The organism is Rhizobium brockwellii (assembly GCF_000769405.2).
Lineage (GTDB): Bacteria > Pseudomonadota > Alphaproteobacteria > Rhizobiales > Rhizobiaceae > Rhizobium > Rhizobium brockwellii.
Genome location: NZ_CP053440.1, coordinates 796,613 through 911,719, shown reverse-complemented (window position 1 = coordinate 911,719; position 115,107 = coordinate 796,613). Strand labels below are relative to the sequence as shown.

The window sequence follows — 115,107 nt, the reverse complement described above, 5'->3', positions numbered from 1 at the left end:
CAGGTCATGATCAGGCTGCCGGGGAACGCCGACGAAGGCCGTATTCGTATCGATGACGGCTTTCGGAACGGGGTCGCCGATCTTGGCCCCCTTAGTGTCGAGGATCGTCGTCTCAGTGCTCTTGCGGCGCGGCATGATCATTTCTCCTTCCTAGAGCTTGATGCCGAAAGGTGTAAGCGGGCGGTCTTCAGCCGACATCATGCTCTAACTATCTAATGTAGAATAAGATTCAGATTTTAGGGCCGGCCGGGCCTAAAATTATACTGTTCTAGTCGTCGTCGAGCGAGAAGACGGGCCGGTAGTGACGCGCGGCGATCAGCAAGCTCCGGTCGGGCTGGATGATGTAGATCTCCTCTACCTCGCGTCCCCACTGATCTGTGAAGGTGTGGGGGAAGGAAGAGCCCGCGGGTGATTTCGTCAACTTCGTGCGAGGCTGGCCACTATACGTGATGCTGCCGGGAATGGGCGCCAGTCCGGCCGACGAATAATTGCCCGCACTGGTGGTGCAGCCTGTAAGCACAACCGCAAAAACCAGCCAAAATGCTATGCTCCGCTTCATCGATCCCTCCAACTGCCTCTTCACGCGACAATCGCTTTTTATCGTCAATGTAACAGGGAACGACAGACATTGTTCCAGAATTTGGCCGGCGACATCAGTGCAGGCGAGACTTCGCCCCGAAACCGGAACGGCCGCGCCACCGCCTCGTTGTCTCGAAGCACATGCAATCGCCCATCCCTCACGTTGGCGTGTTTTCTCGACATGCTGGACGAAGAGGATTATCCGCCGATATTCGACCCGAAGCGAAAATCCTACCGATAGCGATCGCACATGCGCATAAGTTCCGGAGTTATCCTATTTGCCGTCGCGACCATTTTGGGCGCACCGGCCTTCGCGCGTGCCGACGCGGTGAAACCACCTGATGTGTCCACCGTCATTCTCTCCATCTCGCCGCGGACGGTTCGCTGGGCCACCGTCCACAAACATCCGGAGCCCGCCGATCACGATCCTTACTACCATGTCGAGGTGATCGAGAAGGAGCGAGCGTCGCCGCCATGGCAATTCAAACGACTGCCACACATGTCGTTGTAACGGCGGACGATTTGGACAGAAGCCGCGTGCGACGAAAAGCCAAGACCTATTTTTACAAGGACATCCAATTCCGGATCGCCTCCAAGCCTGGCGCGCGCAATCTCTCATGCAGCGGGAGGTCGGCGTTTGCCGGACGACAATTCTTGAATGCGTCGACGCCGCAAACAATATGCGCCCATAATAGTCAGAGGGCGACCGTACCAACACGGCGCGTGAACAAAAGGGAGTTCGGCGATGCTAGCAATACCAGCCGGATATGCCGGGGCCGCAATCGCTGCTCTGTGTGCAGCCCATCAGATGGGCCGAATTTATTCCTCCGCCGAACCGTTCGGTCCTGAGCTCATGAATGTTGCGAGAAATCTCGGCATTTTCATTCTGCCGGCGCTCGTTCTGCTCCTGGCTGGGCCTTTCAGGATGTGGTTCGACAGATTTGCGCCGCTGTACCCCTTTGTGCTCGGAGCCGGTGTCCTCAACATCTATGTGCAGGACGATGCGCTGGCTGCCGGTCTGCCGATGATCGTGCTCGTCTACCCCTTCCTGGTGATTTTTGCGCTCGCCTATTTGTTGCGCGGGCGAATGTCGGAAATGCGCAATTGAATCCTGCAGCGCCCGAGGACGAGCGACTCCATCTCGGCATTCGAAGGTCGAAGGGTTGCAAGAATCGAAGAAATACACTTTTTGTGTAAGGGATGAGTCTCAACGCTACCCCTGCTAGAGAAAATACTGCCGCCCATCGCCGGCGGAAGGATATCTATGTTTCTTCAGCTCAAGCGTTCCGGCTGATCCTAACCGCACCACCCCCAAATTAGCTGACCAGATGAAAGCCGTGACATCCGGCGGTGCTCTTCGTGTCCCCGCCTTTCCGACCTGAGAGCGGAAGTTGGCACATCTGGGAATTTCGAAATCCTCGCATCTATTTTCTACATAAGGACATCTCCATGAAGCATCTGCGTAATCTCCACCTGATGATGGCAAGCACCGCGTTCCTGACGCTGGCCAGCCCGGCGCTTGCCCTTGATGGCACGGACATGATGAAGAAGCTCAATGCCGCAACCAGTGCCGGCGGTACGGTCATCACCTTCGAGAAGGCGGAAGCCGATGGCGACACGGTAACGGCGACCGGTGTCCAGGTGGGATCATCAAGCCTGCCCGGCGACACTTTGAAGATCGGCGATCTCACCTTCGAGGGTGTTGAGGAAATCGAAGGCGGTGGCTATCACGCCACGACCGTCTCCTTCCCGGATATCGATATCAGCCATGAGGAAGGACGTTTTTCCGCAAACGAGATCCAGATCACAGGCCTCACGATTCCCGCCAATGCAACGGGCGATACGCTGAACGACTTCCTCCTCTATGAAACCGTCAGCACCGGGCCCATCGCCCTCAACATCAAAGGCAAGGACGTACTCGCGATCGAGAGCATCGAGTCGAACCTCGAACGCCAGGATGGCGGCTTTGCCTATGACGCCAATGTCGCCGGTCTCAAGGCCGACCTGTCGCAGGTCGAGGATGCGAATGCGAAGGAAGCCATCGAGAAACTGGGCCTGACCACGCTCGACGGCGCGGTGACCATGAAGGGCATCTGGGAAATCGAAAGCGGCAAGGTCGCTGTCGACGAATATGCTTTCGACTTCAAGAATATCGGCCGGCTGAATTTCGCCGTCGACTTCTCCGGTTACACGCTGGGCTTCATCAAGTCGCTGCAGGAGACTGTGAAGACCGCCGAGGCCAATCCGAACAAGGAAGAGGCCAACCAGGCCGTAGGCCTTGCGATGCTGGGGCTGATGCAGCAGTTGACGATCAACAGCGCCTCGATCCGCTTCGACGATGCCTCGATCACCAAGAAGGCACTCGACTATGCCGGCTCGCAGCAGGGCGTCACGGGCGACCAGCTGGCGCAATCGCTGAAAGGTCTCGTGCCGATGATGATGGCGCAGCTCAACATGCCCGAGCTGCAAAACCAGGTGGCGGCTGCCGTCACCACCTATCTCGACCGACCGAAAAGCCTGACCATCAGCGCCGTGCCGGAAAAGCCGGTTCCCGTCCCGATGATCATCGGTGCGGCTATGGGCGCACCGAACACCATTCCTTCGGTGCTTGGCGTCAAGGTCACGGCGAACGACTAACCATTCGCAGAGGTGTTTCACGAACGCCGGCTGCCAGAGGCGGGTTTTTCCGACCTGCCTCTGCACCCCTTTTCTGGGAAAGCGGAGCAACATCCAAGCCAACGAAAGATGTCCACCACCTCTAAAGCATGTCGCGCAAAGTGCGCAGCGGTTTTGCGACAACGACATGCGCGAAAACAGAGACCTAAAGCGCGAGGAGCGAATCTGAAAGATCGCTCCTCGCGCTTTAGTCACTCCAGGAGAAGTGCGAAGCGGTTTTCCCGCGAAAGACTCTAAAACTCGTCGCTGCGACGCTTCACGGCGTGCTTCAACGCCACCATATGCCTTCGCCGCTCCAGCATATAATCGGCATATCCGATGCAGATGAACAGCAGCGTGGGGCCGGCGTAGATGATGATCAGAGCCAATGCGATAAGGATGAATGCGCTCGTCATGGTCTTGTTTTCCATCACTATTGGTCGCCACATCTGAAGCAGCGAGAGCGGACGGGTCCTCATCTCGGCAATGCCTGTCCTTATTCCTTCAAAATTCGCCGGCTTCCGATTCGTTCCCTGCGGGTAGCGATTTCCCTTTGCGCGGCAGGCCCTATCGAACGACAATGGTGAAGCGGACGGCTCTCCCGGCCTTAATCACGCCCGCGGCCGTTCCTCCCGCATCGCCGCCGTCACGCTCATAAGCAGCGGGCCCGACATCAGATCCGGAAGCAAAACCGATAGTTTCGGCTTCCAGTTCGGATAGCTGTCGCTGGTGCCTGGGACATTGGTTGGCCTTTTTTCGTCGGTGAGATCGGCGAGACGGACCACGGCGAGAAGCGACGGCGTCCTGGCGATGAAGCGATAGGCGCTGACGGTCAATTCCCTCAGAGTTTCCTCGCTTGCCCGCGCTTGGGAAAGTCTGGCCGGCAAGTCGAGGCCGGCAGCCTTCAGCGCCGCTTTCAGGTTCCTCCGCTCGCGCTTGCGATCTTCGAGATGTGTCTCGGTGAGATCGGGCGGCACGATTCCGTGGTCGCACCGGGCCTGAATGTCGGCGCCGCGCCACCAGCCGGCAAGGGTCTGGTGGTCGTGCGTCGAAATGCAGGCCAAAGCCAGGGCGGGATAGACGTCCGCCGGCTTGAAGCCCTTCTCGTCCTGTTCATAAGAAAGGATGCGATAGGAGAGAATGTGGGCCGCCGCCAGATCGTCCTGCAACCCCTTGGGGATCAGTCCCAGGTCTTCTCCGATGACGAGGCACCGATGCTCGGCGGACACTTCTGCGAGGATCTGCAGAAGCCGATCCGCGGGATAGCGGACATAGGCACCGCCGTCCGGCCTGCTGCCCAATGGCACCAGGAAGATGCGGTGAAGTGCTGCGGCGTGGTCGATGCGGATGGCGCCCGCATATCGCATGGCAGCGCTGACCATGCGCCGGAAAGGCGACATTTCTCCTGCCGCGATCGCGGAAGGCAGATATCCGGCAAGGTGCCAGTCCTGCCCGTCCACGGCGAATGGATCGGGTGGGCTGCCGATCGTGGCCTTAGAGACATAGGTATCCGGCTCGCTCCATGTCGCCGAGCCATCAACCGCCTCCCCGACGGCAAGATCGAGATAGAGCCCGATCCGCAGGCCGGCCTTCCGCGCCCGCTCCGCCGCCTGCATCAGCTGCCGGTGAGCAAGCCATTGCAGCCACATGTGGAAACGGACATCGTCCGCGTGTTCGCGCTCGAATTCGGCGACGGCGGCGCTGTCGAAGCGCTGGAAATCGGCCGGCCAACATTTCCAGCCGGCGCCCGCCCCGCGCTCGACCATGGAAAATGAGAGGCATTCAAAAAGCGCATGCAGCCGCAGGCTGTTACCGCCTTGCACGACGAAGGCGTCGAAATCGGTCGGATCATAGGCCTCATCGATCACGCTGCGCTGTCGCCAGGCAGGCCAGAGATCGCGCAGGACCCTCAGCTTGATCTGTGCGACGCCAGCGTAATCGACGAGATCGGTTTGGCGAAGACCTGCCAATTGCCGTTCGAGTTCGGGACCGCAGGCAAAACCCGGCAGCCGGTCGACCGCGATATAGAGCGGATTGAGATGCTGGCGGCTCGAGGGTTCATAGGGGCTGCAACGGTCGGGATCGGCGAGAAACGGCGCGTGAAGCGGGGTGAGGCCGATGAAATCGGCGCCCAGCGACCCCGCGAGATCCGCTATATCGGACAGATCTTCGAAGTCTCCTATGCCCCAGTTGCGCGCCGAACGAAGCTCGTAAAGCTGCAGGCTCAAGCCCCAGACGCGCGTGCCGGAAAGGAAGTCCGGCAGAAATGATCTGGCGATCTTCTTGGCCGCCGGCTTGGGCTCCCGCCGTAGCGCGTCGGTCTCGGGATCGGTCGCTCCCTGCAAGTCGATCTTCAGCGCCGAGAGGATCTTGCGCTTGGTTTCGCCTGAGATCGCCACCTCCCGATTGTCGGGACTGGGCCTGGTCAGGATGATGCCGTGCCGGCGGGCGAGCTTGTCGAGCTCAGCAGATTTCATCGTTCGATCGCCTTCCTGTCAGCGCGCCGTCACGCCTCGCCGATGCTCCAGATCACCGTCCAGGGCGCGAGATTGCCGCCATCGCTACCGCCGAGACGGAAGATCGTCTCGCCGTCGTCCTGCTGCGAGGCGAGCGTCGCCGCCTCGGTACCGAGGTTTGCGCGCAGATGCAGACGCCGGTTTTGCGCCAGGGTCCAATCCACCGCGAGTGCGCTTCCCGCCGAGCGATAGACCGCCTTTCCGGCGCCAGCGCCTTTGAGCAATGGCACGATCCTCCGGTGTCGGAGGTCGAGAAGCGTCCTGTAAAAATCGAAGACATCGGAGGAGGCGAGTTTCGACCAGTCCAGCTTGGCGGCGGCGAAGGTCGATGGCGCCGTCGGGTCGAGAAGGTCGTCGGCGTCGAAGCCTGGCAGACGCGAAAGCTCCTCGCGACGTCCTTTCCTGACCTTCTCGTTCAGATCCTCGTCGAAATCGCAGAAAAAGGGGAAAGGTTCTCTGGCGCCCCATTCCTCCCCCATGAACAGCATCGGAATCTCGGGCGCCAGCAGGTAGACGGCGGCGACGGCCTTGCCGACATCGGCAGGGCTCGAAGCCAGAACCCGATCCCCCAGCGCCCTGTTGCCGATCTGATCATGGTTCTGGATGAAGGAGATGAAAGCGGTGGGCGGGAGATGGCTGCTCGGCGTGCCGCGGCTTGCGCCGCGATACGGCATGTGTTCCCCCTGAAAGACGAAGCCTTCCGCCAGCGCTCGGCCGAGCTTGCCGGCGTCACCGGCGTAGTCGGCATAATAGCCGAAGGTTTCTCCGGTGGCGGTGATATGCAGCACGTGGTGCACGTCGTCGTTCCACTGGGCGGTGAACAGCTTCACTTCCCCGTTTTCGCCACGCGTCAACAGGTCGCTGTCGTTCTCCTCGTTTTCGACGATCAGATGAACATGCCGGTCGCCGGCCGCGGCCCTGACGCGGCGGGCAAGCGCGTGAAGCAGATGCTCGGCGCTGTCGTCCCTAATGGCATGGACGGCATCGAAGCGGAAACCGTCGAGCCTGAACTCGGTGATCCAGTAGATGGCGTTCTCGATGATGAACTCGCGGATCATCTCCGATCCGTCGCCATCGTAGTTGATGCCGTTGCCCCAGGGCGTCTTGTGATGGTCGGTAAAGAGCGGCGCATAGGAGGGGATATAGTTTCCGTCGGGCCCGAAGTGATTGTAGACCACGTCCAGCAAAACCGCGATGCCGCGCTGGTGCGCTGCGTCCACCAACGCCATGAAATCTTCCGGCCGGCCGTAGCTGCTGTCTGGAGCATAGGGAAGCACGCCATCATAGCCCCAGCTGTAACGGCCGGGAAATTCACTCAGCGGCATGATCTGCAGTGCCGTAACGCCCAGCGCCTGCAGATGGTCGAGCCGCTCGATCGCGGCCTTGAAAGTACCCTCCGGCGTGAAGCAGCCGATATGCATCTCGTAGATCACCATCTCTTCCCAAGGCCGTCCGGTCCAACCGCTCGTCGTCCAGCGATAGAGGGAAAGGTCGACCACTTCGCTCGGTCCGTGCACATCCTGCGGCTGAAACCGCGAGGCGGGATCGGGTATTTCGAGACAATCCGGCAGGACGAAGCGGTAGCGCGTACCGACACTGGCATCCGCGACCGTATAGTGGTGCCAGCCGTTCCCGACCGCCTGCATCGGCCGCGGATCAGCGCCTTCGAGATTCAGCGACACACTTTCATGCAAGGGAGCCCAGAGGCGAAACAGGATGCCCTTTTCGGTGAACGCGGGGCCGAACGTCATTTTGGTCAAGGGAAAGCCTTCGATGAAATTAGGATGGGATTCGGGTAACTTTTGCGGGAGCAAAAAGTTTCGTCCGCAAGCCGACGCGCGAAAGCGGCCGCTGCCACCAGGATGACGACTTCACCGGGACATAGAAGGTTGCGTCAGTCGAGCCAGGTCGCTGGTTCGCGCACTGATTGGCGGCGATGATGTCTTTGAGGGCATCAAGCGGAATTTGCGGTTTTTCGTGCGTGGGGGAACACTTGCCGGCCGGCTGTCGTTTCCGTCCTGACAATGGAGAGCGATATGTCGAACGTCTCAAGGACAGGCAAGGAAGAGATCAACAACGCGACCAGCCAGACCACCTTCGGGAAGTCTGTCGAGAGCCAGGCGCAAATCGAGGATGCGGCGGCACAAGCGTCGCCCGACGCCGGCGGCGAGATGCTCAACATCTACCGGTTGGAGCCGATCGCCGCACCCGACGATCCGAGATGGGACAATTCCCCCGGGCACGGTACCGTCGTCGTCGCCGCCAGAACGGCCGGTGACGCCAGGATCGTCGCCGCGGCTCGTGAGCTCGACTTCATGGAAGTGGATGCGGCTCCCGCCGAGGATGTGACGACGGTCAATGCCAGCGCCTTTCGGGACGACAAGCTCTACACCGTAATCGAGATCGACCGGAACAGGCGCGATGGCACGCGCGGGATCCTCGACGGTGCCGTCACCGTCGATACGATCCGGCCGGTTCAATCGGACTGACGTAGCAATTTACCGACGCAATCGGCGAGGCGCCGGAACGTCACCATCATAGGTCCCTCGTTACCTTGGAGTTCTCATGAATACGGCCAACCTCCAGCTCAAGGGCCTCATCATGGCAATGGCGTCGATATGTGATGCGATCGTCGAGAAGGAACTGCTGACCAGCGGAGAACTCAATGCCGCGCTCGCGAAAGCCAAGAAGGCAGTCGAGGATGACGACGACCATGAACTGTCGGATGCCAACCGCGCCGCGATCCTGTTCCCCATCCGCGTGCTGCAGCTTGCCGAAGGGGCAGGCAGGAGAGGCGAACGGTTGACGTTTTCGGACTATGCCAAGCTCGTAGGGAAGATGACCTGAACATTTTCGAGGCTTCGCTGACGAGAACCCTATGTTCTCTCCCGGGCAATCAGGGGAAGCTTGTTAATGCGCGTAGCCTCTACACATGTGGTTGACTTCATATCGGCATGAGCCGTATAAATACCTTGTCAACCAAGGAGCCGCTCGATGGCCCGCCACGCATCCACTTCCGTCACCGCACAGGAGGAGCCGAATTCCATCAGGACCGCGTTTCTGCGACGCGCGACGTCGGCGCTGGAGCGCATTTCGGCAAATGTGTCGGCAAAGGACTTGGCCGATGCGCTTTCAGCCCCGACCGACGCCGGATCGTTGGCGCAGCTTCTCAGCCGCTCGGATATGGTGGGCGCGGCGATAAACGATCTCGATCCGCTGGTTCCAGCACTGGCGCGCAACGTCGAGCATCGGCAAAATCTCATCGAACGGGCCGGTGGAACGATGTCGGCCGAGGATGCCGGACGTATCCTCGGCATCAGCAGACAGGCCGTCGACAAGAGGCGGCGAGCCGGTACGCTGCTTGCCGTGCGCGAGGGCAGCGACTGGCGCTATCCGCTCTGCCAGTTGGACCAAGGTGAGGTGATCGCGGGGATTTCCGACGTCGTGCGTGGTTTTGCCGCCGCCGGTCCCTGGATCGCATTGGATTTTCTACTTGCTCCCGATACGGTTCTCGGTGGTCGGACACCCCTGCAGGCGCTCCGCGACGGCGATCGTGAAGCAGTCCGGCGTCTGCTCCGGATTGAAACCTCCGACGGCTTTGCCTGATGCCGGCAAATGCAGGCAGAGGGCCGTCGGGAGTTGCCCTGCCCCCGCCTCCTTGGCTCGCCCATTCGTCATTGCCGATCGACCTCATTCCGGCCGGGCAGGTTCTCCATAGGGTCCATCGGACGCATCTCGATCCCATCTTCTTTGGACCCGGCCCCGGGATTTCCGCCACCAATCGTTTCGACAGCGCCAGCGGACGTTTCGGAATTCTCTATGTCGGGATGAGCCGCAGGGGAGCGCTTGCGGAAACCATCCTGCGCAATCCTCAGCGGTTGATGGTGTCCATGACCGAAATCACCACCCGCGCCATCAGCGTGCTCAGCTGTAGCAGACCGCTGAGGATCGTGCGCATGCACGGAACCGGCCTGCAGGCACTCGGCACTGATAATGCTATCTCCACCGGCCCCTACGGACCATGCGGCCTTTGGACGGACGCGCTTTGGGACCATGCCGACCGCCCGGATGGCCTCGCCTACCAATCGCGCCATGATTCCAGCGAGATCTGCCTCGCCCTTTTCGAACGCAGCGACATGACGTTCGACAGAAAGGGCGCGCTTCCGCTCTCCGGCATCCTCAAGGAGATTGCCGCGATCCTCGAGGTCTACGGCAAGTCGTTGTCACCGGTCGGCCCCGTTTAGACGGCAAACGCAGCTGCAGTTCGACGGCGATGGCACATTGCCCCGCAGCGCAACGCTGTCAATTTTCCGATAAGTTGATTTATTTGGTCTTGTTTTCCGCCTGGTTCTGAGGCTATACGCGGCCGCATATACTCACGCACCGGGAATTTCTTCGTGACCAGCCTCAAATTGCTTCTGGCCGCCTGCGGCCTCTCCGCCATGATCGGTCTTGCCGCAAATCCGTCTTTGGCCGGTTCGACGACCTACCCGCTGACCCTGGAAAACTGCGGCGCGCAGGTGACCTTCCAGAAGGCGCCAGAACGGGCGATCGGCCTCGGCCAGAACAGCGCTGAAATCCTGCTGCTGCTCGGCCTTCAGGACAAGATGGCCGGCACGGCCTTCTGGCCGAGCAAGGTTCTGCCGCAGCTCGCCGAAGCCAATGCCAAGGTCAAGCTTCTAACCGTCGAGATGCCGACCTTCGAATCGATGCTCGCCGAAAATCCCGACTTCGTGGCGGTGGCTCTGCCAAGCCTGGTCGGGCCGAACAGCAAGATCGCCAAGCGCGAAGATTTCGACAAAGTGGGTGTCGCGACCTATCTCTCGCCCAGCACCTGCCTCAGCACCAAGGACGTCAAAGACCAGTATGGCAGCCGCGCCGAGCTGTGGAACATGGATCTTCTCTACAGGGAGATCGATGAACTCTCTGAGATTTTCGACGTCGCCGATCGCGGCCAGGCGCTGATCGCCGACTTCAAGGCGCGCGAAGCCAAGCTTCGCTCCAGCGTTTCGAAGGACGGCAAGAACCTTTCCTACGTCTTCTGGTTCTCCAGCCCCAGCCCGTCGGCTGACGCCTATCTCGGCGGCAAGAACAGCGCGTCCGGCTTCATCGCCGACCTGCTCGGCGGCCACAACGCGATATCAGCGGAAGCGGAATGGCCGACGCTCGGCTGGGAAGGCATCATCGCCTCCAATCCCGACGTCATTGTCGTCGCCAGTCTCGACCGTAACCGTTGGGAGCTCGACAAGCCGGAGGCCAAGATCAACTTCCTGAACACCGATCCGGCCGTCAGCCAGATCCCTGCCGTCAAAAACAAGGCGATCGTGATCATGGACGGCCAGGCCATGAACCCGACCGTCCGCACGATCTACGGCGCTGAGCAAGTGGCTGGCCAGCTGAAGGCTCTCGGTCTGTTGAAGTGACGGAAGCGGGCCGTATCTTCCGGCAGCTTGGAGCCGTCCTCGCACTGCTCCTCGCCTCTTTCTGCCTCATCGCTATCGCCATTGGCGTCAGCGTCGGGATCGGCGACCTGCCGATCCCGCTTGCAACCACGTTTTCGGCCGTCACCAACCGGCTGGGATGGACCGCGATCGAGCTGAACCGCATCCATGAGACCGTCATCTGGGATTATCGCCTGAGCCGCGCACTCGTCGCCGCCTTCTGCGGCGCGGGTCTGGCGCTATCGGGCGCGATCATGCAGTCGCTGCTGCGCAATCCGCTTGCCGAGCCCTATGTGCTCGGCATCTCCGCCGGCGCCTCTACCGGCGCCGTCGCGATTGTCATCCTAGGGATCGGCTCGGGCGCGGTGTCGCTCTCGGCCGGCGCCTTCGCCGGCGCTTTCGCAGCCTTCTTCTTCGTGGCGCTGCTCTCGAACGGCACGCGCGGCGGCACGGATCGCACCATCCTTGCCGGCGTCGCCGCATCGCAGCTTTTCAATGCCACAACGTCCTATATCGTCACCACCTCGGCCAATGCGCAGCAGGCCCGCGACGTCATGTTCTGGCTGCTCGGCAGTTTCGGCGGCGTGCGCTGGCCGGAATTCGCGCTGGTTTCTATCGTTGTCGGCGTCGGCCTCGTCGGCTGCCTGTTTTACGCCCGCGTGCTCGACGCCTTTGCCTTCGGCGACGAGGCGGCTTCCTCGCTCGGCGTCAATGTCGGCCGCGCGCGGATGGTGTTGTTCGCGCTGACGGCGATGATGACGGCGACGATCGTCAGCATGGTGGGATCGATCGGCTTCGTCGGCCTCGTCGTGCCGCATGTCGCCCGCTTTGTCGTCGGCCCGCTGCATGTCCGCCTGCTGCCCGCCTGCGCCATAACAGGGGCGATCTTCATGGTGCTTGCCGACATCGCCGCGCGCGCCCTCATTCCGAACCAGATCCTGCCGATCGGCGTCGTCACGGCCCTGGTGGGCGTCCCCTTCTTCTCGATCATCCTCTACCGGTTCCAGCGCGCATCATGAGCATCAAGGCCGACAACCTCATCTGGAAGATTGGCAGGAAGACCATTCTCGATGGCGTTTCCATGGAGGCGCAGCCCGGCCGGATGCTTGGTCTGCTCGGGCCGAACGGCTCGGGCAAGACCTCGCTCCTGCGGCTTCTGACCGGCCTGAAGCGGCCGCATTCCGGCCGCGTCACGCTCGACCGGAGCGACATCGGCACGATCAGCCGCCGCTCGATTGCCCGGCGGATCGCCTTCGTCGAGCAGCATGCGACGACAAATGCCAACCTGAAAGTGGTCGACGTCGTCAAGCTCGGAAGGTTTCCGCACCGGTCGATGTTTTCGGGCTGGACGAATGCCGACGAGGAAGCGGTTGAAGAGGCGCTGGCGCGCGCCGGCATGGCGGAGAAACGCGACGATCGCTGGCAGAGCCTGTCGGGCGGCGAAAAGCAGCGCACCCATATCGCAAGAGCGCTCGCCCAGTCGCCCCAGGAGCTGATCCTCGACGAGCCGACAAACCATCTCGATATCCAACACCAGATCGGCTTGATGCGGCTCGTCTCCGGCCTCCCGATAACCAGCATCGTCGCCCTGCACGATCTCAACCATGCCGCCATGTTCTGCGATCAGCTGATCATCATGCAGCATGGCAGGATCGTCGCCTCCGGCGCGCCGCAGGATGTGTTGAGCGAGGAGCTTCTGCGTGACGTCTTCTCGGTCGAGGCCCGCATCGAAACCTCTCCCTATCATTCGCGCCCGCATATCCATTATCTCAGGTGACTGTCTACGGTCGTCTCAGGTGACGGTGAAACCGTCACCGAAATGACCGTTCCGCGGCCGCGCCGTCAGGGCGACGGCCCTTGCAGAAAGATCGTCGATAGCGGCGGCAGCGTCAGTGACAGGGAGACCCGTCTGCCATGGGCGGGCACCGGTTCGGTCGACACCGCGCCGTTGACCAGGCCGGAGCCGCCATATTCCCGCGCATCTGTCGTCATCTTCTCGATCCACACACCGTCACTGGGCACGCCGATCCTGTAGCCATAACGCGGCACCGGCGTGAAATTCGACATGACCAGCATCGACGAAGCGCGATCGCGTGCATAACGCAGCATCCCGAGCACGGAATTGACGGCGTCGTCGGCTGCCGCCCATTCGAAGCCCTCCGGATGAAAGTCGCCGAATTGCAATGCCGGCTCGTCTGCGTAGAGGCCGTTCAGATCCCTCACCAGCCGCTGGATCCCCACATGCTGGGGCCGGTCCAGCACATCCCAGGTCACCGAACCATCATGGTTCCACTCGCCCGGCTGGGCGACTTCGCTCCCCATGAACAAGAGCTTCTTGCCGGGATGACCCCACATGAACGCGAGATAGCTGCGCAGATTGGCGAATTTCTGCCATTCGTCGCCCGGCATCTTCGTCAGCAGCGAGCCCTTTCCGTAGACGACCTCGTCATGTGAAATCGGCAGAATGAAGCGCTCGGAATAGGCATAGATCATGCCGAAGGTCATCGTGCCATGGGCGTAGCTCCGGTAAATCGGATCCTTCTCGATGTAGCTCAGGCTGTCATGCATCCAGCCCATGTTCCATTTGATGTCGAAGCCCAGCCCCCCCTGCTCCGGCGGCTTTGTCACCCCGGGCCAGGCCGTCGATTCCTCGGCGATCGTCATCGCGTGCGGGCAGCGCTCGTGAATGATGCTGTTCAGGTGCTTGAAGAATTCGACCGCTTCCAGATTCTCGCGGCCGCCATACTGGTTCGGGATCCACTCGCCCTCGTTGCGGCTGTAGTCGCGGTAAAGCATCGAAGCCACGGCGTCGACCCGCAAACCGTCTATATGGTAGCGCTCCAGCCATTCCAGCGCGCTGGCGATAAGGAACCCTTTCACCTCGTTGCGGCCGAGATTGTAGATCAGCGTGTTCCAGTCGCGGTGAAAGCCTTCGCGCGGATCTTCGTGCTCGTAGAGCGCGCTGCCGTCGAAGCGGGCGAGCCCCCAGACGTCTGTGGGAAAATGGGCCGGCACCCAGTCGAGGATGACACCGAGCCCGGCGCCATGGCACCGGTCGATGAAATAGGCGAAATCCTCAGGCGTCCCATATCGGCCGGTCGGGGCAAACAGCCCGAGTGGCTGATAGCCCCAGGACCCACCGAACGGATACTCCATGATTGGCATCAGCTCGATATGGGTAAAGCCCATGTCGCTGACATAGGGAACCAGTCGCTGGCTGAGTTCGACCCAGTCGAGCGACCTGTTGCCGTCCTTTTGGTCGCGAAGCCAGGAGCCGGCGTGCACCTCATAGACGGAGAACGCGCCCTCCAGCCTGTCTTGCCGGGACCGTCCCTTCATCCAACCGTCATCGGTCCATCGAAACGGCGTCGACGATGCGACAATGGAAGCGGTCGAAGGGGCGGCCTCGCTCGCCCTCGCCACCGGGTCGGCCTTCTGCGGCAGACAAGTCCCTTGCGCATCGACGATCTCGAACTTGTATCTTTCGCCGGGGGCGAGGCGCGGAATAAACAGCTCCCAGACGCCCGCCGACGGTCTCAGCCGCATCGGGTTTCGCCGCCCATCCCAGGCGTTGAAGTCGCCGACGACCGAGACGCGGCGGGCATTTGGGGCCCAGACGGCGAAACGAACACCCGATATCCCGTCGATCGACATATCAACTGCGCCGAGCGTCCGGCCCAGACTATAGTGGGTGCCCTCCGATATCAGATGAAGGTCGAGCTCTCCGAGCAGCAGGCCGAAACTGTAGGGGTCCTCGGTGATCTGCACGGCATCCGGCCATGTGATCCGCAGCCGGTATCCCGTCCTCGACGCGGCTGCTGCCGCGAACAGGCCGGACGGATGGGCTATGCTGAACGGCGTCACCACCCGGCCGCTCGTCGCATCGATGAGATCGACCGCTTCGGAGCCGGGCAGATACACCCGCACGATCGTCATGCCGCCGCTTTGGTGGGGACCGAGGATCGAAAAGGGATCGCCGTGGCGCCCCTCGATCAAGGCCCATAGCGCATCCTGTCCGATGCCCGCCAGGAGTTCCGAGCGCTCAACATTCATGCCGTGACCCCCGTCAGACGCGCTACGATTTCGGTAAAGCCGGATAGCGGGATCGGAAGCCATTTCGGTCTGTTGCGGGCTTCATAGGCGATCTCGTAGGCGGCCTTTTCGAGAAGAAAGGCATCGAGAACGCTCCGTCTTTGATCGGGTGGCATGTCAAGCTCCTTCGATACGGAGACCGCCTGCGAATAGGCATCCAGAAAGGCCTCCTCGGCATTGCGCCCGAAGCGGGCGATCGCCTCACGGCGGACCTCGTTGTCGTGTTCGATGACCGCATCGTTATCGAGCTGGGCGGTGGCCACGAGGTAGCTCAGCGATCTCAAAAGCCCGGCGACATCACGCAGCGGATTTGTCTTGGCGCGGCGCTCGTTCAGGTTTTTCGCCGGCTCGCCCTCGAAGTCGATAATGACGGCATCACCCTCGCTGACAAGGATCTGGCCAAGATGGAAGTCGCCATGCGTGCGTGTCATCAGCGTATGGCGGCAGCTCTCCGCCATCGTCCCGGCGAGCTCTGCGAGTTCGGAACGACGCTCGAGAAGCGGCTTTGCGAGCAAGTCGATTGCGGGGTCGGCATTCTGCTCGCGTTCGTCAAGCTTCGACATGGCATAGGCGACTTCGCCGGAAACGGCCTTCTTCATCGCCTCGACCTCTTTGTCGCCTGATACCACCGGGCTGAAGGCCTCGTCCTCGGTCTTCGCAGCGAGCACGACATGCAATTCGCCGAGCCTCAGGCCGACCATCGCGACGAAGCTGATCAGCGACTGGAAAACGTCGTCGTCTGGTTGGACCGCCGGATCGTTGAGAACCAGTTCGTCGGCCCCGCGGCGCAGATTGTTCAGCATCCAGTTCCAGGCGTCGCCCTGATTGCGGATCGCACCCTGGACGATGATCAAGGTCGACCGGCGTCCGCTGGAATCGGTATGCGCCACCTCGCCGAGCAGAGGCGCCGTGTGGTCATAGCCGGCGCGGGTGAGATAGCGCGTCATCTCGACTTCCGGATGGATGCCCGGGAAGATGTGCCTGATCAGTTTGATCATCGCTACGTCGCCGACGAGCAGCGAGCTGTTGGACTGTTCAGCCGATAGCCAATGCACCGGCAGCTCGTCTGAAATATCGAGACTGTCGAGCTGTTCTGTCCCAAGAAATTCGAGCGTGCCGGTCCGGCCGGTGGTGCGCGAGCGGTCGCGAAGTCCGTGCAGAATGCCGCGCGCCATTGCCTCCACGGCAAATCCATCTGTGAGGAAACCAACGCGTCTACCTTGGCGAATCCTCCCAAGCGCAAGCTGCTGGGCAAGCGCGGAAGGGTGCGCATCGTCCCAGGCGACCGTGAGCGGCAGTTGGTAGGATTCGCTGTGGTTCGGCAGCACGACCTCCAGCTCGCCGAGGACGACGCCGTCGGCGAATGGGATGGGTGTCGCGGAGACCAGTCGGGCGGACTGAAGCGGCTGGTCCTTTGCCCCGAACCATCGCCGCCTGGAGAGATAGGCGGGCAAGATTTCGCCGCTCAGGATGCGTGCATGACCCGGTTCATCCACGAGGTCGAGCAGGCTACGCCGGATGACCATCGTCAACAGATCGGGAAGCTGTTCCGGCGGTGCAGTGCGCCACGCCGGCGGGTCGGCATCAGCCGTCAGCTGGAACCAGAAGAAACCGTAGGGCGGCAAGGTCAGGAGATAGGTCAACTGGCCGATCGGCGGAAACGGCGACATGCCGGTCAGTTCAATAGGAACGCGCCCCTCGAAGCTCGACAAGTCGAGTTCGACGGCCTGGGGCAGCCGCGAGAGACTGGCAACACAAAGCAAGACCTCGCCTTCATACTCCCTGAGATAGGCAAGGATCTTGCGATTTTCCGGTGAAAGGAACCGCAGCGTGCCACGCCCGAAGGCCGGATGCCTGCCGCGCAACGCCAACATTCTGCGCGTCCAGTTGAGCAGCGAATGCGCGTCCGTGCTCTGTGCCTCGACGTTGACGGCTTCAAAGCCATACAGCGGGTCGGCGACAGGCGGCAGAACGAGACGCGCCGGATCTGCCCTGGAGAAACCGCCATTGCGGTCCGGAGACCATTGCATCGGCGTCCTCACCCCATCCCGGTCGCCGAGATAGATATTATCGCCCATGCCGATCTCGTCACCGTAATAGATCACCGGCGTTCCCGGCATCGAGAGAAGAAGCGCGTTCATCAGCTCGATCCGCCGGCGGTCGCGCTCCATCAATGGCGCCAGGCGCCGCCTTATGCCGAGATTGATGCGGGCACGTTTATCGGATGCGTAGGTCTCCCAGAGATAATCCCGCTCGGCGTCGGTCACCATTTCGAGCGTCAGCTCGTCGTGGTTGCGAAGGAAGATCGCCCATTGGCAATTGTCTGGAATCTCCGGCGTCTGGCGCAGGATATCGGTGATCGGAAATCGATCCTCCTTGGCGATGGCCATATACATGCGCGGCATTAGCGGGAAATGGAAGGCCATATGGCATTCATCACCCTCTCCGAAATATTCGCGCGTGTCCTCTGGCCATTGATTGGCCTCGGCAAGCAGCATCACGCCGGGATGGGTTGCATCGAGCGCGGCGCGTATGCGTTTGAGGATCGCGTGGGTTTCCGGCAGGTTTTCGTTGATCGTCCCCTCGCGCTCGACGAGGTAAGGGATCGCGTCGAGACGAAAACCGTCGATGCCGGTTTCCAGCCAGAAGCGCATCACCCTCAGCAATTCCTCCATGACAAGGGGACTGTCGAAATTGAGGTCGGGTTGATGGGAATAGAAGCGGTGCCAGTAATAGGCGCCGGCGACGGCGTCCCATGTCCAGTTGGATTTTTCCGTATCGATGAAAATAATGCGCGTTTCCGGAAATTTCTGATCGGTATCGGACCAGACATAGAAGTCGCGCTCCGGCGACCCTGCCGGCGCCTCGCGGGCGCGCTGGAACCAGGGATGCTGATCGGAGGTGTGGTTGATGACGAGCTCGATGATGACGCGGATATTGCGCTGGTGGGCGGCGTCGACGAAAGCCCGGAAATCCTCCACCGTCCCGTAATCGGGGCTGACGCTGCCATAGTCGGCGATGTCGTAGCCGTCGTCGCGACGCGGAGAGGGAAAGAAAGGCAAAAGCCAAATGGCATTGACGCCCAGGGCTGCGATGTGATCGAGCTTCTGGTGCAAGCCGGCAAAGTCGCCAACCCCGTCACCATTGGCGTCGTAGAACGACTTGATGTGCAGCTGGTAGATAATTGCATCCTTGTACCAGAGCGGCTGCGACGCGCTATCTGCATTCATCGTGTCCATTCATGCCTCCGTTGAGCGAATACGCCAGATCGCATAGGGCAGGACCTCAGGATTGAGACTGATGCTCTGCCATTTGCCGGTCCACTTGAAACGATGACCGCCGATCAGATCTTCGGCATCCAACGTGCCGCCGTCTCCGAGCGACCAGTGCCAAAGCGGCAGCTCGACCTCGCTCTGCTGGAAATTGTGGGGGTCGAGGCTGATGGCGATCAGTAGGACATTGTCGCGGGCGCGGCTTGTCTTCTCGAAAAACAGGATATTGTCATTTCGCGCGTTCAGCAGCGTCAGCCCGAGATGTGAATGCAGCGCGGCGTTTTCGTTCCGGATCCGATTGAGCGTCCTGATTTCGGCAATGATATTGCCCGGCCGGTCGTAGTCCCAGGCGCGGATCTCGTATTTCTCGCTGTCGGCATATTCCTTGCGCTTGGCATCGGGACGCCCCTCGCAAAGTTCGAAACCATTATAGACGCCCCACAATCCCGAAAGAGTAGCGGCAAGCGCTGCGCGGATCAGGAAGGCCGGGCGCGGCGCGTTCTGCAGGAAATCCGGATTGATATCATGGGTGTTGACGAAGAAATGCGGGCGGAAGAATTCTTTCGGCGCCGTCTCGGTCAGCTCCCGCATATATTGCTCGAGCTCCCACTTGGCATTGCGCCAGGTGAAGTAAGTGTAGGACTGGGAGAAGCCGATCTTTGCCAGCCGGTACATCACCTTCGGCTTGGTGAAGGCTTCCGAGAGGAAGACAACATCGGGATGACGGCCCCTGATATCGCCGATCAGCCATTCCCAGAACGGAAAGGGCTTCGTGTGCGGATTGTCGACGCGAAACAGCTTGACGCCCTGGTCCACCCAAAGCTGGACGACATCCCTGAGCTCCACCCACAGCGAAGGCAGCGCGTCTTTCGTGTAGAAATCGACGTTGACGATGTCCTCGTATTTCTTCGGCGGATTTTCGGCATATTTGATCGTGCCGTCGGGACGCCAGTCGAACCAGCCGGGATGCTCCTTCAGCCAGGGGTGATCCGGCGACGCCTGGATCGCGAGGTCGAGAGCGATCTCCAGGCCATGCCGGCCTGCCGCCTCGACCAGCCGGCGGAAATCCTCGAACTCGCCGAGCGCGGGATGGATGGCGTCATGGCCGCCGTCCTCGGAGCCGATGGCATAGGGACTTCCGGGGTCATCTGGCCCGGCTTTCAAGCTGTTGTTGCGGCCTTTCCGGTTGGTCGAGCCGATCGGATGAATCGGCGGGAAATAGAGCACGTCGAAGCCCATGTCGCGGATGGCGGGCAGTCGCAGGATGACGTCGTCGAAAGTGCCGTGCCGGTCCGGATCGCCGCTCTGCGAGCGCGGGAAGATCTGGTACCAGCTGGCAAAGGCAGCCTCCTTGCGTTCGGCATCGACGGCGCTTGCCGTCGAGCGAAGCCGAAACGGCCGCCTGTCCGCCTTGTTCATCAACTCGGATGTTCCGGCATCGAGCAGGATCGCCGTTCGCTCGGCATCCGAGGCGCTTTCGAGATTGGCGAGCAGCGCTTTTAATTCGGCGCTGAGCGTTGCGCCGGCATGCATCTCGGCCGAGCGGACGAGCTTTATCCCCTCCTGGAGTTCGAGCTTCAGGTCCAGCCTGGCATCGTTCTTCTTCGTCAGCTCGTAGCGAAAAATCGCAAACGGATTCTTCCATGCCTCGATGGCAAATTCATAGCGTCCGATGCGTTCCAGCAGGAATTCGGCGCGCCAGCGGTCGTTTTCGACCAATTGCATCTCCGTCTCGTTCCAATCCGCCGCATCGAGCGGCCGCCAGAGCAGGACCGCGGCGATTGGGTCATGTCCGTCGGCGAATATATCCGCCTCGACGGTGAGGATGTCGCCGACCACCCGCTTGACGGGAAAGCGCCCGTGATCGACTTGCGGCGTGATGTTTTCGATGGCGAGCCGCGGTGATGCTATCGCCTGCGCGACGTCGAGGATCGGTCGGGATGTGATCGGTGCCGGCGCCTTGCCTTCGACCACCAGGGTCTCCCCTGCCCGCAGCCGCAGAGCCGTGCCGTCGGCTGCGGCGGGAAGAAAACCGGAAGCCGCTTCGCGCAGTGCGGTCACCGGAGCGGGCGCACTTTTCCGAAGGTCCCTGTTGAGCAGGATGAACCGCACATTCTCAGTGCTACGAAGGTCTTCCACCTCAGCCTGCAGCAGCCCTGAGACCGTTCCGTTGGCGTTGCGGATGAGCCGAAGCGATGAGGTCGGCACATGGGGTTTCTTACCGATCTCGGTGTTCGCAAGGCGAATTTCGGAGGAGATATCGAAAGTAAGATCATGGCGCAGCCCCCGCAAGCCGGCTCCATTCCCATGGGTCGGATCGAGCGGCGCGGATGCGCCATATTCGAAGCCCATCGGAACCATCAGGCCTCCGCCGAGTGAGGCAGCCAGGCGCAGCGCCCTTATGGCGCGCCGTTCGAGGATTTCGCGACTCTCGGTTCCGTGGGCGATCCTCCTGGCGAAGGGCGGCTCCGGAAAAGCGATCTGCCAGCCAAGCTGCGTCTGGACGCGGTGTTCTTCGATGAACCATCTCTCATCAAAATCCCACCAAGCCATCGATGAAAAACATCCGTCGAAGCCTGTATCCTTGACCGCGGCCCTGGAGCCAAAATCAGTGCCGGGCGTCCAGGCGAAAAAATGGACGTCCGCCTTCTCGCGAGCCGCCGCAATCAGGGATTTGAAAACCGCCGGCGCAATGCGATCGATCCCGAGCGCCCGGTAGCCGGAGATACCGAGACCGGCCAGTTCTCGCAGCCGTTCGGTCCATTCTTCCAACAGCCTGGATTGAGACTCCGCCCCCATAGCAGTCATGGATTCCGCCGGGTCCAACGGCGAGCGCCTCGGATCGACGGGATGAAAGCCCGCCTTGGGATCCCGGGCCTTACCGTCGAGCATCAGGTCCATCATCAAGGAGACGCCGCTCTTGCCGGCAGCCTCCGCCAGGTGTCCCACCCCATCCTTGACTGCGCTTCCGAGCGACAGTTGAGGATCGAGGCGGCCCAGATCCTGGAAGGCAAAGACGCTACGCTCCCCGCCCCGGTCAAAGAGCGGCGCCGTCAGCACACGGTCGAAACCCGTATCCGCCGCATGGTCGAAAACCTCGCGCCACGCATCGACACCCTGAAGAAGGAGTGGATTGACATAATAGATCCGGGGTGGGGTGCTCAACACACCCTGGTTCGCAGAAAATGACATCGTCCGCCGCCTCGAGTTGCTTTAGAGGCAAACTTTTCTTGGCGGAGGTTGTTCCACCGAAACTGCCAATCACGATGCGCTGGACATCGTCGACCGCATTGACGCGGGATCGATGGGACGCGTTTCGTTCGAGCATCAAAGGCGCTTGTTTCTGAAGAGAACCCTTGAAGGCATACCGTATTTGGGTAGTCTTCCCCTCCCCGGGAGGATGACCCATTTGGCCGCTGACGGCGCACAGCTTCGATCGACACTCCTCACCGCGGCCCTGTCGGCTTGCGCGATGTGCCTGGCCTCCTGGAGCATCGACACCGATCGCTCCACCGAGCACACGCATGGTCTGTTCGAAATCCGCGAGGAGGCCAGGCGCTTCATTTCGCACGAGAACGCCAAGGGGCAGCAGCAATGGGACGTGCAGGAGCCGAACCTGAAGATTCTGGTTCCCCGATGCGCGGTCCCGCTCGAAACACAGTGGACACCGAAGAGCTATGGCCGCTCGAAACTGAGCGTCATGGTGATATGCACAGCCGCAGTGCCGAACGCCGTGATGAGACGTTGGGATGTACATGTTCCGGTGGAGCGGAAGCCAAATTAGACGGGAAGCCCCGCCGCCGGCCCGCACCGTTCTGAAAGATCAGGCGCCCGAAAGAGACTTGATGTATCCGAATGAAATCACTGCGTTTGAAATAGAGGCAACCAGACGTGAATCCATCGGTGGAATTGTGCTCATATCCCGAACTCGATGATCGGATCGTGATCGTCAGGGCGGGGGATGAGGTTGATGCCATGTTCGTCCGGACCGAAAGGTTCAATGTGCTGATCGATACGCTCGGAACGCCCGAACTCTGCATGGCGGCGCTGGACCTGCTCGAGGAACAGACGAACACCCGTCCGCTGATCGTCATCAATTCGCACATGGATTGGGATCATTTCTGGGGGAATGCCGCCATCGCCGGGCGCGCGCCGATTATCGCGCATGCCGCCGCGCTTGACCGTTTACGCGACCCTTCCACACGCGAGGTCCTGAGGGACAAGGCGAGCCAGGATTCGAGGTTTCAGAATGTCGACCTCATCGGTCCCGATATCACGTTCACAGGCTCGATGACCCTCAACGGCGGCGATCTGACGCTGGACCTCATTCATACGCCGGGACACACGCCCGACCATATCGCCGTATGGATTCCCGAACTTCGCATCTGCCTGGCCGTCGACGCGGTGGAGTATCCCGTTCCCGAAGTCTGGAGCAAAAGTGCTGATGATCTCCGCCTTATCCGTTCCTCGCTTGAGCGGATACGTGACCTGGATGCAAGACTGATCATCCCAGCGCATGGCCGGACTTACTCCCCTTCGGCGGTGGATGAGAACCTCGCCTATTTCCAAGCCCTGGCCGATCGTGTCGGCAGTTTGAGCGAGAGCCAGCTGGCCGATCCGCAACTCGGCAGTTCAAGCGGCCTGGGGCTTGAGGACTTCGTCCCCATCCCCGACGGAATGCCTTCCGACGTGGTGGCGTTCTACCGGACCTGCCATGAGACAAACCTTGGCGCCACGGTTCAGGCCCATCTCGAAAAACTGAAATTCGCATAGAGGACGTCTGGAGACCGGAAAATGAAATTGTTGGAGGGCGGACGAGCCGGGCAGATCTGGCGTGACGGCGATACCGTGATCAGGCCTTCCGGCGCGTGGACGCCGACGGTGCACCGGTTCTTGGGCCATCTGAGAGGCAGAGGCTTTCCGGGAGCTCCTGATCCCATTGAAATAACCGGGAACCAGGAAGTCGTCAGTTATGTCGCCGGGCGTGTCTGCGAAGACTTGAGCGACCAGTTTGTCGGATCGGAGCGCATGCTGCTTTCCGCGGCCAATCTTCTGCGCAATTTTCATTCGGCATCTCAAGGCTTTCTGGAATCGGATCGCGAGGTCCAGACTTGGATGCTGCCGCCGCAGGAACCGTACGAGATCGTATGCCACGGAGATTACGCGCCCTATAACGTCGCCACGGCAGACCATGCGGCTGTCGGGATCATCGATTTCGACACCGCCCATCCCGCGCCGCGCATATGGGATCTGGCCTATTCGGTTTATCGCTGGGCGCCGCTTTCCGATCCCGCCAATCCGCACGTGACCTTCGGTCTCGACGAACAGCTGCGCCGAGCGGAAATCTTCTGCACGGCATATGGGGCGACAGGAGAAGATCGGCTCCAGCTCCCCGACATGATCTGCCGGCGGCTTCAGGCGCTCGTCGATTTCATGCTGGCAAATGCCGCGGCCGGAGATGAGACATTCGTGGAGGACGTGGTTGCCGGAGACGCACGGCTGTATTTGAGCGATATCGACTATATCAGAAGGCATCGGGATCGACTGCTAAGCGCTCTGTGCTGACGCGCCTCGCGAACCGGTTTCCCGCATACCCCGTACATGTCCTCCGCGCCCCATATCTAGAGCCACTTCTTCCGACGGAAGAAACCGAAGAGGCCCAAGCACAAGGTGACGATGACGCCAAGCACGACGAAATAACCGTACTGGGTTTTCAGTTCCGGCATATCGCTGAAGTTCATCCCGTAGATACCGGCGATCGCGGTGGGAACGGCGAGGATTGCCGCCCAGGCGGCGAGCTTGCGGGCGATCGCCGTCTGCTCCGTCTGGCCGATCATCACGCTGGCCTCGAAGGCGAAGGCAAGGACCTCGCGCAACGCATCGATATCTTCCTGAACCCGGCGCACGTGATCGGTCACATCGCGAAACAGCGACTGCAGCGTCGGATCCATGCCGGGAAGATCGATATGCTCGTACCGCCGGCAGACGTCCACAAGCGGCACCACGGCATTGCGCAGCCGCAGCAGCTTGCGCCGCAGCAGGTAAAGCCGCTCGATGTCGGATTTTTCCAGCTGTTCGCGCAGCACGAGATCCTCGAGCTTCTCGACCTCCTCCTGCACGACCTCGATGACAGGCATGTAGTTGTCGACGATGAAATCGAGGATGGAATAGAGAATATAATTCTCGCCGTGGGCCAATGCTGCCGGCGTGGCCTCGCATCGCTGCCGCACCGCGAGGTAGGAGGACGAGTCTCCGTGGCGAACTGAGACGACATAACCGCGACCGACGAACAAATGCGTTTCGCCGAAGATGATTTCGTCATCTTTCATATGGGCGGTCCGGGCGACGATGAACATCGCGTCCCCGTAAATCTCCAGCTTCGGGCGCTGGTGCGGCTGTGCCGCGTCTTCGATCGCCAGGGCATGGAGATTGAACTCGGCCTGGACCTGATGGAGCAGCACTTCATCCGGCTCGTGCAGGCCGATCCAGACGATGGCATTCTCCCGGCTTCGCCATTCGCCGGCCTCTTCTATCCTGATGTCGCGAATGCGTTGCCCATGCTGGTAAACAGCGGCAGCCACGACGCCGGGCCGTTCATACGGAGGCGATGTGGAACCGCCACCAGCCGGCGCGAGAGCACTATTCAGATCCTTCAGCCGTTCCAAATCCCGTCGTCCTCCATTCCGCACGGATCACATATCCGCAGCCAGCCCCTCCGCCGGTCAGGCGCTCAACCGATCATAATGCTATTTCGTAAAACATGCATCACCGCGTCGGCGCGAGGCCGACCAGGCGCCTTCATCGGGAGCCTGAGCGCGGAAACGGCGATGGCTTTCGGGAAAACTGGTAAACGGCGTTTTTACATATGGAACAAATCGTTAAATTTTTTTCGTTACAAAAGACGTTGGCCAAGCCGGTATGAAGCCGGACGTTCGATGGGGATTTTCGATGCGTCGTCCAAACATAAAATCGAGTTTGCTGTTGATTTTCAGCGGCATAGCTCTTCTTTTCGGGCTTGTCGCTTATCTCGCGGTCGACGGTCTTCGAAATACGAACGGCTCCACCGAAGAAATTGCGACCAACTGGCTGCCTAGCGTGCAGGCGTCGCAGGCGATCAATCTCGCCATGACGAATTTGCGCCTCGCCTACCGTGATCACATCATCGCGCAGTCGGATGCAGAAAAGAAAACGCGCGAAGAAGCCATCAAAGTCGCGGAGGATACAGTTGGCAAAGCGGTGGACGCCTATCTTCCGCTGGCATCATCCGACCACGAGCGCGAACTGATCAAGACGATCAAGGAGAGTGTTGGTGGTTACATCGCCAGCAGCTCGCAGCTGCTCGTCCTTTCCCGGGCCAACAAGACCGAAGAAGCGGGGCAATATCTGGGCGGCGAGATGCGCTCCTATTCGGACAAGCTGAAGGAGGCAACTGCGGCCCTGGTCGAACTGAACGTCAGCGGCAGCAACACGGCCGCCGAACTCAGCAAGGAGACCTTCGCCTCGATAGAATTCGAGCTGTTTGCCGCGATCGGCTTTGCGGGATTGCTCGTTCTCGGCGCCGTCGTCTTCGTGCTGACTGGCATCGCCAATCCGATTACAGGCATCACTGCCTCGATGCGGCGGCTGGCCGAGGGAGACACCGGTTCGGAGATTCCGTTTGCCGACCGCGCCGACGAAATCGGATCGATGGCGGGGGCGGTGGAGATCTTTCGCCAGGCCGCGATCACCAACAAGCGAATGGCAATCGAAGCCGACGAAAACCGCAACAGGGCGGAGGCCGATCGCCTTGCCGCCCAGCAGCAGGCGGAAGCTGACGCCTCCGAGCGGCTGCGCATCGCCACCTCGGGTCTCGCCGCCGGTTTGAAGCGGCTGGCCGGAGGCGATCTCGCCTTCCAGCTCAACGAGACTTTCGCTCCCGACTTCGAGGCGCTACGTCATGACTTCAACCAGTCCGTCACCCAACTTGGCTCAACGCTGAGAGCGATTTCCGAAAGCATCGGCACGATCGACGAAGGCACGCGGGAAATCTCCTCCGGGGCGAGCGATCTTGCAAAGCGCACGGAACAGCAGGCGGCTTCTCTCGAAGAGACGGCGGCTGCACTGGAAGAGATCACGGCGAATGTGTCGAACTCCAGCAAGCGAACCGAGGAGACGCGCACGGTGGCCACGGAGGCAAATCGCAGCGCCGGGGTCTCCGCGGAGGTCGTTTCCCACGCCGAAGAGGCTATGGAACGCATCGAGACCTCGTCACAGCAGATTTCCAACATCATCAGCGTCATCGACGAAATTGCATTCCAGACCAACCTTCTCGCCCTCAATGCCGGCGTGGAAGCGGCAAGAGCCGGCGAGGCCGGCAAGGGCTTCGCCGTTGTCGCCCAGGAAGTGCGCGAACTCGCCCAGCGCTCGGCAAGTGCCGCCAAGGAAATCAAGGGCCTGATCCAGAACTCCTCGAAGGAGGTGGAAGGCGGGGTCAAGCTGGTGCGCGATACCGGCCAGGCCTTGAAGACCATCGGCGGCTTCATCACCCAGATCAATCACCATATGGATTCGATCGCCACTTCTGCGAAAGAGCAGTCCATCGGCCTCAGCGAAGTCAACGTCGCGGTCAACCGGATGGACCAGACCACGCAGCAGAACGCGACCATGGTGCAACAGTCGACCGCGGCGTCCGATTCTCTCGCGCAGGAAGCCCAGAAGCTTCGCGAACTCATCGCCCAGTTCAGGCTCGACGATGCGGTCAGTCAGTCCTCGGCCCTTCGCTCGACGGCGAGAACGATGGCGCAGCCCACGGCCCGTGCAGCCATGCATGCAGTTGCCGCTCGTCGCTGAAACGGGCGGCGACAGGATACCCCGACATAAAAATGCGCCCGGCGACTGCCGGGCGCATTTTTATTCGGTCAGGACGCGAAGGCCGGTTTGCGCCGCGCGCCCATTCTCAACACGAAATAGATCGCCCCGCCGATGGCGACGCCGAAGAACCAGCCGTAGGTTCCCCACCAGTCCGGCAGGATGGTGGTGAAGGTCGGCAGGATCGAGGAGAACAGCACACCCACCGCAAATGCGATGAAGGCATTGCCGTGCCATCCGCTCTGGAACCGGAATTCGCCATTCTCATGATAGAGCGCTTCGACGTTCAACTGGCTCTTCCGGATCAGATAGTAATCCACCATCATGATGCCGAAGATCGGCCCCATCGTCGATCCGATGAAATTGACGAAATGCGCAGCACCCGTCTCCCAGGGAGCAAACGGGTAAAGTACGAGAGCGATCAATGCGGCGATATATCCGCCGCGTTTGAAGTTGATCTGGCGCGGGAAGACATTGGCGAAGTCGAAGGCCGGCGACACGAAGTTCGCCACAACGTTGATGCCAAGCGTTGCGATGGCGAATGTCAGCGCCGCAAGCAGCGCCAGGAACCAGCTGTCGAATTTTGCCGATATCATTTCGGGATGCAGCAAGACCTCGCCGTAGACCGTAAATGCGGCCGTGGTGGTGACGCCTGCAACGAGGCAGAAGGCCAGGAGGTTGATCGGGAGCCCCCAGAGGTTGCCTTTCCTGAGCGCCTTTTCATTCGTTGCGTAGCGCGAAAAATCGCAGAAATTCAGGTAAAGTGCAGCGAAATAGGTGATCCAGGTGGCGGCCACGGCAGCTAGCGCTGCAATCGAACCAGGCTCACCCGGCACGCCCGCATCCTTGGTCTTTTCGATCAGCACGTCGCGCGGGATTTCGGACCCGAAGGAGAAAGTGCCCGACTTGACGACCAGATAGACCGCGAGCACCAGCATCATGATCCAGACGGCCGGGCCGGCCCAATCCTGGAACTTGCGAACCGTTTCCATCCCGCGCTGAATGATCAGCAACTGCAGACCCCAGACGATGACGTAGCAGATGACCTCGAGTGTCGAGTGGCCGAGGAAGTGGCTGTTCTGGTGAAAGGCAAGCAGGCTGTCATTGCGGATCAGCAAGGCGACGATGGCGCCGGATGCGGCGGCAGTCTGCGCCCCATACCAGAAGCAGGCGACCACCGCTCGGACGAGTGCCGGCACGTTCGCCCCGAACGTGCCGAAGGAGGCGCGCGCCAGAACCGGAAAGGGTACGCCGGTGCGCACGCCGGCATTGCCGACCAGGCTCATCAGAATGAAGATGACCAGCGATCCGATGCCGATGGCGATGACGAAATTGACGAAGCTGCCACACAGCAGGAACAGGCTCGCCGCCAGATAGTAGCCCCACAGGCTATGGACGTCTGATGTCCAGACGTTAAAGATGCTGAATGCACCCCATTTGCGCTCCTCGGCTGGTGCAAGATCCTCGTTGTATAACGAGGGAGACGGATTTCGTACGCTCATGAATGCCCTCCCCTATCCTTGAGGCCAAATCGACCACAGGCGGAAGTCTGCTCTTCATTTGTGCAGCTGACAATTTAATAGTCACATTGTACACATCTCTTGACGATGCCTGAGGATTAGCCATCGCCGCTCTTACCTCAGTCTGTTCATTGCGAGCCGACGACACGCCCGGCCAGACGAAACGGACTTGCGACTGCGGCGCCGGCGGCATCGAAGACATAGGCGCCAACGTCGCCGGCGCTGGACCGTCTCCCGCTTTCGAAGGAGGCAAGCTGGGCGCCGAACTTGGCAAGCGATGCGTAGCGGTCGTGCCCTAACCCGTCGGACGCCTGGATCGACGTGATGTCGATGACCCGAAGCCTTTCCTTCAAGGCGGCCTCCCTGATGACGGGATCGTCGATATCGATGCGTCCGACGCGCGCCCGCTCTCCCGCTATGAAGCTCGAGGCCACCAGCGCCCGGTCGTCCTTCGAAACGAGAAGAGATATCGGGACCGGCATTCGCCCGATATCCTTCAGCTGGGACCGGAAAACATCGACGTCGATATCAGGCGCGGCAAGGATCACCGCCAGTTTGCCGATGACGTCGTCGCGATGCTGCAGTTCGAGCTGGCGCACTGTTTCCATGACCAAGAATCCGCCCATGCTGTGTCCGAAAAGGATGATGCGTTTCACCTTTCCTGAAGCCGAGAGCGAGGTAACAAGCGAGTCGAGGTCGCCGCGCGAGGACAGCGCCGCATCGCGGTCGGCGACATAGCCGGCGACGGCGGCGGCCGAAGGCCACGAAAACAGAATCGGAGAGCCCGGAATATTGGCGTCCGCAGCGATCTGCGCAGTGCGAAACAGCGCCTCCTGATAACTATAGTTGTAGCCATGGACGAAGATGCCGACGGTACCGTCGGACTGCGTGGAGCGGAGCGCCTCCTCTACGAATGCATCCCTTGGAAGCTGCTTGCGCCCGATGACGGCAAATTGGCGTTCGGGATCCGGCCTTGAGGTCGGATATGTGATCGCGGTGTCCTTTCGGTTGGGAGGGACCGAAAACGCATATTGCTCGTAGGTGAGATTGTCAGCCCAGGCGCTCCCGAACCCGCCGCGTGCGGTGTCGAGGCTCCTGTTCGTCGCGGCGAGCACATTCACCCCGCTTGGGGCGGCTTCCTCGGAGTGAAGCGATGCATTGAGATGAACCGGCTGATGGACCGGCAGATGGACCGGGTTCAACACTTCGGGCGACGGCCTCGTGGCGCAACCGGCGAGCATCGCCAGGCCGATCGCGACCAGCATCGCCTTGGCCCCCATCGGAAACTCTTTCAAACGCTGTTCCGTCATCGAGTTCTCTCCTTGGAAGCCAGGACCTGCAGCGGCCGCCACGGCGGCCGCATGCGATTGATGTCGAAGCCGGTGCTCACGCTTCTGCCACGGCAGCGGCCTCACCGCCTTTATCCCTCGGGATCCTGAACCACGCGACGTAGAGCGCAGGCAGGAACAGCAAGGTGAGCGCGGTTCCGACGACGATGCCGCCCATCATGGCGTAGGCCATCGGGCCCCAGAAGATCTCGCGCGAGATCGGAATCAGCGCCAGCGTGGCTGCCGCGGCCGTCAGCATGATCGGCCGCATGCGGTGTTCGGTGGCCTCGATGACCGCTTGCCAGGGCGCCATTCCTTCACTGCGCAGATGTTCGATCTGGACGACCAGGATGACGGAGTTGCGGATCAGGATGCCGATGAGCGCAAGCACGCCGAGGATCGCGACGAAGCCCATAGGGGAATTGCTCAGCAGCAGCGCCGCGACCACGCCGATCAGGGCCGTCGGCGCGACGGCGAACACCAGGAAGAGGCGGCTGAAGCTTTGCAGCTGGATCATCAGGATCGTCGCCATCGCAAACAGCATCAGCGGAGCGACCGCTGCAATCGGCCCCTGCGCCTCGGCGCTGGATTCGACCGCGCCGCCCACCTCCACCTTGTATCCCACGGGAAGGTTTTTCTGGAACTCTTCCACCTTGGGCTTCAGCTGGTCGACGATCGTGGCCGGTTGCGTCGGACCGACGACGGCTGCCTTGACCGTTATGGTGGGTTGCCTGTCGCGACGCCAGATCGTCGGCTGCTCGAGTTCGTAGCGGAAATTCGCCACGGCGGAGAGAGGCACGACCTTGCCGTTGGAGGTTGAGAGCTGCAGATTCTCAAGCGTCTGGATCGAATCGCGCTCGGATGCCCTGGCGCGGCCAATGACGTTGACCAGGTAAATGTCGTCTCGAACCTGGGTGGCCGTCGAGCCTTCGACGATGCCGTTGAGCGCGGTAGCGATGTCTTCGGAGGATACGCCGAGCTGGCGCGCCTTGTCCTGCAGGACATCGACCTTCACCACGCGGGACGGCTCGTTCCAGTCCAGGACCATGTTTGCCAGAAGCGGGTGTGATCCCATGACGCCGGCAAACTGCTGCGAGAGATCGCGGACCTTTTGAATATCGGGGCCGCTGATCCGGTACTGCACCGGCTTGCCCACCGGCGGACCGATGTCGAGAAGCTTGACGAAGGCGTCGGTGCCGGGGAAGGTTTTCGTCAGATAGGCCTGCAGTTCCGCCCGCACCTTGTCACGCACGTCGAGCCCTTTGGTGACGATGATCGTCTGTCCGAACGACACGTCGGGCGTCTGCACGTCAAAGGACAAGATGAAGCGTGGCGCACCCTGGCCGACATAGGTCGTCCAATGATCGATATCCTTGTTGCCGGCCAGCATCTCCTTTTCGAACCTGGCCATCTGCCTGTTGGTTTCGGCGATAGAACTGTTGTGCGGGAGGTTCCAGTCGATGACGAGCTCGGTCCTGTCCGAGCTGGGGAAGAACTGCTGCTGCACCAGCCCCATGCCGCCGATCGAAAGCCCGAAGACACCAACCGTGAGGATGATGGTGACCCAGCGCCAGCGCATCGCCAGCCCCAGAAGCCAGGAAAAGATGGAAGCGAAGCGGCCCTTCTTCTCGTGATGCGATTTCATCGTCTTCGGCAGGATCGTAACGCCAAGAAGCGGCGTGAACAGCACCGCCACCACCCAGGACACGATCAGCGAAACTGCGATGACCACGAAAAGCGTGAAGGTGAATTCACCGGCAGCACTGTTGTTGAGGCCGACCGGAATGAAGCCGGCAACGGTGACGAGCGTTCCCGTCAGCATCGGGAAGGCGGTCGATGTATAAACGTAGGTGGCGGCCTTCCTGAGATCGTCGCCCGCTTCCAGGCGGGCCACCATCATCTCAACGGCGATCATGGCGTCGTCGACAAGCAGCCCGAGCGCGATGATGAGCGCACCGAGCGAGATACGCTGAAGCGAAATGCCGGAATATTCCATCACCACGAAGGTGATCGCCAGGACGAGCGGAATGGAGATCGCCACCACCATGCCGGCGCGAAGACCGAGGCTGATGAAGCTGATGATCAGGACGATGACGATCGCTTCGAAGAGCGCGCGGGTAAATCCCGACACAGCTTCGTCGACCACGGCCGGTTGATCGGAAACGCGGTGGACGTCCATGCCGATCGGAAGGTCGGCGACGACACGTTTCATCTGCGCGTCGAGCCCCTCGCCGAACTCGAGAAGATTGGCGCCCTGCTTCATGCCGATGGCAAGCCCGATCGCCGGCTGGCCGTTGAACCGGAACAGCGCCGAGGGCGGATCCACGTAGCCGCGTTTGATCGTGGCGACGTCGCTCAGCGGAAAGAAGCGGTCGTTTATCCGGAGATTGATCGACCTCAGACTGTCCTCGGAGGTGAATTGTCCGCTGACCCGCAATGCGATGCGCTCCGGCCCGGCGTCAACGAAGCCGGACTGCGTGACGGCATTCTGAGCCTGCAGGGTCTGGATGACCGACTGCTGGTCGATCCCGAGGGCGGCGATCTGGCGCGTGGAGAATTCGAGATAGATCGCCTCGTCCTGGGCGCCGACCACATCGACCTTGCCGACGTTGGGCACGGCTAGAACCTTGGAACGGGCATCTTCCACGAGATCGCGAAGCTGGCGCTGGGTAAGGCCGTCGCTGGTGAAGGCGTAGATGTTTCCGAAGACATCGCCGAAGCGATCGTTGAAGAAGGGACCGACAACGCCGGTGGGGAAATCGCCCTTGATGTCGGCGATCATGTTGCGGATGCGCAGCCAGGTCGGCGCGACATCCTTTGCCTTGGTCGTTGGCAGCAGCTCGACGAAGACGGTCGTCTGGCCGGCAACAGTCTCGCTCTTGGTGTAGTCGAGCGATTCCAGTTCCTGTAGCTTTTTCTCGATCCTGTCGGTCACCTGCCGCGTCACCTCTTCGGCGGAGGCGCCGGGCCACTGGGCGGTGATCACCATCGTCTTGATCGTGAAGTTCGGATCTTCCTCGCGGCCGAGTTTCACGTAGGAGAAGACGCCTGCGAGAATGAAGACGATCATGAAGTACCAGACGAGCGAACGGTGTTCGAGCGCCCAGTCGGAAAGATTGAAGGACTTCACTGGCTGATCTCCTGGTCGATCCTGACGGCCTGGCCATCTTCAAGTTTATGCACGCCTGCCACCACTACCCTTTCTCCGGGGGAGAGCCCTTCGGTGACGCGAACGGTGCCGCCGTCTTCGAGGTCGCCGTCGATCTTCACGCGGCGAAGCGATACCTTCCTGGCAGGCGCATCGACGATCCAGACACTCGGGCCGTCGCTGCCTACAAGGATTGCCGAGGAAGGCAGGACGGTCTGCAGGTCGGCGGCAATGGTCGCCGAGGCTGAGATGACGGAGCCGAGCCTGAAGGCTTCAGGTGGATCGCTGAGCGCGATCTTGGTTCTGCTCGTACGGGTGGCGGTCTCCGCCTCCGGAGCGATCTCGCGCACGACTCCCGACGTTCGGATCGACGGATCGAGCTGCAGCGTCACCTCGAAGGGCGCGCCGATTCTCAGTTTCTGGGCGGCGGCCTGGGGCACGTCGACCACAGCATCGCGCTTGTCCGGCCGGGCGATGGTCACGACAGTCTGGCCGGCCGACACCACCTGGCCGACCTCGGCCGAGGTCGCCGTCACAACGCCATCGAATTCCGCCCGAAGCTGCGCATAACCGAGCTGCTCCCTGGCCTTGTCGAGATTGGCCTGCGCCTTGGCGACGGCGGCTGCGGCGGTTCGCCTTGCCTGCTCAGCCTCTTCGAGCGAGGCTTCGGTGCCGGAGCGCGACTCCAGCAGCGCGCGCTGGCGCTGCTCCGTCGTTACCGCGTTTCTGAGTTGGGCGTCGCTGTTTTCCACGTCCGACTGGGCGTTGCGCACGGCAAGTTCCAGCGCCAGCGGATCAATGGCGGCAACGACGTCATCCTTCTTGACGAGATCTCCGACATTGACTTTGCGGGCGATCATCCGGCCGAGAATCCGGAAACCGAGTTCGGTCTCGATCGTCGGTTCGATCGTACCGGTCAGGCCCAGGCTCGTTGCGGCCGTCTGCTTGACTGTCATCGACAGCACGGGACGGGGTGCTTCCTCCTTGCTTTCCTCCTGCGGCGCGCAGGAGGAAATCAGGGCCGTGCCCACCATCAGTGCGACTATGTTGAAACGAATATTCACTTGGAAGCTTCCTTGACATAAGACACGATTTCACCCGCCCTGAGGAATTTGCTCCCGTCGGTCACCACGACATCTCCTTCCGACACGCCTGACTTCACGATGAAGCTGCCGGTCTCGTAGCCGGCGACATCCACTGCCCTTGCCGAAACCGCAGACGATGCGGGATCGACTATCCAGACCGCCGGCTTGCCGCCCTTGGACGTCATGGCCGACCAGGGAAGCTGGATGACGTCCTGCGAGACGTAATTGAATCTTCCGACGACGGGAGCGCCGAGAGGGATCGGAGCGTCGCTCGATATCGCGACCTTGACCTTGATGGTTCCGGTGGAGGAATCGATCGTCGGCGAAATCTCGCGCACCTTCGCCACGATCTTCTGCGAGGGGTTCGACAGAAGGGTCACGGTTCCGTCGCCGTCGATCGGGCGCAGGAACGCGCTTTCGACCACCTCGAAGACGGCATCCCGGTCGCCGTCATGGGCAAGGGTAAAGATGACCTGGGCGGCCTGCGCCACCTGCCCGACCTCGGCATTGCGGGCGGTGATCACCCCATCGGCGTCCGCCTTCAGCTCGGTATAAGACAGGGTATCCTGGGCGGTTTCGAACAGCGCCTGCGCCGACTTCGTCGATGCCTGCGCGGTCAGAAGCGCCTCCTGCGCCTGGTCGAGTGCGGCACGCGTCGTCACCTGCGTTCGAAACAGGCTCTGCTGGCGGTCATATGCGAGCTGCGCCTGGGTCTGCTGCGCCTCAGCCGACTGAAGATTGGCTGCCGCCACATCCAGGTCAGCCTTTTGCTCTTCCGGATCGATGCGCGCGAGGAGTTGCCCCGCCTTCACGGATTGTCCGACTTCCACCAGTCGCTCGATGATCTTGCCGCTGACGCGGAAGGACAGATCGGTCTGGACACGGGCGCGGACTTCGCCGGTGATCGCGCCACCTTGGACCAGCGGCTCAGGCTTGGCGACGACGACGCCGACCTGCCGTGGGGTTGGCTCAGTCGGCCCGCGCTCATCGCTGCATGATCCGAGACCGACGGCGCATACGATCGCTGTGGCGACCAGAATGGTTCTCATAGTTGACCTCTTGCTCTCAACGGCAGCTCCTATATAATTGACTGACGCATTAGTCAATGAAACTTTGTGCCGCAGGAACGAGGGCGTGCGCAACAAGGGAGGCGAGGCAAAATGGCAGCTCAGAAGAAGATCACCCGCGCGGAACAGAAAGCGCTGCGGCCCATCCAGATCCTGGATGCCGCCTTCGAGGAATTCGTGAGGAGCGGTTTCACCGGCACGCGCGTCGAAGACATCGCCGACAGGGTCGGCGTCACCAAGGGTACGGTGTATGTCTACTTCGAGACGAAGGAGAAGCTTTTCGAAGCCATGATCAACCACTTCTCCGTGCCGTTTCAGGAACTGCTGGGGATCACCGAGGGCCTCAGCGGCAGCGCCAACGACCGGCTGCTTTCCATTCTCGGCCTGCTCTACGAACAAATCGCCGAGGATCGCACGACCCGCGAGCTGACGCGGCTCGTCATTGCCGAAGGACACCGGTTCCCCGACCTGATCGACCGCCACCACGATCAGTTCATCGAGCCGATCATCGCCAAGGTCGACGCTCTCATTCTGGAGGGTGTGGCGTCGGGGGAGTTTCGCGAAATTCCGGTGGAATTCTCGGAAATCGTGGTCGCGCCCATCCTGACGACGACGGTTCTGCGGCTGATATTCGACGACCGCCGCGTGCCCACTCCCAACAAGGAGGCCTTCCTACGGGCCTATTTCGACCTGCTACTCAATGGCCTGCTTGCCAAGAACTGATCGCCGAATGACGAAAAATACCGCGCCAGGCACGTAGATTTTCTCAAGTTTTTATGTAAAAACATTGAGTTAGCTGCGTCCTCGAAGGCGCGGCCTCAATTCGTGACGGAAAAAGTGGAACGCAAAGTCAATCTCAAGGATGTCGCGCGCGATGCTGACGTGTCGCTAAGCACGGCCTCGCACGCGCTCAACGGAACCGCGCCGCTGACGATCGAGGTGCGCGAAAGGGTTCTGGATTCGGCAAAACGCCTGGGTTACCTCGATCGCCGGAGGAAGAAGGCGACGATCGCGACCTTGCGCGTCCTGCTTCTTGCCATTCCCGACGATGCCGCGCCCGAGAGCGACCTCAATCTGGTGAGCTGGACGATCCTCAACGGTCTTCGCAGGGAGTGTGAACGCCGCGGCATCAGGATCGTACCCTTCGTCAGCACCGGCCGGCGCATTGACGGCGCTCAGGTCAGGCAGATCGCGCTGTCGGAACGTGCCGACGGCATCGTGGTTCTGAACGACGATCAGCCGGAACTGATCCGAAGCCTCGCCTCGCCCGATATGCCTGTTGTCATCGTCAATGGCGAAGACCCCGCCATGCTGGTCGATACGGTCACCCCGGAAAACCGCTTCGGGGCGCGGCTCGGCATCGAGCACCTACTGGCGCTTGGGCATCGCCGTATCCTGCACCTGACCTGGAAGGGCCGCACGACGATCCAACGCCGATATGACGGCTTCTCCGATGCTTACTTCGCCGCGCAGCTACCGGTGCCGGATGGCATGATCGTCGAGGCCGAGGGATATGAGCCGAGGCACGGCGAGGCAGCCATCAACGCGCTGCTCGACCGCGATCCCACGATGAAAGGCGCGACCGCCGTCTTCTGCGCCGCCGACAATCTGGCGCTCGGCTGCCTGAAGGCATTGGCCGATCGCGACATCCGCGTGCCGGAAGCGATATCGGTGCTGGGATTCGACGACATCGTCCCCGGCGAATTCAGCCGCCCGCCACTTTCGACGGTCAGCGTTCCCACAGACAGGCTCGGCGCTGCCGCTTTGGCGCTCATCGAACAGAGGCTGATCGCCAACGATTCGCAGCGGCCGGCCCATCGCCTGGAACTCGGATGCCATCTCGTGCTGCGCGGCAGTATCGCGGCGCCGCGCTCCTAGAGCAAGATGCGAAAAGTGTAGGCGGTTTTCGGACGACATCTGGCCGAGCCGGCCTAAAATCTACTTCCTGTTCTAGCGCAAGCGCTCGGCCTGCAGGCGCGTATCGCGCGGGCTTTCTCCAAAGGCGCTGCGGTAGACGATAGAGAACCTGCCGGCATGAGAAAAACCCCACATCGCGCAGATTTCGCGGACGGATCGCTGATTCATCGGGTCCCGCAGTTGGTCTCGGGCTGCTTGCAGCCTGATCGTGCGCAAGTAACCGCCCGGTGAAATTCCCCGGAAGGCCCTAAAACCCGTTTGCAGCGCGCGAAGTGAAACACCGACACCATCGGCAACCATCGTCATGGTGAGGGGCTCTGCGATATTGGCGTGCATATAGTCGATAGCACGCCGGACATGCCACGGCGCGACCAAACACACTTTCTGTTTTTCCAAATGGTCGGAAAGACGGTGGCGGCCAAAACGGATCACGAGGTTAGCAAGCGTTTCGCTCATCGCCGCCAAGGCCAGAGGTGAAGACAGAAGTGGACCGCCATTGCGCATGCCCTGCACGATCGTCTGCACCAGGCTGCTGATAAGCTGGCCCGACGGCGTTGCGAGATCCACAACCGGCTCAAGGTCAAGCGAGTCGAGGATCGGCATTTCCACCAGTGAAACGAGCATTCGCCTCACAACTTTCCAGTCCAGAAAGAGGGCGTCCGAGCAGTGCGGGCCGCCTTGGATGAGACGATCGCCAGCCTCGTGGTTGTTGGCCATGAGGAGACGACCTGGCCCACTTTCAACCACCGTCTTTCCAATGGACAGCCGGAAGGATCCCGAGTGCGGAATGTAAAACGCAAGGTGTTGCGGCGTCTCATCGAGCGTCCGGATTGTCCAGGAACTCTGGTAAACCGAATGAAGCACCGTAAATGCCTCACTTGTTCGCAAGTCCGCGGCCCAGGCAAAGGCCCGATCGTTGCTCAGCGGCTTGGCGCCAAACACCCCGTAGCCCGCCGAATAGGCTCGAACCATCGACTCGAAGTCAGTGCCTTCATGCGTTGGCGCAAACCCGTATGCCTCACGCTCGGGAGCACGCGCCGTATTTTCGGATCTCAACGATATCTGCAACTTGGTTGTTTCCCTTTCCACACCCCGACCGGCTAACCGCCTCAAGCGCTCCATCTCGTTTGAGATCGCCGCAACGCCAATATCGTACCTTCCAAACGCTCCGACACGATCCCTTTGAAAGGCCGTCGGCCTGACTGGCTTGGCCAATCTCGATGAGGTAAGCAGAGCCGGCAAACCGGGGATCGAATTCCTTGTTTGACAGAAGCAGAATGCCCTCCCAATGTGGTTCACACTCACAGTGTAAATCAAAACGAACCGAAAATGAAGTATGATCCGCTAGACCATGTTGCCGCGCATTTCTTGCGAGACACACAACCGATGCGCGTTGCTTCCCGCAACGAGCGCGACCTGTTGCGGCTGATCTGGAAGTCTCCGGGGATCGAACGCTCCGACCTGACGGAGCCGCTCGATCTCACCCAGCAATCGTTGCACAGGATCGTCGCGCGGCTTCATGAGCGAGGAATGCTCGTCTTTTCCCATTCGGAAACCCGGCGCCCCGGACCGCCCAGTCCGAAGCTGACGCTTCGCAAAGACTGGTGTTTAACCCTGGGCATCTCCGTAAATGTCGGTTCGATCGGCCTTTGCCTCATGGGTTTCGGCGAACCCATGGAAAACATGGAAATTCCACAGGCGGGCTCGTCGCTATCCGATGAAATAGATCGGATCGACGCGGCGGTCGAAGAACTTCTTGCCCGCCGGGGCGCCAAACGGCGTGACGTCCTCGGCGTCGGCCTGGCGGTCTCCGGCCACCGCATGCTGGAGACGGCATTCAATTGCCCCTTGCCGCTCGCTCATTGGTCGTTGATCGACCTGGCACCCTTGCTTGGAGAGCAACTTGGGCTGCCGGTCTGGGCAGACAATGTCGCCAGGACCGCAGCCTTGGCGGAAGCCATTTTCGGCGTTGGCCGCGATGTCGCAGATTTCGCCTATATCGCCCATCTTCATGGCTATGGCGGCGGCCTGGTTTCCGGAGGCATGCCGTTTCGCGGCAATTTCGGCAACGCCGGCGAATTTTCCGTTCTCTTCGGGCGTCAGGACTACGAGGAACGCCCTGCACTCGGCGTCCTGCTTGAACATCTTCGTTCCAAAGGGCGCATGAACTTGACCCTGAGGGACCTGAAGTACGAGGACCTGCTGGACTGGGATGGCGTTGGGGAGTGGGTTGACCGCGTCACGCCGGCCCACAATCGAGCCATCAATGCGATCTGCGCAATATTTGACCCGGCATTGATCGTCCTCGGCGGCGAGCTTCCGCACTCACTCGCGAGGATGCTGATCGAACGGACCGAATTCAACAATCTGCCTCGGCATGGCGTTCTACGCGACGTCCCCAGGCTTGCCGTGGCACAGATAACGGATGGTCCCGGTGCAATCGGCGCGGCCCTGATCCCGCTCTTCGAAACCGTTTTGTGATATGTGTAGGACGCCGTAGCATTCTGAAATCGACGTCAACATAGCCTAAAACGGCCACCCATCAGATCGCGGAGGCCGCCAGCCTCGATGGCAAGCGCTACGCTCGCCGCCACGCATACCGCCCTCAAAATGAGCGACGGCCTTGGGAGTCATGCACAAAGACAACGACCGAAACGCGCCGCATGAACCAGGTTCAATGCGACGCGCCTCAGCCGGGAGGAAGACGTGGTGTGGATTCTTCGGCGATTGCGAGGAGGCCTATCTCCACGCCTCGCCGTTCACTTCATGCCTGTTCCGGCAATGCCCGTGGTGATGTACTTCTGCAGGAACAGGAACACGACGGTGACAGGCAGCAGGCTGAGGAACGTCATCGCCAGGATATAGTGCCACTGCACCGAGAACTCTCCCTGGAATGCATTCAGGCCGACCTGCAGGGTGAAATTCTCGCGGCTGTTGAGGACGATGAGCGGCCAGAGGAAGTCGTTCCATCGCCAGAGCACGGAAAAGATCGCCAGCACCGCGAGAGCCGGCGCCGTCAGCGGCAGGATGATGCGCCAGAAGATGCAGAATTCGCTCGCCGCATCGACGCGCGCCGCCTCTATCAGCTCGTCGGGTATGGTCAGCATATATTGCCGCAGCAGGAAGACGGCCGTCGGAGAGGCGACCGTCGGCAGGATGACGCCCCAGAGATTGTCGGCAAGCCCGACCCCGACGATGACGAGATAGGCCGGCACCATGACTACGGCGAGTGGGATCATCAGCGTCGAAATGATGATGACGAAGACCGTCGTATCACCAGCAAATTTGTATTTCGACAGGGCGAAGGCCGCCATGGCGTTGACGATCAGCGTCAGAAGCGTTGCGACGAAGGTGACGAATACCGAATTCTTGAGGAAGGTCAGGAAGTTGAAGCGCGTCAGCGGATCGGTGTAATTCTGCGTGGCGACCGTCAGCTTCTGCACCGGCGTCATCCCCTTGACGTCGACGCTGACGGGCGGTCCCGGATTTGCGGGGTCGACCATCTGGGCCTTGAGGCCGATGCGGCGGACCATGGCCATTTCACGTTGCTGGCCGTCGACGGTGACCTGCCAGAGGCTGAGCGGCTTGTCGAAGCCGGGCACGGTCTGTTCGACGGCGGCCCGGGGAAGCAGCGTCGGCGGAAACCGGGTGATCTCGGCGGCCGGCTTCAGCGAGGAGAGGCCCGCCCAGAGGACTGGAAGCAACACCACGAAGGTTCCGCCGATCAGCCAGACCCATGACAATATGTCGGTTATATCGATGCGTCCGGCCCGGCGTGTGCGCGTGAAAAAGCTGATCGGGTTCATCTCAGGACTCCATTCGCTTGCCGATGCGCAGCTGTATGAGGGTGAGAACCAGGAGCACCAGCCCCATGAGAACCGATGCCGCGGATGCGAGACCGAAGAGGCGAAGATCGCTGCCGAATGCCATCTGGTAGATATATTGGACGATGAAGCTGTTGGCCGTGCCCGGACCGCCGCCATTGGTCAGCACCCAGGCCTCGTCGAAGATCTGGACGGATTTGATCATCAAAAGGATGAACACGACCAAGAGGTTCGGGGCCAGCAGGGGAAGTGTGATCCTGAACAGCGTGCGGCGTGGCGAGGCGGCATCGATGGAGGCAGCCTCGTAAAGCTCCTTGGGGATGGCCTGGAGGCCGGCGAGCAGAATGAGCGTGTAAAAGCCCATGTGAAACCAGACGGACACCACGACGACGAAGAAGCGCGACCAGCCGACATCGAGCAGGAAGATTTCTGGGGGAACGCCGATCATCTGGAAGAAGGCGTTCAGCAGCCCGTTGCGATCGAGGAACCATTTCCAGATCAGGCCGATGACGACGGGAGACAGCAAGACGGGATAGAAAAACATCGCCCTGAAGAAACCACGCGCGACGATCGCCCGATTGAGGATCAGCGCCGTGATCAGCGCCACCAGCAATGTGGCGACGACATTGAAGGCCACGAACCAGAGCGTGTTCCACACAGCCGTCCAGAACAGCGATTCCTGGCAGGTTCCCGGCTGCAGATAATTGCCGCAGGAAAGCAGCGTCCGGAAATTGTCTAGGCCGACGAAGGGCCGCTCCGAGACGAAGAGATTGGTACCGCCGGTAAAGGCGTAACCGACGGCGATCGCGATCGGAAGGAACGTGAAGATGGCGAACAGAACGAGGTTCGGTGCCAGGAACAGCCATGGCATACGCTTGCGGCCGAAGATGCGCTCGATCACATTTATCGGGGCTTCGACCACTCTCATCGCCGTTTCCCCTGCCTGGGACAGCAATGCACCTGCCTTGAACGCCGCCATGTTCAGCGCCTCCCCTGTCCGGGCCGCCTGGCAAAAGCCAGGCCGCTTTCGGGATCGAACAGATGAACCCGCCCCGGGGCGGCGTCGATCAGGATGTGATCACCGGGCGCCGGCGCGAAATGGCCGGCCTCATGAATGATGATCTGCTCGTCATGGCCTGCAAGGTTGCCGTAGACATAGGTCTCTGTGCCGAGGCCCTCGTGATACTGGACGATGAACGGCAGGCCTTGCTCGCTGGAGCGTGAAAAATGCGCGGGCCGAATGCCGGCGAGAACGGCCTGTCCGACCGCAATGCCGGCGGGATCGACATCGCTGACGACCTTGCCACCATTGCCGACATCGATGACGACGCCGCTTTCCTCGATGCCAGCGACCTTGCCCTTGATGATGTTCATGCGCGGCGAGCCGAGGAAGCCGGCGACGAAGAGATTGCGCGGACTGTCGAACAGGTCCAGGGGCGCTCCGACCTGCTCGACCCGCCCGGCGCGTAGCACGACGATCTTGTCGGCCATCGTCATCGCCTCGACCTGGTCATGCGTGACATAGATCATCGTCGTCTTGATCTCGCGGTGGAGCTTGGTGATCTCGGCGCGGGTCTGGACGCGCAGCGCCGCGTCGAGATTCGACAGCGGCTCGTCGAACAGGAAAATGTCCGGTTCGCGCACGATGGCCCGGCCGATCGCCACGCGTTGGCGCTGGCCGCCCGAAAGCTGCTTCGGGCGCCGGTCCAGATAGGGTTCAATCGCCAGCATCCTGGCAGCTTCGGCAATCCGCGCTTCGATCTCGGCGCGCTTGAACTTCAAATTCTCCAGGCCGAAAGCGAGGTTCTTGCGAACGCTCATATGGGGATAGAGCGCGTAGGACTGGAAGACCATTGCGATCTTGCGCTCTGCCGGCGAGAGCGCGCTGACGTCGCGGCCCCCGATCGCGATTGCGCCCTCCGTGACCTCTTCGAGGCCGGCAATGACGCGCAGCAGGGTCGACTTGCCGCATCCCGACGGACCGACGAAGACGACGAACTCGCCATCCTTGATATCGAGTTCTACGTCATGCAGGACTTTGACCGTGCCATACGACTTGTTGACGTTGGAAAGTTTCAGTTCTGCCATGTCCCACTCCCATCAGGTGCCGCCGTTTCGAAGACGGCGTCGTTTTTGTTCCAGCCTTGCGGCAGCGGTGTCGGCCTCGTGATCCGCACCTCGTTCATCAAGATCCCGGTGACATCAGCCACGTAGACGGCCGGCATTCCTCCCGGATAGTGCTCAAGACCGATCACCCGCCCGTCCGACCCGCGGGTCCAGGCATTGGCGCGGCCGCCGCCATCGGCTGTCGGGGAAAGGTCCGCGTTTGTCGGACGCAGGTCGTAGGACCGCGCCGTGCCGAGCTGCCCGGGCTGCTGATCGATGGCGATGCGCGCCAGCGATGCGTTCCTGATGCCGGCCGACGAGGTCGATATGACGGTGATCGCCCCCTCCATCCGCCCGGTGATGTCCTCGACGATGAGATTGTCGATGGCGCCTGCCGGGCGTTCCGTAACACGGTCGACGACATTGACGGTCAGCGCTTCCCCCGAGCCCCAGAAACCATCGGGGGTCTCGCGGCACTCTACCGCAATTCGTGAGAACCTCACGTTCGATATCCGGCCGCCGTCGCGGGAGAATACGCCGAGCGCCCTGTTGGAAGATGAGACGCTGCAATCCTCGAACACGACATTGGTGACGTCGCCATGCGTTTCCGTGCCGATCTTCAGCGCGCAGCTAAGGCTCTGAACGGAGCATCGACGAACGAGAATGTTTTCGCAACGCCCGATGGCGACACGGTCAGGACCGATGCTCGTCTTCAAGCATATGCCGTCGTCGGCCGTCGATATCCGGCAGTCCTCGATAACGGCGCCGCGGCAGGCATCCAGAACGATACCGTCCGTGTTGGGAAGGCGGCGGTTATTGTCGATGGTCACATTCCTGACCGCGACATCGGTGCAGTTGACGAGGTGCAACGTCCACATCGGCGAGCGGCTGATATGGACGGAGCTGATCTCGATCTCATCGCAGCCCTCGAAAACGACGACACGGGGCCGAAACTCGGCCGGGATGAAGGTTCCCACCGTCTCGTCGTCTCCCACAATGAAGCTGTCACAACCCGCTTCGATGCGACCCGCCCCGGTCAGGCTGATCCGCCGTGCACCGCTCGCGACGATCATGCCGCGGTCCGACTTTTCGGCGATCACCGAAACAGTCGTATGCGCATAGGCCTCGTAATCCGGAACAGGACGCAGGATCGCGCCGGCGGCCAGATGAAGGTCGACGCCGGATTTGAGCTGGAGCCCGCGGCAGACATGGATGCCCGCCATCAGCTCCAAGCGTCCGCCGCCGGAAGCCGAGAGGCCGTCGATGGCCGACTGCAGGCGGACTGTGTCGTCGCTCTGCGCCGGCTCGATCGCGACAAGAGACACGGGGCTCATTGGCGCTCGCCGTTCTCGAGAAAGACTTCGGTCAGGAGCAGCATGGTCAGCGCCTGGCCATAAGGCGTCGGCACGTTGGGGATGCGCCTGTAGAAATCGAGGTCATGACCCATCGGCGTGCCGTCCGAGACGCCGTGGACGACGCCTTCTTCATCGATCTGCGCCAGCACCGCCGCAAGCGCGCGCTCGGCATAGGCCCTGTCGTCCTTGTCGAGAATGCCGGCATCGATGGCCCGCAATATGCCATAGGCAATGCCTGCCGTGGCCGAGGTTTCCAGCGGCGAAGACGGGTCGTCCAGAAGCGTCGTGAACATGCCGTCCGGCCGCTGGTATGCTTTCAAGGAGCGCACCTGGCTGACGAGAACGTTCGACAGGAAACGCCGATCCTTCTCGCCGAGCGTCGGAACGAGGTCGAAGAGCTCGGGGATGGCGACCGTGATCCAGGCATTGCCGCGCGCCCAGAAGGCATTGGCGAAATTGTGCCGCCCGTTGAATGTCCAGCCGTGATACCAGAGCCCACTGACCGGATCGGAAAGGTAGCGGGTGTGGATCACGAATTGATAGACAGCCTCGTCGATCCATTCGCTGCGCTCGCAGAGCACGCCGGCCCGGGCGAGAAACAGGCAGGCCATGAAAAGCGTATCGTCCCACAATTCGCCGTCGTTGAGACGCTCCTTGACGACGTGCTGAAAGCCGCCGTCTTCGGTCTTGGGCAGTTCCTTGACGAGCCATTCGGCCCAGTCCTCGACGAGAGCACGAAAATCGGGACGGTCGACATGCTGAACGAGGATCGCAAGCGGCAGCATCGGCGCCGTGCTGTTGATCTGGCGTGGCGGCAGGCCGCGTTCGATCTGGCCGGCATACCAGGCGACGAGCTCCTGAATCGCTTTCTGATCATTGGTGGAAATGGCGCGCCGTAGGAAGCCGTAGAGACCGACGCCGACTTCCCAGTCCCATTCGTCAAACTGGATTCCGGAGGCGGAATTTCCCGTCACGAGACCTTCCTTGATGCCCCTGAGCCGGCTGAAAGCCGTTGCCACGCGATCGATCGTCGTCAGGAGCGCGGCGTTATCGACAGATGTTGTGTTCATGCTGGAGACCTATGTTTCAGGAGTAGAACGGCCCGTCAGTGCCGGCGCCGGAGGCTGCACTGTCGTGGGTGAGGATCGGGTGCGGCTGATCGTGGGTGAAGGGCCTCGCCTCGCCGCCAATCGAAAGACCGTCGGCATAGGAGAGGTCGATCGCCGGGCCGCCCGGCGGTGTCAGGGAGAGACGTCGAAGCCCGGGATCGAAGGAAACCGTCGTCTGGCATAGGCGCTCGATGAACGCCTTGAAGGCGTCGCCATTGCCGCATCCGACGATACCAGCCCAGCCGCAAAGCGGTCCGTAGGAGCGCGCCTCGCGACCGGCGGTCGGGCCGTCGGTGATCAGCTCCAGGCCATTCGATGCCCAGATGGCGGAAAATCCCCTGCCTGATCGCGCGATGAGCCACTTGTCTTCGATGATGAGATCGTCCAGACCGTCGCGGCCGATATAGGCGTGCGTCCACGCGTGCCGTGCGTCGCTTGTGTCCTCGATCAGCAGGGCGACGTCGCGATGCTGGGCAACGCGCGGCAGGATGCCGTTGCCGGCCCAATAGGACGGTCTTTGGTTGCCCCAGGGATCATCCTCGCCGGGATGGTTGACCCACAGTCTCGCCAGGGGGTGGCCTGCCAGCCGGATGTCGAGGACATGCTGCTGATGCCCCTTCTGGCCGGTCTTGTGATCGACGACCGTCGAAAGCTGCGCCGCCTCGTTTTTGAACAGCACGAGTTTTCCGCTCTCGAGGCCCTGACTGTAACGCGCCTCGACGCTCCTTGCCCGCGACAGCGCCGCAAGCTCGGCCAGATCGGCGGGCGGCTCGTAGCCGCCGGCGCAGAACATGGTCAATGCCGCCACACCATTGTTCAGCCAGCCGGTTCCGAAGGCGACCTGGGCGAAGGGCGCGAGCTCGGTCAGCGGGCCGGCGCGCAACTCCTTGTCGTAAGCGCGGCCCTGCGATCCGGCCGGAACGCCTGCGAGCGTATGAAGGGCGATCATGCGGAAGATGAGATCGATCTGGGCGCGGGCGCGCTCCGATATCGCCGTCTCGGCCCAGCGCTCCAGCGCCAGCAGACCGATGAAGTCGATCGGGTAATAGGCCGCCGAGTTCCACTCCGCCAACCCATGGGCTTCGACGCTGTCGAACCAGCGCCCAAGCCGCTCGCGGCCAAGTTCTGCCTGCTGCCGGCCTGTCCTGCCCGAGGCTGAAAACACCTCGTCGGGCAAAAGAAGTCCGGCCAGCAGCTGGCTCGTATGAAAGCAGAGCACATGGTTCTCGCTCCAGAACCACATCGCGTCGTTGCCCGGCTCGTCCACCCAGTAACGATAGGAGCAGACGGAATGCCGAATGCGATCGACCACGGCATCGGGCATCCGGTCGGCATAGGCGCCGAGCAGCCACAAGAGCGGCACCATGATGAAATCCGAGCAATCCTCCCGCGCATCGATGGAGGCGAGCGTCGCCTCGATAATGCGTTCGAAGCTTTCCTGGTCGTGGTGACCGGTTTCCATCATCGCGATGAGGCGCCCGACGCGGTTGGCGCCGAAGCGGGCGCTGTATTGCAGCGCCTGCCGCTTGCGGGCGGCAAGCGACACCTCTGATGGCAACGGCGAAATGCTGCTCATGAAGGCGGCATCGATGACGCGGGTAACCGAACCCGTGCCGCTGCCGATCGTCATGTGGACGCCGTGATAACCGTCCGCAATGCCGCAGACATCGTCGGCCGTGAGGCTGTTCTGATGGGCGCGCAGCGTCAATCGGGAATGCGCGAGAACGGGCCGCTCATGACCATGGCCGACGACCTTGAGTTCCAACGGCAGGTCGCGTTCGGGCGCCGTTCCGAAGATGATCTCCAGCGGCTGATTGACGAAGACGTCGCGGGCCGGGCGCACGCCGCGGGCAAGGGCTTCCAACTCGCGGACCTCATCCTGGTCCAGCGATACGGGGAGCAGTACGCAGAGCGGCTCGCCGTCCAGCATCTCAAGTTCAAAGAACCACGTCGTGTCGCGCTCGGCGAGGTCTTCGGTATGGACGAGAATCTGGTTGTCGCCGGCTTTAAGCGGCAGGCTGATGTCGGTTGCGCTCTCGACGTTGCGCTTGAAGGGTTCGAAGCGCACTTGCTCCTGTCCATTGACCCATATGCGAACGCCGCCGCAGGTCTTCAGCCTGAGATTGAGCGTTCGCGCGGTCTCCGTCCTGAACGTGCCCTTCAGCCATCGCCTGAGGTGCGTCGGCACGTGCCAGAAGCCGGTGAACTCGACGCGACGGTTCGAGCCGGGAAGATTGAGGCTTTCGGTCGGCCAGGCCGTGTCGGGCAGTAGCGGCCGCCCGACCATGGTTGACCAGAAGGCCTTGCGGCAGGGCAGGTCGCCGACATCGACGAAACCGTTGATGAAACGATAGTTCACGCGGTCTTCGGCCGGCGCGGGTTCACCGGGAAAATAGCTGGCGATGAGGCCGGAAACGGCCCATGCCGTGATCGTCTGGCCCCCGGCCACGCTGTAGGCTGGCGCCGTATCGTCCCGCTGCTTTATGAATTCCGTTTTCACAGACCGCCTCCTCCGCAATCCTATGAAAATATTTTCATTAGGTCTTTGTGCGCGCTACTTTTGCAAATTGCCCAAAAACATCGCTATTGCCGCAGAAAATAGCTTGACGGAACGAATGTCAAGTATATGAAATTCATTTATCGATGGCTGACGCCGCGATTGATGAAAATGTTTTCATGGGAGGATGAAAATGAAAACCTATCTCTCAGGAGCCCTCGCACTGGCGCTGGCTACCGTTTCTTTCGCCTGGGCCGGCGCGGCCATGGCGGAAACCAGGACAATCACCTTTCTGTTCACCGACGACGACCAGGCTTACGTCGAGCGGATGGAAGCGCTCAGCAAGGAATTCGAGGCGGCGCATCCCGACGTCAAAGTCAATTTCGTCTCTTCGGGCTATGATGCGGTCGCCAAGCAGCTGCCGGTGCAGCTTGCGGTCGGCGAAGGCCCTGACATCGCCAAGATCACCGACTGGCAGCTTGCCCCCTACTACCTCGACATGCGTCCCTACATGAAGGACCCGGATGGCTTCGCCAAGTTGCACGGCGACAGCCTGAACACGCTTCGTTTCCCCGGCGTCAACGATCCGCAGTCGATCAACGGCTATATCGCGTCGCAGACCTTCAACCTGCCCTTCGTCAACAAGACGCTGTTCGAACAGGCCGGCGAACCGCTTCCGAAGCCCACCGCTACGCTGAAGGACATTGTCGAAGCCTCGGCGCGCGTCGCCAAGGCGACCGGCGCTCAGATCCCCTTCACGATGGATCGCTCGGGCCATCGCTTCTCCGGCGCGGCATTCTCCTACGGCTCGAACTACGTCAAGGACGGCAAGTTCTTCTTCCCCGACGATGCCGCCAAGCGCTATGTCACGGATCTCTACGGCTGGACGAAGGACGGCGCCTTCCCGAAGGAAATGTGGGGTGCTGCCGGCGGAACCCAGTACAAGAACATGGGTGACGAGTTCGTCAACGGCAACGTCGTGACCTATCTCGCCGGCAACTGGATGGTCAATCCGTTCCAGAAGAAGATCGGCGACGCCTTCGACTGGACGGCGATCAGCGCGCCGTGCGGCGATGCCGGCTGCTATGCGATGCCGGGTGGCACCGCGATCGTTGGCTTCAAGCGCACCAAGTCTCCGGAGGCCGTGGCCGCGTTCATCGAATTCCTCGGCTCTGAAAAGGTCCAGCGTGAAATCGCTGAAAACTACGTCATCCTGACGGGCGCCGACATCAAGGACCCGCAATACAAGCTCGAGAGCAAGAATGCCAAGGAGGCCATGGCCGTCTTCCTCGGAAGCCGCAATAGCGTGCCGCAGGCAGCCCGGGACCTGGAACGTCTCAAGGGATCCTCCGCCATCTATCAGCTCATCGTCCAGAGGATGAGCCAGCTGATCGTCGGCGAACTCTCCCTCGACGAGACCTTCAAGGCAATGAGTGCCGACGTCGACAAGGTCAACGAGGCGCTCGCCGCCAAGTAACCGGTCACGCGTTGTCCAGCACAATGCGCGCATGCCGCAGCCACGGCCTCGCAACAGGGCCGTGGCTTTTCCTTTTCCCATGGACACTTCGACCAGTTTCGAATTGTCGATGGCATGGAGCCGCTGCCGTGGTGTACGGTCGGGCGAATGCCGGCCTTCGCACCCGATGGCGAAGGCATGGTGACATGCGGTTCGCGAGAGGCTATAGGCGTTGTCGGCCTTCGCCGGCTCGCAGGCGCCATGGTCAACTCACATATGCCGGCAACCCGGTTACATCAGGCGACCCAGCGACTGTCTACCGTATAGAGGTGCATTTCCATGCCGATGGGCTCTGAGCATCCGCTGCGAAGGGAACTTCACAACGAGCTCCACGCGCGGCCGTCGCTTTACTTCGATGGCGACACGGATGTGTGGCACGTCGCTATCGTCGGAGAAAATGCCCCTCCTCAGATACCGAATTCCCTGCCGGGACTGGAGGATGTCTCCACGACCCGCGAGGGCAACCACGGCATCGGCCGCATCGGCGACGGCCGGCTGAAGTGGGAGGCGCATACCGAGTTCCTCACCCTGACCTTCGTCGTTCCCGCGTCGGCCGAACCCGGCAGCAATCCGCCGGAAGCCTTTCAGGCCTGCTGCCGCCAGATCGACGGGGAGATCATCGCGGCCGTTCGGGTGCTGGTGCGGGACGAGAAGGACGGGCAGCGTCCGGAAAAACCGAGGCTCGACTATGTCGCCTCTCAGGTCGGCGGCGGCGATGCGGAAGTGCATTCGAACTTCCGGCTGACCGACAGCGGTTTCGTCGAATTTCTGTTCTTCAACCGCAACCTCAATGCCTATCGCACCGGCCGCATGGTCAGGCGTTTCCTGGAGATCGAGACATACCGGATGATGGCGCTGCTGGCGTTGCCGATGGCGCGCGAGACGGTCTCGAAGCTCTCCGTCTTCGATCGGCGCCTCGACCTGCTGATCGCGCATATGCAGAGTGCGATCAAGGTCGACAAGGCACTGCTTTCCGAGGTGACAAGGCTCTCATCGGACGTTCTCAACTTCTCGGCGCTCGCCCGCCACCGCTTCGGCGCGACGAAAGCCTATGCCGAAATTGTCGCGAGCAGAGTGTCGGAGCTTCGCGAGGAACGCGTCGAACAGCGCCAGAGGCTCGGCACCTTTATCGATCGGCGGTTTCAACCAGCCGTCCGCTCGGTCGAAGCCGCCGAACGCCGCCTCGATGAACTGGCCGAACGCGTGAGTCTCGCCGGAGATCTCCTTAGAACCACCGTGCAGGTTCAGCTCGAAGATCAGAACGCGTCGCTGCTGACGTCGATGGAAGAACGGGCGCGCATCCAGGTGCATATCCAGCAGGCGGTCGAAGGCTTCTCCGTCATCGCCATCACCTATTACACCGTCGGCCTGGCGAAGATCTGCCTCGAAAGTATTTCCGAACTGGGTGTCGATCCCCACGTGGCGAAGCTCGCCGTTCTCGGCGCCATCCCGCTCGTGCTCTTTGCCGTCTGGACAGCAGTTCGTCACGTTCGCAAGAGCATTGCCGGCCACTCCGCCGGTCCAGCATCCGGAAGCCACTGAAGCGACGCCAGACATTCGCTCACCGCCGCCCTTTCGAGGCGGCGGCGTTTGCTTGCCTGTATCGGCAGAACGTCAGGATGCCATTGCGTAGTGGCGATGCTCCGACGCCCGGCCGCTGCCCGTCCTGAACCGCCGCAGCAGCTCGGCGAGGCTTTCGGTTTCATGTGTCAGGCTCTGGGCGGCCGCCGTGGTCTCTTCGACCATCGCGGCGTTCTGCTGCGTCACCCTGTCCATCTGGTCGCCGGCAGCCGAGACCTCGCGCAGGCTCGTCGCCTGCTCGCGGGCGGCAACGGCGATCTCGGCCACGGTCGCATTCATGGCGGTGACCTGCTCGACGATCTGTTCGAGCGAGAGGCCGGATTCACCCACCAACTGGACGCCGGTCTTGACCTGCGCCGAGGAGGTTGAGATCAGCTGCTTGATCTCCCTTGCCGCGTTGGCGGAGCGCTGGGCGAGTTCGCGGACTTCCTGGGCGACGACGGCAAAGCCCTTGCCTGCCTCGCCGGCGCGCGCCGCTTCCACGCCGGCATTCAGCGCCAGCAGGTTGGTCTGGAAGGCAATCTCGTCGATGACGCTGATGATGTTGCCGATCTTGGACGATGAATTTTGAATTTCCGTCATCGCATCGATGGCGCGGGCAACGATCTCGCCGCCCTTTTCGGCATTGGTGCGGGCGGTTGCCACAACACCCTGGGCGCGGCTTGCGCCCTCCGCCGTTCCATTGACGCCGCGGGTCACCTCACCCAGCGCCGCGACGGTCTCCTCCAGCGAGGCTGCCTGCTGCTCGGTGCGGCGGGCGAGATCGTTGGAGGCGGTGGAGATTTCCGCAAGGCCGGAGCGGATGGTGCCGACCGCGCGAATGACGGCGTCAACAGCCTCTTCGAGGCTCGCAACCGAATTGTTGAAATGATCCCGGATCCTGACATAGCGATGGTCGACTTCGCCGACGCGGACAGTGAGGTCGCCCTTCGAGAGTGCGTCCAGCCCGACAGAGATCTGGCGGAAGGCATGCTCCATCACCTGCCCGTCGCTGAGCCGCTCGGCCTCCTGGCGCAGCCGCTCTTCTTCGGCCGCCAGGCGGGCGCGTTCGGCATTGGCTTCCGCAATCAGCTTGGCGCGCCCCGTTTCCTGGAAAACCTTCAGCGAACGCGCCATGGCCCCCAGTTCGTGGCGGTGCTCGACGCCCGTGATCACGATTCTTTCCTCGCCGCGGGCAAGCTGCTCCATCGACTGCGCCATGTTACGCACTGCCGAGGAAATCAGCCGGCCGACGAAGTAGGAAAGCACGAGGCCGATGACAATCAGCAGCCCGCTGATGACAAGCGTCGTGCTGGTCGCAGAGGCAACCGTTGCGTCTACCGAACCATCAAGGGTCTTCTGCGCGCCCGTGACGGTGGCCTGCAGGTCCTTGAAGCCGCCTGATATTTTCGGTGCGAGCACGCTGAGCTGCGTCTGGCGGATATTGCCTGAGGCCTGCAAAACGTCCTTCATGTCGCCGAGACGGGCGGTGTAGTTCTGCATGAGCTGGCCGGCGCCCATCAGGCGCTTCTTCTGCAACTCGTTCTTCGCGGCCTTGGCGGCGGCTTCGTTGAGCGTGACCGCTTCGGCCAGTGCCGCCTGCGCGGTGTCATAGGCCGCAAAATCGTTGGAATGCACGAAGCGCTCGGAGAAATAGAGGCTGCGGTTCAAAGCCTCCAGCGTCGCCGCTGTCATCTGCAGCAGGGCCACATCATTCTGGCGCCAGGCGCTGCGGACGACATCGTTGAGCGCAATGCTGGTCCAGGGCCCGAATTCGGTGACCTTGGAAATCAAGGCGTCACGCCTGGCCTGAAGGGAGACGATCTGCTCGAAAGCCTTGCCGTAGGCGGCAATGTCCTGGCGGATCGCCGCAAGGCCGGACTGCAGATCCTTGTCGCCGGCAAAACGCGGGTCGTCGGCGTCGAACGCTTTCACGCCGGCGCGGAAGCGATCGACGACATCCTGCGTCGGCGTGGAGCGGAAGGCTTCCGCCGACATCTGTATCTCGTTCAACTGGTCGCTGTAGTCCGAGATGGCGAGACTTTGACCAGCCGTGGCGCGATAGGACGCGAAGATGGAGGCGAGCCCGTTCATGCCCGAGATCGCGCTGACCGTGAGCAGGCTCATCAACAGGATCAGCGGCACGAAGCCGGAGGTGATCTGCGCGCGAATGCCGAATTTATTCCAGAAATGCAACATCATAGTCCTCTTATGCTCACTGGCTCTTCGGCAGATAGGTGGCAATGTTCTCAGGTGTGACGAGTTCGAAGGGAACGTTGTTTTCGCGCGGCACCTTCTCTTTGCGGATCAGCTTGACGGCGGCATCGACAGCGGCAGCGCCCTGCCCGACGGCGCTCTGGAGAATGGTGACATCGAGATCGCCGGCTACCATCGCGGCGAGCGCGTCGTCGGTCGCGTCGACACCGGCAACGACGACGTCCTTCATCGGGATATTGTTCTTCTTCATGGCGCGGATCGCGCCGAGCGCCATCTCGTCATTATTGGCGATGACCGCGTCGAACTTGACGCCGGCCGACAGCCATTCCTGCATCTGCTGGTCGGCATAATCGCTCGACCAATAGGCCGCCTGCCGCTCAACAATCTGAAGACCCTTGCAATCCGGCGTGGCGATGACGTCGGAGATGTCCTGGGTACGGGCGCGGGCGGCGGCGTGGAAAGGTTCCCCCATCAGCACGGCGACACGGCCTTTGCCTTTAAGGAGCGCGCAGACCTGCTTGGTCTCCAGTGTTCCGGATTCCTTCTCGTTGGAGGCGACCACCACCTGATTGTCAGGCAGGTCCATGAGGTTGGAAGGAACGTTGTTGATGTAGACCAGCGGAATGCCGGCATCTGCCGCCATCTTGGTCATTTGCGGCCCGAGGTCGCCATCGGAGACGGCAAGGATGATCGCGTCGACCTTGTCGGCAATGAGCTTCTGCACCTGCTGCTTCTGGAGCTCCTTGTCGCCATTGGCATTCTCGGTGACGAGTTTGAGGCCGGATATCGTCTGCCCATGCGAGACAACGCCGTTCAGAAGTGCTGTTCTGAATTTGTCGAGACCGGACATCGAAACCCCGATCGTCTGGGCATGGGCAGCAGAGATCGATATCGCCAGGGCGATGGATGCAAGCGTGGCCGTTTTCATGAATTCCCCTGCACAATTCGGATATGAAAACGGTTATTTCAAATTTTGGTTAAATTTTACTTTTCTTCCGGAAGCAAAAGTTAAGCGCGAGGGTATGATCTTGCGGCGGCAGGCGCGCCTTCTTCGGTGGCGATCGACCGGGCTTGAAGCGCATCACAGCAAACTTGATGCGATGCGCTTCAAGTCTTTGTTCTTATGAAGATTAGCGCCCACCAAAGCCGGAGCTGACGGTGATACCCTTGTAGATCACCCTCTGCAGCACGATGGCCAGGATGACGCCGGGCACCATGGAGATCGTCGCACCAGCCATGATGTAATTCCACGCGGTGCCCTGCTGTGTCTGGAACAGGGTCAGCCCGAGCGGCAGCGTGGCCATTTCGACGCCGCTGGTGGCGATCAGCGGCCAGAGGAAGCTCTTCCACTGCGCGATGAAGGTGAACAGCGACAAGAGGCCGATGGCCGGCATGGCAAGCGGAACGATGATCATGACCAGGATACGCAGGCGTGAAGCCCCGTCCATCATCGCCGCCTCGTCGAGATCCTTAGGGATTCCGAGGATGAACTGCCGCAGCAGAAACGTGCCGAAGGAGCTGAAGGCGACCGGCAGGATCATGCCGTGATAGGTGTTGATCCAGCCGAGCTTGCTGACGATGACGAAGAGCGGGATGACCAGCATCACCTGCGGGATCATCAGCGTGCTGAGATAGGTAAGCAGCAGCCCCTCCCGGCCGGGAAACCTCAGGCGGGCGAAGGCGTAGGCAGAAAGGCAGGATACTGCAATCACGATCGCCGTAACGCCGCAGGCGACCACGAAGGAATTCAACAGGAAGGTTCCGAACGGCAGGGAAACCAGGGCTTCGACGAATGTTCCCCAATGATACTCCTCAGGGAAGATGCGGACCGGCACAGCCATCACCTCGGCATTGGAGCGCACCGCGTTCGACACCATCCAGAAGAAGGGGAAGAGAAAAAGCAGCGCGATCAGCGAAAGTGCCGTGTAGCTGACGAAGGTGCCGACGCGCCGCAATATGCGGTGACGATGCTGGGACACGGAATGCGGATGCCGTGAAGTCGGATCAGTCGTCATAATGCACCCATTTGCGCTGCATGTGGAACTGCAGGATGGTGAGCGCCATGATCATGACGAACATCACCCAGGCGAGAGCCGAGGCATAGCCCATCTGGAAATTGGTGAAGCCCTTCTGGTAGATGGCAAAGCCAAGCGTGGCACCGCCTGAGGATTTCATCCTGACGCCGAGATTCGTACGCGGGGAGTCGACCAGGCGGCTGTGAGTGCTTGCCTGAACTTCATCACCGAGGCAACGAGACCGGCCTGTCGCCGTCGAGGCTATCGGCCCAAGCCTGGACCGACTGGTGATCGACGGCATTTCCCTCGTCCACTTCGGCGAGCGCCTCTAGCGTCAAACGCCGGCGCTGTTTCTGCGCAGGCGGCAGCGGAACATGTGTGGCCGGCAAATCGGTCCCCATCGAAGCTTCCCCGTCATCGTTCCCCGATCATACCTACCAACACTGGTCATATGCAAAATCAATCAAGAAACAGCGGCCGGTCGTTCATCCATTGAACGATGAAGAAATTTGTCATACATGTGTGATGAATCGTGAAGTCGGAATGCTGAGGGTTTGGGCGGCATTCGGATCAAAGCCGATGCGGGGGTCAGACGAGGCTATGCAGGTAAAGGATCGCAGCAAAGGCTCCGGGTCGCTGGTCACACAGGTCGGCGAAAGTCTCCGACAAGCCATATTGAGCGGCCAATATTCCGTTGGCGACAAGCTTCCGAGTGAACACGAGTTGACCGAAACACATGGCGTCAGCCGCACCGTCGTGCGCGAGGCCGTGGCCGCACTTCGCTCCGACGGCCTTGTCGAGGTGCGCCAGGGGGCCGGGATTTTCGTACTCGGCGCCGATCCGGCTCTCTCCGCGCGGAAAGTCGACAAGGCCCGCGTCGCCTCCGATCTTGAAGTACTCGAGATCAGAACACCTGTCGAAATCGAAGCGGCAGGCCTCGCGGCCCTGCGCCGCTCGCCAGCACAGGAGGAGGCGATATTCGAATGCCACCGGAAAATCCTTCAATGCATCGAGAGTGATCAATCCATTCGCGATGCGGATCTCGATCTCCATGCCGCGATCGCGGAAGCCACGAACAATCCGCTGTTCAGGCAGTTCCTGGAGTCCCAGGGTTCGGCGATCATCCCGCAGTCGAGGCTCGTCCCGGAATCGAGGACAGCCGAACAGACCGCCTACCGAAAGCTGATCCACAGAGAGCACGAGGCGATCGTCGTCGCCATCTCGGACAGGGACGATCAGGCCGCCCGCAACGCCATGCGCGAGCATCTGGTCGGCAGCCAGGCCAGGTACCGCAACCTGCTGAGAGATCTGCGAAGCTTTACGAGCTGACATCCGATCCAAGAGCTCACACGTTCCAGCCGATCATCAGATGACCATGACGGCCGCGGACATATCGTCTCACGATTTTCTTGTTGGAGCGGCTACCGAAAAGGCTGAACGCTGGCGATGCGCTCGGAAAGAAAAGATATGTCTGCGGCATATGTGTGTGGAAGGGACAGCGCATCCGGCTTAAGAAATGCAGGTGCGCTCATTGCTCCCGCGCTCTGCGACGGGTGGTGCATGAGCGGGATGAGACGGGCTGCCTGCCCATCCGCGACTGAAAGCTAGTTGAAAGCTTCGACGTCATAGGAAAGGGCGGCATCGTGGAGGAGACACGGTCAAGGTGGCGAGACGACGATGCCAGCCAACCACAGGAGGAGATTTCAATGCGTTCTTCACGCAGCCTTTTTCACACCGTCGCTTTTTCGACGCTTCTCGCCGCAGCATCTTTCACTACCAGCGCCGCACATGCGGCCGATAAGATCACCATCATGGTCGGCGGTTATGAGAAGCAGATCTATCTGCCCGCCAAGCTTGCCGAATCGCTCGGATACTTCAAGGACGAGGGTCTCGACGTCGAGCTGCTGAACGAAGCTGCCGGCGTCGATGCCGAAAACCAGCTTCTGGCCGGCGCCGTCCAGGGCGTGGTCGGCTTCTACGACCACTGTGTGGACCTGCAGGCCAAAGGCAAATTCGTCGAATCCATCGTCCAGTTCAGCCAGGCGCCGGGCGAAGTCGAGATGGTTTCGAGCAAACATCCTGACATCAAATCTCCGGCCGACTTCAAAGGTAAGACCCTCGGCGTCACCGGTCTCGGCTCGTCCACCAACTTCCTGACCCTCTTCATGGCCTCGAAGGCTGGCCTGAAGCCCGGTGACGTCGTGACGGTTCCAGTCGGCGCCGGCGGCACCTTCATCGCGGCCATGCAACAGGATCAGATCCAGGCCGGCATGACGACCGAGCCGACGATCTCGCGCATGATCAAGACCGGCGAGGCAAGCGTGCTTGTCGATATGCGCACGGTCGAGTCGACCCGCCAGGCGCTCGGTGGCACCTATCCGGCCGCCTCGCTCTACATGGAAGCCTCCTGGGTCGACGCGCACAAGGAAGAGGCACAGAAGCTCGCCAACGCCTTCGTCAAGACGCTGCGCTACATCAACACGCATTCCGCCGCCGAGATCGCGGACAAGATGCCGAAGGACTTCTACGTCGGCGACAAGGACGGCTACATCAAGGCTCTCGACGACGGCAAGGGCATGTTCACACCGGATGGCGTCATGCCGGAAGACGGTCCGAAGACCGTGCTTGCCGTGCTCTCGGAGTTCTCCAAGAACGTCAAAGGTAAGCAGATCGACCTTTCCAAGACCTACACGACGGAATTCGTCAAGAACGTCAAGTAAGGCGTCGTGTCGCTTCCGGTCCCAACCGGAAGCGACCTCCCGATCGATCCATGGGCATTGCGTGCACGCGCCCAAAGCACGCCTCAGGTATCATCATGCAACATGACAAGAACCAGATCCCGGCGATCGAGCTGATCAACGTCAGCCGCCGCTTCGTCTCACCCACCGGCAAGTCCCTTACGGCCTTGCGCGATTTCAACATGACGGTCGCCCGCGGAGAGTTCGTTGCCGTCGTCGGCCCTACCGGATGCGGCAAATCGACGACGCTCAACCTTGTGACGGGTCTCGCACGCCCGAGTGCCGGTGAAGTCCGGCTGATGGGCGGTCCGATCACCGGCATTGACCGGCGTGTCGGCTTCGTATTCCAGACCGACGCACTCTTTCCCTGGAAGAACGTGATCGACAACGTCATGGCCGGTCCGCTGTTTCGCGGCAAGTCGCGCACTGAGGCGGAAAAGAGCGCGCGCGACTGGCTGGCCCGCGTCGGCCTTTCGAAATTTCTCCATCATTACCCCCACCAGCTTTCTGGCGGCATGCGCAAGCGCGTCTCCCTGGCCCAGACCTTCATCAACGAGCCGGAAATCCTGCTGATGGACGAGCCTTTCTCGGCCCTCGACGTCCAGACCCGCACCGTCATGCATGAAGAGCTCTTGAAACTGTGGGCGGAACGCAAGGCCTCGGTGGTGTTCGTGACCCACGACCTCGAAGAGGCTGTCGCCCTTGCCGACAAGGTCTATGTCCTGACCGCCGGTCCCGCGACGGTAAAGTCGGTCTACACGATCGATCTCCCCCGCCCGCGCGTCGTGTCGGAAATCCGCTACGAGCAGAGCTTCATCGACTACTGCAAGACGATCTGGGAGGACCTCCGCGAGGAAGTGGAGACCAGCTACCGCCGCGCGAGCGAAGCGGCCTGAGGGAGGATATCATGGCACACACCACACTTGAGGCCGGTTCGGCCACCATGTTTCGGCCGGGCACGTCGGACACGGAAATCGAGGCGTCGGCGCTGAAGGCAATGCGCCGGCGCAAGACGCTGGTGCGCTTCTGGCAGATCGCCATCCTGGTCTTCGTGATCGGCATGTGGGAGCTGTCTTCCAACATGCAATGGATCGATCCGTTCTTCTATTCGAGCCCAAGCGGCGTCATTCAGCGCCTCTACGAATGGGCAACCGAAGGCACCACGGAGGGTTCGCTCTGGTATAATCTATGGGTGACGATGGAGGAGGCCTTGATCGGCTTCTTCGCGGGTTCGATCACCGGCGTCTTCGTCGGCATTGGTCTTGGCCGCAACCGCTTCCTGTCGGACATTTTCTCCGTCTATATCAAGGCGATCAACTCGATACCGCGCGTCGTTCTCGCCCCCATCTTCATCATGATCATGGGTCTCGGTCTGCCCTCCAAGGTTGCTCTCGCCTTCATCATGGTGTTCTTCGTGGTCTTTGCAAACGCCTTCCAGGGAGTGCGCGAGGCCGACCGCAATATGATCGCCAATGCCCGCATTCTCGGCGCCTCGGATTGGCAGGTCACCCGCACGGTGGTCATCCCGTCGGCAATGAGCTGGATCTTCGCCAGTCTGCACGTGTCCTTCGGTTTCGCGATCATCGGCGCAATCGTGGGCGAATTCGTCGGCGCCCGCTTCGGCATCGGCCAGCTCATCTCGATCGCCAAGGGTACGTTCGATGCCGCCGGCATGTTCGCGGCAATCCTCCTCGTCATGGTCGTCACGCTTTTTGCCGAATACATCATGACATTGATCGAGAACCGCCTGGCAAAATGGCGCCCGCAGCAGCACCTCGATACCCAGTGATCAAATCGACCTCCTCCTACTGCATAGTTCCTTAAATCGGAATCGATTTCAGGATAAAATTATGCAGCGATTCAAAGTGTTACAGCGTCCTTTGCGCGTCTGAAAAGACGCGCGGCGCTGTAAGGCAGATCGAACAGAAGGCCGGGCACATTCCCGGCCTTCTTCATTTGATGCAGTCAATCTTGAAATGTGCGTTGCTTTGGATTCGGGTTCACATGAGCGGCAGCCGCACGGTCACGATAAGCCCACCACCTTCCGCATCATCGAGCGAGACCGAACCTCCGGCGCCTTCGACGACTTCCCGAACGATCGCAAGCCCTAGACCGCTCCCCTCGCCTTCGGTCCCCATGACCCGGTAGAATCGTTCGAAAACCTGCTCGCGCTCCCCGCTCGGAATACCCGGCCAGTTGTCCTCGACGGTTACCACGGCGTTGCCGTCCGCCTGCTCGACAGCGACGGTCACACGTCCATTCGGGCGGGTATAGCGGAGCGCATTGTCTATGAGGTTGACCAACATCTCGCGCAACATCGTCGCGTCGCCGTCGACAATGACCGGGCGGACCGCCTCCAAGCCGACGTCGATGTTGCGCCTCAGCGCCTCTTCGGCAAGCGCTTCCAGGATCTCGCGGGCAGCCTTCGTAAGGTCGGTCGCATCGCTGCGCGGGCGCCGGCTTCCCGGCTCGGCCCGCGACAAGGTGAGGAGCTGGCTGGCCAGACGCGAAATCTGCTTCGTGCTGCTGCGAAGGGCGAAAAGCGCCTCGTCGCGGCGGGCCGCATCGGCTTCGCGGGACGCCACGCTCGCCTGCGTCGAAATCAGCGCCAGCGGTGTTCGCAATTGGTGCGCAGCATTCGATACGAATCGTCGCTGCGCGGCCATCTGGTTCTGGACACGCTCCATGTAGTCGTTCAGGGCGTGAACGAGCGGCTGCAACTCGCTCTGCACCATCTCCGGCGGCAGCGGATCGAGACGGTTGCGCCCGCGCTGGCGCAGGGCGCCCCGCAGTCTCAGAGCAGGGGCCAGACCCCGCTGAAGGCCAAGGATGGTCACCAGGCTTGCGACGAAGACGAGCACGAACTGCTTCGAAAAGTCTGAGAGCCACAACTGCCTTCGCATCGCATACTGGCTGTTATGCGTAACGGCGACGGTCACGGAGATCGCGCCGTCATCGGGAAGGCCGACGACAGGATGATCGAGCATCAGGACGCGCACATCGGCACCGTGGAACGCGCGATCCTCACCGGTCAGATGGACGGCCGGCAACGGCAGGTCGGGAAAGCCGCTGACCAGACTGCCCCATGCGGTGATGACCTGATAGGACACCCGGTCGCCGAAGCCCGTGTCAAACATCTCCAGCGCTGAAGGCGGCACGTCCACCTGAACATTGCCGCCCTCGTCGACGCGGACGGCTTCGGCAATAACACGCGCCGATGCCAGAAGTGTTCGATCCGTCACCAGCTTTGCTGTTGCGTCCGCCGTCCAGAAGCTGTCGTAGAGATTGAAGCCGATCGCGCCGAACAGGGTCAGCAGCACCCAGCAGAGCAACTGCACCCTCAGGCTCTGGCTGAGCCGCGCGATCGTCGCGCCCACCTTGGTGACGAGGCTACTGGACATGTCTGAGGAGATAACCAAGTCCGCGCAATGTGGCGATTTGAACCGAACTGCTCTCGAGCTTCTTTCGCAGCCTGTGGACGTAGATTTCGATGGCGCTCGGATCCGCTTCGTCGTCGAACCCGAACACGCTTTCAGAAAGGGCGGCCTTCGAGACGGTGTAGCCAAGCTTCATGACGAGCTGTTCAAGAACCGCATATTCGCGCGGCGTCAGTTGCAGCGGCTCGCCTGCGACGAAAAACTGCCGCGTCCCACCGGAGAAGCGCAGGTTGCCGACGGTGATTTCCGACGATGCCCGGTCCTGGCCACGGCGGATCACTGCACGGATTCTCGCTTCGAGTTCGGCGATTTCGAAGGGTTTGGCGAGATAGTCGTCGGCACCGCTGTCAAGCCCTGCAACACGGCCGTCCAGGCTGGCATTGGCGGTCAAGATGATGACCGGCAGCTTGCTCCCGGACTGCCGCAATCGCTTCAAAAGCGTCAATCCGTCAAGTTTGGGCAGCGCCAGGTCCAAGATCATCGCCGAATACTCAGCCACCTTGAGCAAATGCTCAGCGTCCTCGCCGTCGTGAGCAATGTCGATAGCATACTGCGCCTGTCGCAGGGCTTTGCCCAGCCAGGCCGCCAGATCCTTGTTGTCCTCCACCACAAGCAGTCTCATCCGACCTCCTTAGCATGTGCGGACGGTCTGGCGGAAGCGTGACCCGATTTCCTCCGCTTACGCCTGGCATCCATGGCGCGAATTGTCCGTTATTTGTCCGGCGCGCGCATTTTCCTCTGTCTTCAAATTGCCGAATATGACCTCATGATCAACCTGGATGGAGCAAAAAATGTCCGGCCATGATACTGTCCTTCTCGTTATCGACGCCCAGGAGTCTTTCAGACACCGCGATTACTGGGATGAAAACTTCGCTTCCGCCTATATCGATCGTCAGCAGGCTCTGATCGACGGTGCGGAAGCCGATGGAATACCCGTCATCCAAATCTTCCATGTCGATGAAAACGGGCCGTTTTCGGAAGCATCCGGGTTCGTCAGCACACTCGCCCCGCTCAGGATCGCCCCCAAGGCGACATTCAGGAAGAGGCGCCATAGCGCCCTGGTCGGTTCCGGTCTCGACGTGTGGCTGACCGAGAACGGCGTCCGTCGTATCCTCGTCTCCGGCATCCGCACCGAACAGTGCTGCGAGACCACAACCCGCCATGCCTCCGATCTCGGCTATCAAGTCGACTATGTCGGCGAAGCGACGCTGACTTTCCCGATGACCGACGCCACAGGGCGCACCTGGAGGGCCAAGGAAATCCGGGACCGGACCGAACTGGTCCTGTCGGGCCGCTTTGCTCGGATCGCGACCGTCGACCAGGCCCTGGCGGGGCGTGGAAAGTCGCTCGCCGCATGACGGACGCCGCTCAGCCCTTCGATATTCCGGTCTTCGTCGTCGTGCCGCCGCGCGTGCTGCTGCTTGACGTCGCCGGCCCGATCGAAGTGCTGCGCAAGGCGAATCTCGAACAGCGCACGGTGCGCTTTACCGTCACCTATATCGGTCCATCCGTGACGGTCGGCAGCTCGATCGGTCTTGCCGTTACGGGCGTTGCCGCATTGCCGGAGCGCCTGCCCGATACCGCACTTGTCATCATTGCCGGCAGCGCCGATGCCCCGATGAAAAACAGCCGCCCGGGGAACGAACAGGAGCGCGCCGACCAGGCTGCCATCGTCGCATGGCTGAAGCACGCCATTCGCCCGGGAGTTCGTCTGGTCTCGATCTGCTCGGGCGCATTGCTCGCTGCCGAGGCAGGCATGCTCGATGGCCGCGATTGCACCACCCATCACGGCTGCATAGAGGATCTGGCGAGGCTCGCTCCCACCGCGCGCGTCCGGAACAACCGGCTCTATGTCGAGGATGGAGATCGCCTCACGAGTGCCGGCATCACTGCCGGCATAGACCTCATGCTGCATATCGTTGCCGAAGCGGCGGGGCACGCGTGTGCGCTTGCGGTGGCGCGATATCTTGTCGTCTATCTCAGGCGCGGCGGCTCGGATCCGCAGCTTTCGCCCTGGCTCGAAGGTCGCAACCATATCCACCCGGTCATTCACCGCGCACAGGATGCCGTGGCCGCCAACCCGTCTGAGGACTGGTCGGTGGCGTCGCTCGCCCGCCTCAGCGGCGCCAGCCCGCGCAACCTTTCACGGCTGTTCAACGAGCAGACGGGCATGAGCGTGACGGATTTCGTCAACCGTATGCGCGTGGCTCTTGCCCGCGAGATGCTCGCCGGTTCACGGCTGGACATGGAGGCTGTCGCGATGCGCGCCGGCTTCGGCTCGGCGCGGCAGCTCCGCCGCGCCTGGAACCGTCTGAATGACGGCCCGCCGAGTGCGGCGCGGTCGAGGCTATCTACAGGCTCATAGCGCAAGAGCAAGGGCGGACGGCTTGAGGCCGGCTTCCTGTACCTCGGTTCCCCAGATTTCGATCTGGGTCAGCGCCGGATAGGGCGAGGCGTCTTCGGCCTTGATCAGACCGTGCAGTTCCACCCATTCGACGATGCAGGGTTCTATGGCAAAGCCCTGCGCGGCACCCGATTTTGCCAGCGGAAAGCAGGAGGTCTTGCCGTTCGAGAAGGTGACGCTGGCCTGCTCCCACCAGGAATCATGCGGAAAGTCGGCCCGGAGATAGAAAACGATCTCGTCGATCCTGACCGGCCTGCCGAATTCCACCGTCAGTGCTGCTTGCGGATCGCGATTGATGCCCCAGCTCGTATAGGGCCAGAAGCCGTGATCATCGTTGGCCTTTTCGCCGTCAATCGCGTTGCGCGCGGCAAAGACCGCTTCGCCGCGGGTCTCGACATTGGCGCGCGCATGCGGAAACAGAGCCCGATTGGCGTGATCGTCCCAGGGGTTCAGGGCGAGATTGCGCCGATGGACAATCTCGTCAGGACGCGTGCTTCGCGCTGAAAGTCGGTGGATATCGCCCCTGAAGGCATTCGGCGAATAGGGCTTGCGTTTGTCGCCGAAGGGCACGGCGAGTGAATAGACGCATTCCTTCATATAGACCAGGCCGGGTTGAATCGCGCCATCAAGGGAGAGAAAAACATGCCCGGGCCCGGAGACCTCCACGACCACGCGATCGCCTTCGCGATAGCTCTGGCGATAGACCAGGAACGTCTCGTCCCAGCCTGTGGAACTTGCCAACACTGCTCCATCGGCATCCACGATCTTCAGCGTCAATTCCATGCTCGTCCTCCCCAGAGAATGATGCCGAAAAGTGTGAGCGATTTTCGGACGACATCCTGCTCTAACTGTTTAATTTAGAACAGGATTCAGATTTTAGGCCGACCCGGCCTAAATCATCCTGTTCTAGACGATCCGCAATCTCAGGAGCCTGCCGGCGAACGGCACGTGCAGCCGGTAGATTTTCTCGGGCCAGGCCGATCTCAGCCGGGCGTCGTCCACGCCGATTTCGTCGATTTCGATCTCACCGGCGCCCTCGACGAAAATGCTGCCCAGATCGGCGAGATCGATCCTGTCCGGGCTGACGGTCGGCGCCAGGCATGTCATCAGCGACAGGACCGCCGGCTTGCCCCCGTCATAGGTGTCGACGATCTCGACATCGCGCCCGCGCAACAGGGAAACGACGCGGCGGTAGCTGTGCAGCTGCGCTTCGGGGGGATAGGCGCTTGATATATCGAGCGATATGCGCGCGTGCTCCTCATCGAACTCGACCTCGACATCGCGGGCGCCATAGGCTTCGCCGGCCGACTGCATGATGCCTGCGAATGTCGGCAGGTTGTGGAAAGCCGACTGCATCGTCCATATCTCGTAGCGCCGGGCCGAAAAGGTCTTTGCAGTATAGGTCTCGACGCCGACATCGATCAGGAACGGACGTCCGCTCTTGTAGAGCGTCACGCTCCCGACATCGTTGTGATTGTGGCCCTCGCCATTGTTGCCGCCCTTGACGGCAAGCGAAAACTGCTCGTCGCGGGCGATGAACAGTCCGATGCCAGGATAGAAGATATCGCGCTGGGATGCAGGATGCGGCGGGGCGGCAGCGAGAGGCGTCGGGCCGACCAGCAGTTCCTGCACGCGATACCACAGGTTCCATTCCCTGGACAGGTGGGGATTGTCGGAAGCGGCCCTGTCGGATGCAGCGAACTCAGCCAGCATCTCAGAGCCGATCGCACGTCCGAACAGGTATTCCCGCGCGCCACAGGGTTCGACCACAGCGGAAGAATCCGCGAAGTTGAAATAGTAGCGGCCGGCCACATGCATATGAGCGATATATTCGGCCATGTTGCGGATCTTCGGTTGCTGCCAGACCCCGGCGAATAGGCCCGGTGCCACGGCATTCAGGATGGTCAAGGCGCCATGCAAGCAGAGCGCGGCGTGGCGGTAGTAGAGCACACCCTCCTCGCAGGCCCCGTCCTCGGCATAATCCTTCAGGAAGGCGTCGAGGCTGCCGAGCGCCTTTCTAACGACGGCGTGACGCGTGGGCTGATCGGTGTTCAGGGAGAAGACCGTCAACAGGACGTTCTGGCTTATCCATGCCGTCCAGTTGTTCATCCGCTCCTCACCGCGGCCCATCCACCAGAAATGCCGGCCGAGATAGGGCGAAAGGATGCGGGTTTCGATCTCGCGCTCTATGCGCGCCGAAATCTCGGGGCTGATGCCGTCGAGCTCGTCGCCAAGCAATGCGACTATGGTGGCAAGCAGCGCCGCCGTTTCGGCGGCGAAGAGATCGACGACAGGCTGCGAATTGTCGGGAAGCCGCAGCCGCGCGCCGCTTCGTTCATAGGCGTTATGCGCTGGAAGCTGCCAGCCGCTTTCCTCCGCTATCAGGAAGATGCCGTCGACGATCTTCGGCAGGAAGCGTGCGCCGCCTTCGATGAGTTCGCCGAGCACCAGATTGTTGAGCATCCGCCGCCGCGTGAAATAAAGCTCCTCGAAGCGCGCGCGGTTGCCCGTTGCGGTGAACTCCCGGTAATCCGACGCCGTTATCAGCGGCCAGGCGCGCGCAAGCGTCTCTTCGGCCTCGCGCATGACCAGATCCCGTACCGCTTGCGGCACAGCGCTCCATCCGGCGCGATCGGAGCAGACCGCCCCGGGCGTGAAATCGCCCAGCACATCCGGCAGCTTTGCTGAAATCTCGCTGAACATGTCTCTCCCCGTACCGGAAAAGCATCGATGGCCGTTTGGTCTGCATGCTCACCTATCATATGTATTTTTCGCTTTCCATAGAATTCGTATGACCTATTCAGAACTTGTTTGACCAATACCGGATATGTGCTATGTCGTTGCGGGAGGAAGAGGAGGCATCGGTGTCCCTATCGAATTCGGTCATCGCGACGGATGGCGCTCTGGCAACCTCCGGTCGGAAGGTCGCGGTCCTGTCCAAGCGCCAGCGCAGGATACGCAGCGCGCTCGTCGCCTATTCCTTCATCGCGCCGAACTTCATCGGCTTTGCCGTCTTCACGCTCGGCCCGATCCTGTTCGCCTTTGTGCTCGCCTTCATGCATTGGGACGGCTCGAATGCGATCACCTTCGCCGGCCTCGACAATTTCTGGCGGCTCTTCGACGACAAGGCCTTTATCGCGGCGTTCTGGAACACGGTCATCTATACGGTCGCTTCCGTGCCGGCGACGCTGATATGCGCGCTCGGCCTCGCCGTTCTTCTTAACCAGAAGATCGCGGGGCGCGATTTCTTCCGCACGGCGATGTTCTTCCCCTATGTCGCCTCGCTGGTGGCCGTCGCGGTCGTCTGGAACATGATCTTCAATCCCGAAATGGGACCGGTGAACATGATCCTCTACACGCTCGGCCTCGATCCCAAGAACATGCCGGGATGGGCGGCCGATCGCCACTGGGCGATGGTGACGGTGATCCTCTTCGGCATCTGGAAGAACATGGGCTACTACATGGTCATCTATCTGGCCGGTCTGCAGGGCATCAATTCGGAACTCTATGAGGCCGCCGATCTCGATGGCGCCAATTCCTGGCAGAAGTTCATCCATGTCACCGTCCCGCAGCTCGGGCCGACAACCTTCTTCGTCACCGTCATGCTGACGATCCAGTCCTTCAAGGTGTTCGACCAGATCTACATGATCACCCAGGGTGGGCCTGGCACCTCGACGCTCGTCCTCGTCTACCACATCTACAACGAGGCCTTCATTTCCTGGGATCTTGGCTATTCGAGCATGGTTGCGCTCGTTCTGTTCTTCCTCGTGCTCGCCGTCACGGTCTTCCAGTTCCGGCGCCAGAGGGAGGATGGTGAATGAGGATCGCAGGACGCAAGGTGACCGTCAGATCGGTCGCGATCTACGCCATCGTCATCGCCGTCACGCTGATCATGCTGATGCCGTTTGCCTGGATGCTTTCGGCATCGCTGAAGCTCAGCCGCGACGTCTTCGCCTTCCCGATCGAGTGGATACCGTCCGAGCCGCAATGGCATAACTACGTCGATATCTGGACGAAGATCCCGCTCGCGCTGTTCATCTACAACACGTCGAAGCTGACCATCATCGTCACGCTGCTGCAGCTTTTGACCTCCAGCTTTGCGGCCTACGCCTTCGCCAAGCTGAATTTCCCCTACAAGAACACCCTGTTCCTCGGCTACATCGCCACCATCGCCATGCCCTGGCAGGTCTATATGGTGCCGCAATTCCTGCTGATGCGCGAATTCGGCCTCAACAACACCCATCTGGCGCTGATCTGCCTGCAGGCTTTCACCGCCTTCGGCGTCTTCCTGATGCGGCAGTTCTACATGTCGATCCCGACCGAACTCTGCGAGGCGGCCCGCATCGACGGTATGAACGAGTATCAGATCTGGGCGCGCATCATGCTGCCGCTGTCGAAGCCCGCGCTCTCGACGCTGACGATCTTCACCTTCGTCACCACCTGGAACGATTTTCTCGGGCCGATGATCTACCTGACCAAGACCGAGCTGAAGACCGTGCAGATCGGCCTGCGCATGTTCATCTCGCAATATTCGGCCGAATACGGGCTGATCATGGCGGCCTCCGTCGTCGCCCTCATTCCGGTTCTCGTCGTTTTCCTCTCTCTCCAGCGGTTCTTCGTCGAGGGCATCGCCTCGACGGGACTGAAGGGTTAAATCCATGAACGCCGTCTCGTCCGTCGCCCCGCAGCCGATCACCGACCAGGAGGTCAAAGCCGCGCTTGATCTTGCCGTCGAGCAGATCAGGCGCAACCTCCCCCAGTTCACCCATGCCTCGCAGAACCATTCGAGCGTCGGAAATTTCTATCCCGCCGTGGCGAACGACCAATGGACCGCGGGTTTCTGGCCCGGAGAGCTGTGGCTCGCTTTCGAGCATAGCGGCGAGGCGGTTTTCCGCGACGCCGCGCAGATCCAGGTCCAGTCGTTCCTGCATCGGATCGTGAACCGCATCGAGACCGACCATCACGACATGGGCTTTCTCTATTCACCCTCCTGCATTGCCGCCTGGAAGCTCGTCGGAGATGAGGATGGCCGCAGGGCCGCCTTGCTCGCCGCCGACCAGCTGATCGAGCGTTTCCAGCCCATCGGCCAGTTCATCCAGGCCTGGGGCCGCAAGGGAGTGGCGGAAGAATACCGCTACATCATCGACTGCCTCTTAAACCTGCCGCTTCTCTACTGGGCGAGCCGCGAAACCGGCGATCCTAAATACCGCGAGATCGCGCTCATTCACGCCCGCACCACACTCGCCAACTCGGTGCGGCCGGATGATTCCACCTATCACACCTTCTACATGGACCCGGTCACCGGAGCGCCGGTGCGCGGCGCCACCAAACAGGGTTACAAAGACGATAGCGCCTGGGCGCGCGGACAGGCTTGGGCAATCGCTGGAATGGCGCTCTCCTATCGCTATGAACGGCTCGAGGAATATCGCCAAACCTTCGACCGGCTGCTCGCCTTCTATCTCAACCGGCTGCCGGCCAACATGGTGCCTTATTGGGACCTCGTCTTTTCGGACGGCGACGGCGAGCCGCGCGACAGCTCGTCGGCGTCGATCACCGCCTGCGGCCTTCTGGAAATGGCCGATCTCGTCGAGCCGGAACCGGCCGCACGCTATCGTACGCTGGCGCGCCGCATGATGAAGAGCCTTGCGGATCATTATGCGGTCAAGGACCCTACCGTCTCCAACGGCCTGGTGCTGCACGCCACCTATTCGAAGAAATCGCCGTTCAACACCTGCCGCGGCGAGGGTGTCGATGAGTGCGTCTCCTGGGGAGATTATTATTACATGGAAGCTTTGACGCGCCTTTCGCGCAGCTGGTCTTCCTATTGGTGAATTCAGGAGAACTCGATGGCCAGCATTTCGCTTAAAGAGCTGAACAAGAGCTACGGTGCGCTCACCGTCGTCCACGACATCGACCTCGAGATCGCAGACAAGGAATTCATCATTCTGGTCGGCCCGTCGGGCTGCGGCAAATCGACGACGCTGCGGATGATCGCCGGCCTCGAGGAAATATCGGGAGGAGAGCTCAAGATCGGCGGCGACGTCATGAACGACGTCCCTTCCAAGGATCGGGATATCGCGATGGTTTTCCAGAACTATGCGCTCTATCCGCATATGACCGTCTACAAGAACATGGCTTTCGGCCTGCAGCTCAGGAAGGTGTCGCGCGACTTCATCGACGCGCAGGTGCAGGACGCCGCCAGGATCCTCGACATCTCTCATCTGCTGAACCGCAAGCCGAAGGCGCTTTCGGGCGGGCAGCGCCAGCGCGTCGCGCTCGGCCGCGCCATGGTGCGCAATCCGGCGGTCTTCCTTCTCGACGAGCCGCTTTCCAATCTCGACGCCAAGCTGCGCGGCACCATGCGCTCCGAAATCACCAAGCTGCACAAGCGCCTCAACGCCACCTTCATCTACGTCACCCATGACCAGGTCGAGGCCATGACCATGGCGGATCGGATCGTCGTCATGAAGGACGGGCACATCCAGCAGGTGGATACGCCGCAGAACCTCTATGACCGCCCCGTCAATATGTTCGTTGCCGGCTTCATCGGCGCGCCGCAGATGAACATGCTGCCCTCGACCATTCTGCGCCGGGGCGACGGCTACGTCGCCGTCTTCGACGGCCGGGAACTGCCGCTGCCTGCCGATTTCGACAAAAGCAGGATCGCCCCCTACGAGGGCCGCGAACTGGTGCTTGGCATCCGTCCGGAGAATTTCCACGAGCTGCCGCCGGCCGATATCGCGCCCGAGAACCTGGCGCTTCTCAAGGCGGTCGTCGAACTTGCCGAACCGATGGGATCGGAAGTGCACCTGAACATGGTGGCAGGCGGTCGCAATCTGATCGCCCGCGTCTCGCCGCGCTACCGGCCTGATATCGGCGAGGAGGCGACGCTGGTCGCCGATATGACCAATGCGCAGCTGTTCGACAAGGAAACGGAACGCTCGATTCTATACTGAGACGCCTGCGGGAGACGGCTATGCAGTGGTTGCGGGACATGTGGACGAGGGAGGGGCCGGGCATTCCGAAGGATGCGCCGAAGAGGACCGGCCTTGCCCTGTTCGCAGAGATCCTCGTCCGCGAATGGTGGGAGATGGTCAAGCTGAACATCCTCTTCATCCTGTTAGGCCTCTTCGTCGTGACGCTGCCGGCAGCGCTCGCCGCCATGGCCCGGGTCTCGGTCGCCGTGGTGGAAGATCGCAACACCTATCTGCTCAGGGACTTCACGGAAGCTTTTCTGCGCTACTTCTGGCGCGCCACCGGCTGGGGCCTGGCGTTGGGCGGTGCGCTTGCAATCGGCCTCTATGCGATCGTCACCTATGCCGCGGGCGCACGCGACAATCTGTTGCTCAGCGCACCGCTGACGATCGCGCTCGTTGCCACCGCTTTCATCGCGGTTCTCGCCTGCCATCTCATCGTTCTGCTGGTGATGCGCGATCTGCCGGCTCTGAGGTTGCTGCGCCTCGCCGCGCTCGCCTCCATCATCCGTCCGCTCCCGGCGCTTGGCGCGCTCGCCTTCGCTGCCAGCCTGTGGCTGGCGCATATCCTCTTCTATCCGGTTTCGGTGTTCATGCCGGCAACCTTCAATTTTTCACTCGGAATGTTCGCCGTCGCATTCGGCGTTCATCGGGCGGCGGTGACGGTTCTACAACTGCCAAACGCAACACAGCCGCACCGCGAACCGCATAGACGAGACGCTTCATAAAATAACTGATTCAGAGATGATCCAGGGAAGGAGAACGGGAATGTATTTGGATAAATTCGGGAGGACGATGAAACTTGCCTTGGCAGGTTTCACCTTGGCCGCGACGACGGCCGGCGCAGCGCTTGCTCAGGACGCCGTGACGCTCAAATGGGCTTTGTGGGACTGGGACAAGACCGCCTATTACAAGCCGCTGATCGAGGCCTATCAGGCCAAACACCCCAACGTGAAGTTTGAGCCGATGGACCTCGGCTCGCAAGACTACCAGCAGATGATCTCGACGCAGCTGACCGGCGGCTCCAAGGACATCGACATCGTCACCATCAAGGATGTGCCGGGCTACACCAATCTGGTGCGCGCTGGTAACATCGCCGATCTCAGCGGCTTCGTGAAGGATCAGAAGATCGACCCGGCTCCCTTTGGCGGCCTGATCGAGGAACTGACCATCGATGGCAAGATCTACTCCCTGCCGTTCCGCTCCGACTTCTGGGTCGTCTATTACAACAAGGATATATTCGACAAGGCAGGCGTCCCCTACCCCACCAATGACATGACCTGGGCGCAGTTCGACGAGACCGCCGAGAAGCTTTCGGGCGGCATGGGCACCAACAAGACCTACGGCGCGCTTCTGCATACCTGGCGGTCCGCCGTTCAGCTGCCCGGCATCCTCGACGGAAAACACACGCTTGTTGACGGCGACTACGGCTTCCTGAAGCCCTGGTACGAGAGGGCGCTGACCCTGCAGAAGGATGGCGCAATTCCCTCCTATGCCTTTCTGAAGACGTCGAACACACATTATTCGGCGCTCTTCTTCAACGGCACGATCGGCATGCTGCCGATGGGAACCTGGTTCGTCGGCACCCAGATCACCAAGGTGAAATCTGGTGAATCGAAGAGCAAGAACTGGGGCATCGTCAAGTTCCCGCATCCCGACGGTGTGGCAACCGGCACGACCGCTGCGCAGATCTCGGGCCTGGCGGTCAACGCCAATTCCGACCACAAGGATGCCGCGCTCGATTTCATCAAGTTCGTCACCGGTCCTGAGGGCGCAGCAGTCATCGCGTCGACGGGTACCTTCCCTGCGCTCAAGACGGATGACGTCAGCGCCAAGATCGCGGCAACACCCGGCTTTCCTGAGGATGCCGCCAGCAAGGAGGCGCTGAAGCCGTCGAAAACCTACCTGGAGATGGCGGTCAACCCGAACGCCGCCAAGATCGAGGTCGTGCTCAACCGGGTGCATGACGCGATCATGACCGACAGCACCTCCGTCGATGACGGGCTGAAGGAAATGACCGAAGGCGTGAAGGCCATCAAGTAAGCGTCCAGAAATGTCGACGGCCGCGGGCAATATCTGCCCGCGGCCGATCCTGTTTTTCATGAATTTCGAGCCTGACAATGATATATGATCCCGCCCGGGCCAATCCGCTTTTCGGCAATCCCCTGAAGACACGCGACGACCTCGCCAAGGCCGTCATCGATCTCTTCGAGCCGCTGCTGCCGTATTTTTCCGAAGGCGGCGCCCGTGTGCGCCTCGGTGCAGCCGGCGCGATCTTCGACCGGGCGGCGGCGGATCTGGAGGGATTTGCGCGGCCGCTCTGGGGGATCGTTCCTCTCGCTGCGGGCGGCGGCGCGTTTCCGCATTGGGACCTCTATCGGCGCGGGCTCGCAAACGGCACCAATCCTGCTCACCCCGAATATTGGGGCGATCTTGCCGACCGCAATCAGCGGCTGGTCGAGCTCGCCGCCGTCGGTTTCGCCCTGGCGCTCGTGCCCGAGCACATCTGGGAACCGCTCGACGACAGCGAAAAGAAGACGGTCGCTGCCTATCTTCTCAGAGCACGCGAGCTGGAATTCATCGACAATAACTGGAAATTCTTCCGTGTGCTCATCGATCTCGGGCTGGAACGCGTGAGCGTGGCGTTCGATCACCGGAAAACCCTTGCCTATCTCGACGAAGCGGAGGCTTTCGACCTCGGGGAAGGCTGGTATCGCGACGGGCCGGTCCGGCGGGTCGATCACTACATTCCCTTCGCCATGCATTACTACGGCCTGATCTATGCGGTGCTGGCCAAGGGCGACGAGGCGCGCAAGGATCGCTTCCGCGATCGCGCCGAGATCTTCGCCAGCGATATCCGTCACTGGTTCGGCCCGGATGGCGCTGCCCTTGCCTTCGGCCGCAGCCAGACCTACCGCTTTGCGGCCGGCGGTTTCTGGGGCGCGCTTGCCTTTGCCGGCGTCGAAGCGCTGCCCTGGGCGGAGATCAAGGGCTATTACATACGCCATATCCGCTGGTGGTCCGCCATGCCGATTGCCGACCGCGACGGCATTCTTTCCGTCGGCTACGGCTATCCGAACCTCTTCATGAGCGAGAGTTACAACTCTCCCGGCTCGCCCTACTGGGCGCTGAAATTCTTTCTGCCGCTCGCCCTTGTAGGGGATCATCCATTCTGGACCTCCGAGGAGTCCCCGCAGCCGGAATTTCCGGAGCCGGTTGCGCTGAAACAAGCGGGAATGGTCGCCATGCACACGCCGGGAAATGTGGTCGTGCTCTCCTCGGGGCAGCAGCACGACAAGATGCTCGGCGCAAACGAGAAATATTCGAAGTTCGTCTACTCCACGCGCTACGCCTTCAACATCGAAGCCGACGACCGGAATTTCTCCGCCGCAAGTTTCGACGGCATGCTCGGCCTCTCCGACGACGGCGTCCATTTCCGCATGCGGGAAACCCTCGAAGAGGCGCTGATCACAGGCGACCTGCTCTATTCGCGCTGGCGCCCGTGGAACGATGTCGTTATCGAAACCTGGCTGCTTCCTGCAAATCCGTGGCACATCCGCCTGCACCGCATCGCCACGCCACGCGCCCTCAGCACCATCGAGGGCGGTTTTGCGATCGAGCGCGCGGATTTCAATGCCGACCGCTCCGATGCAAGCGATGGCCGGGCCGTCTGGTATGGACAGACCGACGTCAGCGGCATCGTCGATCTATCGCCCGATCGAAGGGCCGGCCATGCGATGAGCCCGATCCCGAACACCAATCTCATCCACGCCAAGACCCTGCTGCCGCAGCTGCGCGGTGACATCGGTCCCGGAACCACCGTGCTCGCAACTGCGGCAATGGCCCTGCCCAGTCGCGAGATTTGGGCAAAAGCGCTCGATAATCCGCCCGCCTGCCCCCGCCTCGACGAGCTGGAGCGGCTCTTTCGCAACAAAGGCGTAAGAGTGCCGGCATTCGCCCTTCATCCGTAGCTCAAAGCCATTGCCGGAAAAATAACACGCGCCAAAAGCGGTGGACAACCATAATATTTTCGGATTACTCCAAATAATTATATTTATATATTCGGCAAAAACAGCAAAACATCCCTTAATCGTAATATTGTTGAACTAACGTTGAGCAAAGCGTAGTGATGTACTGGCCTTTCTTTTTTCAAGGCTGGAGGAGGATGCAATGCCTACCATAATGGTCCATCACAATGTCAAAGACACGAAACACTGGCTCGCTTCACCAATGCGTAAGCAGATATTCGAACCGATCGGCGTCACGAACATTCGCACGTTTACAGACCCTCAGCCGTCGAACCGCGTCGGCCTGGTCATGGACGTTGCTGATATGGATAAATTGATGGCCTTCATGCAGACCAAGGCAGCGGCCGATGCGATGGCGCATGACGGCGTCTTGCCCGAGACCCTGGTGTTCCTCGTGCAATCGTAACAGGCGTCTCAACCAAACCTGAAAATGCAACGCGGGAGGATGATATGACGACGTTATTCGTAAGGCACGAGGTCTCCGATTACGCCGCCTGGCGCAAGATATATGATGCGTTTTCGCCGGTGCAGAAGGCCAATGGGGTGACGGCGCAAGCCGTTTATCGAGCCATCGACAATCCGAACGATATTACCGTCACCCACGATTTTGCCACGCTTGAAGCGGCGCAAACGTTCAGCAAGCTGGACGAGCTGAAGACGGCGATGCGCACGGGAGGAGTGCTCGGCGCGCCGACGGTGTGGTTCACCAACAAAGCATGAAATAAGGCCAAACGGCCTCCGCCGCTGCACAGCGGACTCCAGGTTGCGCTCGCTCACATGACACGCCGAGCAGTTCGCTCTTGCGCCGATTGCCGACCTTGGTGGCAGTTGCAGGCGAACTGCGCAAATTTGTCCGCGTTCCTATTGTCCGTTCCTGATGTCACGCAGGAGATCCAGGCCGCGCTGGTATTTTTCCGTTTTCTTGCCAGCTTGTTCGGCCTGCCGGAGATTGTCTTCAAGATCGGCCCGTTTGACTGGCAAGGCCAGCGGGTTTGATGCTGCACGTCTGACGAAGTCGTCATCCGGCTCGTCCGGCCGCCGTGTCAGAGCATTCACCGCCGAGATGATCGCCGGCGGAAAGCCTTCTTCCCTCAGCCTGTCGAGCGTCCAGCCGCTTCCCTTTTCGACGACGTCATGAAGGTAAGCGACCGTTCGAGTCTCGTCGCCGGAAACGAGAAGGGCTACTCTCTGGCAGTGTTCGAAGAACGGCCGGCCGGTTTTGTCCGCCTTACCTTCGTGGGCTGTAAGAGCGATCTGGATGGCATGGTCGAGATGCTGCATAGCGATCACGGTCCCTCGGTCTTCCTGATCTTCCGCCGGGAAGACTTTTCGCCCGTCGTCATTTCGATGTCAGCCACCGGAGCCTTGGATGCCTGAACAGCCCTCGCTCGTGGCCGATCGAAATCGCCGCTCTCACCGGCGCCTTGAAGAAGCGCTGCGTCATCCCTGTCGTCTTCATCGAGCAGATTCTGCAGCGTCTCATTCTCATCCTCGCCCGACAGTTCGTCGCAGGCTTGAAGCCAATGGCGCTGGTCGGCGCCATCCGGGCGGCCCTCGGCCTCCCAGATTTCGTAGGCGCGCTGGCGTATCTGCTCGTGCTTGTCTATAGCCATGATCTCCTCCAAGCGCATTGGAATGAGCCGTTCGACGAACGGGCCCAGCCGCCTCAGGGCGTGTTGATGGTTGGAAGAAAATCCTCCACCTGTTTGCGTTGATCCTTTGGAAGCGTCTCCACCCGCTCCTTCCAGAACCGTTCGGCTTCCGGCGGATCCTCGTCCCATTGGCGAACATCGGTGATATTGTCGTCGATCATGGATCGACGGTGGCCGCCGAGGCTGAGATATTCTTTTGCAAGCTTCAGGCTTGGGGTTTCGGTTTCGGTGCCGCTATCACGATTTAATGCCGAGCTGGCGTTGCGTCGGGCTGTTTCCAATGCCCTTTTGCGATCGGTCTCGGCCCGTTCTGTATCGGCGGAACGCGCGTCATCTGTGCCGCTCTCGGGCGGCACGCTGGATTTGAAAGTCGTCATGGATCACCTTTCGAGTTGTGATCCCATAACCTTCGCAAGCAGTGAGAGTTCCGCGTGGTGGGCGATTGATTTGAGCGGGGGATCGAGGCGGGGCCACGCATCCGGCGATCAATGGACGGCCATACTCACCATTCGATAGGGGTGTACGGCCTCGAATTGGGAGATCATCGCCGTCGCCTGCTGAAATACGAGCTCGGCATTTTCTGGATCATCACGGGCGAGTTCATCGGCATTGACGCGGATCGCTTCGGCCATGTTGTTGGAAAGTGCGGCAAACTGCGTATTGCCTTCGACATAGGCCTCACGTGCCGTGTCCTCCAGCGTACGGGCGATATCGACGAGAATTTCCTCGCGTTCCTCGACACTGAGGTCTTTGATGATATTGGTCTGTTCTTCCATGTCACTCACTCCAAAAAGACGTGGGACGATGACCGAGCTTAAGCAAGCCTCGATCACCAAAGAGTTGGGAATGCCGAAATCCCGATTCAAGCCTCAATGCAGCTCGAAGTCGCCTCCGGCACCACGCCGTCGCCTTCATTGTTCGAACGCGGGAGGCAATTTTCTGTTCCCTACCGGGCGTTAGCACTCACGAGCAGGGAGTGCCAATTTTTCTTCCATCACCTCTTGAATTGCAAAACCATCGAACCAAATCATTCTCACGAGGCTCGCGCGCGAGCACCCGCCCGGATTGGTCATCCGGTCCGGCTAAAGACAACGTCATCACTGTTTGTCGATGGAGGAAGACATGTCGTTCCGACCGCTTCACGACCGCATTCTCGTCCGCCGGGTCGTTTCAGAGGAAAAGACCAAGGGCGGCATCATCATTCCCGACACCGCCAAGGAAAAACCGCAGGAAGGCGAGGTCATTGCCGTTGGCCCCGGCGCGCGCAACGACGCCGGCCAAATCCAGGCGCTCGACGTCAAGACTGGCGATCGCATCCTGTTTGGCAAATGGTCGGGCACCGAGATCAAGATCAATGGCGAAGACCTGCTGATCATGAAGGAAAGCGACGTGATGGGGATCATCGAACCGCAGGGCGAAAAGAAGCAGGCCGCCTGAGATCCCTGCGGACATCAGTCAATGCTGGAACGTTTCAGCCTTTCATGGAAACGCAGAACCGCTCCAACCTTTTATTTCTGACGCAATTCCGAAAGGAAAACCGCGTCGCACTTTTCCTGGAATTACTCTGGCTGCCTATGAAGGAGTGAGGACATGGCTGCTAAAGAAATTAAATTCAGCACCGAAGCCCGCGAGAAGATGCTGCGTGGCGTCGACATCCTGGCCAACGCCGTAAAGGCGACCCTCGGCCCGAAAGGCCGCAACGTCGTGATCGAAAGATCTTTCGGCGCCCCGCGCATCACCAAGGACGGCGTTTCGGTCGCCAAGGAAATCGAACTCGAAGACAAGTTCGAAAACATGGGCGCCCAGATGGTCCGCGAAGTTGCTTCGAAGACCAGCGACGTCGCCGGCGACGGCACCACGACGGCAACGGTACTGGCCCAGGCAATCGTCAAGGAGGGCGCCAAGGCGGTCACGTCGGGTATGAACCCGATGGACCTGAAACGCGGCATCGATCTTGCGGTCGCCGCCATCGTCGCGGAACTGAAGGCCAACGCCCGCAAGATCTCCAACAATTCCGAAATCGCCCAGGTCGGCACCATATCCGCCAATGGCGATGCCGAAATCGGCCACTTTTTGGCGGAAGCCATGGAAAAGGTCGGCAATGATGGCGTGATCACCGTCGAAGAAGCAAAGACTGCGGAGACCGAACTCGAAGTCGTCGAAGGCATGCAGTTCGACCGCGGCTATCTCAGCCCCTACTTCGTCACCAATGCCGACAAGATGCGGGTGGAGTTCGAAGACCCTTATATCCTCATCCATGAGAAGAAGCTGTCGAACCTGCAATCGATGCTGCCGGTTCTCGAAGCCGTCGTCCAATCCAGCAAGCCGCTCCTCATCATCGCTGAAGACGTCGAAGGCGAAGCTCTTGCTACGCTCGTCGTCAACAAGCTGCGCGGGGGCCTGAAGATCGCCGCCGTCAAGGCGCCCGGCTTCGGCGACCGCCGCAAGGCCATGCTCGAAGACATTGCCATCCTGACCGCCGGCACCGTCATCTCCGAAGATCTCGGCATCAAGCTCGAATCCGTCACGCTCGACATGCTCGGCCGTGCCAAGAAGGTTTCGATCGAGAAGGAAACCACCACGATCGTCGATGGGTCAGGCGCCAAGTCCGACATCGAAGGCCGCGTTGCCCAGATCAAGGCCCAGATCGAAGAAACCACCTCGGACTATGACCGCGAGAAACTGCAGGAACGCCTTGCCAAGCTTGCCGGCGGCGTTGCCGTCATCCGCGTCGGCGGCTCGACGGAAGTCGAAGTGAAGGAAAAGAAGGACCGCGTCGACGACGCGCTGCATGCAACCCGAGCGGCGGTCGAGGAAGGCATCCTGCCGGGCGGCGGCGTGGCGCTGCTGCGCGCCGTCAAGGCGCTCGACAATGTCAAGACCGCCAATACTGACCAGCGCGTCGGTGTCGACATCGTTCGCCGCGCGGTCGAGGCGCCGGCTCGCCAGATCGCCGAAAACGCCGGAGCGGAAGGCTCGGTCATTGTCGGCAAGCTGCGCGAGAAAAGCGAATTCTCTTACGGCTGGAACGCTCAGACGGGCGAGTATGGCGACCTCTATGCACAGGGCGTCATCGATCCAGCCAAGGTGGTTCGAACCGCGCTGCAGGATGCGGCCTCCATCGCCGGTCTTCTCGTCACGACGGAAGCCATGATCGCCGAGAAACCCAAGAAGGACGCGCCGCCGCCAATGCCCGCCGGCCCCGGCATGGACTTCTAAGGCGTTTGCCGGCCCGCCGGCCTCGCTGGGCGGGCCCTATCTGAGGGAATAGAGATGGTTCAAACGATCAAAAACCGATCGCAGGTACCGCTGGACTCCCGCGATCTTGAAATCTGCCAGCGGGTCTTCGACAAGATCAGATCCGAATACCAGGTGGAAAAGGACAGCGACGAAGCCGAACGAACGGCGAGCATCATCATCGAGCTCTACCGACAGGGCGTGTGCGACCCCGATCACCTGATGTCGATGCTCGAAGCGGCCCGCGGCCTTTTCGAAACGAGCGAGCGCCCGCCTACTGCTCAGGAAATTTGACCATGCTGTCGCCGCCGGTCGCCTGGTGTGTCGGGAAGACCTCTATCCTGGCGACGTCGACGAAGACGGGAAGCCCTTTGGCATTCGAGATGATCGAAGCGATGTGCAAGGGCTGCACCGAATTCAGCGGCGTCGAACGCATCAGCCCTGATAGCCGCTTTCGCGTGACAGTACGTGGAGGGCGTCGGCTTCGTCCGACAGCGTAGACCCTCAGCCCATTTCGCGCAGCCTTTCGACCCGCTCGCGCACACCTCGCCGCGACGGAGTGACTCCGACATAGATTTAGCATCTGCTGCGAATAACGTTTTCGTGGCTGATATAAGAGTTCCGCCTCGATGACGTCAGACGCCATTTCGCCTCTAGACCGGCTCGGGCCGCACGCCCGACCGCGCCGGCCTTAGTCAGCTAGCCGGTGGAATTGACAAGGATCAGATCTTTTGTGCATTTCTGAGAGAATGATTCCCCGTCTCCGACCGAACGCTTCAATCCCTGTTCCCCCCGCGGATTTCTTCCAACGGCTCGTTGAGGCAGGATTCGAGGGTGACATCGAGACCGGTCCGGCAAGCCGGACCGTGTTTTCGACCGACAATTCCATCTACCAGGTCGAGCCGGCCGGCATTCTTTTCCCGCGGGGCGTTGAAGACCTGCAGATCACGGCGGCCGTTCTGGCGGAGCCGGCTTTTCGGGGGATCACTGTCGCGCCGCGCGGCGGCGGGACCGGCACGAACGGTCAATCCCTCACCTCAGGCATCGTCGTCGACTGCTCGCGACACATGAATTCCATTCTCGAGATCGACCCGATCAGGAGAATTGCGCGGGTCCAGGCGGGCGTGGTCAAGGATCAGCTGAACCAGGCGTTGAAGCCCTACGGGCTGTTTTTTGCGCCGGAACTTTCCACCTCCAATCGCGCCACCATCGGCGGCATGGTCTCCACCGATGCCTGCGGCCAGGGTTCATGCCTCTACGGCAAGACCAGCAACCACGTGCTGGGATTGCGCATCGTGCTCGCGGATGGGACCGACTGGTGGTCGCGCCCACTCGATGAAACGGCGCTCGAAGAGATCGTCGGGCGCCAAGACTGCGTCGGTGAGATCCACAGGACGGTCGAACGGATCGCGCGGGAAAATCGCGACCGGATCGCCGAGATTTTTCCGAAACTCAACCGCTATATGACCGGTTACGACCTCGCTCACATCCGGCGCGGCGACGGACGCTTCGACCTCAATGTCATTCTCTGCGGCTCGGAGGGAACGCTGGCGATAATCGCCGAAGCCGAACTCAACCTTCTGCCGATTCCCGCCCATGCGGCGCTGATCAACATCCGTTACGGGGACTTCAACACCGCATTGGAAGATGCCCGCACGCTTGTGGCGCTCAAGGTCGCCTCGGTGGAAACGGTCGATGAGAAAGTTCTAGGCCTTGCCAGGGGCGATATCGTCTGGACGGGCATTGCCCGCTTTTTTCCCGACGATGCAGGCGGAACCATGAACGGCATCAATATCGCCGAAGTGCTCGCCGACGATGAAGCCGAACTCGAACGCAAACTGGCCGAGGTGACCACCGCGCTTGCCACGGGCGCAAATGCGCGTCACTTGGGTTATACGATTGCGCGGGATCATGCCGACGTCGAGGCGATCTGGTCGATGCGCAAACGGGCGGTCGGCCTGCTCGGCAATGTGGATGGGCCGGTCAGGCCCGTCGCCTTCGTCGAGGACACCGCCGTGCCGCCGGAAAACCTCGCGGCCTATATCCGCGAGTTCCGCGCATTGCTTGATGGCGCCGGCCTTTCCTACGGCATGTTCGGCCATGTCGATGCCGGCGTCCTGCACGTGCGGCCTGCCCTCGATCTCACCCGCAATGACCATGTCCGGCTGGTCCGGGAGGTCAGCGACGCCGTCGTGGCGCTGACGCGTAGATATGGCGGTGTGCTCTGGGGGGAACACGGCAAGGGGGTGCGTTCCGAATACGTCCCGGAATTCTTCGGCGATCTCTATCCCAGCCTGCAGGAGATCAAACGGGCTTTCGATCCGGAAAACCGTCTTAACCCCGGCAAGATCGCAAGTCCTTCCGGCCAAGCGCTGCTGAAGATCGACGAGGTTCCGCTGCGGGGAGATACCGACCGCATCATCGGCAACGAGATCCGCGCAGCCTTCGACAACGCCGCCTATTGCAACGGCAACGGCGCCTGTTTCGATTTCGACGAAACGAGCCCCATGTGCCCCTCCTACAAGGCGACACGCGACCGGCGTTTTTCGCCCAAAGGCCGCGCCGCTCTGATGCGGGAATGGCTGAGGCTGCTTGCCGAGAAAGGCATCGATCCCCGCCAGGAGGCAAAACGCCTGCGGCAGAGCGTTCCGCTCGCGAGCTTCGCTCGGCGCGTCTTCAACTCGCTGAACCCTCAAAATCGCGGCGACTTTTCCCACGAGGTCCGCGCTTCGATGGACACCTGTCTGGCGTGCAAGGCCTGCGCGGGACAATGTCCGGTGAAAGTCAGCGTCCCGGCTTTCCGCTCCAAATTCCTGGAGCTTTACTACGGACGCTACCTCCGTCCGCTGAAGGATCCGCTCGTCGCAGCCATCGAGACCACCCTGCCGCTGGTCCACCGGATACGGCCGGCTTACAACTTGGTCGTCGGCACGCACGCCGGCAGGATGATGATGCGCATTGCCGGCCTGACGTCCCTGCCTCGCCTGCCGCGGATCTCTCTGGCGAAAGAAGCCGCCCGCCTCGGCGTGCCGCTGGCGACCCCTCAGCGGATCGAGGCCTTGTCGCCGAGTGAGAGGCAGCGGAGCGTCATCTTCGTCGCCGATGCGTTTACCGCCTATTTCGATCCTGCGGTCGCCCTCGCCGCTATAGGGCTCGCGCGGAATATGGGGCTTTCGCCCTTCCTCGCCGCGTCCCACGTCAATGGCAAAGCCCTGCACGTTCATGGCTATCTCGGACGCTTCGAGGCTGCGGCCGAGCGGACCGCGCACTATCTTCAGCGGCTGGATGATGCGGGCGTGGCGCTTGTCGGGCTCGATCCGTCGATGACGCTTGCGTTCCGCAGCGAATACAAGGGGGTGCTGAAGGCGACCATTCTCCTTCCGCAGGAATGGCTTGTCGCCAACCTCAGACGGCTTGCCACGTCACCCTCCGCCATCAAAGGTAAGAGCTTCCGATTGATGGCCCATTGCACCGAGCGCACCAATGCGCCGGCCTCCGTTGCGCAATGGAAACAGGTATTCGCGAGCCTCGGCATCGATCTTCAGACAGCCCAGACGGGTTGTTGCGGAATGGCAGGTACCTTCGGCCACGAGGCCAGTAACCGGGCGATTTCCGAGCGCCTCTATGCGATGAGCTGGAAGCCAGAGCTGGATGCGGCAGGCGAAGGCGATATCCTCATGGCAACGGGATATTCCTGCCGCTCTCAGGTGAAGGAAATCGACGACAAGCGCATTTCCCATCCGTTTCAGGTCATCGGTCGGATAATTGCTGAAAAGCCAGACTTCGCGCAATAGGGATCATTCAGATACCTAGCCGAGAAACGGAACCGCTTCAGTTGCGCCTCACGATACCTCGATAATCATGATCTCAGCCGGACGCCATCAGGATGTTTTTCCCCGAAGAACGGTCATGTGCTCGTGCTGCACTTCGTTCGCGTCGTTTAGCACCGCGCGCCAAAGCCTGTTGCCGAGCCGAAGCGACACCCGCTTGGTGCCCTCATGTTCAGCCGTGCCGATTTCCACCGTACTGATGACGGAGCCATGTCGCATGTGACGGCGGAGCGCGGCGAGCGACAGTCCAAACCGCTCCGCAAGTTCTGATGACTCCAGGATGAAATCCCCATTTGCATCACGCTCGATCAACACCGGCTTATTCTCCCACCGCTTCACATATCGATGACAAACCGGCTCAGACCACCGCCGGAATCGCATTGTCCTCCTTTGGCAGCAGCCGCGCCACTGCGCTCAGGAGATCCGTTTGCGATATCAGGCCAAGAATGCGGTAGTCGTCATCGACAATGATGACGGCATGCGTGCGCCCGTCCGTCAGAACGGGCAACAGCGACAGAGCAGGATCCGAAGGTCTCGCTACCGCAGGCCTCGCGATCGCATGCGCGATGGTCTCGGTGCTCATCGACAATTCCCGCAAGCCGACAGCGCCGACGAGACGGCCCTCCGGGTCCTTCACCGGCAAGGTGCGGATATTGTGCTTCAAAAGAAGATGCCGTGCGGCATCCGGTTCCGAAGCTTCGCCAATGGCGATCACGTCACGCGACATGATATCGGCACAGCTGATCTTGCCGTTTGAGCGGATGGCCGCTTGCAGCTCGACCTGTTGCAACAGCCGGCCGAGGTCTGCCCGGTCGATATCGAAGGTTTCGTCGAGCGCTTGGAGGGCCGCATCGACATCCTCCTCGCGAAAACCCACCCGCACCGCTGATGGCAGGTCGATCGTCTGATGGGTGTTCTCCGCGGGTTTTGGAACGACGTGCGGATAATTCCGCTTGGAGAGCTTGTGGAACAGCAGGCCAAGGCCGACGAGAATGCAGGAGTTCAAAGCGACGGGCACGAAAGGAAAGAGGAATCCCCAGCCGGCAACGACAGGACCGCCGAGCACGGCGGTGAGTGCTGCGGCTCCTCCCGGTGGATGAAGACAGCGCGTGAAGGACATCGCGCCGATGGCAAGCGAAACGCCGACGCCGGTCGCGATAATCGGATCTCGAATGAAGTAGGCGGCAATGATCCCCATCAGCGCGGAAATGGTATTGCCGCCAATGATCGACCATGGCTGCGCCAGCGGGCTTGCCGGCACCGCGAAAAGAAGCACCGCGGACGCCCCCATCGGCGCGACGATCAAGGGGAGATGCGGCCCCTGGCCGAACAGATAGCCGCTGATGACTCCGGTGAAACCAATAGCCAGCAAAGCGCCGAGACATGCAATCAATCGCTCTCGTAAGGTCGCTCCCGCCAATATGGGTGAGAACAAACGGAAGCGGCGGAGGCGGCTCGATCCCACCTTCGGGGAAACGGGATACTGCATGACAAGACCAATTTTAAGCGAGGATTATCTGGCGGTGAAGGAGAGAGGCGTGCGAACTAGTTTGTTGTCAGCCTGACATCTCTGCCCTTTGTCGCGCTGAGAACTTCGTGGAACGCGTTGAACGCGCTGGGGCGATCATTCTTGCGATAGACGAGCAGCGTCTCGACGGGTCCCAACTGATGGGTCTGGACAGGCGTCGGCCAGTGCATGAGGTCAAGAACGGATCGCGGCATGACACCCGCCGTATTCCCCGTCGCAACAGTCGCCAGGATCGCGTGGTAGGAGCCGAGTTCGCTCGTCGGCAGGGCGCTCGATTTGCGCGCCCAGTTTTCGGCGATCCGGCGATAGGTGCAGCCGGGTTCCAGAGCTGCGAGTGATCCGACACGAAGGTCGGCGGCGGATTTGATGGAGGGATGCCCGGACGGCAACACGATCAACAGGTCTTCGACGAAGACCGGCTCCATCTCAAGCGCCTTGAGTTCGGCATCGAAGCTTGAGTCTTCCTCGCGCATCGTCTTCGGTGGACGGGCAATCAGCGCGCAATCCAGGACATCAGAGAGAACGTCGTGGGTCAGATCGCGGGACGCCCCCATCGTCAGATGAAGCGACACATCAGGCCACATCTGATTGAATTGCGTCAGCGCCGCCGGCAGCCTGCTTGCCGCCGTGCTCTCCATGGTGCCGACCCGCAATGTCCCCGATGGGGCGAGAGGTCGCACAGCCTGGCGCGCTTCGAGCGCAAGCGCCGTAAGCCGGTTGGCATAGGCGAGAAACGTCTCGCCCTCGCGTGTCAACGTCATCTTCTTGCCGTCACGGCTGAAGAGGGAAACGCCGAGGTCCTCCTCCAATTGCTGGACGCGCGTCGTCACATTCGACGGCGCCCGCCCTACGGCCTTGGCAGCCTTGGTAACGCTGCGGTCGCTGGCAACGGCAAGAAATATCTGGATCGATGAAAGGTCCAATGAAAAGATCTCGTTTCCGGAATTAAGACGACAGATAATTCTCTATATAAAAATCATTGCCCCAGCTCAAGCCGGTTTCGGCATCGGCCGAAAAACATGAGCCCAAGCAGACGAGCGATTGCCGAAAAAAGGGTCGCGACGCCGAGGAAATAGCCATGCAAGCCGCGACATTGCCTCTGTCGGATGACGTTTTGAGGGTTTGAGGCTGGCATGAGGTTTGCATCCGCAAGGCTATCTGCAGATCGATCGGCGACGACCTCAATGTTGCAACTTGTCTTTACCTGTCTTCTTCTGAGCGTCGCTTCAGGCTTGAGCATGCGCCGTTTTCTAATGCCGTATTTCCCAGGCGGCGATCTCGCCGAGAAATCTGCTCCTGTGACAATCGTCGCAAGCACCGTCTTTCTGGCGGCAATCGCTTTCACAGTCTCCGATCAGAATCTCTGGGCAAAATCCGTCATCCTGATGCTCGGCCTTGCGCTGGCAGCCATGTTCGACGATGCGAGACCCAGGCTGATGATCGCTCTCTCCGCCGTCAGTCTGGCAGCCTACCTCGGGCTGCGTTCGATCGGCTAAGCATCCAACCATCACGTAAACAGATCAGTGGCGATTGAACACCGCAGCTTATCGCCGGTACCCAATCGATGCGATTGTATCCACCGACGAAAATCATTCGTCAACAGAGCCACATTTTACAACCTGAAACATCTCCCGACGGGGGACAAGGAAGACTTCGCGCAATACGAGAAAATGATCTCTATTGAAGAATATTCTTTCACCGTTATTCTGTATTATAGAACATTTACCGAAGGCACACTGGGATCACAGCAAGCAGAAATCGGACCCCTCGCGATCGGTGTCTCTCGACTCCAGGAAATCGAGACCATCGATCCCGGGACCTGATCGTGACCGATGCCGAAATCCGGTTTCGTGACGACAGCGGCTCTAGTGCCGCGCGGATGTTCGAGTTGCGCTGACGATGAGGAGGCGAGTGGCGATCATGGACAGCGACCCAGCGGGAAAAATCTGGTCGGAATGGTATGCGTGGCATCCTGTCTTGCCGATCGATGACTCAGTGTTCTGGCTCGAGACCGTATACCGGCGGGAAAGCCCGGAAGGTCTCTGGCAATATCGTTCGTTCCGGCCCGAATTTGAACGCCGGCAGGCTCTGATCGACATGCCGGTCTGTCCCGGCGCTTAGAGCAATTCCAGGAAAAGTGCGAAGCGGTTTTCCGTCCGGAACTGCGTAAAAACAAAAGGATAGAGCGGTTCTGCGCTTCCGTTAAAAGCTGAACCGCTCTAGAATCCGACAACGATCGCCAGGTAGGCTTGCGTCAACCGAGTGCCTGGCTGACGAGCGCATAGGTTCTCGGGTCGTGCGTCGGCTGATTTCCCGGAACCGGGAGCCATGGGCCGCCGAGCGACATGGTCGTCACGATGTCGTAAACGGGAAGACCGCAGCGGGAGAGGAAATCGGAAAAGACCCCGCCCTGCTCGCGTGTATCGAGGCGGAGGAACGATCCTGCATGCTCGGCGGCATGCGGGCGGACGACGGCGATCGCGTCCCCGTCGCTGCACGCCACAATAGGACCGATGACATGGCCACGCCCGAACCGCCGGCAAAGCGAGAAAGCCTCGATCCTGCCGGCGCGCGTCAACAGGATGCCTTTGGAATTTGCCATCAGCCGGGCCAGGAGCAGCTTGCGATCGGTGCCGAAGGCCACGCAGTCCAATTCGGCGATCGCTTCCAGATCGCCAGCCTCCACTGCCCGTAATACAGCACCGGACGGCAGCTCCACATCCGGCGGCGATATCGCTTCGCCCTGGCATTGGAAGACGAGCGCCTCGCGAACAAAGTTCAGGGAACGATAGAGACGTCGCGCTGCGCGCGTCGCATTCAGCCCGAGGTTACGCCCGGCGACCTGCTCCAGCGCGTGGCCCATGAGCCATTGCCCGGCGCCATTGGTTTGAAGACGCGGCGAGGTGATGACCATACCGATCGTGGCGAATTGGGCATCGTAGGGAAACCACATAGCAGAGCCCAGGATACGGCCGATTTCATCGATCGCCACGATGCCCTGGCCGAATTCCCGCAAGAACTGCCAGTCTTCGCCACGATGCGGCCAGGCGACGGTCATCGACAGCGCATGCAACTTGTCGAGGGCAACGCTGTCGATCCCGGCAATGTGCGTCTCGAAACTATCGACGAACCTGGATTCGGATGTCAGTTCACTCACTCCCACCCCCTACCGCATTTTTCTGGCCAAGCCTGTGCTCGAAAACTTCTCTGCCCAGACTAGAACAGATCGTTCGATACAATTCACTGGTGAGGCCGGCGCAAACACAACAATCGACCAAATCCGCTGCGCTTTCGGCAAATAAAGCCTGGACCGTCCTCTAAAGTCATCGGCTAGGCCCGACCAGCCGCAGTCGTCGTTCACCGTGAGAACCTGGAATGTCGCCTCCCGTCAGCCCAGTTGCAAGCACCTCGAAGATCCGCGCACCGTGAGGAATCCCATGCAGGCAATTGAAATTCTCGAAAGGCTTGTTGGCTTCGCCTCCGTCGTCGGCACGCCGAACGGTGAGATCGTGGCGTGGATCCGGCACTATCTGCAAAGCCACGGCGCTGTCGTCACGGAGCTGCCCGGCGCGGAGGGCGACCGGTCGAACCTTTTCGCCACGATCGGCCCGAAGGAAACGCCGGGCTATATCCTCTCCGGCCATATGGACGTGGTCCCCGCCGCCGAAATAGGCTGGACCAGCAATCCGTTCCGCCTGCGCGCCGAAGCGGACCGCCTCTACGGTCGCGGCGCCACCGACATGAAGGGCTTCCTGGCCGCCGTTCTCGCGACCGTCCCAGCGCTTGCTGCCATGCCACTTCGCCAGCCCGTCCACCTTGCCTTTTCCTATGACGAGGAGGCCGGCTGCCGCGGCGTGCCGCACATGATCGCCCGCCTGCCGGAGCTCTGCGCAGGCCCGCTTGGCGCGATCATCGGCGAGCCGAGCGGCATGCAGGCAATCCGCGCCCACAAGGGCAAGGCCGCCGCCCGGCTGACGGTCAGAGGCCGGTCCGGCCATTCCTCGCGTCCGGACCAGGGACTGAACGCAATCCATGCCATCACCGATGTTCTGGCTCGCGCTCGCGCCGAAGCCGAACGGCTCGCCTCCGGCCCGTTCGAGCGTGTTTTCGAACCGCCCTACTCCTCCCTCCAGGTCGGTACGCTGAAGGGCGGCCAGGCGGTCAACATCATTCCCGACAGTTGCGAGGCCGAGTTCGAAGCGCGAGCTATTTCCGGCGTCGATCCCGCCATTTTGCTGGCGCCGCTGCGAGCATCGGCCGAGGCGCTATCGCCGCTCGGCTTCCAGGTAGAATGGCGCGAACTCAGCGCCTATCCGGCGCTTTCGCTTGCCGCCGATGCACCGCTTGCGGCACTGCTTGGCGAACTGACCGGCATCGAGCCGCTCGCTGCCGTCAGCTACGGCACGGAGGCCGGCCTTTTCCAGCGCGCCGGCATCGATGCGATCATCTGCGGCCCCGGCGACATCGGCCGTGCCCACAAGCCGGACGAATTCATCCTCACCGGCGAATTGCTCGCCTGCCAGGCGATGATCGAGGCGCTTGGCCGCCGCTGCGCCTGATGACATCGAGATCAAGGAGCCGACGCAATGACTTTTCTCTTCAATTCGGATGCGAAGCGCGGCGCCATCTTCGCTGAAGCCTTCGCGCGCGAACTGCCCGACATTCCCTTCTCCATGGATCCCAAGTCGGTCGAAGCGGACGCCGTGCGCTACCTGATCACCTGGACGGTGCCCGATGATCTCGCGCGCTACCGCAATCTCGAAATCCTCTTTTCGATCGGCGCCGGCATCGACCAGTTCCGCATCGATGCAGTGCCGGCATCGGTCAAGGTCGTGCGCATGGTCGAGGACGGCATCATCAGGATGATGCAGGAATATGTGACGCTGGCAGTCCTTGCGCTCCATCGCGACCTGCCGACTTATCTCGACCAGCAGCGGCGCCGGGCCTGGCAGACGATCGCGCCGGTGCAAGCATCGGACCGCCGCGTCAGTGTGCTCGGCCTCGGCATGCTTGGAAGCGCAGTGCTCGAACGTTTGCAGCCCTTCGGCTTTCCGCTTTCCGGCTGGAGCCGCAGCCCACGCGAGATCGACGGCATCCGATGCCTGAGCGGCCGCGACGGCCTCGATACTCTGCTTGCAACCACCGACATTCTCGTCTGCCTGCTGCCCCTGACGGATGAGACGCGCGGCTTCCTGAATGCCGAGCTCTTCGCCGGATTGCCCGCCGGCGCAGCACTCGTCCATGTCGGCCGCGGCGCTCAACTCGATCATCAGGCGCTCGTCGACGCGCTCGACGCCGGACATCTCTCCGGCGCCGTCGTCGACGTCACCGAGCCGGAGCCGCTGCCCGCGGATCATGCCTTCTGGAACCATCCGAAGATCCTGCTGACGCCGCACATTGCGAGCGTCACCCAAGCTGAAACCGCCGCGGCGGCCGTGATCGGCAACGTCAAGCGGCACCAGGCAGGCCTCGATCCGACCGGACTGATCGATCGCAACCGCGGCTACTGAGTTCTCAACCTAGGAAAGCAAAATCATGTCCCTCCTCAAGACGATCGACACCAACCCGACCTTCGCGCCGCGCGAGTCCGGTCCGCTCCCCGAACGGCTGATCTCGGGCAATCCTGCCTTCAAGACCTGGGCGCAGGACGTTGCCCGCGGCGAGACGGTTCATAGCGGCGTCTGGGAAGCGACACCCGGCGAGACGCGTTCGATCAAGGGGGAGACCTTCGAGTTCTGCCATATTCTTTCCGGCCTGGTCGAACTCACGCCGGAAGGCGGCGAACCGGTTGTCTACAAGGCCGGCGACAGCTTCGTCATGAAGCCGGGCTTCGTTGGCGTCTGGAAGACGATCGAGACGGTGCGCAAGATCTACGTCACCGTGTCGTGATGCCGACGCCGTAGATTTGACTGCCGCAGCGACGAAAACGCAATTTTTCGCCGCTGCGGCATCCCCGGTCGACGTATGCTGCTCGCGTTCCCCAGTTAGGTTTGCCTCAGCCCATCCCGAGGACATGCGATGACACTCAGCTTCGATCCGAACACGATTTCCCTGCCCGTCGGACATTTCATCGGCGGGCGGCTGGTTCCGGCCGAGGCCGTCATCGACATGCATCGCCCATCCGACGGCAAAGCCTATGCCGGCTGCCCGCTGGCCGACGAGGCCCTCGTCGACCAGGCCGTCGAAACCGCCAGGACCGCATTGAAGACGAGCAATTGGGGTGGTGTGCGGCCGCGTGAGCGCACCGTGGCGCTGCAGCGCTGGGCAGACCTGATCGAAGCCGAGGCGGAGACCCTCGCCAGGCTCGAGGCGCTCTCCTCAACACGGCCCATCGGTCATCTCGTCGCCGGCGACATCGCCGTCACCGCCGAACAGATCCGTTTCTTTGCCGAATTCGCCGACAAGGAAGGCGGCGACCTCGTCCCGACCGACGACGCGAATTTCGGTATGATCATGACGGAACCCTATGGCGTCGTCGGCGCCATAACACCCTGGAATTTCCCCTTGTCCATGGCCGGCTGGAAGCTCGGTCCGGCGCTGGCCGCAGGCAATGCGGTGGTGTTGAAGCCGTCGGAAATGACGCCGTTTTCGACGCTCTATCTCGCCGAACTTTCGGTGCGAGCCGGCCTACCGGCCGGTCTCGTCAACATCGTGCTCGGCGACGGCCCGACCACCGGAAATGCGATCACCGGACATTCCGGCATCTCCAAGGTCAGCTTCACCGGTTCGACCGCGGCCGGCTCGGCGATCATGACAAATATCGCCCGCACCGGCGTCAAGCCGATGACGCTCGAACTCGGCGGAAAGAGCCCGCAGCTGGTTTTCGCCGATGCCGATATCGAGCTTGCGGCGGGCGCAATCGCCGGCAGCATTCTCTCCAACGCCGGTCAGGCCTGCGTTTGCGGATCCCGCCTCATCGTCGAGGCGAAGGTGGCGGACGCGCTCGCAGGCGCACTTATCGAGAGGCTGGCGGCCATCCGCCCCGGCCCCACCTGGGATGAGGCGACCGATTATTCGCCCGTCATCTCCGAACGCCAGATCGCCCGCATGGACGGCATCATCCGCGCCGCCATCGACGGTGGCGCCGAGTGCCTCACCGGTGGCCGCCGGCTCGACCGCGAGGGCTATTTCTACGCACCGACCCTGATTTCCGGGGTGACTGCAACGTCGCCGGCGGTTCTTGAGGAAATCTTCGGACCGGTGCTGACCATTCAGACCTTCGAGGACGAGGAGGAGGCGCTGGGGCTCGCCGACCATCCGGCCTACGGGCTTGCCGCCGGCCTCTTCACCCGCGATCTCTCGCGTGCCATCCGCGTGACCCGCCGCCTTCAGGCCGGCACCGTCTGGGTCAACCGCTACGGCCGCTCACGCGACCATATCCTGCCGACCGGCGGCTACAAGCAGTCCGGCATCGGCAAGGATCTCGGCCGCGACGCCTATCTCGCCAACCGCAAGAGCAAGAGTGTGCTCATCAGCCTGTGAGGACCTGCGATGAAAACCTACAAGATCGCCCTTCTGCCCGGAGACGGCATCGGCCGCGACGTGACGGCAGCAGCCTGGGCCGTGCTCGAAAAGACGGCTGCAGCAAATGGATTTTCTCTTGATGCAACCAGCTATCCCTGGTCCTGCGATTACTATCTGGAGAACGGCAGCATGATGCCCGCCGATGGCATCGAAACGCTCAGGTCCTTCGACGCCATCCTGCTCGGCGCCGTCGGCTGGCCTCGTAAAGTGCCGGATTCAGTGTCGCTGCATGGGCTTTTGCTGCCGATCCGCAAGGCTTTCGTGCAATATGCCAATATCCGCCCGCACCGGCTGCTGCCGGGTGTGCAGGGGCCGTTAAGGGCTGCCGGCTTCGACATACTCTGCATTCGGGAAAATACCGAAGGCGAATATTCCGGCGCCGGTGGCCGCGTCCACCAGGGCACCGATAATGAAGTGGCGGTCGAGACCTCGATTTTCACCCGCACGGGGGTCGAGCGCATCCTGCGTTTCGGCTTTGAGCAAGCGCGTGCGCGCAGCGGCAAGCTTGCCTCGGTGACGAAGTCCAACGCCCAGAAATATTCGATGGTCTTCTGGGACGAGATCACCCAGAGGCTTTCCGCCGAATATCCTGATGTCGAGGTGACCAGCTACCATATCGACGCCATGGCCGCCCGCATGGTCATGGCGCCTGATAGTCTCGACGTCGTGGTCGCTTCCAACCTGTTCGGCGATATTCTGACCGACCTCGGCGCCGCCATCCAGGGCGGGCTCGGCTTTGCAGCCTCCGCCAATATCAATCCCGATCGCTCGGCGCCATCGATGTTCGAACCGGTCCACGGCTCCGCGCCCGATATCGCTCATCTCGGCATCGCCAATCCGATCGCCGCCATCTGGTCGGGCGCGATGATGTTGGAGCATTTGGGAGAAAAGGCTGCTGCCGCAAGGGTGATGGCATCAATCGAGGCGACGACGGCACGCGGCATCGGCGCAATTCCCGGCAAGGACAAGACCGACGCGATCACGGCATCCGTGCTTTCGGCACTCGGCTGATCAATGGAGAACAGAATGAACGGATTAAGGGATAGCAGCCTGCTTCGCGAGCTGGGGCTGATAGACGGAGAATGGCGCCGGGCTGAAGCTGGGCGCACGATCGAGGTGATCGACCCGGCGACGCAGCATGTGCTGGGCACGGTGCCTGACATGGACGGAGCCGATACGAGGACGGCGATCGCCGCGGCGGAAAAGGCCTTCGGTCCATGGCGCGCAAAGACCAATGCCGAGCGCGGCGCATTGCTGGAAGCCTGGCATGATCTGATGCTCGACAATATCGAGGATCTGGCGCTGATCCTCACCCGAGAGCAGGGCAAGCCACTGACGGAAGCGCGCGGCGAAATCCGCTACGGCGCCTCGTTCATCAAGTGGTTCTCCGAGGAGGCGCGCCGTATCGGCGGGACGACCATTCCCTCTCCAACGACGGACCGACGGATCGTCGTTCTGAAGGAGCCTGTCGGCGTGTCGGCGATCATCACGCCGTGGAATTTTCCGAATGCGATGATCACCCGCAAGGTCGGGCCGGCGCTCGCCGCAGGCTGTACGGTCGTCGTCAAACCATCGGACCTCACCCCTTATTCGGCGCTGGCGCTCGGCGTTTTGGCGGAGCGCGCCGGCATCCCCAAGGGCGTGATCAATATCGTCACCGGCATGCCGGCTGGCATCGGTGACGAACTGATGGCGAACCAAACCGTCCGCAAGATCTCTTTCACCGGATCGACCCGCGTCGGCTCGCTGCTGATGCGCGGCGCGGCCGACAGCGTCAAGCGGCTCAGCCTCGAACTCGGCGGCAACGCGCCCTTCATCGTCTTCGACGACGCCGATCTCGATCTTGCCGTGGAAGGCGCAATCGCATCGAAATTCCGCAATGGCGGACAGACCTGCGTCTGCGCGAACCGGCTTCTCGTCCAGTCCGGCGTCTACGAGGCCTTTGCCGCCAAACTTTCCGCGCGCGTATCGGCCATGAAGGTCGGGGCCGGCACGGATGCCGGCACAGATATCGGACCGATGATCAACAAGGCGGCGATCGAGAAGATCAAGCGCCATGTCGACGATGCGGTGGAAAAGGGAGCGACGATCCTCGCCACCGCGGGTTCCGTGCCTGAAGGCAATCAATATGCGGTGCCGATGGTGCTCGGCGGCGCCACGACCGAGATGCAGCTTGCCGGCGAAGAGACCTTCGGGCCCGTTGCCCCGCTTTTCCGTTTCGACAACGAGGAAGAGGCGATCCGCATCGCCAACGCCACGCCCTTCGGCCTTGCGGCCTATTTCTACACCGGGAGCCTGAAACGCTCCTGGCGTGTCGCCGAAGCGCTCGAATTCGGGATGGTCGGCCTGAACACAGGGGCGATCTCGACCGAGGTCGCTCCGTTCGGCGGCGTCAAACAATCCGGTCTTGGCCGGGAGGGCGCGCAGTGTGGCATCGAGGAATATCTCGAAATGAAGAGCTTCCACATCGGTGGGCTCTGATGACCGGCAGGACGATAAAGGGCGCCGGGACATCATCCCGGCGCTGGATGATCGGAGCGAAGGTCGATGCTCCCGCTGGCGTAACTCCGACACGTCGTTTCGAATACTCCGCAGCCTTTGGCGGATGCCTGCGAAAATTGCGGAGCCTAAACAACATTTCTTTGACGCTGCTTTGACGGCAGGGTGCTACGGCCGGTTTGCGAAGTTACGCAGAGGGATTTCAACCGGTTATGCTTCAGTTCGATCATCGCCATAGCGCAGATTTACATTTCGCAATCCCGGTTTCCCTTCCCGGTTGCTTGCCAGACGTCGAAGTTGTGGCAGACTGGCCCCTGGATGCTAGGTTTTCCGGCCGCCAAACGAGCGTATCGGAGGCAACGGGGGCGGGGCCGGTGGATCGCATGAACAAGGAGCACGATCCGTTTCGGATGTTCCTGCTCGGGCCTTTTGCCCTTGTGGACGCTGGGGGGCGGTCGGTTACTCCGAAATCCAAGAAGGCACAGGCTCTTCTGGCGATGCTTGCATTGTCCGCCCGGGGCTCGCGCTCGAGGATCTGGCTTCGGGACAAGTTGTGGAGTGATCGCTCCGACGACCAGGCGGCAGCCAGTCTGCGCCAGGCCCTTTTGGACATTCATAAGACTCTGGGGCCTGCACGTGATCTCTTGATTGCGGATAAGAATACCGTTTGGCTGGATATGGACCGACTCGTTCTTGATACCGAACTGGTGGTTCGGACAAAGCGGTCCGCGGATCAAATCACCGACGAGTTGCTCGAAGGTATAGACATCCGCGATCCAGAATTCGAGGACTGGTTAACGCTTGAACGGCAGAACTGGTATAGCCGGGTCAATGTAGGACAAGTCCACGACGTCTTCGAGCCGCGACAGCAGCCGAGCCGCGATATTGCCAAGCATTCCGCCCTGCTACCTCTGACGGGTGCCCCGGACGTGCCAAGACAAGGCAAACCCGCGGAAATCGCCAGCAGCAACCCATATCGGCGGCCGGCAGACGGTGACTGGCAATGGGTCATGGTCCTTCAGCCCCCTATCGTGGTGGGTGTTGGAGAGGGCGGACAAATTGCTGCGACACGCTTCCAGAATCTCATTGCAAAAGCCATCACCGATGGGCTGGCCATTGGCGTCAGCGACCTCTCCTTCACCTTGCCAGATATTGAAGAGAGCGAACAGCGGATCAGCCTTCCGATTTGCCTACAGCTTCGCCTCACGTTTGACGGTGACATGGTGATGATCGAACTGGTGATGAAGCACCTGATCAATAACCGTATTCATTGGCTAAGCAGTCAGGCGATCAACCGCACGCAGTTCGAGCGAGGCGAGTTCGGCACCGCCGCTGCGCTGATCAGCCAGGCCGTCGATCAGCTGACCTATTTCCTGGAGACCCAGGCAAACGACAGTCGATTGTCGCAAGACGGCCTCCTGATCGACGCCGTCAATGCGATCTTTCGGCTGTCGCGTAGCGATCTGGATAATGCGGAGCGGCGCCTGGAAGAACAGATCCAGCATCAGCCGCGGTCATCGACTTTTGCCTGGCTGTCATTCATCCGGACTTTCCAGGTTGGCCAACGTTTCAACGCGCTTGACGCGCATCTGATCGAGGAAGCTCAGGCATATGCGCGCAAGGCGCTGGAACTCGATCCGCAGAATTCCGTGTCGCTCGCGCTCGTCGGCCACGTCCATTCGTTCCTGTTCGGCGAATACGACTATGCGGCCAACCTGTTCGAAAAATCGATCCGCCTGAACCCGGCCCTGCCGCTCAGCTGGGATCTCTATGCGATGCTGCACTGCTATGCAGGCCAGCCCGACAAGGCGGTGGCCATGGCGCGTTGGGTACAAGAGCTCGGCGTCTACAGCCCGCATAAATATTACTTCGATACGACCAAATGCATTGCGGCAGCGCTTGCGGGCGATCATGCCGCAGCCATAGCTGCAGGCGAAGAAGCCCTGCGGGCACGGCCGAACTTCAACAGTCTGCTGCGCTATCTTACCTCCAGTCACGCCCATTCCAACAATCTCGGCGGCGCGCGGCATTACCTGCAGCGTCTTGAGGCGGTCGAGGGCGGCTTCTCCATCAACGCCTTCCGCGGCAGCGGCTATCCGCTGCTCGACACAGGCGGCGGCCAGATCTTGATCGACGGCCTGCTCAAGGCCGGCGCCAAGCTGCGCTGAACTCCGGACAGATCTTCACATCATCGCGCAAGGAGGCTCCAATGGAAGCGGACACCACTGAGGAATCGCAATCCAAAATTGTTTTATTTCTAAACAGTTATAAATTCAGGATTGAACCGGATACGGTCCTTCCATGCGAACCCAGGGACGATGCCGGTGCTGATCCTCTCGCCGGTGCATCACCGGCTGCACCTGATGCAGCCTCCGAAGTTGTGCTTTTCCTCGGCACGGATGACGATGGATCGCCCCTGCCCGGGCCTATGATGGCGACGATGGCCGTAGCCTCGGTCCTCAACAAGAGCGTCGCAAACAAGTCGGTGCTCAACAAGGCGTCGCTGAACAAAAACAAGAACAAAAATAAGAATAAGAACAAGAACAAGTCGACGATGGACGGCGGCAGCCTCGGCGTGTCGCAGCTTATCCCCGCCTTCGAGCTGCGCAGGCTGCACCAGCAGCCGTCACGCAACGCCTATACCGCGGCGCGGCGCTTCACCTGGGAAAAGCTGGATATACTGCCGCCGCCAGGCCCCGATTATACCCGCCTCGAAACGACGGTGATGCTCTCCATGCAACGCCGCGACCGCGAACGCGTGCGGCGCCTGCCCGATATCCAAATCGAGTCGACGATCTCCGTGGGGGAATTCACCCGCGCATTGCATATCGAGGATCTCGGCGGTTTCGAGCAGACGGAAGGCCTTTTCCAGGCAATCCTGACGGCCTGCGAATATGTCGGACTGATCTACAAGAGCCAGTTCAACCGGCTGCGGCCAAACCAGTTCGAGCCCATGCTCCGGCCGTTGCTGGCCGTGCCGGTCCACGAGTCCTATCCCAGCAACCATTCGTTCCAGTGCTTTTCGATCGCCTTTGCGTTCTCGACGATCCTGCCGGAACATCCCGCTACCGACGAGCTTGCCCGCATCGCCCAGAACGTCGCCGAAAATCGCGAATGGGCTGGTCTCCACTATCCGAGCGATACGCAGGCAGGGCGAGATCTCGCCCGGCGTTTCGCGCCCTACCTCCACGACGCGTTCGGTCCTCTGTTCCAGGCCGTACACGACGAATGGGTCTGAATTCTCCAGCTGCTGCTCAACAGGGTTACAACCATGACGGATCAAACACAAATGCCTGAGCCCGCACCGATCAACTACTATTATCTCTGGCACCTGACTGCCCTTGGCGTGGTCGACGCGGAATACGGATCAGTTCCGGCGGCGCCACCAGCACTTGATGCTAGCGCCGCACGCGCGCTCCCCGATCCCCTCATCACCGGCACGGTCTGGGATGCCATCGCTTCCGCCGGCCCGTTGCGACCCGCCCGGGTTGCGTTGATCGATGTCGGCGTATCTCCGGATCATCCCAATCTGGCAACCCGGCTTGACCGGGAGGCGTCAATCGATTTGACGACCCATCGCTACGGCGCGCGCGTGCTCGAAATTCTCGATACGACCACGTCCTTCGACGGCGAAGAAAGGCATGCCTTCTTTGCCGGGCTCGACATCGCTCCGCTCGGCAATATCGGCCTTTCGAACGACGACCGGGACTATCTCAGTGATCTGGTTGCCGAATACGCCGCGTCGGAAGGGGTACTCCGGCGGCTCTACAATCCGGAATCCCTTTTTGCGTCGCATGGCACCTGCTGCGCAGGGCTGATCGTCGGCGAACCCGCCGTTGTTGCGGAAGAAGGCACCCCAAGCCTTCCGCCGGAAGGAGCCTTCTATGGGAACGGCGACGAGCTGCGCACGAGCGGCAATCGCAATGTCATCCCCTATTTCGGCGTAGATCCTTTCTCAAAGCTCATCTCGATCAGAACGTCCTTCGAAGACGATGTCCGGCAGTTCATTGCGGCCTTTCTTTATGCCTATCATCAAAAGGCGGACGTAATCGTCATGCCGCGCGGTCTGCCGGACCCGAAACGCAGCATCGTCGATCCGAAGAATGAGCTGAAGGCCGACCTGGAAATATGGAAAAACCAGGATGTCGCCAATCTGTTCACACGCATTGCCGTTGCTGACCAGGGTGGGCCTGAACTGGAGCCGAAGGCTGCGCAGAAAGGTTCCAATCCGGATCGCCCGTGGCATATCCTCAAACAGCTCATCCTCGCCATCAGCCGGCACATTCCGATCGTCTGCGCGGCGGGAAACAGTGGCGAGAGCCAGTTGATCTATCCGGCAAGTCTTGCCGCCGACGACAACGGCATCATTGCAGTCGGGGCCGTTACCGTCGAAGGCTTCCGTTCGGGCTACAGCAATTACGGCGAAGGATTGACGGTAGTCTCCCCCTCTGACGACGGGGAGATCTTCAACAGGCATCAGTTGCGCCTCGACCGGCTTTCTCCCTTTGCCGCGCAGCACGACTACAGCGCTTTTCGAACGCGGGAATACTACTATTCGCACTTCTCGCTGCTGACGACGGACCTGCCGGGGATTTTCGGCTATAATCTTGGTTCCGATCCCTGGTCGGCCATCGTGCCGTTCGGAACCAATCCGGGCATCGGGGGCGGGTACTACACCCCCTTCGGGGGCACATCAGGCGCGTCGGCGCAGGTGGGGGGGTTATGCGCCCTGATACAGCGGGCCTACAAAAGCCGCCACAATCCCGGTGACCGCCTCTCGGGGCCCCACGTCAAGTCCATTCTCAAGGCCGCGTCCCGACTGGACGCTATTGTCGTACCCGGAACGAGGAAACTGACGGCGGATTGCATGAATGCAGAAAGCGAGGACGCTCTCGACGCGGCCTATTTCTTCGGGTCGGGCCTGCCGAATGCGCGGGCGGCGGTCCAGGCGGCTCTGGCGATCTGACTGCCGCGGCTGCGTTATCCAGAATTCCAAGCCTCCTCGATCGAGGAGGCTTTTTCATTGTTTACGTCATTTTTACGGATTTTTAACGCCAAACTGGCGGGCGAATGACGCCCTTGGGGAATAGTGCCTCTCAACCGACGACGAGCAACGTTCCGATGCCGGACGAAGCCGTCCCGAACTCAGGCATTTTTGCCCGAGATGCAACCTTGATCCGCCCGAAGACAAACTCACGGAGGCTGCCATGTCCGCGTCCCGCATACAACAGTTGGCAGATGAGGCGCGCCTCCTGCTCAAGCGCAATCCCCTGATGGCAAGTTCCGTCTCCCTGCAGCGCGTGGCAACACGCAACCTTTTGAAGCGACGCTTCGAATATGGCCGCACGCTTGCGGCGGCTTCGAAGCTCGCCGGTTGTTCGGCTGGGGTAGAGGCACTGTCAGGTTATTTCCCCGACCTTGCAGATGGCGGATACACTCGTCTGCCGGAGCTTCCGCCAGCGGTTGCCGGACCGGTCGGCGCCGACCCTTACCGTTCATCCGTACTTGCAGCCTGGATGGGTGCGCTCGCGCGCAGTCTGGAATGGCAGGCAGCCCGCCCCGATGTGCAGGTCGTCGGCCGCTATCTGCAGCCGGATCTGATCGCATCGGATCTTGAACTCGAACGTCAGACAGCGTGCCGGCTCTCTTGCGGCATCGGCCTCGTGCACATCGAAAGTCCGGCGCGAAGCCGTATCATGCAAGCCCTCCTCCGCCGATGCATGCCGGACTACCCCCGGCCCGGCTATTCGATCACCGACGATGCGGAATTGGATCGACTCGCCGACCATCTGGAGAAGGCCTTCGCATTGATCGCGGACTTGGACGAGTATGGCCATCAGCGTCTGATCGCCGGCCTGCATACGCTTTACGTTGGCGTGCGGCGCGAACCGCAGTGCTCCTTTTCGAGTTCGAACGAATTGCCGGGCAGCGCGCTCATCGTCCTTTCCAGAGAGAGATTGCGCGCCGGCGATCATGCCGCGACAGCCGCCCAACTGCTTCATGAGGCGGGGAATATCCTGCTCGGGTTCTATACGACCTCGGCGGCGGCATCCCTGCCCGGTGAGTTCCAATATGTTTCCCCATACAAGAAGGACCTACAGACGCTCGAGAGCATCCTGCATATGGCCTACACCATTCCCTGGGAGTGCGCCTTGCGCATGGCATGCCTATCCACCGAGGCGGATCCTCAGCGACGCGCCCGGAAAGCGGCATTCATAATCGCCTATGCCGCGCGGCAAGTCCCGCTTATCGACATCGCTCGGAAAGGGATCGAACGTCTCGGCGGCGATGTCCTCCTCGACCTCCCAGACATCGCCGCCATTCCTTCCTGGAGCAGTCGGATCTTGTTCCTCGTCGGCCAGTTGCTTGCCGAAGAACCCATTGCGCACCGGCAGGCGCATCTTGCCGAGCGCCAGCGCGTTCTCGATCGCCAAGCCTGGGATATCGGACAGATGCTGCTGCGCGGCAAGGAGCCGATCGATCCTCGGATGGGCCGGCGAGAGATCGATCACAGCGGCGACAATGTCAGCCTGTGGTACGACGGCAAATTCCACGTGATTGTGAAGACCCCCGACTATGCGATGGGCGAGGACTACGGTCACTACGCCGCGACGATCCGCGGAGTTGCGCCCAGCGAGATGGAGGCGATGTGATGGTCAATTATCGGTCCAAGCGATTATCGGCGGCCGCCAGCGAGTCCGTCGACTTCCCGAACCTCGTCACCCACAGCCTGGGGCGGGGCGGCCGGGGGGCTCTGTTCACCGGCAATAGTGCCGATTCTGTCGAGGAACAGAGTCCCCATGCTACCAGGCCTGCATTCGTCGTCTCGTTGAAGGCTCTCGATATGCCGGCGGAGGACGAATACGACTCCGCCGCAGTCGATCATCACGACGCCTTCCTGGCGCCTCTTTGCCCTTGGCAACGCGACATTGCACTGTTTGGCGAAATCGACTTCGTCATCATCGGATGCGGCGGCTTGGGCTCACAGATCGCCATACAGCTCGCGGCCCTCGGCGCGCGTCATTTCCTTCTCGTGGATGCGGATCGTATCGATGAGAACGACTTGAACCATCTCCCATGGGCAAGCGAGGCTGATCTCGGCTGGCTGAAGACGGACAGGCTGGCGACCCATCTGGCCGCGGGTTTCTCGGCCACTGTCTTCGCGCTGCCGGAATTTGCGGAAGGCGCCTCGGCGCTACGGTTAATCGCAAACTACGCTAATAACCCGTTCTTCATCCTCGCCGGCGGCGATTCTCGTCCAGCCCAAGATCTCCTGTCAGCCTGTCGAGCATTGGAAGCTGGCCTGCCGCCTCATCTGCATGTGGGCCGCTCTGCAAACTATTGCATGGCAGGCCCTTTGGCCTTGGTGCATGAGGACGCATGTTCCGTCTGCCATTGCGCTACCCAAGTCACAACCGACGACTTACGCGCGCCGCCGGCGACCGTCGACAGCCCATTGGTCGCCGGCCTTGCCGTGTCGCAGATCGCCCAAAAGTGCCTTTCGAGACACTCGGTCGCCGGGGGACGCCAATGGATATTGGACCTCAAAGGCGACAAGGCCAAGCTGCTCTCCCTCCAAACACCCCGAATGTAGGGCATGTCCATGATCGCACTATTTTCCTCGGGATATTGTTGCTCCGTTGGCGCAACTGCCGGAAAGAACGATGAGCTGACGATAACCGAAGCTCTTGGTGATCCACTGATCGCCATGGTGATGCGCGCGGATGGCGTGACCTCCGAAGAATTCAATCGGCTCCTTGAGGCGGCAGCCCGCGAGCTAAAAGCCAAGCTTGCTTCCCACCAACGGGAAGAAAGACGACGTGATTGTCGAAACGACACGGAAGATGGTTGACGAGCATGTGTGGCCAATCCCGGTCCGAAACCATGGCCCGGCATTGGCACTGGCCGTCCCGCGGAGTTCAGGGGGCAATGAGATTCGATATGTTCAAAAGTTTCCCAACGATAATTCTGGTTTTTGCGGAAGGGAAAGATCGCAAGGTGATCCATACCGCTCGCGAGGCTGCCCAACTGTTGCTGAAGGAATGGCCCACCGACGATGGTGAGGAATTTCTCACGGCGGTGAGAATCTGTTTGGAGGTCCTTACCGGAGAGAGCGAGCCGGAGAAATTGCATGAGGCAATCGTCCGCGCCGCATATGAGGCGGGTATTGCAGCGATCACGACTGATAACAGCCTTGGGATTTTCAGGATCTATCCCGTCAGCGAGGCGAGGTAGTTGACCGCCGCGCAGGCGCTCATCGCAATCCTGCCCCCATCGAGCCGCTTCGGCTGCAATCGGACTGATCCGGCCCGTTACTGGAAGCGATCGAGCGTCTTGTAATAGAGCCCGACGAGCGGCAGGAACCACGGTTTTCCGAAATGGCCGGGGACGGCCGGCCAGTCGAGCCCCTTGATCGGGTTACGGTCAGCTTTGCCGAGGATGGCGTCGGCCATGATCAAGCCGAGGTGGGTGGAGAGCTGGGCGCCGTGGCCGGAATAGCCCATGGCATACCAGACACCATCGACATAGCCGGCACGCGGATAGCGATCCTTGGTCATGTCGACGAGGCCGCCCCAGCAATAGTCGATCTCGACGCCGGCAAGCTGGGGGAAGATTTCAGCCAGGCTGGCGCGGAGAATGTCGCCGCTCCTTGCGTCCGATCGTTGATCGGACGTGGCGGAAAACCGGGCGCGACCGCCGAAGATCAGCCGCTTGTCCGGCGATAGCCGGAAATAATTACCGATGTTCATCGACGTCACGCAGGTGCGGTTACCCGGCATCGTAGCGGCGATTTCGGCGTCGGTCAGCGGACGGGTGGCAATCAGGAAGCTGCCGACGGAAATGATCCGGCGGCGGAAATAGTTAAAGAGCGAGGGCGTATAGGCGCCTGTCGCGACCAGCACATGGTCTGCGGTGACAGTGCCTCGTGCCGTCGTCAGGCTGTGGCGACTATTGCCCTGCCGGTGGGCGGTCACGGCCGCCTTTTCGAAGATGACGGCGCCATGACGCACGGTTGCAGTGGCGAGCCCGGCGACATAACGGCCCATATGCATCATCGCGCTTTTCTTCGAGAGCATGGCGCCATGGAAGGGCGATCCGACCTCGCTTTTCAGGTCACCCGCCGTCAGAAGTGCCGTGTCCGGATCGACCTCTCTATGAACGGCCTCGAAATTGCGGGCAATCGCGTCGAAATGCTGCGGCTTGGAGGCAAGCTTCAGCTTTCCGGCGCGGCGGAAATTGCAGTCGATTCCCTCTTCGGCAATGATCGCCTCGATCGTATCGATGGAATCGTCGAACGCCTTGTAGAGGGCGACGGCCCGCTCCACGCCGAGTGCTGATTTGGCGGACAGGAAACTGTGGGCGAGCCCGTTGTTGAGATGTCCGCCATTGCGCCCCGATGCCCCCCAGCCGACCCTTTCGGCCTCCAGCACCACGACCTTGACGCCGGCCTTTGCAAGCTGGCGCGCCGCGGCAAGCCCGGTGAAGCCGGCGCCGATGACGGCGACGTCATAATGTCCTTCGACGGCGCCTTGAGCGCCGCCGGCAAAGGCCGGTGCCGTGTCGTGCCAGTAGGATTCGAACTGCATCCGCCTCTCTCCGTCAGAGCCCGACGACGCCAGGCAGGCCCGAGATGTCAGGAATTTCGACATAACCGTAATAAGGGTTGGCCGGCTCGTGGCCGCGATTGACCCAAACCTTGTTCTTGATGCCGAGGTCGTGGGCAGACATCAGGTCATAGCGGAAGGAGGACGAGCAATGCAGCACGTCTTCCGGCCCGCAGCCCAGCATATCGAGCATATATTCGAAGCCCTTGAAGCGTGGCTTGTAGGACTGCGCCTGCTCGGCGGTATAAACCGCATGGAAGGGCGCGCCCAGTTTTTCGACGTTCGACATGATCTGCGAATTCATGGCGTTGGAGAGGATGACCAAAGGGATTTCCTTGGCGACCTTGGCGAGACCGGCCGGGACATCCGAATGCGGCCCCCAGGTCGGAACGCGCTCATAGACCATCCGGGCGGCTTCGTCGCGAAAGGTCACGCCGTTGCGCTTGCATGTCCGCTCGAGCGAATTGTGCACCACCTCGGCATAGGGTTTCCAGTCGCCCATGATCTCGTCGAGGCGATAGGCAGCGAAATTCTTGATGAACTCCGCCATGCGTGGCTCGTCGAGCTCTTCGCCGTAGAGGTCGCGCGCCGCTTCCGCCATCTGAAAGTTGGTCAGCGTGCCGTAGCAGTCGAAGGTGATGTATTTCGGACGGAACGTCGTCATTTGAGTATCCTTGAGCAATCGGAACTGGGGACGTGTCACAATCATAGGCACCGCTTCACCCACAGCTCGCCTGAATTGGCGGCATCGGAAGCAGAATCTATCGTATCGAAAGCGGGGTTTGGCAGAAGGTTGCGCGCTTGCCCGCAGTTAACGGTCGGCGGAGTGACGACATCAATCGCCGTCGTGATCGTGATCGTGATCGTGATCGTGATGGGACGGAAGGTCGAGGCCGAAGGTGTTGACGAGATCGGCCACCTGCGCCGGGCTGAGGAAACGGGGATTGAGGTTGCGCAACAGCAGATAGAGCTTCGCCGTTTCCTCCAGTTCCTCGGTCGCAAAGACCGCCGCTTCCAGGCTGTCGCCGGCAACAACAGGTCCATGATTGGCCAGAAGCACTGACGAATACTTGCCCGCCAGTCCGCGGATCGCGTCGGCTACCGCCGGATCGCCGGGACGATAATAGGGCACCAGCGCGGTTTCGCCGGCGCGCATCAGATAATACGGCGTCATCGGCGGCAGGGCGGCGCGCGGATCGATCTCCGGCAGCATGGTCAGTGCCACCGCGTGGGTGGAGTGAAGATGGACGATGGCGCGGGCACTGCCGCGCGTATCATAGAGGGCAGTGTGTAGCGGGATCTCCTTGGTCGGCTTGTCGCCGGACAGGAGCCTGCCTTCGGCATCGAGCCTGGAGATCCGAGCCGGGTCGAGAAAGCCGAGCGAGGCGTTGGTCGGTGTGACCAGCCAGCCGCCATCCTCCAGCCGTAGCGATATGTTGCCCGACGAACCAGGCGTCAGCCCGCGCTCGAACAGCGAGCGACCGTATCGGCAAATTTGCTCACGCAGGCGCGCGTCGGACATGACAGTTCCTCCAATATTACGCGGTTGCCCCTTCGATCAGCTCAAAGCCGAGATCGACGGCCTGCGGCGGCGCATTTGTGACGACCAACTGCGCGGCCATCTGTCCCGTCGCCACGCGCGGCGTTCGGATGGTCGACAGCGGTTGCGGTGTTGCCCGGCCGATATCAAGGCCGTTATAGCCGAAAATGGCGAGCTTCGAGGGGATCGCGATCCCCTCGGCCAGACAGTGAAAATAGCCGCCCAGCGCCATATCGTCGTTGGAGAAATAAACCGCATCGAGATCGCTTGTCCGGGCAAGCAGCCGCTCCAGCCCCAACCTGCCATTTTCCACAGACGAGGCGCCTGCGAGAATTTCGCGAGCGACGAGCGGAACGTCATGCGCATCGAGCGTTTCGCAAAAGCTGGAAAACCGCTTGCCGGCACGGGTATCGCGGTTCAGGTCGTGACCGACATAGCCGATCCGGCGATAACCCCGTTTGAGCAGGAAGGCAGCGCTCTCCCGCCCGGCCGCGCGGTTCGAGAAGCCGACCGCGATATCGAGAGCATCACCGTCGAGATCGAGCAGTTCGACGATCCGACACCCGCTGGCGCGCAGCATCTTCACCGTGCCCTTCGTATGCTCGTATCCCGCCAGCATGACCGCCGCCGGTCGCCAGGCAAGCATCGCGGCGGCGAGCGCTTCCTCCTTGCCCGGATCATAATCGGTCACGGAGAATACCGCTTGATACCGGTTTTCCTCCAGAACGGCGCTGGCGCCGCGCAGCACATCGGGAAAGACGATGTTGGACAGCGAGGGAATGACGAAGGCGACAAGACGCGAACCAGTGGAGGCCAGTGTTCCCGCGATCCGGTTCGGCACATAGCCCAGCCGCTCGACGGCGGCCATCACCCGCTCGCGAGTCTTGCCGGAAAACGAACCGTGGTTGCGCAGCACGCGAGACACCGTGCTCTCGCCAACTCCGGCCGCTTCCGCGACCTCGGCAAGCGTTACCGTTGGTTGATGTTTGAATTCCATCGTTACGTTTGACCCAGCTTGCGGCGTGGTTGCCCGGCCGCTCGCTATCACCTTTTTCATCGCTCCCGCCAAGAAGCAAGGCTTTTTTGGCAGCGCTACCATTTTACGTTGGCAACGCTGCCAAAATGCTTTAACGAATGTGGCAGCGCCAAAATTGACTGACATGCCCCCTTCCCTCTGAAATGATAGCCGGGAGGGGCGCAGATCATTCCTCACAAGACTGGAGAACCTCCTCATGCCACCGCTTGCTGAAAACTCGGGCTCGGCCGTTGCCGCAGCCGTCATCGGTCTTGGCTCCATGGGGCTTGGAATGGCCCGGTCGATGAAGCGCGCCGGTCTCGACGTCGTTGGATATGACATCACGCCGGCGGCAGTGGACCGCTTCGTCGCCGATGGCGGACGTGGCGCGGCGACCCCTGCCGCTGCGGCAAAGGACGCCGACATTGTCGTCTCCGTGGTCGTCAACGGCGCGCAGACCGAGGCCGTGCTGTTCGGGGCCGAAGGCGTCGCATGTGCGATGAAGCCCGGCGCCGTCTTCATCTCGTCGGCCACCATGGATCCCGCCGTCGCGCGCGATCTGGCACAGCGGACGGAGGCCCTCGGCCTGCATTATCTCGACGCGCCGATTTCGGGCGGCGCGGCCAAGGCGGCGCGTGGCGAACTGACGATCATGGCTTCCGGCTCCAGACAGGCCTTCGACACCGCGCGTCCGGGTCTCGACGCCATGGCCGGCAAGGTCTACGAGCTCGGCGACGAGGCCGGAAAAGGTGCTGCCTTCAAGATGATCAACCAGCTTCTCGCCGGGGTGCACATCGCGGCCGCCTGTGAGGCCATAACCCTTGCCGCCAAGCAGGGCCTCGACCTCGACAAGGTCTATGAGGTGATCACCGCTTCGGCCGGCAATTCCTGGATGTTCGAAAACCGCGTGCCGCATGTGCTGGCCGGAGACTATACTCCGCTCAGCAGCATCGAAATTTTCGTCAAGGATCTCGGTATCGTCCAAGACATGGCCCGCTCCGAGCGTTACCCGGTACCGCTCGCGGCGGCAGCCTTGCAGATGTACCTGGCCGCCTCCGGGGCGGGCATGGGCCGTGACGACGATTCCTCGCTGGCGCGGCTCTACGCCAAGCTTTCCGGCGCTGAATTGCCCAGCGCCACCAAAGAGCCGTAGAGCCTGTAAAAGGAACGCTAGACATGCCGGTTTTCGCCGCCAACCTGACGATGATGTTCAACGAATGGGCGTTCCTCGACCGCTTCGACGCCGCAGCCGATGCCGGTTTTGCCGCCGTCGAATACCTCTTTCCCTATGAAGCCACGCCCGAGGCAATCGCCGAACGGCTTGCCCGCAACAATCTGCAGCAGGCCTTGTTCAACCTGCCGCCGGGCGACTGGGCAGCAGGCGAGCGTGGCATCGCGGCTCTTCCCGGACGGTTCGATGCGCTGAAAGCGGATGTCGAGCGGGCACTGGACTATGCGGCGGCGACGGGCGTCAGACGGTTGCACCTGATGGCAGGCATCGCCGACCGTCATGACGAAGACGCCGTCTCCTGTTACCGGCGCTCCGTCACCTATGTTGCCGGGCGGCTTGTGGAAAAGGGCATCGATCTTCTGCTCGAACCGATCAACGGGCGCAACATGCCAGGATATTTCCTCAACGACTTCGGCGTGGCCGAGCGGCTGATTGCCGAATGCGGTCTACCGAACCTGAAGCTGCAGTTCGACATCTATCACCGACAGATCATCCATGGCGACGTCACTATGGCGTTGCGACGTCTGCTGCCGATCACCGGCCATATCCAGATCGCCAGCGTGCCGTCACGCAATGAGCCTGATGGAGAGGAACTGAACTATGCCTATCTGTTCGGCGAAATCGACCGCCTGGGTTATGACGGTTTCATCGGCTGCGAATACATCCCGCGCGGCCACACATTGGACGGTCTTGGCTGGTTCAAACCTTTTGCACGGGGCTAGACGATGGCTATTTTGCTCGGATCAATCGCTGACGACTATACGGGCGCGTCCGACCTCGCCAACACGCTGACGAAGAACGGTCTGCGCACGGTGCAGACGGTCGGCATCCCCGACCCGTCGCTGGCACTACCGGATGTCGACGCCGTCGTCGTTTCCCTGAAGATCCGATCCGTCCCGGCCTCGGACGCCATCGCGGCCGCGGCGAGCGCTGAGCGATGGCTGCGCCAGCGGGGTGCCGGCCATGTACTTTACAAGATCTGCTCGACCTTCGATTCTACCGATGCCGGCAATATCGGTCCGGTCACCGAGGCCTTGAGCGAGGCGGCCGGCGGCGGCGTCGTGCTGGTGACACCAGCCTTTCCGGAAACGGGACGCACCGTCTATCTTGGCCATCTCTTCGTCGGCGGACAGCCGCTGAACGAAAGCCCGCTCAGGGACCACCCCCTCAATCCGATGCATGACGCCAATCTCGTGCGGGTTCTCACCCGACAGTCGCGCAACGCTGTCGGACTGATCGATCTCACGACCATCGCGGCCGGACCCGGCGCCGTCAAGGCGAGGCTTGACGCCCTCAGCACGGCAGGCATCACTGCTGTTATCGCCGATGCAATTTTCGAACGCGATCTTGAAACGCTCGGCGAGGTCGCGTTGGAAACACCGGTATCGACAGGTGCGTCCGGCCTCGGCCTCGGCCTTGCCCGCGCGCTCGTCCGCTCCGGTCGGAAATCCTCCGGCGCTGCAACGACGGCGGACGCCATTCGCCCGGTGGGCGGGCTTTCCGCGATCGTTGCCGGCAGTTGCTCCAAGGCGACGCTCCACCAGCTCGACATCGCCGAACGGTCGATGCCCGTCCTACGGCTCGACCCGGAGCGGCTGCTTGCAGGTCCCCAGGAGATCGCCGCGGCGATCTCCTGGGCCGGAGACCGCATCTCCGCCGGCCCCGTCGTCATCGCCGCGAGTGCTGCGCCTGAAACCGTGTCCCGGCTGCAATCGCTCCATGGACGAGAGGCCTCCGGCCACGCAATCGAGACCGCGACGTCGATCATCACAGCCGAACTGGTGGAGAGAGGCGTGCGCCGCCTTGTGGTCGCAGGCGGCGAAACCTCGGGCGCGGCGGTCGACAGGCTCGCCATTCCGGCATTTCTGATCGGCCCGGAGATTGCGCCCGGTGTGCCGGTGCTGCGCACGGTCGGCAATGCGCAGGGCGATATGCTTCTGGCGTTGAAATCAGGAAACTTCGGAGGCGAGGATTTCTTTACGGCAGCGCTGGCGATGATGCACTGACAGGGCCTGGATCCGAGGAATATCGATCGGTTCTAGCATAAGATGCGGCGCCCCATGACAGCAACGCCATAAGATACTGCTTGAACCATGGCCTTCAGACGATCTGCCCGCCGGCGCTCCGGCAGACTGGCGGGTACGATATGAAGGACGCCCCCATGCAAGCAAGTCAGATCGAAATCGTCCCGTTCGGCCCCGACCATCTGGAAGCCGCCGTCGCGCTCTCAAGACAGGCGGGCTGGCCGCATCGGACGGAAGACTGGCAGCTGGCGCTCGCCTTGAGCGAAGGGATGGTTGCGGTCGAGGATGGCAGGGTCGTCGGCACCGTCCTCGTCACGCCCTACAAGCGAGATTGCGCGACCATCAACATGGTCATCGTCGACGAGACGATGCGCGGCAGGGGTCTCGGTCGAAAACTCATGGACGCCGCATTGCTGGCCGCAGGCGACCGGCCGCTGAGGCTGGTGGCGACGACGGCAGGCCTGCCGCTCTACCAGAAGCTTGGCTTCCACGAGACGGGAACCGTGCTGCAGCATCAGGGCCTTGCCGGAGAAATCGCCGCGCCGGCGGAAACGGAAGCCGCTACCGACGCCGACCTCCCTGCTATCGCGGCACTCGACCGCCTTGCCTTCGGCGCCGACCGCGAAGGGCTGCTCTCTTATTTCACCGGGATCGGCGAGTTCGCCGTCATTCGTCGCGATGGCCGCCTCTCCGGTTTCGCGTGTCTGCGTCCCTTCGGCCGCGGTGAAGTGATCGGACCCGTGGTGGCCGCCGACCTCGGCGAGGCCAGGAAACTCATCGAACATTTCATCGCCAGACGGCCTCGGCGGTTCCTCAGGGTCGACACCACTGCCGAGACCGGGCTTTCCCCATGGCTCGCCGAACAGGGGCTCGCCCATGTTGGCGGCGGCATTACGATGAGAAAGCCGTTGGCCAACGTCGCCGCCGATCCGACTGCCACCACCTTTGCCCTCGCCAGTCAGGCGCTCGGCTGATCCGGAGATCTCCATGTACAGCAATTCTCTCATCGAACTCGATCGCGCCCACCTCATTCATCCGGTCGCCTCCTACCGCGGCCATGAAAAGCTTGGCGTGCGCGTGCTCGCCTCGGCCAAAGGCGCGACGGTCACCGACGCCTCCGGCAAGCAACTGATCGACGGCTTTGCCGGCCTCTGGTGCGTCAATGCCGGTTACGGCCACGAGAGCATCGTCGAGGCGGCGGCCCGGCAGATGCGCGAGCTTCCCTATGCGACGGCCTATTTCGGCCTCGGCTCCGAGCCCGCGATCCGGCTTGCCGGCGAACTCGCCGACCGCGCGCCGGGCGATCTCAACCATATCTATTTCACCCTCGGTGGTTCCGATGCGGTGGACAGCACGGTCCGCTTCATCCGCTACTACTGGAATGCCCGAGGACAGCCTGAGCGCGATCAATTCATCTCGGTCGAACAGGGCTATCACGGCTCCTCGACGGTCGGCGCGGGTTTGACCGCGCTGCCTGCCTTCCATGCCGGCTTCGGCCTTCCCTTCGACTGGCAGCATAAAATTCCGTCTCATTACGCCTATCGCAACCCGGCAGGCGACAATCCGCAGGCGATCATCGACGCCTCGCTTGCGGCGCTGAAAAGCAAGGTCGAGGCGATCGGGCCGGAACGTGTTGCCGCTTTCTACGTCGAGCCGATCCAGGGCTCGGGCGGCGTTCTGGTGCCGCCGAAAGGCTGGATGAAAGCCATGCGCGAATTCTGCCGCGCACACGACATCCTTTTCGTGGCGGACGAAGTGATCACCGGCTTTGGCCGCACCGGCCCGCTTTTTGCCTGCAGCGAGGATGAGATCGTGCCCGATTTCATGACGACCGCCAAGGGTCTGACCTCCGGCTACGTCCCCATGGGCGCCGTCTTCATGGCCGATCATGTCTATGAAACGATCGCCGAGGGCGCGGGTGCTGCCGCCGTCGGCCATGGCTATACCTATTCGGCCCATCCCGTCAGCGCAGCGGTCGGCCTGGAAGTCCTGAAGCTTTATGAAAACGGCCTTCTCGAAAACGGCGTCAGGGCCGGTGCGCGGCTGATGCAGGGCCTGGAGTCGCTGAGAGATCATCCGCTCGTCGGCGATGTCCGCGGCCGCGGCATGCTGGCCGCCGTCGAACTCGTGGTCGACAAGGTGAACAAGACGCCGTTGCCGGCATCCGCCGAACCCTCCCGCCGCATCTTCGATCGCGCCTGGGAGAACGGCCTCGTCATCCGCGCCTTCGGCAATGGTGTGCTTGGCTATGCTCCGCCGCTCTGCTGCACCGAAACGGAGATAGATGCGATCGTCGAGCGCACCCGCATCACGCTGGACGAGACGCTGGAGGACCCGGATGTGCGTCGGGCGCTGCAGGCCTGAGAATATCGCGAAACGGTCAGATTCGGTATTTTGTGCCGCCTCATGATGCCTATTCGGCGAATCCGGTGCGGTGCAGGTGACACACTGAAATCAACGAAAGGCCGCGGCAGAAGCCGGCCTTCCATACAAGAGCGGGATAAAGACCCCGCCAGCGGAACAGAATTTTCTTCTTCGAGAAGCCGAGCTCCCATCGGAGCCGAACACTGGGGAATTCACGTGAGCAAAAGCCTTCCGGAATTCAAATACCTGACCTTCGACGTCGTCGGCACGCTCATCGACTTCGAAGGTGGCCTCAAGACCTGCCTCACCGAGATCGCGGCCGAGGCGGGGACTGAAATCGATGGCGAGCAAGCGCTTAGCCTTTACCGCGCAGCCCGCTACTCCGAAGACGCCGATCTCTTTCCCGACGACCTCGTTCGCGTCTACCTCGCGATCGCCCCGAAACTCGGCCTGCCCGCCGAGCAAAAATATGGCGAACAGCTGCGGGATTCGGCAAAGAGCTGGAAGGGTTTTGCAGACAGCGCCGCAGCGCTGGCCAGTCTTGCGAAAGATTACCGTCTCGTTGCGATGACCAACGCCCGCCGCTGGGCATTCGATTTCTTCGAGAAGGAACTCGGCAATCCCTTTTATGCCGCCTTCACCGCCGATGATACCGGGACCGAGAAACCCGATCCCGCATTCTTCGAAAAGGTGTTCGACTACGTCGTCTCGCAAGGACATTCGAAGGACGACATCCTGCATGTCGCCCAGAGCCAGTACCACGACATCGGGATTTCCCGGAAACTCGGACTGACCAATTGCTGGATCGAGCGGCGACATGCTGAGAAGGGTTACGGCGGCACGATCGAACCGGCCGAGTTCACCAAACCCGATTACCATTTCACCTCCATGGCCGGCCTTGCCGATGCCGTGGCCGCCGCGCGCGCCTGACTTTGAAAGCAGATCGGGCCTGCCTGGAACGGGCAGCCCGCCACACAAGAAAAGGGGAATGAGATGAACGACAAGATCACCAATTGGACCAGATCCGACGACGCCATGGTCGAAAGCGCCATCCGTCGTGGCGCCACCCGTCGCGAGTTGCTGCATATGATGCTTGCGGGCGGCGTGGCCATATCAGCTGGCGGGCTCGTGCTTGGCCGCGCCGGCAAGGCGCTCGCCGCTACGCCCGTTTCCGGCGGCGCGCTCAAGGCGGCCGGCTGGTCGTCCTCCACAGCCGATACGCTCGACCCCGCCAAGGCGTCGCTCTCCACCGACTATGTCCGGTGCTGCTCCTTCTATAACCGCCTCACCTTCCTCGACAAATCAGGCACGCCGCAGATGGAGCTTGCCGAAGCAATCGAGTCCAAGGATGCGAAGACCTGGACGGTCAAGCTGAAGAACGGCGTTACTTTCCATGACGGCAAGCCGCTGACCGCCGAAGACGTGGTTTTCTCGCTGAAGCGCCATCTCGATCCGTCCGTCGGCTCGAAGGTCGCCAAGATCGCCGCCCAGATGACCGGCTTCAAGGCGGTCGACAAACAGACCGTCGAGATCACGCTCGCCAGTCCGAATGCCGACCTGCCGACCATTCTGTCGATGCATCATTTCATGATCGTCGCCGACGGCACGACCGATTTCACCAAGGCCAACGGCACCGGCGCCTTCGTCAAGGAAGTCTTCGAGCCGGGCGTCCGGTCGGTCGGGATCAAGAACAAGAATTACTGGAAATCCGGCCCGAATGTCGATTCCTTCGAATATTTCGCGATCAGCGACGACAATGCCCGTGTCAACGCACTGCTTGCGGGCGACATCCATCTCGCAGCCACGATCAA

General features: G+C 61.2%; 103 protein-coding genes and 1 pseudogene (2 of these 104 only partly in view). 61 read left to right on the top strand and 43 right to left on the bottom strand.

All coding sequences use genetic code 11. The features are described 5' to 3' along the window. A protein-coding gene (locus RLCC275e_RS27855) for a hypothetical protein (protein WP_033183498.1) crosses the window boundary here: on the bottom strand, positions 1-135 show its 5' end (the start). The gene continues 273 nt to the left of window position 1, outside the view; 135 of the gene's 408 nt are visible here — the first part of the coding sequence; its start codon is at positions 133-135; its stop codon lies beyond the left edge, outside the window. 133 nt (positions 136-268) lie between these two features. Continuing rightward, entirely contained in the window at positions 269-559 is a 291-nt protein-coding gene (locus tag RLCC275e_RS27850; protein ID WP_033183290.1) for a hypothetical protein, read from the bottom strand. 270 nt (positions 560-829) lie between these two features. Here RLCC275e_RS27850 and RLCC275e_RS34410 point away from each other — a divergent pair, with 270 nt between their 5' ends. The 3 genes from RLCC275e_RS34410 to RLCC275e_RS27835 all read left to right on the top strand — a co-directional run bounded on the left by RLCC275e_RS34410 (position 830) and on the right by RLCC275e_RS27835 (position 3,216). Continuing rightward, positions 830-1,090: a DUF5086 family protein gene (locus RLCC275e_RS34410; protein WP_245485079.1), complete on the top strand. Its 261-nt coding sequence runs from the start codon at positions 830-832 to the stop codon at positions 1,088-1,090. 342 nt (positions 1,091-1,432) lie between these two features. Then, positions 1,433-1,687, top strand: coding sequence for a hypothetical protein (locus RLCC275e_RS27840; RefSeq protein WP_246723437.1), 255 nt, complete (start codon positions 1,433-1,435; stop codon positions 1,685-1,687). A 341-nt stretch (positions 1,688-2,028) separates the two neighbouring features. Further along, positions 2,029-3,216 (top strand): aq_1923 C-terminal domain, encoded by a 1,188-nt coding sequence (locus RLCC275e_RS27835; protein ID WP_033183292.1) that lies wholly within the window; start codon positions 2,029-2,031, stop codon positions 3,214-3,216. Between the two features lie 272 nt (positions 3,217-3,488). On the opposite strand, the gene RLCC275e_RS27830 is transcribed toward RLCC275e_RS27835, so the two are convergent. The 3 genes from RLCC275e_RS27830 to treZ all read right to left on the bottom strand — a co-directional run bounded on the left by RLCC275e_RS27830 (position 3,489) and on the right by treZ (position 7,510). Next, entirely contained in the window at positions 3,489-3,650 is a 162-nt protein-coding gene (locus tag RLCC275e_RS27830; RefSeq protein WP_165402835.1) for a hypothetical protein, read from the bottom strand. Positions 3,651-3,845: 195 nt separating this feature from the next. Then, positions 3,846-5,711 carry a 4-alpha-glucanotransferase gene (malQ, locus tag RLCC275e_RS27825; RefSeq protein ID WP_033183293.1) on the bottom strand — a complete coding sequence of 622 codons (1,866 nt, stop codon included), beginning with the start codon at positions 5,709-5,711 and terminating at the stop codon, positions 3,846-3,848. A 29-nt stretch (positions 5,712-5,740) separates the two neighbouring features. Continuing rightward, entirely contained in the window at positions 5,741-7,510 is a 1,770-nt protein-coding gene (gene treZ / locus RLCC275e_RS27820) for a malto-oligosyltrehalose trehalohydrolase (RefSeq protein ID WP_033183294.1), read from the bottom strand. A 264-nt stretch (positions 7,511-7,774) separates the two neighbouring features. Here treZ and RLCC275e_RS27815 point away from each other — a divergent pair, with 264 nt between their 5' ends. The 7 genes from RLCC275e_RS27815 (at position 7,775) to RLCC275e_RS27785 (ending at position 12,968) form a co-directional block, all read left to right on the top strand. Further along, the gene (locus RLCC275e_RS27815; protein WP_033183295.1) at positions 7,775-8,239 is read left to right on the top strand and encodes a hypothetical protein; all 465 of its coding nucleotides are present in this window, start codon (positions 7,775-7,777) and stop codon (positions 8,237-8,239) included. A 76-nt stretch (positions 8,240-8,315) separates the two neighbouring features. Then, entirely contained in the window at positions 8,316-8,597 is a 282-nt protein-coding gene (locus tag RLCC275e_RS27810) for a hypothetical protein (RefSeq protein ID WP_033183296.1), read from the top strand. A gap of 147 nt (positions 8,598-8,744) precedes the next feature. Continuing rightward, positions 8,745-9,356, top strand: a complete 612-nt coding sequence (locus RLCC275e_RS27805) for a helix-turn-helix domain-containing protein (protein ID WP_033183297.1) — start codon at positions 8,745-8,747, stop codon at positions 9,354-9,356. Then, positions 9,356-9,994, top strand: coding sequence for an RES family NAD+ phosphorylase (locus RLCC275e_RS27800; protein WP_033183298.1), 639 nt, complete (start codon positions 9,356-9,358; stop codon positions 9,992-9,994). Before RLCC275e_RS27805 ends, RLCC275e_RS27800 begins: the two co-directional genes overlap by 1 nt. Positions 9,995-10,147: 153 nt before the next feature. Then, entirely contained in the window at positions 10,148-11,173 is a 1,026-nt protein-coding gene (locus RLCC275e_RS27795; protein WP_033183299.1) for an ABC transporter substrate-binding protein, read from the top strand. Then, positions 11,170-12,210, top strand: coding sequence for a FecCD family ABC transporter permease (locus RLCC275e_RS27790; protein ID WP_033183300.1), 1,041 nt, complete (start codon positions 11,170-11,172; stop codon positions 12,208-12,210). The genes RLCC275e_RS27795 and RLCC275e_RS27790 overlap by 4 nt, the downstream gene beginning before the upstream one ends. Then, positions 12,207-12,968 carry an ABC transporter ATP-binding protein gene (locus tag RLCC275e_RS27785; RefSeq protein ID WP_033183301.1) on the top strand — a complete coding sequence of 254 codons (762 nt, stop codon included), beginning with the start codon at positions 12,207-12,209 and terminating at the stop codon, positions 12,966-12,968. Before RLCC275e_RS27790 ends, RLCC275e_RS27785 begins: the two co-directional genes overlap by 4 nt. Positions 12,969-13,033: 65 nt before the next feature. Here RLCC275e_RS27785 and glgB read toward each other — a convergent pair whose 3' ends face one another. Genes glgB through RLCC275e_RS27770 form a run of 3 tightly spaced genes read right to left on the bottom strand, consistent with a single transcriptional unit; the run spans position 13,034 to position 21,747 of the window. Continuing rightward, positions 13,034-15,244, bottom strand: a complete 2,211-nt coding sequence (glgB, locus tag RLCC275e_RS27780; protein WP_033183302.1) for a 1,4-alpha-glucan branching protein GlgB — start codon at positions 15,242-15,244, stop codon at positions 13,034-13,036. Beyond that, positions 15,241-18,522: a maltose alpha-D-glucosyltransferase gene (treS, locus tag RLCC275e_RS27775; RefSeq protein ID WP_033183303.1), complete on the bottom strand. Its 3,282-nt coding sequence runs from the start codon at positions 18,520-18,522 to the stop codon at positions 15,241-15,243. Before treS ends, glgB begins: the two co-directional genes overlap by 4 nt. Further along, the gene (locus RLCC275e_RS27770) at positions 18,523-21,747 is read right to left on the bottom strand and encodes an alpha-1,4-glucan--maltose-1-phosphate maltosyltransferase (RefSeq protein WP_033183304.1); all 3,225 of its coding nucleotides are present in this window, start codon (positions 21,745-21,747) and stop codon (positions 18,523-18,525) included. It lies immediately after the preceding gene. A gap of 208 nt (positions 21,748-21,955) precedes the next feature. On the opposite strand from RLCC275e_RS27770, the gene RLCC275e_RS27765 reads away from it, so the two are divergent. The 3 genes from RLCC275e_RS27765 to RLCC275e_RS27755 all read left to right on the top strand — a co-directional run bounded on the left by RLCC275e_RS27765 (position 21,956) and on the right by RLCC275e_RS27755 (position 24,120). Continuing rightward, positions 21,956-22,339, top strand: a complete 384-nt coding sequence (locus tag RLCC275e_RS27765) for a hypothetical protein (protein WP_033183499.1) — start codon at positions 21,956-21,958, stop codon at positions 22,337-22,339. Between the two features lie 107 nt (positions 22,340-22,446). Then, positions 22,447-23,328: an MBL fold metallo-hydrolase gene (locus tag RLCC275e_RS27760; protein ID WP_033183305.1), complete on the top strand. Its 882-nt coding sequence runs from the start codon at positions 22,447-22,449 to the stop codon at positions 23,326-23,328. Positions 23,329-23,349: 21 nt separating this feature from the next. Next, on the top strand, positions 23,350-24,120 hold the full coding sequence (locus tag RLCC275e_RS27755) for a phosphotransferase enzyme family protein (RefSeq protein ID WP_033183306.1): 771 nt from the start codon (positions 23,350-23,352) through the stop codon (positions 24,118-24,120). Between the two features lie 56 nt (positions 24,121-24,176). On the opposite strand, the gene RLCC275e_RS27750 is transcribed toward RLCC275e_RS27755, so the two are convergent. Next, positions 24,177-25,220 (bottom strand): magnesium and cobalt transport protein CorA, encoded by a 1,044-nt coding sequence (locus RLCC275e_RS27750; RefSeq protein ID WP_033183307.1) that lies wholly within the window; start codon positions 25,218-25,220, stop codon positions 24,177-24,179. Between the two features lie 283 nt (positions 25,221-25,503). Here RLCC275e_RS27750 and RLCC275e_RS27745 point away from each other — a divergent pair, with 283 nt between their 5' ends. Continuing rightward, entirely contained in the window at positions 25,504-27,384 is a 1,881-nt protein-coding gene (locus RLCC275e_RS27745; protein ID WP_033183308.1) for a HAMP domain-containing methyl-accepting chemotaxis protein, read from the top strand. 68 nt (positions 27,385-27,452) lie between these two features. Here RLCC275e_RS27745 and RLCC275e_RS27740 read toward each other — a convergent pair whose 3' ends face one another. The 5 genes from RLCC275e_RS27740 to RLCC275e_RS27720 all read right to left on the bottom strand — a co-directional run bounded on the left by RLCC275e_RS27740 (position 27,453) and on the right by RLCC275e_RS27720 (position 35,532). Then, the gene (locus RLCC275e_RS27740) at positions 27,453-28,904 is read right to left on the bottom strand and encodes an NCS1 family nucleobase:cation symporter-1 (protein ID WP_033183309.1); all 1,452 of its coding nucleotides are present in this window, start codon (positions 28,902-28,904) and stop codon (positions 27,453-27,455) included. A 146-nt stretch (positions 28,905-29,050) separates the two neighbouring features. After that, positions 29,051-30,232, bottom strand: a complete 1,182-nt coding sequence (locus tag RLCC275e_RS27735; protein WP_033183310.1) for an alpha/beta hydrolase — start codon at positions 30,230-30,232, stop codon at positions 29,051-29,053. Between the two features lie 76 nt (positions 30,233-30,308). Then, positions 30,309-33,380: an efflux RND transporter permease subunit gene (locus tag RLCC275e_RS27730; protein ID WP_033183311.1), complete on the bottom strand. Its 3,072-nt coding sequence runs from the start codon at positions 33,378-33,380 to the stop codon at positions 30,309-30,311. After that, positions 33,377-34,462, bottom strand: a complete 1,086-nt coding sequence (locus tag RLCC275e_RS27725; RefSeq protein ID WP_033183312.1) for an efflux RND transporter periplasmic adaptor subunit — start codon at positions 34,460-34,462, stop codon at positions 33,377-33,379. The genes RLCC275e_RS27730 and RLCC275e_RS27725 overlap by 4 nt, the downstream gene beginning before the upstream one ends. Continuing rightward, positions 34,459-35,532, bottom strand: coding sequence for an efflux RND transporter periplasmic adaptor subunit (locus tag RLCC275e_RS27720; protein WP_033183313.1), 1,074 nt, complete (start codon positions 35,530-35,532; stop codon positions 34,459-34,461). Before RLCC275e_RS27720 ends, RLCC275e_RS27725 begins: the two co-directional genes overlap by 4 nt. Positions 35,533-35,643: 111 nt before the next feature. On the opposite strand from RLCC275e_RS27720, the gene RLCC275e_RS27715 reads away from it, so the two are divergent. Together RLCC275e_RS27715 and RLCC275e_RS27710 are read left to right on the top strand one after the other, a co-directional pair. Further along, positions 35,644-36,273, top strand: coding sequence for a TetR/AcrR family transcriptional regulator (locus RLCC275e_RS27715; RefSeq protein WP_033183314.1), 630 nt, complete (start codon positions 35,644-35,646; stop codon positions 36,271-36,273). A gap of 114 nt (positions 36,274-36,387) precedes the next feature. Next, positions 36,388-37,428, top strand: a complete 1,041-nt coding sequence (locus RLCC275e_RS27710) for a LacI family DNA-binding transcriptional regulator (RefSeq protein ID WP_130708003.1) — start codon at positions 36,388-36,390, stop codon at positions 37,426-37,428. A 72-nt stretch (positions 37,429-37,500) separates the two neighbouring features. On the opposite strand, the gene RLCC275e_RS27705 is transcribed toward RLCC275e_RS27710, so the two are convergent. After that, the gene (locus RLCC275e_RS27705) at positions 37,501-38,523 is read right to left on the bottom strand and encodes a helix-turn-helix transcriptional regulator (RefSeq protein WP_497006842.1); all 1,023 of its coding nucleotides are present in this window, start codon (positions 38,521-38,523) and stop codon (positions 37,501-37,503) included. Between the two features lie 273 nt (positions 38,524-38,796). On the opposite strand from RLCC275e_RS27705, the gene RLCC275e_RS27700 reads away from it, so the two are divergent. Then, positions 38,797-39,948, top strand: coding sequence for an ROK family transcriptional regulator (locus RLCC275e_RS27700; RefSeq protein ID WP_033183315.1), 1,152 nt, complete (start codon positions 38,797-38,799; stop codon positions 39,946-39,948). A 278-nt stretch (positions 39,949-40,226) separates the two neighbouring features. On the opposite strand, the gene RLCC275e_RS27695 is transcribed toward RLCC275e_RS27700, so the two are convergent. From RLCC275e_RS27695 to RLCC275e_RS27670, 6 genes are read right to left on the bottom strand one after another with little or no spacing between them, the layout of a single operon-like run. Then, entirely contained in the window at positions 40,227-41,273 is a 1,047-nt protein-coding gene (locus tag RLCC275e_RS27695; protein ID WP_003562795.1) for a carbohydrate ABC transporter permease, read from the bottom strand. 1 nt (position 41,274) lies between these two features. Beyond that, positions 41,275-42,270 (bottom strand): carbohydrate ABC transporter permease, encoded by a 996-nt coding sequence (locus RLCC275e_RS27690; protein WP_003562797.1) that lies wholly within the window; start codon positions 42,268-42,270, stop codon positions 41,275-41,277. Positions 42,271-42,272: 2 nt separating this feature from the next. Next, complete coding sequence (locus tag RLCC275e_RS27685) at positions 42,273-43,379, bottom strand: ABC transporter ATP-binding protein (RefSeq protein WP_003562800.1); 1,107 nt, start codon at positions 43,377-43,379, stop codon at positions 42,273-42,275. Further along, positions 43,367-44,731, bottom strand: a complete 1,365-nt coding sequence (gene pglB, locus RLCC275e_RS27680; protein WP_033183316.1) for a polygalacturonase PglB — start codon at positions 44,729-44,731, stop codon at positions 43,367-43,369. The genes RLCC275e_RS27685 and pglB overlap by 13 nt, the downstream gene beginning before the upstream one ends. Beyond that, on the bottom strand, positions 44,728-45,822 hold the full coding sequence (bglB, locus tag RLCC275e_RS27675; RefSeq protein WP_033183317.1) for a beta-galactosidase BglB: 1,095 nt from the start codon (positions 45,820-45,822) through the stop codon (positions 44,728-44,730). The genes pglB and bglB overlap by 4 nt, the downstream gene beginning before the upstream one ends. 16 nt (positions 45,823-45,838) lie before the next feature. Then, positions 45,839-48,361 carry a hypothetical protein gene (locus RLCC275e_RS27670; RefSeq protein WP_033183318.1) on the bottom strand — a complete coding sequence of 841 codons (2,523 nt, stop codon included), beginning with the start codon at positions 48,359-48,361 and terminating at the stop codon, positions 45,839-45,841. A gap of 190 nt (positions 48,362-48,551) precedes the next feature. Between RLCC275e_RS27670 and RLCC275e_RS27665 the strand changes: the two genes are divergently transcribed. Together RLCC275e_RS27665 and RLCC275e_RS27660 are read left to right on the top strand one after the other, a co-directional pair. After that, positions 48,552-49,835, top strand: coding sequence for an ABC transporter substrate-binding protein (locus tag RLCC275e_RS27665; RefSeq protein ID WP_003562809.1), 1,284 nt, complete (start codon positions 48,552-48,554; stop codon positions 49,833-49,835). A 318-nt stretch (positions 49,836-50,153) separates the two neighbouring features. Next, complete coding sequence (locus RLCC275e_RS27660; protein ID WP_033183319.1) at positions 50,154-51,416, top strand: DUF3422 domain-containing protein; 1,263 nt, start codon at positions 50,154-50,156, stop codon at positions 51,414-51,416. A 72-nt stretch (positions 51,417-51,488) separates the two neighbouring features. On the opposite strand, the gene RLCC275e_RS27655 is transcribed toward RLCC275e_RS27660, so the two are convergent. Then, complete coding sequence (locus RLCC275e_RS27655; protein ID WP_033183501.1) at positions 51,489-53,633, bottom strand: methyl-accepting chemotaxis protein; 2,145 nt, start codon at positions 53,631-53,633, stop codon at positions 51,489-51,491. 16 nt (positions 53,634-53,649) lie between these two features. After that, positions 53,650-54,579, bottom strand: coding sequence for a substrate-binding domain-containing protein (locus RLCC275e_RS27650; RefSeq protein ID WP_033183320.1), 930 nt, complete (start codon positions 54,577-54,579; stop codon positions 53,650-53,652). On the opposite strand from RLCC275e_RS27650, the gene RLCC275e_RS27645 reads away from it, so the two are divergent. Then, the gene (locus RLCC275e_RS27645; RefSeq protein ID WP_245483529.1) at positions 54,566-54,778 is read left to right on the top strand and encodes a hypothetical protein; all 213 of its coding nucleotides are present in this window, start codon (positions 54,566-54,568) and stop codon (positions 54,776-54,778) included. The two genes, RLCC275e_RS27650 and RLCC275e_RS27645, sit on opposite strands and share 14 nt — an antisense overlap. Positions 54,779-54,781: 3 nt before the next feature. Here RLCC275e_RS27645 and RLCC275e_RS27640 read toward each other — a convergent pair whose 3' ends face one another. The 3 genes and pseudogenes from RLCC275e_RS27640 to RLCC275e_RS27630 all read right to left on the bottom strand — a co-directional run bounded on the left by RLCC275e_RS27640 (position 54,782) and on the right by RLCC275e_RS27630 (position 56,067). Continuing rightward, positions 54,782-55,666 carry a carbohydrate ABC transporter permease gene (locus RLCC275e_RS27640; RefSeq protein WP_033183321.1) on the bottom strand — a complete coding sequence of 295 codons (885 nt, stop codon included), beginning with the start codon at positions 55,664-55,666 and terminating at the stop codon, positions 54,782-54,784. Then, positions 55,656-55,817 (bottom strand): annotated as a pseudogene (locus RLCC275e_RS27635) (sugar ABC transporter permease); the annotation flags it as partial. The gene RLCC275e_RS27640 and the pseudogene RLCC275e_RS27635, both read right to left, overlap by 11 nt. Positions 55,818-55,890: 73 nt before the next feature. Beyond that, positions 55,891-56,067, bottom strand: coding sequence for a hypothetical protein (locus RLCC275e_RS27630; protein ID WP_003562828.1), 177 nt, complete (start codon positions 56,065-56,067; stop codon positions 55,891-55,893). Between the two features lie 124 nt (positions 56,068-56,191). Between RLCC275e_RS27630 and RLCC275e_RS27625 the strand changes: the two genes are divergently transcribed. The 4 genes from RLCC275e_RS27625 to RLCC275e_RS27610 all read left to right on the top strand — a co-directional run bounded on the left by RLCC275e_RS27625 (position 56,192) and on the right by RLCC275e_RS27610 (position 60,193). Continuing rightward, positions 56,192-56,995: a FadR/GntR family transcriptional regulator gene (locus RLCC275e_RS27625; protein ID WP_317278720.1), complete on the top strand. Its 804-nt coding sequence runs from the start codon at positions 56,192-56,194 to the stop codon at positions 56,993-56,995. Positions 56,996-57,372: 377 nt separating this feature from the next. Further along, complete coding sequence (locus RLCC275e_RS27620; RefSeq protein WP_003562832.1) at positions 57,373-58,386, top strand: ABC transporter substrate-binding protein; 1,014 nt, start codon at positions 57,373-57,375, stop codon at positions 58,384-58,386. Between the two features lie 95 nt (positions 58,387-58,481). Continuing rightward, a complete protein-coding gene (locus RLCC275e_RS27615; protein WP_003562834.1) occupies positions 58,482-59,300 on the top strand; it encodes an ABC transporter ATP-binding protein in 819 nt (272 codons plus the stop codon). 11 nt (positions 59,301-59,311) lie between these two features. Continuing rightward, on the top strand, positions 59,312-60,193 hold the full coding sequence (locus RLCC275e_RS27610) for an ABC transporter permease (protein ID WP_033183322.1): 882 nt from the start codon (positions 59,312-59,314) through the stop codon (positions 60,191-60,193). A gap of 211 nt (positions 60,194-60,404) precedes the next feature. Here the strand turns inward: RLCC275e_RS27610 and RLCC275e_RS27605 are convergent, their stop codons facing one another. Continuing rightward, positions 60,405-61,805 carry a sensor histidine kinase gene (locus RLCC275e_RS27605; RefSeq protein ID WP_033183323.1) on the bottom strand — a complete coding sequence of 467 codons (1,401 nt, stop codon included), beginning with the start codon at positions 61,803-61,805 and terminating at the stop codon, positions 60,405-60,407. After that, the gene (locus tag RLCC275e_RS27600; RefSeq protein WP_033183324.1) at positions 61,795-62,463 is read right to left on the bottom strand and encodes a response regulator; all 669 of its coding nucleotides are present in this window, start codon (positions 62,461-62,463) and stop codon (positions 61,795-61,797) included. The genes RLCC275e_RS27605 and RLCC275e_RS27600 overlap by 11 nt, the downstream gene beginning before the upstream one ends. 157 nt (positions 62,464-62,620) lie before the next feature. Between RLCC275e_RS27600 and RLCC275e_RS27595 the strand changes: the two genes are divergently transcribed. After that, entirely contained in the window at positions 62,621-63,199 is a 579-nt protein-coding gene (locus tag RLCC275e_RS27595) for an isochorismatase family protein (protein ID WP_171816969.1), read from the top strand. Beyond that, positions 63,196-64,206 carry a GlxA family transcriptional regulator gene (locus RLCC275e_RS27590; protein ID WP_033183326.1) on the top strand — a complete coding sequence of 337 codons (1,011 nt, stop codon included), beginning with the start codon at positions 63,196-63,198 and terminating at the stop codon, positions 64,204-64,206. Before RLCC275e_RS27595 ends, RLCC275e_RS27590 begins: the two co-directional genes overlap by 4 nt. On the opposite strand, the gene RLCC275e_RS27585 is transcribed toward RLCC275e_RS27590, so the two are convergent. Then, entirely contained in the window at positions 64,201-65,028 is an 828-nt protein-coding gene (locus RLCC275e_RS27585) for a carbohydrate-binding protein (protein WP_033183327.1), read from the bottom strand. The two genes, RLCC275e_RS27590 and RLCC275e_RS27585, sit on opposite strands and share 6 nt — an antisense overlap. A gap of 123 nt (positions 65,029-65,151) precedes the next feature. After that, positions 65,152-66,948, bottom strand: coding sequence for a heparinase II/III domain-containing protein (locus tag RLCC275e_RS27580; protein WP_033183328.1), 1,797 nt, complete (start codon positions 66,946-66,948; stop codon positions 65,152-65,154). A gap of 131 nt (positions 66,949-67,079) precedes the next feature. Between RLCC275e_RS27580 and RLCC275e_RS27575 the strand changes: the two genes are divergently transcribed. The 9 genes from RLCC275e_RS27575 to RLCC275e_RS27535 all read left to right on the top strand — a co-directional run bounded on the left by RLCC275e_RS27575 (position 67,080) and on the right by RLCC275e_RS27535 (position 75,967). Then, positions 67,080-68,066 (top strand): carbohydrate ABC transporter permease, encoded by a 987-nt coding sequence (locus RLCC275e_RS27575; protein ID WP_033183329.1) that lies wholly within the window; start codon positions 67,080-67,082, stop codon positions 68,064-68,066. After that, the gene (locus RLCC275e_RS27570; RefSeq protein ID WP_003562853.1) at positions 68,063-68,899 is read left to right on the top strand and encodes a carbohydrate ABC transporter permease; all 837 of its coding nucleotides are present in this window, start codon (positions 68,063-68,065) and stop codon (positions 68,897-68,899) included. Before RLCC275e_RS27575 ends, RLCC275e_RS27570 begins: the two co-directional genes overlap by 4 nt. A 4-nt stretch (positions 68,900-68,903) precedes the next feature. Then, entirely contained in the window at positions 68,904-70,076 is a 1,173-nt protein-coding gene (locus tag RLCC275e_RS27565; RefSeq protein WP_033183330.1) for a glycoside hydrolase family 88 protein, read from the top strand. 15 nt (positions 70,077-70,091) lie between these two features. Further along, the gene (locus RLCC275e_RS27560; RefSeq protein ID WP_033183331.1) at positions 70,092-71,201 is read left to right on the top strand and encodes an ABC transporter ATP-binding protein; all 1,110 of its coding nucleotides are present in this window, start codon (positions 70,092-70,094) and stop codon (positions 71,199-71,201) included. Between the two features lie 20 nt (positions 71,202-71,221). Continuing rightward, positions 71,222-71,947 (top strand): DUF624 domain-containing protein, encoded by a 726-nt coding sequence (locus RLCC275e_RS27555; RefSeq protein ID WP_033183332.1) that lies wholly within the window; start codon positions 71,222-71,224, stop codon positions 71,945-71,947. Positions 71,948-71,987: 40 nt separating this feature from the next. Then, on the top strand, positions 71,988-73,262 hold the full coding sequence (locus RLCC275e_RS27550) for an ABC transporter substrate-binding protein (RefSeq protein WP_033183333.1): 1,275 nt from the start codon (positions 71,988-71,990) through the stop codon (positions 73,260-73,262). Positions 73,263-73,339: 77 nt separating this feature from the next. Beyond that, a complete protein-coding gene (locus tag RLCC275e_RS27545) occupies positions 73,340-75,190 on the top strand; it encodes a DUF2264 domain-containing protein (protein WP_033183334.1) in 1,851 nt (616 codons plus the stop codon). A gap of 199 nt (positions 75,191-75,389) precedes the next feature. Then, positions 75,390-75,653 carry a hypothetical protein gene (locus tag RLCC275e_RS27540; protein ID WP_033183335.1) on the top strand — a complete coding sequence of 88 codons (264 nt, stop codon included), beginning with the start codon at positions 75,390-75,392 and terminating at the stop codon, positions 75,651-75,653. Between the two features lie 44 nt (positions 75,654-75,697). Beyond that, positions 75,698-75,967, top strand: coding sequence for a cyclase (locus RLCC275e_RS27535; RefSeq protein WP_130708007.1), 270 nt, complete (start codon positions 75,698-75,700; stop codon positions 75,965-75,967). A gap of 141 nt (positions 75,968-76,108) precedes the next feature. On the opposite strand, the gene RLCC275e_RS27530 is transcribed toward RLCC275e_RS27535, so the two are convergent. The 4 genes from RLCC275e_RS27530 to RLCC275e_RS27515 form a co-directional block, all read right to left on the bottom strand. Beyond that, complete coding sequence (locus tag RLCC275e_RS27530) at positions 76,109-76,528, bottom strand: HD domain-containing protein (protein WP_032981504.1); 420 nt, start codon at positions 76,526-76,528, stop codon at positions 76,109-76,111. Between the two features lie 5 nt (positions 76,529-76,533). After that, positions 76,534-76,860 carry a DUF2934 domain-containing protein gene (locus RLCC275e_RS27525; RefSeq protein ID WP_033183336.1) on the bottom strand — a complete coding sequence of 109 codons (327 nt, stop codon included), beginning with the start codon at positions 76,858-76,860 and terminating at the stop codon, positions 76,534-76,536. 53 nt (positions 76,861-76,913) lie between these two features. Next, the gene (locus tag RLCC275e_RS27520) at positions 76,914-77,276 is read right to left on the bottom strand and encodes a hypothetical protein (RefSeq protein WP_033183337.1); all 363 of its coding nucleotides are present in this window, start codon (positions 77,274-77,276) and stop codon (positions 76,914-76,916) included. A 108-nt stretch (positions 77,277-77,384) separates the two neighbouring features. Beyond that, positions 77,385-77,675, bottom strand: coding sequence for a hypothetical protein (locus RLCC275e_RS27515; protein WP_033183338.1), 291 nt, complete (start codon positions 77,673-77,675; stop codon positions 77,385-77,387). A gap of 346 nt (positions 77,676-78,021) precedes the next feature. Here RLCC275e_RS27515 and RLCC275e_RS27510 point away from each other — a divergent pair, with 346 nt between their 5' ends. From RLCC275e_RS27510 to RLCC275e_RS27500, 3 genes are all read left to right on the top strand, one after another. After that, complete coding sequence (locus RLCC275e_RS27510; protein ID WP_033183339.1) at positions 78,022-78,336, top strand: co-chaperone GroES; 315 nt, start codon at positions 78,022-78,024, stop codon at positions 78,334-78,336. 153 nt (positions 78,337-78,489) lie between these two features. Further along, a complete protein-coding gene (groL, locus tag RLCC275e_RS27505) occupies positions 78,490-80,118 on the top strand; it encodes a chaperonin GroEL (protein WP_033183340.1) in 1,629 nt (542 codons plus the stop codon). 54 nt (positions 80,119-80,172) lie between these two features. Further along, positions 80,173-80,430, top strand: a complete 258-nt coding sequence (locus RLCC275e_RS27500; protein ID WP_033183341.1) for a hypothetical protein — start codon at positions 80,173-80,175, stop codon at positions 80,428-80,430. Here the strand turns inward: RLCC275e_RS27500 and RLCC275e_RS34405 are convergent. Next, complete coding sequence (locus RLCC275e_RS34405) at positions 80,411-80,572, bottom strand: hypothetical protein (protein ID WP_245485127.1); 162 nt, start codon at positions 80,570-80,572, stop codon at positions 80,411-80,413. The genes RLCC275e_RS27500 and RLCC275e_RS34405 overlap by 20 nt on opposite strands. Positions 80,573-80,885: 313 nt before the next feature. Here RLCC275e_RS34405 and ydiJ point away from each other — a divergent pair, with 313 nt between their 5' ends. Next, positions 80,886-83,930, top strand: coding sequence for a D-2-hydroxyglutarate dehydrogenase YdiJ (gene ydiJ, locus RLCC275e_RS27490; protein ID WP_033183342.1), 3,045 nt, complete (start codon positions 80,886-80,888; stop codon positions 83,928-83,930). An 87-nt stretch (positions 83,931-84,017) separates the two neighbouring features. On the opposite strand, the gene RLCC275e_RS27485 is transcribed toward ydiJ, so the two are convergent. From RLCC275e_RS27485 to RLCC275e_RS27475, 3 genes are read right to left on the bottom strand one after another with little or no spacing between them, the layout of a single operon-like run. After that, positions 84,018-84,281, bottom strand: a complete 264-nt coding sequence (locus tag RLCC275e_RS27485) for a DUF6522 family protein (RefSeq protein WP_033183343.1) — start codon at positions 84,279-84,281, stop codon at positions 84,018-84,020. 43 nt (positions 84,282-84,324) lie between these two features. After that, positions 84,325-85,455 (bottom strand): HPP family protein, encoded by a 1,131-nt coding sequence (locus RLCC275e_RS27480; RefSeq protein WP_033183344.1) that lies wholly within the window; start codon positions 85,453-85,455, stop codon positions 84,325-84,327. A 56-nt stretch (positions 85,456-85,511) separates the two neighbouring features. Continuing rightward, a complete protein-coding gene (locus tag RLCC275e_RS27475; RefSeq protein ID WP_033183345.1) occupies positions 85,512-86,417 on the bottom strand; it encodes a LysR family transcriptional regulator in 906 nt (301 codons plus the stop codon). Positions 86,418-86,678: 261 nt separating this feature from the next. Between RLCC275e_RS27475 and RLCC275e_RS27470 the strand changes: the two genes are divergently transcribed. Both RLCC275e_RS27470 and RLCC275e_RS27465 read left to right on the top strand, forming a co-directional pair. Beyond that, a complete protein-coding gene (locus RLCC275e_RS27470) occupies positions 86,679-86,990 on the top strand; it encodes a hypothetical protein (protein WP_033183346.1) in 312 nt (103 codons plus the stop codon). A 424-nt stretch (positions 86,991-87,414) separates the two neighbouring features. Then, on the top strand, positions 87,415-87,615 hold the full coding sequence (locus tag RLCC275e_RS27465; protein ID WP_082229840.1) for a hypothetical protein: 201 nt from the start codon (positions 87,415-87,417) through the stop codon (positions 87,613-87,615). 133 nt (positions 87,616-87,748) lie between these two features. Here the strand turns inward: RLCC275e_RS27465 and RLCC275e_RS27460 are convergent, their stop codons facing one another. After that, positions 87,749-88,651, bottom strand: a complete 903-nt coding sequence (locus tag RLCC275e_RS27460) for a GNAT family N-acetyltransferase (RefSeq protein ID WP_033183348.1) — start codon at positions 88,649-88,651, stop codon at positions 87,749-87,751. Positions 88,652-88,931: 280 nt separating this feature from the next. On the opposite strand from RLCC275e_RS27460, the gene argE reads away from it, so the two are divergent. The 13 genes from argE (at position 88,932) to RLCC275e_RS27395 (ending at position 103,752) form a co-directional block, all read left to right on the top strand. Next, positions 88,932-90,053 (top strand): acetylornithine deacetylase, encoded by a 1,122-nt coding sequence (argE, locus tag RLCC275e_RS27455; RefSeq protein WP_033183349.1) that lies wholly within the window; start codon positions 88,932-88,934, stop codon positions 90,051-90,053. A gap of 27 nt (positions 90,054-90,080) precedes the next feature. Beyond that, positions 90,081-91,004: a 2-hydroxyacid dehydrogenase gene (locus RLCC275e_RS27450; RefSeq protein ID WP_033183350.1), complete on the top strand. Its 924-nt coding sequence runs from the start codon at positions 90,081-90,083 to the stop codon at positions 91,002-91,004. 25 nt (positions 91,005-91,029) lie between these two features. Beyond that, positions 91,030-91,383: a cupin domain-containing protein gene (locus tag RLCC275e_RS27445; protein WP_033183351.1), complete on the top strand. Its 354-nt coding sequence runs from the start codon at positions 91,030-91,032 to the stop codon at positions 91,381-91,383. Between the two features lie 129 nt (positions 91,384-91,512). Beyond that, positions 91,513-92,976: an aldehyde dehydrogenase family protein gene (locus tag RLCC275e_RS27440; RefSeq protein WP_033183352.1), complete on the top strand. Its 1,464-nt coding sequence runs from the start codon at positions 91,513-91,515 to the stop codon at positions 92,974-92,976. Positions 92,977-92,985: 9 nt separating this feature from the next. Continuing rightward, entirely contained in the window at positions 92,986-94,029 is a 1,044-nt protein-coding gene (locus tag RLCC275e_RS27435; protein ID WP_033183353.1) for a tartrate dehydrogenase, read from the top strand. A gap of 15 nt (positions 94,030-94,044) precedes the next feature. After that, positions 94,045-95,499, top strand: a complete 1,455-nt coding sequence (locus tag RLCC275e_RS27430) for an NAD-dependent succinate-semialdehyde dehydrogenase (RefSeq protein WP_033183354.1) — start codon at positions 94,045-94,047, stop codon at positions 95,497-95,499. A gap of 230 nt (positions 95,500-95,729) precedes the next feature. Then, positions 95,730-97,685: an SARP family transcriptional regulator gene (locus RLCC275e_RS27425; RefSeq protein ID WP_033183355.1), complete on the top strand. Its 1,956-nt coding sequence runs from the start codon at positions 95,730-95,732 to the stop codon at positions 97,683-97,685. Positions 97,686-97,726: 41 nt separating this feature from the next. After that, positions 97,727-98,755: a phosphatase PAP2 family protein gene (locus tag RLCC275e_RS27420; protein ID WP_033183356.1), complete on the top strand. Its 1,029-nt coding sequence runs from the start codon at positions 97,727-97,729 to the stop codon at positions 98,753-98,755. A gap of 33 nt (positions 98,756-98,788) precedes the next feature. Continuing rightward, on the top strand, positions 98,789-100,483 hold the full coding sequence (locus RLCC275e_RS27415; RefSeq protein ID WP_033183357.1) for a S8 family serine peptidase: 1,695 nt from the start codon (positions 98,789-98,791) through the stop codon (positions 100,481-100,483). A gap of 241 nt (positions 100,484-100,724) precedes the next feature. Further along, positions 100,725-102,170 (top strand): aKG-HExxH-type peptide beta-hydroxylase, encoded by a 1,446-nt coding sequence (locus RLCC275e_RS27410; RefSeq protein ID WP_033183358.1) that lies wholly within the window; start codon positions 100,725-100,727, stop codon positions 102,168-102,170. After that, complete coding sequence (locus RLCC275e_RS27405; protein ID WP_033183359.1) at positions 102,167-103,111, top strand: ThiF family adenylyltransferase; 945 nt, start codon at positions 102,167-102,169, stop codon at positions 103,109-103,111. Before RLCC275e_RS27410 ends, RLCC275e_RS27405 begins: the two co-directional genes overlap by 4 nt. Before the next feature lie 9 nt (positions 103,112-103,120). Then, positions 103,121-103,369 (top strand): hypothetical protein, encoded by a 249-nt coding sequence (locus RLCC275e_RS27400; RefSeq protein WP_082229841.1) that lies wholly within the window; start codon positions 103,121-103,123, stop codon positions 103,367-103,369. Positions 103,370-103,446: 77 nt separating this feature from the next. Further along, positions 103,447-103,752 (top strand): DUF982 domain-containing protein, encoded by a 306-nt coding sequence (locus RLCC275e_RS27395; protein ID WP_033183504.1) that lies wholly within the window; start codon positions 103,447-103,449, stop codon positions 103,750-103,752. Between the two features lie 77 nt (positions 103,753-103,829). Here the strand turns inward: RLCC275e_RS27395 and RLCC275e_RS27390 are convergent, their stop codons facing one another. The 4 genes from RLCC275e_RS27390 to RLCC275e_RS27375 form a co-directional block, all read right to left on the bottom strand. Further along, positions 103,830-105,104, bottom strand: coding sequence for an NAD(P)/FAD-dependent oxidoreductase (locus RLCC275e_RS27390; protein ID WP_033183360.1), 1,275 nt, complete (start codon positions 105,102-105,104; stop codon positions 103,830-103,832). A 13-nt stretch (positions 105,105-105,117) separates the two neighbouring features. Next, positions 105,118-105,786, bottom strand: coding sequence for a haloacid dehalogenase type II (locus tag RLCC275e_RS27385; protein ID WP_003562909.1), 669 nt, complete (start codon positions 105,784-105,786; stop codon positions 105,118-105,120). A 171-nt stretch (positions 105,787-105,957) separates the two neighbouring features. Beyond that, positions 105,958-106,644, bottom strand: a complete 687-nt coding sequence (otnC, locus tag RLCC275e_RS27380) for a 3-oxo-tetronate 4-phosphate decarboxylase (RefSeq protein WP_033183361.1) — start codon at positions 106,642-106,644, stop codon at positions 105,958-105,960. A 16-nt stretch (positions 106,645-106,660) separates the two neighbouring features. Then, on the bottom strand, positions 106,661-107,659 hold the full coding sequence (locus RLCC275e_RS27375; RefSeq protein ID WP_033183362.1) for a LacI family DNA-binding transcriptional regulator: 999 nt from the start codon (positions 107,657-107,659) through the stop codon (positions 106,661-106,663). Positions 107,660-107,894: 235 nt separating this feature from the next. Here RLCC275e_RS27375 and ltnD point away from each other — a divergent pair, with 235 nt between their 5' ends. From ltnD to RLCC275e_RS27340, 7 genes are all read left to right on the top strand, one after another. Further along, positions 107,895-108,830: an L-threonate dehydrogenase gene (gene ltnD / locus RLCC275e_RS27370; RefSeq protein WP_033183363.1), complete on the top strand. Its 936-nt coding sequence runs from the start codon at positions 107,895-107,897 to the stop codon at positions 108,828-108,830. 23 nt (positions 108,831-108,853) lie between these two features. Continuing rightward, positions 108,854-109,630, top strand: a complete 777-nt coding sequence (gene otnI / locus RLCC275e_RS27365) for a 2-oxo-tetronate isomerase (RefSeq protein WP_033183364.1) — start codon at positions 108,854-108,856, stop codon at positions 109,628-109,630. Positions 109,631-109,633: 3 nt separating this feature from the next. Continuing rightward, positions 109,634-110,914, top strand: a complete 1,281-nt coding sequence (gene otnK, locus RLCC275e_RS27360) for a 3-oxo-tetronate kinase (protein WP_033183365.1) — start codon at positions 109,634-109,636, stop codon at positions 110,912-110,914. Between the two features lie 155 nt (positions 110,915-111,069). Next, positions 111,070-111,906 (top strand): GNAT family N-acetyltransferase, encoded by an 837-nt coding sequence (locus RLCC275e_RS27355; protein ID WP_033183366.1) that lies wholly within the window; start codon positions 111,070-111,072, stop codon positions 111,904-111,906. Between the two features lie 13 nt (positions 111,907-111,919). Further along, positions 111,920-113,296 (top strand): aspartate aminotransferase family protein, encoded by a 1,377-nt coding sequence (locus RLCC275e_RS27350; RefSeq protein WP_033183367.1) that lies wholly within the window; start codon positions 111,920-111,922, stop codon positions 113,294-113,296. A gap of 216 nt (positions 113,297-113,512) precedes the next feature. Then, positions 113,513-114,226, top strand: coding sequence for an HAD-IA family hydrolase (locus RLCC275e_RS27345; RefSeq protein WP_033183369.1), 714 nt, complete (start codon positions 113,513-113,515; stop codon positions 114,224-114,226). 63 nt (positions 114,227-114,289) lie between these two features. Continuing rightward, a protein-coding gene (locus RLCC275e_RS27340; RefSeq protein WP_033183370.1) for an ABC transporter substrate-binding protein crosses the window boundary here: on the top strand, positions 114,290-115,107 show its 5' portion. It continues 793 nt past the right edge of the window; the window shows 818 of its 1,611 coding nt (coding positions 1-818); its start codon is at positions 114,290-114,292; the stop codon falls past the right edge of the window.

Excerpts from the sequence above, each read along its gene's own strand:
- RLCC275e_RS27850 (WP_033183290.1), bottom strand. The coding sequence starts at position 559 with ATGAAGCGGAGCATAGCATTTTGGCTGGTTTTTGCGGTTGTGCTTACA.
- RLCC275e_RS34410 (WP_245485079.1), top strand. The coding sequence starts at position 830 with ATGCGCATAAGTTCCGGAGTTATCCTATTTGCCGTCGCGACCATTTTG.
- RLCC275e_RS27840 (WP_246723437.1), top strand. The coding sequence starts at position 1,433 with ATGAATGTTGCGAGAAATCTCGGCATTTTCATTCTGCCGGCGCTCGTT.
- RLCC275e_RS27835 (WP_033183292.1), top strand. The coding sequence starts at position 2,029 with ATGAAGCATCTGCGTAATCTCCACCTGATGATGGCAAGCACCGCGTTC.
- RLCC275e_RS27830 (WP_165402835.1), bottom strand. The coding sequence starts at position 3,650 with ATGACGAGCGCATTCATCCTTATCGCATTGGCTCTGATCATCATCTAC.
- malQ (WP_033183293.1), bottom strand. The coding sequence starts at position 5,711 with ATGAAATCTGCTGAGCTCGACAAGCTCGCCCGCCGGCACGGCATCATC.
- RLCC275e_RS27815 (WP_033183295.1), top strand. The coding sequence starts at position 7,775 with ATGGAGAGCGATATGTCGAACGTCTCAAGGACAGGCAAGGAAGAGATC.
- RLCC275e_RS27810 (WP_033183296.1), top strand. The coding sequence starts at position 8,316 with ATGAATACGGCCAACCTCCAGCTCAAGGGCCTCATCATGGCAATGGCG.
- RLCC275e_RS27805 (WP_033183297.1), top strand. The coding sequence starts at position 8,745 with ATGGCCCGCCACGCATCCACTTCCGTCACCGCACAGGAGGAGCCGAAT.
- RLCC275e_RS27800 (WP_033183298.1), top strand. The coding sequence starts at position 9,356 with ATGCCGGCAAATGCAGGCAGAGGGCCGTCGGGAGTTGCCCTGCCCCCG.
- RLCC275e_RS27785 (WP_033183301.1), top strand. The coding sequence starts at position 12,207 with ATGAGCATCAAGGCCGACAACCTCATCTGGAAGATTGGCAGGAAGACC.
- glgB (WP_033183302.1), bottom strand. The coding sequence starts at position 15,244 with ATGAATGTTGAGCGCTCGGAACTCCTGGCGGGCATCGGACAGGATGCG.
- treS (WP_033183303.1), bottom strand. The coding sequence starts at position 18,522 with ATGGACACGATGAATGCAGATAGCGCGTCGCAGCCGCTCTGGTACAAG.
- RLCC275e_RS27770 (WP_033183304.1), bottom strand. The coding sequence starts at position 21,747 with ATGTCATTTTCTGCGAACCAGGGTGTGTTGAGCACCCCACCCCGGATC.
- RLCC275e_RS27765 (WP_033183499.1), top strand. The coding sequence starts at position 21,956 with ATGACCCATTTGGCCGCTGACGGCGCACAGCTTCGATCGACACTCCTC.
- RLCC275e_RS27755 (WP_033183306.1), top strand. The coding sequence starts at position 23,350 with ATGAAATTGTTGGAGGGCGGACGAGCCGGGCAGATCTGGCGTGACGGC.
- RLCC275e_RS27745 (WP_033183308.1), top strand. The coding sequence starts at position 25,504 with ATGCGTCGTCCAAACATAAAATCGAGTTTGCTGTTGATTTTCAGCGGC.
- RLCC275e_RS27740 (WP_033183309.1), bottom strand. The coding sequence starts at position 28,904 with ATGAGCGTACGAAATCCGTCTCCCTCGTTATACAACGAGGATCTTGCA.
- RLCC275e_RS27735 (WP_033183310.1), bottom strand. The coding sequence starts at position 30,232 with ATGACGGAACAGCGTTTGAAAGAGTTTCCGATGGGGGCCAAGGCGATG.
- RLCC275e_RS27720 (WP_033183313.1), bottom strand. The coding sequence starts at position 35,532 with ATGAGAACCATTCTGGTCGCCACAGCGATCGTATGCGCCGTCGGTCTC.
- RLCC275e_RS27715 (WP_033183314.1), top strand. The coding sequence starts at position 35,644 with ATGGCAGCTCAGAAGAAGATCACCCGCGCGGAACAGAAAGCGCTGCGG.
- RLCC275e_RS27700 (WP_033183315.1), top strand. The coding sequence starts at position 38,797 with ATGAAGTATGATCCGCTAGACCATGTTGCCGCGCATTTCTTGCGAGAC.
- RLCC275e_RS27695 (WP_003562795.1), bottom strand. The coding sequence starts at position 41,273 with ATGAACCCGATCAGCTTTTTCACGCGCACACGCCGGGCCGGACGCATC.
- RLCC275e_RS27690 (WP_003562797.1), bottom strand. The coding sequence starts at position 42,270 with ATGGCGGCGTTCAAGGCAGGTGCATTGCTGTCCCAGGCAGGGGAAACG.
- RLCC275e_RS27685 (WP_003562800.1), bottom strand. The coding sequence starts at position 43,379 with ATGGCAGAACTGAAACTTTCCAACGTCAACAAGTCGTATGGCACGGTC.
- pglB (WP_033183316.1), bottom strand. The coding sequence starts at position 44,731 with ATGAGCCCCGTGTCTCTTGTCGCGATCGAGCCGGCGCAGAGCGACGAC.
- bglB (WP_033183317.1), bottom strand. The coding sequence starts at position 45,822 with ATGAACACAACATCTGTCGATAACGCCGCGCTCCTGACGACGATCGAT.
- RLCC275e_RS27665 (WP_003562809.1), top strand. The coding sequence starts at position 48,552 with ATGAAAACCTATCTCTCAGGAGCCCTCGCACTGGCGCTGGCTACCGTT.
- RLCC275e_RS27660 (WP_033183319.1), top strand. The coding sequence starts at position 50,154 with ATGCCGATGGGCTCTGAGCATCCGCTGCGAAGGGAACTTCACAACGAG.
- RLCC275e_RS27655 (WP_033183501.1), bottom strand. The coding sequence starts at position 53,633 with ATGTTGCATTTCTGGAATAAATTCGGCATTCGCGCGCAGATCACCTCC.
- RLCC275e_RS27650 (WP_033183320.1), bottom strand. The coding sequence starts at position 54,579 with ATGAAAACGGCCACGCTTGCATCCATCGCCCTGGCGATATCGATCTCT.
- RLCC275e_RS27640 (WP_033183321.1), bottom strand. The coding sequence starts at position 55,666 with ATGACGACTGATCCGACTTCACGGCATCCGCATTCCGTGTCCCAGCAT.
- RLCC275e_RS27630 (WP_003562828.1), bottom strand. The coding sequence starts at position 56,067 with ATGGGGACCGATTTGCCGGCCACACATGTTCCGCTGCCGCCTGCGCAG.
- RLCC275e_RS27625 (WP_317278720.1), top strand. The coding sequence starts at position 56,192 with ATGAATCGTGAAGTCGGAATGCTGAGGGTTTGGGCGGCATTCGGATCA.
- RLCC275e_RS27620 (WP_003562832.1), top strand. The coding sequence starts at position 57,373 with ATGCGTTCTTCACGCAGCCTTTTTCACACCGTCGCTTTTTCGACGCTT.
- RLCC275e_RS27615 (WP_003562834.1), top strand. The coding sequence starts at position 58,482 with ATGCAACATGACAAGAACCAGATCCCGGCGATCGAGCTGATCAACGTC.
- RLCC275e_RS27610 (WP_033183322.1), top strand. The coding sequence starts at position 59,312 with ATGGCACACACCACACTTGAGGCCGGTTCGGCCACCATGTTTCGGCCG.
- RLCC275e_RS27605 (WP_033183323.1), bottom strand. The coding sequence starts at position 61,805 with ATGTCCAGTAGCCTCGTCACCAAGGTGGGCGCGACGATCGCGCGGCTC.
- RLCC275e_RS27600 (WP_033183324.1), bottom strand. The coding sequence starts at position 62,463 with ATGAGACTGCTTGTGGTGGAGGACAACAAGGATCTGGCGGCCTGGCTG.
- RLCC275e_RS27595 (WP_171816969.1), top strand. The coding sequence starts at position 62,621 with ATGGAGCAAAAAATGTCCGGCCATGATACTGTCCTTCTCGTTATCGAC.
- RLCC275e_RS27590 (WP_033183326.1), top strand. The coding sequence starts at position 63,196 with ATGACGGACGCCGCTCAGCCCTTCGATATTCCGGTCTTCGTCGTCGTG.
- RLCC275e_RS27585 (WP_033183327.1), bottom strand. The coding sequence starts at position 65,028 with ATGGAATTGACGCTGAAGATCGTGGATGCCGATGGAGCAGTGTTGGCA.
- RLCC275e_RS27580 (WP_033183328.1), bottom strand. The coding sequence starts at position 66,948 with ATGTTCAGCGAGATTTCAGCAAAGCTGCCGGATGTGCTGGGCGATTTC.
- RLCC275e_RS27575 (WP_033183329.1), top strand. The coding sequence starts at position 67,080 with ATGTCGTTGCGGGAGGAAGAGGAGGCATCGGTGTCCCTATCGAATTCG.
- RLCC275e_RS27570 (WP_003562853.1), top strand. The coding sequence starts at position 68,063 with ATGAGGATCGCAGGACGCAAGGTGACCGTCAGATCGGTCGCGATCTAC.
- RLCC275e_RS27565 (WP_033183330.1), top strand. The coding sequence starts at position 68,904 with ATGAACGCCGTCTCGTCCGTCGCCCCGCAGCCGATCACCGACCAGGAG.
- RLCC275e_RS27560 (WP_033183331.1), top strand. The coding sequence starts at position 70,092 with ATGGCCAGCATTTCGCTTAAAGAGCTGAACAAGAGCTACGGTGCGCTC.
- RLCC275e_RS27555 (WP_033183332.1), top strand. The coding sequence starts at position 71,222 with ATGCAGTGGTTGCGGGACATGTGGACGAGGGAGGGGCCGGGCATTCCG.
- RLCC275e_RS27550 (WP_033183333.1), top strand. The coding sequence starts at position 71,988 with ATGTATTTGGATAAATTCGGGAGGACGATGAAACTTGCCTTGGCAGGT.
- RLCC275e_RS27545 (WP_033183334.1), top strand. The coding sequence starts at position 73,340 with ATGATATATGATCCCGCCCGGGCCAATCCGCTTTTCGGCAATCCCCTG.
- RLCC275e_RS27540 (WP_033183335.1), top strand. The coding sequence starts at position 75,390 with ATGCCTACCATAATGGTCCATCACAATGTCAAAGACACGAAACACTGG.
- RLCC275e_RS27535 (WP_130708007.1), top strand. The coding sequence starts at position 75,698 with ATGACGACGTTATTCGTAAGGCACGAGGTCTCCGATTACGCCGCCTGG.
- RLCC275e_RS27530 (WP_032981504.1), bottom strand. The coding sequence starts at position 76,528 with ATGCAGCATCTCGACCATGCCATCCAGATCGCTCTTACAGCCCACGAA.
- RLCC275e_RS27525 (WP_033183336.1), bottom strand. The coding sequence starts at position 76,860 with ATGGCTATAGACAAGCACGAGCAGATACGCCAGCGCGCCTACGAAATC.
- RLCC275e_RS27520 (WP_033183337.1), bottom strand. The coding sequence starts at position 77,276 with ATGACGACTTTCAAATCCAGCGTGCCGCCCGAGAGCGGCACAGATGAC.
- RLCC275e_RS27515 (WP_033183338.1), bottom strand. The coding sequence starts at position 77,675 with ATGGAAGAACAGACCAATATCATCAAAGACCTCAGTGTCGAGGAACGC.
- RLCC275e_RS27510 (WP_033183339.1), top strand. The coding sequence starts at position 78,022 with ATGTCGTTCCGACCGCTTCACGACCGCATTCTCGTCCGCCGGGTCGTT.
- groL (WP_033183340.1), top strand. The coding sequence starts at position 78,490 with ATGGCTGCTAAAGAAATTAAATTCAGCACCGAAGCCCGCGAGAAGATG.
- RLCC275e_RS27500 (WP_033183341.1), top strand. The coding sequence starts at position 80,173 with ATGGTTCAAACGATCAAAAACCGATCGCAGGTACCGCTGGACTCCCGC.
- RLCC275e_RS34405 (WP_245485127.1), bottom strand. The coding sequence starts at position 80,572 with ATGCGTTCGACGCCGCTGAATTCGGTGCAGCCCTTGCACATCGCTTCG.
- ydiJ (WP_033183342.1), top strand. The coding sequence starts at position 80,886 with ATGATTCCCCGTCTCCGACCGAACGCTTCAATCCCTGTTCCCCCCGCG.
- RLCC275e_RS27480 (WP_033183344.1), bottom strand. The coding sequence starts at position 85,455 with ATGCAGTATCCCGTTTCCCCGAAGGTGGGATCGAGCCGCCTCCGCCGC.
- RLCC275e_RS27470 (WP_033183346.1), top strand. The coding sequence starts at position 86,679 with ATGTTGCAACTTGTCTTTACCTGTCTTCTTCTGAGCGTCGCTTCAGGC.
- RLCC275e_RS27465 (WP_082229840.1), top strand. The coding sequence starts at position 87,415 with ATGGACAGCGACCCAGCGGGAAAAATCTGGTCGGAATGGTATGCGTGG.
- argE (WP_033183349.1), top strand. The coding sequence starts at position 88,932 with ATGCAGGCAATTGAAATTCTCGAAAGGCTTGTTGGCTTCGCCTCCGTC.
- RLCC275e_RS27450 (WP_033183350.1), top strand. The coding sequence starts at position 90,081 with ATGACTTTTCTCTTCAATTCGGATGCGAAGCGCGGCGCCATCTTCGCT.
- RLCC275e_RS27445 (WP_033183351.1), top strand. The coding sequence starts at position 91,030 with ATGTCCCTCCTCAAGACGATCGACACCAACCCGACCTTCGCGCCGCGC.
- RLCC275e_RS27440 (WP_033183352.1), top strand. The coding sequence starts at position 91,513 with ATGACACTCAGCTTCGATCCGAACACGATTTCCCTGCCCGTCGGACAT.
- RLCC275e_RS27435 (WP_033183353.1), top strand. The coding sequence starts at position 92,986 with ATGAAAACCTACAAGATCGCCCTTCTGCCCGGAGACGGCATCGGCCGC.
- RLCC275e_RS27430 (WP_033183354.1), top strand. The coding sequence starts at position 94,045 with ATGAACGGATTAAGGGATAGCAGCCTGCTTCGCGAGCTGGGGCTGATA.
- RLCC275e_RS27425 (WP_033183355.1), top strand. The coding sequence starts at position 95,730 with ATGCTTCAGTTCGATCATCGCCATAGCGCAGATTTACATTTCGCAATC.
- RLCC275e_RS27420 (WP_033183356.1), top strand. The coding sequence starts at position 97,727 with ATGGAAGCGGACACCACTGAGGAATCGCAATCCAAAATTGTTTTATTT.
- RLCC275e_RS27415 (WP_033183357.1), top strand. The coding sequence starts at position 98,789 with ATGACGGATCAAACACAAATGCCTGAGCCCGCACCGATCAACTACTAT.
- RLCC275e_RS27410 (WP_033183358.1), top strand. The coding sequence starts at position 100,725 with ATGTCCGCGTCCCGCATACAACAGTTGGCAGATGAGGCGCGCCTCCTG.
- RLCC275e_RS27400 (WP_082229841.1), top strand. The coding sequence starts at position 103,121 with ATGATCGCACTATTTTCCTCGGGATATTGTTGCTCCGTTGGCGCAACT.
- RLCC275e_RS27395 (WP_033183504.1), top strand. The coding sequence starts at position 103,447 with ATGAGATTCGATATGTTCAAAAGTTTCCCAACGATAATTCTGGTTTTT.
- RLCC275e_RS27390 (WP_033183360.1), bottom strand. The coding sequence starts at position 105,104 with ATGCAGTTCGAATCCTACTGGCACGACACGGCACCGGCCTTTGCCGGC.
- RLCC275e_RS27385 (WP_003562909.1), bottom strand. The coding sequence starts at position 105,786 with ATGACGACGTTCCGTCCGAAATACATCACCTTCGACTGCTACGGCACG.
- otnC (WP_033183361.1), bottom strand. The coding sequence starts at position 106,644 with ATGTCCGACGCGCGCCTGCGTGAGCAAATTTGCCGATACGGTCGCTCG.
- RLCC275e_RS27375 (WP_033183362.1), bottom strand. The coding sequence starts at position 107,659 with ATGGAATTCAAACATCAACCAACGGTAACGCTTGCCGAGGTCGCGGAA.
- ltnD (WP_033183363.1), top strand. The coding sequence starts at position 107,895 with ATGCCACCGCTTGCTGAAAACTCGGGCTCGGCCGTTGCCGCAGCCGTC.
- otnI (WP_033183364.1), top strand. The coding sequence starts at position 108,854 with ATGCCGGTTTTCGCCGCCAACCTGACGATGATGTTCAACGAATGGGCG.
- otnK (WP_033183365.1), top strand. The coding sequence starts at position 109,634 with ATGGCTATTTTGCTCGGATCAATCGCTGACGACTATACGGGCGCGTCC.
- RLCC275e_RS27355 (WP_033183366.1), top strand. The coding sequence starts at position 111,070 with ATGCAAGCAAGTCAGATCGAAATCGTCCCGTTCGGCCCCGACCATCTG.
- RLCC275e_RS27350 (WP_033183367.1), top strand. The coding sequence starts at position 111,920 with ATGTACAGCAATTCTCTCATCGAACTCGATCGCGCCCACCTCATTCAT.